101 protein-coding genes and 8 pseudogenes (1 of these 109 cut by a window edge) are annotated in these 115,343 nt (G+C 48.7%); 55 read left to right on the top strand and 54 right to left on the bottom strand.

Features of this window, described 5'->3' with window-relative positions; all coding sequences use genetic code 11:
- Positions 1-290: 290 nt before the first annotated feature.
- From yfaE to nrdA, 3 genes are all read right to left on the bottom strand, one after another.
- Positions 291-548 (bottom strand): class I ribonucleotide reductase maintenance protein YfaE, encoded by a 258-nt coding sequence (yfaE, locus tag NL324_RS03225; protein ID WP_253306317.1) that lies wholly within the window; start codon positions 546-548, stop codon positions 291-293.
- A gap of 16 nt (positions 549-564) precedes the next feature.
- On the bottom strand, positions 565-1,698 hold the full coding sequence (gene nrdB / locus NL324_RS03220; RefSeq protein ID WP_253306316.1) for a class Ia ribonucleoside-diphosphate reductase subunit beta: 1,134 nt from the start codon (positions 1,696-1,698) through the stop codon (positions 565-567).
- A gap of 69 nt (positions 1,699-1,767) precedes the next feature.
- Positions 1,768-4,044, bottom strand: a complete 2,277-nt coding sequence (gene nrdA, locus NL324_RS03215) for a class 1a ribonucleoside-diphosphate reductase subunit alpha (RefSeq protein WP_253306315.1) — start codon at positions 4,042-4,044, stop codon at positions 1,768-1,770.
- 752 nt (positions 4,045-4,796) lie between these two features.
- Between nrdA and NL324_RS03210 the strand changes: the two genes are divergently transcribed.
- Positions 4,797-6,014, top strand: coding sequence for an ankyrin repeat domain-containing protein (locus NL324_RS03210; RefSeq protein WP_253306314.1), 1,218 nt, complete (start codon positions 4,797-4,799; stop codon positions 6,012-6,014).
- Between the two features lie 36 nt (positions 6,015-6,050).
- On the opposite strand, the gene NL324_RS03205 is transcribed toward NL324_RS03210, so the two are convergent.
- Positions 6,051-6,290: a hypothetical protein gene (locus tag NL324_RS03205; protein ID WP_253306313.1), complete on the bottom strand. Its 240-nt coding sequence runs from the start codon at positions 6,288-6,290 to the stop codon at positions 6,051-6,053.
- A 479-nt stretch (positions 6,291-6,769) separates the two neighbouring features.
- Positions 6,770-7,477, bottom strand: a complete 708-nt coding sequence (gene ubiG, locus NL324_RS03200) for a bifunctional 2-polyprenyl-6-hydroxyphenol methylase/3-demethylubiquinol 3-O-methyltransferase UbiG (protein WP_253306312.1) — start codon at positions 7,475-7,477, stop codon at positions 6,770-6,772.
- A gap of 186 nt (positions 7,478-7,663) precedes the next feature.
- Between ubiG and gyrA the strand changes: the two are divergent.
- The 15 genes and pseudogenes from gyrA to oppF form a co-directional block, all read left to right on the top strand.
- Positions 7,664-10,201: pseudogene (gene gyrA, locus NL324_RS03195) on the top strand (DNA topoisomerase (ATP-hydrolyzing) subunit A); the annotation flags it as partial.
- A gap of 94 nt (positions 10,202-10,295) precedes the next feature.
- Positions 10,296-11,645, top strand: a complete 1,350-nt coding sequence (aroA, locus tag NL324_RS03190; protein ID WP_253306310.1) for a 3-phosphoshikimate 1-carboxyvinyltransferase — start codon at positions 10,296-10,298, stop codon at positions 11,643-11,645.
- A 21-nt stretch (positions 11,646-11,666) separates the two neighbouring features.
- Positions 11,667-12,374 (top strand): (d)CMP kinase, encoded by a 708-nt coding sequence (gene cmk, locus NL324_RS03185; protein ID WP_253306309.1) that lies wholly within the window; start codon positions 11,667-11,669, stop codon positions 12,372-12,374.
- Positions 12,375-12,467: 93 nt separating this feature from the next.
- Positions 12,468-14,189, top strand: a complete 1,722-nt coding sequence (rpsA, locus tag NL324_RS03180) for a 30S ribosomal protein S1 (protein ID WP_436298237.1) — start codon at positions 12,468-12,470, stop codon at positions 14,187-14,189.
- A gap of 60 nt (positions 14,190-14,249) precedes the next feature.
- Entirely contained in the window at positions 14,250-14,534 is a 285-nt protein-coding gene (ihfB, locus tag NL324_RS03175) for an integration host factor subunit beta (RefSeq protein WP_253307113.1), read from the top strand.
- A gap of 104 nt (positions 14,535-14,638) precedes the next feature.
- Positions 14,639-15,358: an orotidine-5'-phosphate decarboxylase gene (gene pyrF, locus NL324_RS03170; protein ID WP_253306308.1), complete on the top strand. Its 720-nt coding sequence runs from the start codon at positions 14,639-14,641 to the stop codon at positions 15,356-15,358.
- Positions 15,359-15,450: 92 nt separating this feature from the next.
- On the top strand, positions 15,451-16,248 hold the full coding sequence (locus NL324_RS03165) for an inositol monophosphatase family protein (RefSeq protein WP_253306307.1): 798 nt from the start codon (positions 15,451-15,453) through the stop codon (positions 16,246-16,248).
- Position 16,249: 1 nt separating this feature from the next.
- Entirely contained in the window at positions 16,250-17,686 is a 1,437-nt protein-coding gene (locus NL324_RS03160) for a glycoside hydrolase family 10-like protein (protein ID WP_301282748.1), read from the top strand.
- Positions 17,687-17,868: 182 nt separating this feature from the next.
- Complete coding sequence (locus NL324_RS03155) at positions 17,869-19,497, top strand: ABC transporter substrate-binding protein (RefSeq protein ID WP_253306306.1); 1,629 nt, start codon at positions 17,869-17,871, stop codon at positions 19,495-19,497.
- A 266-nt stretch (positions 19,498-19,763) separates the two neighbouring features.
- Positions 19,764-19,946, top strand: a complete 183-nt coding sequence (locus NL324_RS03150; protein ID WP_253306305.1) for a hypothetical protein — start codon at positions 19,764-19,766, stop codon at positions 19,944-19,946.
- 182 nt (positions 19,947-20,128) lie between these two features.
- Positions 20,129-21,757, top strand: coding sequence for an ABC transporter substrate-binding protein (locus NL324_RS03145; protein WP_253306304.1), 1,629 nt, complete (start codon positions 20,129-20,131; stop codon positions 21,755-21,757).
- A gap of 436 nt (positions 21,758-22,193) precedes the next feature.
- Positions 22,194-23,114 (top strand): oligopeptide ABC transporter permease OppB, encoded by a 921-nt coding sequence (gene oppB, locus NL324_RS03140; protein ID WP_253306303.1) that lies wholly within the window; start codon positions 22,194-22,196, stop codon positions 23,112-23,114.
- An 18-nt stretch (positions 23,115-23,132) separates the two neighbouring features.
- The gene (gene oppC, locus NL324_RS03135; protein WP_253306302.1) at positions 23,133-24,050 is read left to right on the top strand and encodes an oligopeptide ABC transporter permease OppC; all 918 of its coding nucleotides are present in this window, start codon (positions 23,133-23,135) and stop codon (positions 24,048-24,050) included.
- Positions 24,051-25,010, top strand: coding sequence for an oligopeptide/dipeptide ABC transporter ATP-binding protein (locus NL324_RS03130; protein ID WP_253306301.1), 960 nt, complete (start codon positions 24,051-24,053; stop codon positions 25,008-25,010). It abuts the gene before it with no gap.
- 2 nt (positions 25,011-25,012) lie between these two features.
- Positions 25,013-26,023: a murein tripeptide/oligopeptide ABC transporter ATP binding protein OppF gene (oppF, locus tag NL324_RS03125; protein ID WP_253306300.1), complete on the top strand. Its 1,011-nt coding sequence runs from the start codon at positions 25,013-25,015 to the stop codon at positions 26,021-26,023.
- A gap of 90 nt (positions 26,024-26,113) precedes the next feature.
- Here oppF and NL324_RS03120 read toward each other — a convergent pair whose 3' ends face one another.
- Entirely contained in the window at positions 26,114-26,665 is a 552-nt protein-coding gene (locus NL324_RS03120) for a sugar transferase (protein ID WP_253306299.1), read from the bottom strand.
- A gap of 165 nt (positions 26,666-26,830) precedes the next feature.
- Here NL324_RS03120 and NL324_RS03115 point away from each other — a divergent pair, with 165 nt between their 5' ends.
- The 9 genes from NL324_RS03115 to NL324_RS03075 are packed head-to-tail and all read left to right on the top strand — an operon-like array spanning position 26,831 to position 37,374.
- Positions 26,831-27,775: a glycosyltransferase family 2 protein gene (locus NL324_RS03115; RefSeq protein WP_253306298.1), complete on the top strand. Its 945-nt coding sequence runs from the start codon at positions 26,831-26,833 to the stop codon at positions 27,773-27,775.
- Positions 27,776-27,793: 18 nt separating this feature from the next.
- Positions 27,794-28,855, top strand: a complete 1,062-nt coding sequence (rfbB, locus tag NL324_RS03110) for a dTDP-glucose 4,6-dehydratase (protein WP_253306297.1) — start codon at positions 27,794-27,796, stop codon at positions 28,853-28,855.
- Positions 28,852-29,754: a dTDP-4-dehydrorhamnose reductase gene (rfbD, locus tag NL324_RS03105; RefSeq protein ID WP_253306296.1), complete on the top strand. Its 903-nt coding sequence runs from the start codon at positions 28,852-28,854 to the stop codon at positions 29,752-29,754. The genes rfbB and rfbD overlap by 4 nt, the downstream gene beginning before the upstream one ends.
- A 6-nt stretch (positions 29,755-29,760) precedes the next feature.
- A complete protein-coding gene (gene rfbA / locus NL324_RS03100; protein ID WP_253306295.1) occupies positions 29,761-30,672 on the top strand; it encodes a glucose-1-phosphate thymidylyltransferase RfbA in 912 nt (303 codons plus the stop codon).
- On the top strand, positions 30,644-31,195 hold the full coding sequence (rfbC, locus tag NL324_RS03095) for a dTDP-4-dehydrorhamnose 3,5-epimerase (protein ID WP_253306294.1): 552 nt from the start codon (positions 30,644-30,646) through the stop codon (positions 31,193-31,195). The genes rfbA and rfbC overlap by 29 nt, the downstream gene beginning before the upstream one ends.
- Positions 31,196-31,227: 32 nt before the next feature.
- Positions 31,228-32,013 (top strand): ABC transporter permease, encoded by a 786-nt coding sequence (locus NL324_RS03090; protein WP_366516338.1) that lies wholly within the window; start codon positions 31,228-31,230, stop codon positions 32,011-32,013.
- Positions 32,003-33,352 carry an ABC transporter ATP-binding protein gene (locus tag NL324_RS03085; protein ID WP_253306292.1) on the top strand — a complete coding sequence of 450 codons (1,350 nt, stop codon included), beginning with the start codon at positions 32,003-32,005 and terminating at the stop codon, positions 33,350-33,352. Before NL324_RS03090 ends, NL324_RS03085 begins: the two co-directional genes overlap by 11 nt.
- On the top strand, positions 33,345-35,252 hold the full coding sequence (locus NL324_RS03080) for a class I SAM-dependent methyltransferase (protein WP_253306291.1): 1,908 nt from the start codon (positions 33,345-33,347) through the stop codon (positions 35,250-35,252). Before NL324_RS03085 ends, NL324_RS03080 begins: the two co-directional genes overlap by 8 nt.
- Positions 35,253-35,280: 28 nt before the next feature.
- Complete coding sequence (locus tag NL324_RS03075) at positions 35,281-37,374, top strand: glycosyltransferase (RefSeq protein WP_253306290.1); 2,094 nt, start codon at positions 35,281-35,283, stop codon at positions 37,372-37,374.
- Between the two features lie 72 nt (positions 37,375-37,446).
- Here the strand turns inward: NL324_RS03075 and NL324_RS03070 are convergent, their stop codons facing one another.
- The 8 genes from NL324_RS03070 to recC form a co-directional block, all read right to left on the bottom strand.
- Complete coding sequence (locus NL324_RS03070; RefSeq protein ID WP_253306289.1) at positions 37,447-38,442, bottom strand: glycosyltransferase family 2 protein; 996 nt, start codon at positions 38,440-38,442, stop codon at positions 37,447-37,449.
- Between the two features lies 1 nt (position 38,443).
- A complete protein-coding gene (locus NL324_RS03065; protein WP_253306288.1) occupies positions 38,444-39,283 on the bottom strand; it encodes a glycosyltransferase in 840 nt (279 codons plus the stop codon).
- 54 nt (positions 39,284-39,337) lie between these two features.
- Positions 39,338-40,483 carry a dTDP-4-amino-4,6-dideoxygalactose transaminase gene (gene rffA / locus NL324_RS03060; protein ID WP_253306287.1) on the bottom strand — a complete coding sequence of 382 codons (1,146 nt, stop codon included), beginning with the start codon at positions 40,481-40,483 and terminating at the stop codon, positions 39,338-39,340.
- Between the two features lie 96 nt (positions 40,484-40,579).
- Positions 40,580-42,520 carry a DUF6077 domain-containing protein gene (locus tag NL324_RS03055; protein ID WP_253306286.1) on the bottom strand — a complete coding sequence of 647 codons (1,941 nt, stop codon included), beginning with the start codon at positions 42,518-42,520 and terminating at the stop codon, positions 40,580-40,582.
- Positions 42,521-42,566: 46 nt separating this feature from the next.
- The gene (locus NL324_RS03050; protein ID WP_253306285.1) at positions 42,567-43,826 is read right to left on the bottom strand and encodes a hypothetical protein; all 1,260 of its coding nucleotides are present in this window, start codon (positions 43,824-43,826) and stop codon (positions 42,567-42,569) included.
- A gap of 234 nt (positions 43,827-44,060) precedes the next feature.
- On the bottom strand, positions 44,061-44,399 hold the full coding sequence (locus NL324_RS03045) for a DMT family transporter (RefSeq protein WP_253307111.1): 339 nt from the start codon (positions 44,397-44,399) through the stop codon (positions 44,061-44,063).
- 19 nt (positions 44,400-44,418) lie between these two features.
- Entirely contained in the window at positions 44,419-45,378 is a 960-nt protein-coding gene (locus NL324_RS03040) for a glycosyltransferase family 2 protein (protein ID WP_253306284.1), read from the bottom strand.
- Between the two features lie 495 nt (positions 45,379-45,873).
- Complete coding sequence (gene recC, locus NL324_RS03035; protein WP_253306283.1) at positions 45,874-49,176, bottom strand: exodeoxyribonuclease V subunit gamma; 3,303 nt, start codon at positions 49,174-49,176, stop codon at positions 45,874-45,876.
- Between the two features lie 201 nt (positions 49,177-49,377).
- Between recC and ptrA the strand changes: the two genes are divergently transcribed.
- The 3 genes from ptrA (at position 49,378) to NL324_RS03020 (ending at position 53,138) form a co-directional block, all read left to right on the top strand.
- The gene (ptrA, locus tag NL324_RS03030) at positions 49,378-52,335 is read left to right on the top strand and encodes a pitrilysin (protein WP_253306282.1); all 2,958 of its coding nucleotides are present in this window, start codon (positions 49,378-49,380) and stop codon (positions 52,333-52,335) included.
- Positions 52,336-52,482: 147 nt separating this feature from the next.
- Complete coding sequence (locus NL324_RS03025) at positions 52,483-52,740, top strand: AbrB/MazE/SpoVT family DNA-binding domain-containing protein (RefSeq protein ID WP_253306281.1); 258 nt, start codon at positions 52,483-52,485, stop codon at positions 52,738-52,740.
- Positions 52,737-53,138: a type II toxin-antitoxin system VapC family toxin gene (locus tag NL324_RS03020; RefSeq protein ID WP_253306280.1), complete on the top strand. Its 402-nt coding sequence runs from the start codon at positions 52,737-52,739 to the stop codon at positions 53,136-53,138. Before NL324_RS03025 ends, NL324_RS03020 begins: the two co-directional genes overlap by 4 nt.
- A 126-nt stretch (positions 53,139-53,264) precedes the next feature.
- Here the strand turns inward: NL324_RS03020 and NL324_RS03015 are convergent, their stop codons facing one another.
- The 7 genes from NL324_RS03015 to rppH form a co-directional block, all read right to left on the bottom strand.
- Entirely contained in the window at positions 53,265-53,648 is a 384-nt protein-coding gene (locus NL324_RS03015; RefSeq protein WP_253306279.1) for a prepilin-type N-terminal cleavage/methylation domain-containing protein, read from the bottom strand.
- Positions 53,639-54,121 carry a DUF2509 family protein gene (locus NL324_RS03010; protein ID WP_253306278.1) on the bottom strand — a complete coding sequence of 161 codons (483 nt, stop codon included), beginning with the start codon at positions 54,119-54,121 and terminating at the stop codon, positions 53,639-53,641. Before NL324_RS03010 ends, NL324_RS03015 begins: the two co-directional genes overlap by 10 nt.
- A 59-nt stretch (positions 54,122-54,180) precedes the next feature.
- Entirely contained in the window at positions 54,181-54,783 is a 603-nt protein-coding gene (locus tag NL324_RS03005; protein ID WP_253306277.1) for a hypothetical protein, read from the bottom strand.
- The gene (locus tag NL324_RS03000; protein ID WP_253306276.1) at positions 54,780-55,262 is read right to left on the bottom strand and encodes a GspH/FimT family pseudopilin; all 483 of its coding nucleotides are present in this window, start codon (positions 55,260-55,262) and stop codon (positions 54,780-54,782) included. The genes NL324_RS03005 and NL324_RS03000 overlap by 4 nt, the downstream gene beginning before the upstream one ends.
- Positions 55,263-55,420: 158 nt before the next feature.
- Positions 55,421-56,218 (bottom strand): thymidylate synthase, encoded by a 798-nt coding sequence (gene thyA, locus NL324_RS02995; protein WP_253306275.1) that lies wholly within the window; start codon positions 56,216-56,218, stop codon positions 55,421-55,423.
- 14 nt (positions 56,219-56,232) lie between these two features.
- Positions 56,233-57,036, bottom strand: coding sequence for a prolipoprotein diacylglyceryl transferase (gene lgt, locus NL324_RS02990; protein ID WP_253306274.1), 804 nt, complete (start codon positions 57,034-57,036; stop codon positions 56,233-56,235).
- Entirely contained in the window at positions 57,014-57,577 is a 564-nt protein-coding gene (gene rppH / locus NL324_RS02985) for an RNA pyrophosphohydrolase (protein WP_253306273.1), read from the bottom strand. Before rppH ends, lgt begins: the two co-directional genes overlap by 23 nt.
- A 550-nt stretch (positions 57,578-58,127) precedes the next feature.
- Between rppH and mutH the strand changes: the two genes are divergently transcribed.
- Positions 58,128-58,802 carry a DNA mismatch repair endonuclease MutH gene (gene mutH / locus NL324_RS02980; protein WP_253306272.1) on the top strand — a complete coding sequence of 225 codons (675 nt, stop codon included), beginning with the start codon at positions 58,128-58,130 and terminating at the stop codon, positions 58,800-58,802.
- Here mutH and NL324_RS02975 read toward each other — a convergent pair.
- Positions 58,794-59,585: a phosphatase PAP2 family protein gene (locus NL324_RS02975; protein ID WP_253306271.1), complete on the bottom strand. Its 792-nt coding sequence runs from the start codon at positions 59,583-59,585 to the stop codon at positions 58,794-58,796. The genes mutH and NL324_RS02975 overlap by 9 nt on opposite strands.
- Before the next feature lie 255 nt (positions 59,586-59,840).
- On the opposite strand from NL324_RS02975, the gene NL324_RS02970 reads away from it, so the two are divergent.
- Positions 59,841-60,101, top strand: coding sequence for a hypothetical protein (locus NL324_RS02970; RefSeq protein WP_253306270.1), 261 nt, complete (start codon positions 59,841-59,843; stop codon positions 60,099-60,101).
- A gap of 18 nt (positions 60,102-60,119) precedes the next feature.
- Here NL324_RS02970 and NL324_RS02965 read toward each other — a convergent pair.
- Positions 60,120-61,285: pseudogene (locus tag NL324_RS02965) on the bottom strand (IS3 family transposase).
- A gap of 111 nt (positions 61,286-61,396) precedes the next feature.
- Here NL324_RS02965 and NL324_RS02955 point away from each other — a divergent pair.
- The 8 genes and pseudogenes from NL324_RS02955 to NL324_RS02915 form a co-directional block, all read left to right on the top strand.
- Positions 61,397-61,960 carry a beta-ketoacyl-[acyl-carrier-protein] synthase family protein gene (locus NL324_RS02955; RefSeq protein WP_253306269.1) on the top strand — a complete coding sequence of 188 codons (564 nt, stop codon included), beginning with the start codon at positions 61,397-61,399 and terminating at the stop codon, positions 61,958-61,960.
- Between the two features lie 337 nt (positions 61,961-62,297).
- A pseudogene (locus NL324_RS02945) lies at positions 62,298-63,463 on the top strand (IS3 family transposase).
- Positions 63,464-63,514: 51 nt separating this feature from the next.
- Positions 63,515-64,396: an NlpC/P60 family protein gene (locus NL324_RS02940; protein WP_301282747.1), complete on the top strand. Its 882-nt coding sequence runs from the start codon at positions 63,515-63,517 to the stop codon at positions 64,394-64,396.
- Positions 64,397-64,511: 115 nt separating this feature from the next.
- On the top strand, positions 64,512-65,036 hold the full coding sequence (coaD, locus tag NL324_RS02935; RefSeq protein ID WP_253306267.1) for a pantetheine-phosphate adenylyltransferase: 525 nt from the start codon (positions 64,512-64,514) through the stop codon (positions 65,034-65,036).
- 222 nt (positions 65,037-65,258) lie between these two features.
- Positions 65,259-66,473, top strand: a complete 1,215-nt coding sequence (locus tag NL324_RS02930) for a pyridoxal phosphate-dependent aminotransferase (RefSeq protein ID WP_253306266.1) — start codon at positions 65,259-65,261, stop codon at positions 66,471-66,473.
- A gap of 628 nt (positions 66,474-67,101) precedes the next feature.
- Positions 67,102-67,392 (top strand): type II toxin-antitoxin system TacA family antitoxin, encoded by a 291-nt coding sequence (locus NL324_RS02925; protein WP_253306265.1) that lies wholly within the window; start codon positions 67,102-67,104, stop codon positions 67,390-67,392.
- Positions 67,392-67,895, top strand: coding sequence for a GNAT family N-acetyltransferase (locus NL324_RS02920; RefSeq protein WP_436298253.1), 504 nt, complete (start codon positions 67,392-67,394; stop codon positions 67,893-67,895). The genes NL324_RS02925 and NL324_RS02920 overlap by 1 nt, the downstream gene beginning before the upstream one ends.
- A gap of 145 nt (positions 67,896-68,040) precedes the next feature.
- Positions 68,041-68,127 (top strand): annotated as a pseudogene (locus NL324_RS02915) (IS5/IS1182 family transposase); the annotation flags it as partial.
- A gap of 29 nt (positions 68,128-68,156) precedes the next feature.
- Here NL324_RS02915 and NL324_RS02910 read toward each other — a convergent pair.
- The 13 genes from NL324_RS02910 to hemC form a co-directional block, all read right to left on the bottom strand.
- The gene (locus NL324_RS02910; RefSeq protein WP_253306263.1) at positions 68,157-68,999 is read right to left on the bottom strand and encodes an IS3 family transposase; all 843 of its coding nucleotides are present in this window, start codon (positions 68,997-68,999) and stop codon (positions 68,157-68,159) included.
- Complete coding sequence (locus NL324_RS02905; protein WP_253306042.1) at positions 68,996-69,292, bottom strand: transposase; 297 nt, start codon at positions 69,290-69,292, stop codon at positions 68,996-68,998. The genes NL324_RS02910 and NL324_RS02905 overlap by 4 nt, the downstream gene beginning before the upstream one ends.
- A 222-nt stretch (positions 69,293-69,514) precedes the next feature.
- Positions 69,515-72,295, bottom strand: a complete 2,781-nt coding sequence (gene polA, locus NL324_RS02900; RefSeq protein ID WP_253306262.1) for a DNA polymerase I — start codon at positions 72,293-72,295, stop codon at positions 69,515-69,517.
- Between the two features lie 263 nt (positions 72,296-72,558).
- Complete coding sequence (locus tag NL324_RS02895; RefSeq protein ID WP_253306261.1) at positions 72,559-73,338, bottom strand: class I SAM-dependent methyltransferase; 780 nt, start codon at positions 73,336-73,338, stop codon at positions 72,559-72,561.
- Complete coding sequence (gene prlC, locus NL324_RS02890; protein WP_253306260.1) at positions 73,325-75,364, bottom strand: oligopeptidase A; 2,040 nt, start codon at positions 75,362-75,364, stop codon at positions 73,325-73,327. The genes NL324_RS02895 and prlC overlap by 14 nt, the downstream gene beginning before the upstream one ends.
- 322 nt (positions 75,365-75,686) lie before the next feature.
- Positions 75,687-75,899, bottom strand: a complete 213-nt coding sequence (gene rpmE, locus NL324_RS02885) for a 50S ribosomal protein L31 (protein ID WP_253306259.1) — start codon at positions 75,897-75,899, stop codon at positions 75,687-75,689.
- A gap of 301 nt (positions 75,900-76,200) precedes the next feature.
- Positions 76,201-76,716: a 2-C-methyl-D-erythritol 2,4-cyclodiphosphate synthase gene (gene ispF / locus NL324_RS02880; protein WP_253306258.1), complete on the bottom strand. Its 516-nt coding sequence runs from the start codon at positions 76,714-76,716 to the stop codon at positions 76,201-76,203.
- 7 nt (positions 76,717-76,723) lie between these two features.
- A complete protein-coding gene (ispD, locus tag NL324_RS02875; RefSeq protein WP_253306257.1) occupies positions 76,724-77,410 on the bottom strand; it encodes a 2-C-methyl-D-erythritol 4-phosphate cytidylyltransferase in 687 nt (228 codons plus the stop codon).
- A 14-nt stretch (positions 77,411-77,424) separates the two neighbouring features.
- Positions 77,425-77,718, bottom strand: coding sequence for a septum formation initiator family protein (locus NL324_RS02870; protein ID WP_253306256.1), 294 nt, complete (start codon positions 77,716-77,718; stop codon positions 77,425-77,427).
- Positions 77,703-78,335: a heme biosynthesis HemY N-terminal domain-containing protein gene (locus NL324_RS02865; protein WP_253306255.1), complete on the bottom strand. Its 633-nt coding sequence runs from the start codon at positions 78,333-78,335 to the stop codon at positions 77,703-77,705. The genes NL324_RS02870 and NL324_RS02865 overlap by 16 nt, the downstream gene beginning before the upstream one ends.
- Entirely contained in the window at positions 78,335-79,486 is a 1,152-nt protein-coding gene (locus NL324_RS02860) for a uroporphyrinogen-III C-methyltransferase (RefSeq protein ID WP_253306254.1), read from the bottom strand. The genes NL324_RS02865 and NL324_RS02860 overlap by 1 nt, the downstream gene beginning before the upstream one ends.
- A gap of 84 nt (positions 79,487-79,570) precedes the next feature.
- Positions 79,571-80,311 carry a uroporphyrinogen-III synthase gene (locus NL324_RS02855; RefSeq protein WP_253306253.1) on the bottom strand — a complete coding sequence of 247 codons (741 nt, stop codon included), beginning with the start codon at positions 80,309-80,311 and terminating at the stop codon, positions 79,571-79,573.
- A 27-nt stretch (positions 80,312-80,338) separates the two neighbouring features.
- Positions 80,339-81,256: a hydroxymethylbilane synthase gene (gene hemC, locus NL324_RS02850; protein WP_253306252.1), complete on the bottom strand. Its 918-nt coding sequence runs from the start codon at positions 81,254-81,256 to the stop codon at positions 80,339-80,341.
- 239 nt (positions 81,257-81,495) lie between these two features.
- Here hemC and NL324_RS02845 point away from each other — a divergent pair, with 239 nt between their 5' ends.
- The gene (locus NL324_RS02845; RefSeq protein ID WP_253306251.1) at positions 81,496-82,803 is read left to right on the top strand and encodes a class I adenylate cyclase domain-containing protein; all 1,308 of its coding nucleotides are present in this window, start codon (positions 81,496-81,498) and stop codon (positions 82,801-82,803) included.
- Positions 82,781-83,239 (top strand): macrodomain Ter protein MatP, encoded by a 459-nt coding sequence (gene matP / locus NL324_RS02840; RefSeq protein ID WP_253306250.1) that lies wholly within the window; start codon positions 82,781-82,783, stop codon positions 83,237-83,239. Before NL324_RS02845 ends, matP begins: the two co-directional genes overlap by 23 nt.
- Before the next feature lie 686 nt (positions 83,240-83,925).
- Here matP and groL read toward each other — a convergent pair.
- Both groL and NL324_RS02830 read right to left on the bottom strand, forming a co-directional pair.
- The gene (gene groL / locus NL324_RS02835; protein WP_253306249.1) at positions 83,926-85,590 is read right to left on the bottom strand and encodes a chaperonin GroEL; all 1,665 of its coding nucleotides are present in this window, start codon (positions 85,588-85,590) and stop codon (positions 83,926-83,928) included.
- A 58-nt stretch (positions 85,591-85,648) separates the two neighbouring features.
- A complete protein-coding gene (locus NL324_RS02830) occupies positions 85,649-85,942 on the bottom strand; it encodes a co-chaperone GroES (protein WP_253306248.1) in 294 nt (97 codons plus the stop codon).
- 460 nt (positions 85,943-86,402) lie between these two features.
- Between NL324_RS02830 and NL324_RS02825 the strand changes: the two genes are divergently transcribed.
- The 3 genes and pseudogenes from NL324_RS02825 to NL324_RS02815 all read left to right on the top strand — a co-directional run.
- Positions 86,403-87,707 carry an anaerobic C4-dicarboxylate transporter gene (locus tag NL324_RS02825; RefSeq protein ID WP_253306247.1) on the top strand — a complete coding sequence of 435 codons (1,305 nt, stop codon included), beginning with the start codon at positions 86,403-86,405 and terminating at the stop codon, positions 87,705-87,707.
- A 64-nt stretch (positions 87,708-87,771) separates the two neighbouring features.
- A complete protein-coding gene (gene cutA, locus NL324_RS02820) occupies positions 87,772-88,098 on the top strand; it encodes a divalent-cation tolerance protein CutA (RefSeq protein ID WP_253306246.1) in 327 nt (108 codons plus the stop codon).
- A gap of 237 nt (positions 88,099-88,335) precedes the next feature.
- Positions 88,336-88,944 (top strand): annotated as a pseudogene (locus NL324_RS02815) (MarC family protein); the annotation flags it as partial.
- Between the two features lie 22 nt (positions 88,945-88,966).
- On the opposite strand, the gene NL324_RS02810 reads toward NL324_RS02815, so the two are convergent.
- From NL324_RS02810 to ftsY, 6 genes and pseudogenes are all read right to left on the bottom strand, one after another.
- Positions 88,967-90,055: a hypothetical protein gene (locus NL324_RS02810; RefSeq protein WP_253306245.1), complete on the bottom strand. Its 1,089-nt coding sequence runs from the start codon at positions 90,053-90,055 to the stop codon at positions 88,967-88,969.
- A 253-nt stretch (positions 90,056-90,308) separates the two neighbouring features.
- Positions 90,309-91,474, bottom strand: a pseudogene (locus NL324_RS02805) (IS3 family transposase).
- Between the two features lie 74 nt (positions 91,475-91,548).
- Positions 91,549-91,806 (bottom strand): hypothetical protein, encoded by a 258-nt coding sequence (locus NL324_RS02795; RefSeq protein ID WP_253306244.1) that lies wholly within the window; start codon positions 91,804-91,806, stop codon positions 91,549-91,551.
- Positions 91,807-92,164: 358 nt separating this feature from the next.
- Entirely contained in the window at positions 92,165-92,818 is a 654-nt protein-coding gene (locus NL324_RS02790; protein ID WP_253306243.1) for a pepsin/retropepsin-like aspartic protease family protein, read from the bottom strand.
- 271 nt (positions 92,819-93,089) lie between these two features.
- Complete coding sequence (rpoH, locus tag NL324_RS02785) at positions 93,090-93,941, bottom strand: RNA polymerase sigma factor RpoH (RefSeq protein ID WP_253306242.1); 852 nt, start codon at positions 93,939-93,941, stop codon at positions 93,090-93,092.
- 177 nt (positions 93,942-94,118) lie between these two features.
- On the bottom strand, positions 94,119-95,261 hold the full coding sequence (ftsY, locus tag NL324_RS02780; RefSeq protein WP_253306241.1) for a signal recognition particle-docking protein FtsY: 1,143 nt from the start codon (positions 95,259-95,261) through the stop codon (positions 94,119-94,121).
- An 82-nt stretch (positions 95,262-95,343) separates the two neighbouring features.
- Between ftsY and rsmD the strand changes: the two genes are divergently transcribed.
- A complete protein-coding gene (rsmD, locus tag NL324_RS02775; protein WP_253306240.1) occupies positions 95,344-95,955 on the top strand; it encodes a 16S rRNA (guanine(966)-N(2))-methyltransferase RsmD in 612 nt (203 codons plus the stop codon).
- Here the strand turns inward: rsmD and NL324_RS02770 are convergent.
- Positions 95,931-96,527, bottom strand: a complete 597-nt coding sequence (locus tag NL324_RS02770) for a YhgN family NAAT transporter (protein WP_301282746.1) — start codon at positions 96,525-96,527, stop codon at positions 95,931-95,933. The genes rsmD and NL324_RS02770 overlap by 25 nt on opposite strands.
- A 233-nt stretch (positions 96,528-96,760) precedes the next feature.
- Here NL324_RS02770 and asd point away from each other — a divergent pair, with 233 nt between their 5' ends.
- The 6 genes from asd to rplS all read left to right on the top strand — a co-directional run bounded on the left by asd (position 96,761) and on the right by rplS (position 100,952).
- Positions 96,761-97,876, top strand: coding sequence for an aspartate-semialdehyde dehydrogenase (gene asd / locus NL324_RS02765; RefSeq protein WP_253306239.1), 1,116 nt, complete (start codon positions 96,761-96,763; stop codon positions 97,874-97,876).
- 269 nt (positions 97,877-98,145) lie between these two features.
- Positions 98,146-98,787, top strand: a complete 642-nt coding sequence (locus tag NL324_RS02760) for a hypothetical protein (RefSeq protein ID WP_253306238.1) — start codon at positions 98,146-98,148, stop codon at positions 98,785-98,787.
- 170 nt (positions 98,788-98,957) lie between these two features.
- Positions 98,958-99,206, top strand: a complete 249-nt coding sequence (rpsP, locus tag NL324_RS02755; RefSeq protein WP_253307109.1) for a 30S ribosomal protein S16 — start codon at positions 98,958-98,960, stop codon at positions 99,204-99,206.
- 21 nt (positions 99,207-99,227) lie between these two features.
- Positions 99,228-99,752, top strand: a complete 525-nt coding sequence (gene rimM / locus NL324_RS02750) for a ribosome maturation factor RimM (protein WP_253306237.1) — start codon at positions 99,228-99,230, stop codon at positions 99,750-99,752.
- 17 nt (positions 99,753-99,769) lie between these two features.
- The gene (trmD, locus tag NL324_RS02745) at positions 99,770-100,531 is read left to right on the top strand and encodes a tRNA (guanosine(37)-N1)-methyltransferase TrmD (protein WP_253306236.1); all 762 of its coding nucleotides are present in this window, start codon (positions 99,770-99,772) and stop codon (positions 100,529-100,531) included.
- Between the two features lie 34 nt (positions 100,532-100,565).
- Positions 100,566-100,952, top strand: a complete 387-nt coding sequence (gene rplS / locus NL324_RS02740) for a 50S ribosomal protein L19 (RefSeq protein WP_253306235.1) — start codon at positions 100,566-100,568, stop codon at positions 100,950-100,952.
- Positions 100,953-101,325: 373 nt separating this feature from the next.
- On the opposite strand, the gene NL324_RS02735 is transcribed toward rplS, so the two are convergent.
- Both NL324_RS02735 and NL324_RS02730 read right to left on the bottom strand, forming a co-directional pair.
- Positions 101,326-101,577 (bottom strand): hypothetical protein, encoded by a 252-nt coding sequence (locus NL324_RS02735; protein WP_253306234.1) that lies wholly within the window; start codon positions 101,575-101,577, stop codon positions 101,326-101,328.
- Positions 101,578-101,588: 11 nt separating this feature from the next.
- Complete coding sequence (locus tag NL324_RS02730) at positions 101,589-102,050, bottom strand: tetratricopeptide repeat protein (protein ID WP_253306233.1); 462 nt, start codon at positions 102,048-102,050, stop codon at positions 101,589-101,591.
- Positions 102,051-102,211: 161 nt separating this feature from the next.
- On the opposite strand from NL324_RS02730, the gene rpmB reads away from it, so the two are divergent.
- Positions 102,212-102,448 (top strand): 50S ribosomal protein L28, encoded by a 237-nt coding sequence (gene rpmB / locus NL324_RS02725; RefSeq protein ID WP_253306232.1) that lies wholly within the window; start codon positions 102,212-102,214, stop codon positions 102,446-102,448.
- A gap of 18 nt (positions 102,449-102,466) precedes the next feature.
- On the top strand, positions 102,467-102,634 hold the full coding sequence (rpmG, locus tag NL324_RS02720; RefSeq protein ID WP_253306231.1) for a 50S ribosomal protein L33: 168 nt from the start codon (positions 102,467-102,469) through the stop codon (positions 102,632-102,634).
- A gap of 52 nt (positions 102,635-102,686) precedes the next feature.
- Here the strand turns inward: rpmG and topA are convergent, their stop codons facing one another.
- Complete coding sequence (gene topA, locus NL324_RS02715) at positions 102,687-105,302, bottom strand: type I DNA topoisomerase (protein WP_253306230.1); 2,616 nt, start codon at positions 105,300-105,302, stop codon at positions 102,687-102,689.
- Positions 105,303-105,752: 450 nt separating this feature from the next.
- On the opposite strand from topA, the gene NL324_RS02710 reads away from it, so the two are divergent.
- On the top strand, positions 105,753-106,286 hold the full coding sequence (locus NL324_RS02710; RefSeq protein ID WP_301282772.1) for an IS630 family transposase: 534 nt from the start codon (positions 105,753-105,755) through the stop codon (positions 106,284-106,286).
- Between the two features lie 212 nt (positions 106,287-106,498).
- Here the strand turns inward: NL324_RS02710 and NL324_RS02705 are convergent.
- Positions 106,499-107,664: pseudogene (locus tag NL324_RS02705) on the bottom strand (IS3 family transposase).
- A gap of 278 nt (positions 107,665-107,942) precedes the next feature.
- Here NL324_RS02705 and NL324_RS02690 point away from each other — a divergent pair.
- Both NL324_RS02690 and NL324_RS02685 read left to right on the top strand, forming a co-directional pair.
- A pseudogene (locus NL324_RS02690) lies at positions 107,943-109,108 on the top strand (IS3 family transposase).
- A gap of 153 nt (positions 109,109-109,261) precedes the next feature.
- Entirely contained in the window at positions 109,262-109,483 is a 222-nt protein-coding gene (locus tag NL324_RS02685) for a hypothetical protein (protein WP_253306228.1), read from the top strand.
- Here NL324_RS02685 and NL324_RS02680 read toward each other — a convergent pair.
- The 5 genes from NL324_RS02680 to spoT form a co-directional block, all read right to left on the bottom strand.
- A complete protein-coding gene (locus tag NL324_RS02680; protein ID WP_301282771.1) occupies positions 109,445-109,669 on the bottom strand; it encodes an ATP-binding protein in 225 nt (74 codons plus the stop codon). The two genes, NL324_RS02685 and NL324_RS02680, sit on opposite strands and share 39 nt — an antisense overlap.
- A gap of 105 nt (positions 109,670-109,774) precedes the next feature.
- Positions 109,775-111,364, bottom strand: a complete 1,590-nt coding sequence (gene prfC / locus NL324_RS02675) for a peptide chain release factor 3 (RefSeq protein ID WP_253307108.1) — start codon at positions 111,362-111,364, stop codon at positions 109,775-109,777.
- 176 nt (positions 111,365-111,540) lie between these two features.
- Complete coding sequence (locus tag NL324_RS02670; protein WP_253306227.1) at positions 111,541-112,158, bottom strand: TfoX/Sxy family DNA transformation protein; 618 nt, start codon at positions 112,156-112,158, stop codon at positions 111,541-111,543.
- A gap of 216 nt (positions 112,159-112,374) precedes the next feature.
- Positions 112,375-114,468 carry an ATP-dependent DNA helicase RecG gene (recG, locus tag NL324_RS02665; RefSeq protein ID WP_253307107.1) on the bottom strand — a complete coding sequence of 698 codons (2,094 nt, stop codon included), beginning with the start codon at positions 114,466-114,468 and terminating at the stop codon, positions 112,375-112,377.
- Positions 114,469-114,552: 84 nt separating this feature from the next.
- Positions 114,553-115,343: the 3' portion of a bifunctional GTP diphosphokinase/guanosine-3',5'-bis pyrophosphate 3'-pyrophosphohydrolase gene (spoT, locus tag NL324_RS02660; RefSeq protein ID WP_436298236.1), read on the bottom strand. 1,318 nt of this gene lie beyond the right edge of the window; 791 of the gene's 2,109 nt are visible here — the last part of the coding sequence; the start codon falls outside the window, past its right edge — the gene reads right to left on this strand; it ends in the stop codon at positions 114,553-114,555.

Genomic DNA, 115,343 nt, shown 5'->3' with positions numbered 1-115,343 from the left:
TCAGAATATCAGTTAATCGATTGGGTCTACAATGGATTCTATCCCTAATCGGAGTAGCAGCTAAATCTACAAAAAGGGTGGTGGGTCCAACTGACTGATAGCGGGAATTATCAACTCAATCCTCATCAATTTTATCTAAGATTTATCCTTGGTTTTGGAAGTCTACAGAAGACACCCTTTTTGCCCCATCAGTCAGTTGGACCCACCCCCACAAAAAGCTTAAGGCTGATTGGAGGGAGAAAACTAGCGGTCCGTTGCTCTCGCTATTGAGAGATAAAATGCTTTTATCTTTACAATGCAAGGATGAGATCACTGCAGGGCTGACAGCAGCAGGGTAGGATCTCATTAGCTTGGAGGTATGCCAACGGCGGTGTGTCGTAGTGGACTGCTCCTGTGAGCAACTCAGTACGACAAGCACCGCAGTAGCCCTGTTGGCACTGGTACTCAAGAGGAATTTGATGCTGCTGTAGGGTGTCTAGCAGCGAGACTGGGTTGTTAACCACCACACTTTTTCCACTTCGTTGTAGAGTGATATGGTAGTCTGCCATCAGCGAACCTGCTCTATCACAATTGAAAGCCTTGCAGATCTTCAGGCTGCACGCTAGCATCGATCTGCCCGACCAGATAAGAGCTCACTTCCACCTCTTGAGGTGCCACCTGAACGTTATCGGAACTGAGCCAGCTGTTGATCCAAGGCAGCGGGTTGGAGCGTTGCCGAGAAGAAGGGGGTGTCAGGCCGACTGCCTGCATACGCAGATGTGTAATGTAGTCCACATATTGACATAAAATCTCGCGGTTGAGACCGATCATGGAGCCCGATTTAAATAGATAGGCTGCCCACTCTTTTTCCTGTGTCGCCGCCGTGATGAAGATGGCTTCAGCTTCCGCCCGACACTCCCGTGCTACCTCCGCCATTTCGCTATCATCTTGTCCCGCAGCCATGATACTGAGTAGATGCTGGGTACCCACTAAGTGTAGCGCTTCATCCCGGGCAATCAATTTGATCAACTTGGCATTGCCCTCCATTAATTTGCGTTCAGCAAAGGCAAAGGAGCAGGCAAAACTGACATAGAAGCGGATGGCCTCCAAGACATTGACACTCATTAAACAGAGATAGAGCTTTTTTTTCAACTCCCGTAGGCTGATGTTCAAGGTTTTAGTACCTATTTGGTGCGTACCAAATCCTAACAGCTGGTAGCTGTATAGGGCCTCGATCAGCTCATCATAGTAATGCGCAATATCGTTGGCACGTTTCAGGATCTCCTGATTGAGCATGATATCCTTAAAGATGACATCAGGATCATTGACAATATTGCGAATGATGTGAGTATAGGAACGGGAGTGAATGGTTTCTGAAAAGGCCCAAGTTTCGATCCAGGTTTCAAGCTCTGGCAGTGAGACCAGGGGTAAAAAAGCGACATTAGGGCTGCGCCCTTGAATCGAATCCAGCAGGGTTTGGTATTTTAGATTGCTAATAAAAATATGCTGTTCATGAGGAGGTAGCTGCTGGTAGTCGATGCGATCACGCGAGACATCAACCTCTTCTGGGCGCCAAAAAAAAGAGAGCTGTTTTTCAATTAACCGCTCAAAAATCGGATATTTCTGTTGATCATAACGGGCTACATTCACCGGTTGGCCGAAAAATAGCGGCTCTTTGAGTGCATCATTCGCTTGTTTTGAGAAGGTGGTATAACGCATAGTCAATCTACTCAGGTTAAAGACGCAGTTAAAACAGTGAACTGGCTCAGTAGCGGCCTTATTCTAGCATTATAGCTTACAGGCACCGCTATCACAGTCCTCCTCTGAGGAGGCGCTCTGCTGATCGGAGGCCCCATCCCGGGTATTGTGATAATACAGAGTTTTCAGCCCCAGTCGATAGGCGGTCAATAGATCGGCCAACAGCTGTTTCATAGGGACCTTATTATCAGGGAAACGGGTCGGATCATAACTAGTATTGGCAGAGATCGCTTGATCGACAAATTTTTGCATCACGGCAACCAATTGCAAATAGCCACTGTTATTAGGAATCTGCCATAGCAACTCATACTGTGTTTTCAGCCGTTCATACTCAGGGACAACCTGTTTTAAGATGCCATCCTTGGAAGCTTTTACGCTGATATAGCCTCGCGGTGGCTCGATGCCATTGGTGGCGTTAGAGATTTGTGAGGAGGTTTCCGAGGGCATTAAGGCTGATAGGGTGGAATTGCGCAAACCATACTGTTGAATGTTGGCTCGCAAGGTTTCCCAATCGTAGTGCAGGGGCTCAGCACAGATCTCATCCACGGCTTTTTTATAGGTATCGATGGGGAGTAGGCCTTGAGCATAGGTGGTCTGTTGGAACAAAGGGCAGGGCCCTTGCACTTTAGCCAGTTGGCAGGAAGCTTTCAGGAGGTAGTACTGGATAGCTTCAAAGGTACGGTGTGTTAAGTTGTTGGCACTACCATCGGAATAACGGACACCATGCTTGGTCAGGTAGTAAGCGAAGTTAATCACCCCAATACCGAGCGGACGGCGACCGAGGGCGCCACGCTGTGCTGCCGGAATGGGGTAGTGTTGATAATCCAGCAGCGCATCTAGCGCACGCACTGCTAGATCGGCCAAAGGCTCCAATTCGTCTAGCTGCTCGATAGCCCCTAAGTTCAGGGCAGAGAGTGTGCAGAGCGCGATCTCCCCCTGCTCATCCTGGACGTTATTGAATGGCTGGGTGGGTAGTGTAATTTCCAGGCAGAGGTTAGATTGGCGGATAGGTGCTACTTGCGGATCAAATGAACTATGGCTGTTGCAATGGTCCACATGTTGGATATACAGGCGACCTGTTGAGGCGCGTTCCTGCAGCATTAAGGTAAACAGTGTCAGGGCTGGAACTGTTTTTTTGGAGATGGTGAGATCCTGTTCATACTGCTGATACAGCTGCTCAAAGCGGGCTTGATCAGCAAAGAAAGCCTCGTAAAGCCCGGGAACATCGGAGGGGCTAAATAGCGTGATGGCAGCACCATCGAGTAAGCGTTGATAGAGCAGTTTGTTCAGCTGTACCCCATAATCCAGATGGCGTACCCGATTTTCCTCAACGCCCCGATTGTTTTTTAACACTAACAGGGCTTCTACTTCGCGATGCCATAGCGGATAGAAGAGGGTAGCGGCTCCCCCGCGCACACCGCCTTGGGAGCACGATTTGACGGCTGTTTGGAAATGTTTGTAAAAAGGAATACAGCCGGTATGAAAGGCCTCACCGCCGCGAATGGGGCTGCCTAAGGCGCGGATCTTGCCGGCATTAATCCCAATACCGGCACGTTGAGAGACGTATTTCACAATGGCACTGGCGGTGGCATTGATGGAGTCTAAACTATCTGCACACTCGATTAACACACAAGAGCTAAATTGACGGGTTGGGGTACGAACACCCGCCATAATCGGAGTAGGCAGCGAAATTTTATAGCAGGAGGTCGCATCGTAAAAGCGCTGGATATAGTCCAGGCGGCTGTCCAGCGGATAGCGGGCAAATAGGCAGGCGGCAATCAGCAGATAGAGGAATTGCGGGCTTTCATGGATCTCCCCAGTGATCCGGTTTTGTACCAGATATTTGCCCTCTAACTGCTTGACCGCTGCGTAAGAGAAATGCATATCACGCCAATGGTCCAGCATGCGGTCCATCTGGGCAAATTCTGCTGGTGTATAGTCACTCAGCAGCTGAGCATCATATTTGCCGAGGGCGACTAGCCGCTGTACCTGATCATAGAGAAGTGGTGGTTCAAATTGCCCATAAGCTTTTTTTCGTAGATGAAAAATCGCCAAACGGGCAGCTAGATATTGGTAATCAGGGCTTTCAGTGGAGATGAGATCAGCCGCTGCTTTGATAATGGTTTCGTGGATATCCGCGGTTTTGATGCCATCATAAAATTGGATATGCGAACGCAGCTCGACTTGTGAGACGGAGACGTTCTGTAGCCCTTCGGCAGCCCAGGTGATGACCCGGTGAATTTTATCCAGTTCAAGGGGTTCGGTACGGCCATGGCGTTTGGTCACTTGTAGTATCAATTGGGGCATCTCATCGTGATCCTGAGGGTACGGTGTCGGTTCTGCTATTTGAGTTTGGTTTGCCGAGTTGAAGAGGCGCTGGCATAGGCGATAGAGCATGATAATCTACGTTGTAGAGACTGCATCTAGGGGGTTCCGACCGCCTGACATTCACTATAGAGCCTTTTATAGCGATTAGCAAGTAGGCGCAGCACCCAGGGCTGCGCTCGGTTTGGTACCTCTATTGCCTACGCCGAAGAAGGGTTTTTCTTTAAAAGCTGGGTTAGGTTGAGAGGCGTTCAGGCTACTCAAGAAACCGGTGGTGTCCCCATGGACTGATGGGCCAAAATGCGAAGCTCATGTAGACATCCAGAGGTTCTAGCATCAATTTTAGATAAAATTGGTGAGAGCCGATCTGATAATTCTCGCCATCAGTCATTATGAGCCATCACCATCGCTTTGGGATTAGAGAGAGCAGTGGGTATTAAAAATCAGTTAGAACAGCGTCACCTGGCGCTTAAAAAAATGAGCGCCAACCTCAGTCAGTTAATGAGGTTGCTCTGATTGGTGAAATGGGGTTGGGTAGTCAATCAACCTTGGTAACACTGGCTGTTTTATAGTTTTTATACTAACCTCGTACAGGTGCTAGCTCACATTTTTGGACTCAGCACGGTTAGAGCCCTAAAGCGCTGCCAACAGCTGACCAAACGGTTTTCGAGCAGCCTCGCTATCAATGATTGCAGCCCATCACCCATTTTTTCATTGCCCTAAGGTTAATTTTTATGAATAGCCTCAAAAAATTTTTAAACGCTACCCGGGAAGTCATCGAAACTTGTGTCAATAGGATACTAGCCAGCGTAGTGGACATGTTTTTCATTACCCGGGTCGTCATCGGAACTTGTGTCAATAGGAGACTAGCCAACGCAGTGGAGATTAATATCCAGGATCATAGAGATACTTCTCGCCTGCACTTGGCTGTTCAGGCAGGCGACATAGCTCCTGTCAATAGCTTACGAGACCACGGTGCGGACATTAATATCCAGGATCATCGCGGTTTCACTCCGCTACACCTGGCTACTTGGAAAGGCGACATAGCTACTGTCAATAGCTTACTAGGCAGAGGAGCGGATGTTAATATCCACGCACATAATGGTGTCTCTCCTCTGTTCTTTGCTATTATGTTCGGCGGCATCGCTATTGTCGATAGCTTACTAGACCACGGTGCGGACATTAATATCCAGAGTCTTGGTGGCACCCCTCTGCATTTTGCTGTGTCCCAAGGCGACATAGCTATCATCAATAGCTTACTAGATCATGGGGCGGACGTTAATATCCTGGATCCTCGTATCAGTAGTTCCTGCCTGGATTGTGTTATTGAGCAACAAAATAGGTATGCTAAGGCATTAAGTTTGCATTCTAATAAAAAAATTCTTTACAAGCAGGAAAAATATTTTTTTATTGCAAAAATCCTCATAAACCACGGGGCTACTGATCAAGAATTGGAAGAAAATATTGGTTTAATTTCAGATGAAATGATAACAGTTCGTGCCTTCATTCAAGAAAATGATCCAGAAAGACTTGTTCAATATATACGTTATAACTATTTTATTCAAAAATTAACAGCAGTAAGAAATCAATCTTTAAAATTTAAGAATATGATAGAACAGCAGTTTTTATTAGCACAAAAACAGGAATTATGTGCTAGGGGAGTGGGATTAATAGAACTGAAAATAGTATTTAGAGGAGAAGAGATTAGCTTGCCAGCGGAGCTAATGGAGAAGATTAGTTACTATCTAACAGAAGGCGATAGTAATACTTTCATGAGAGCATGCTTGGACCCTGCAAAAATTACTGAAAATTGTAATGCACTCTATTCTTGTGCAGAACCGTCAAACATCTTTACAAATCCTAGCGTATCTTGCGATAATTTTTATTGGTCACGCTTGGAACCACGTAATCATCACGATAATCGGGCATACTGTATAGGGGGGCTGGAGTAAATTCCAATCCTTAAATGAGTCTGAAGGGTGTTAGTGTCAGCTGGACTCTCTCCGCTCATGGATTGGTTTAAATAATGTTCTTTTAGCTTGTTGAAGTGGCTGAGCAGCCTGCAGGTCCTTGATACGCATCGCTAACTGATTAAGAGCCGCTAAAGAAATGCCTGGTTTGAGATAGTTTACCGCATTCGACAGTGATTTAAATTTGTCATACGGCGTCATCATAGAGTCATCAGGGTACTTTTTACGCGCTTTACCCTTGCTGTCCACAGTGGTCACTGGGAAGAAGCAGGGTCTATGGTAGTTGATGTAAGGCATTAGATAACGACGATGAAAACTGTTGAGTGCAGACGCAAAATGTTTGGGGATAGGGTGGTAGCCCAGAACCTTACGAACAATGGCGCCATTTTTGCACTTTTTTGGCTCATTTTATGTTAAAAATGGCCCCTCCTTCAGACTCATTTCATATTGGATAAGAGTGCTGCTCTCTCTCTCCAAACAAGGTTGAAGGGTATTCCATAGCGTCTGTTGCCGCCGGTGCCGGTTTTTCTGGTGTGCTTTCCGTCGCTGCTGTTTTTTGGCCGATGAGGAGGCTTTCATAGAAAGGGGGATCGCTTCATGAAGGAGAATATTAGGATAAGTTAACAGTATTGTATTGTCCACTAGCTTAGAGTACCAGCACCATCAATCAATGTTGGGTGATCAACCATGAAGTATTGAAGGGGCTGCCCACTGGGTATTCGGTAGGCCATCAGTGGTTAATAGCGCTGTGTCGTCAGGAGGTAGTTGATAGCCACTCGGCGACTGAAACGAAAGCATCTCCGCAGCGGTTGGTACTGCAAGCCGATAATATGGCGTTCAACCAGCGGGGTCACTTGTAACCAGTTGCACAGTTCACTCGGACGGATCAACTGCTCGATCCGATGGGTCCCTTGAGGGACTTTACGGCAGAGAGACTCGGCCGCGATAATGGCTAGTAGCCAGGCTTTCATCGTGCGGTGAATCGTCGAAAAGAAGACATAGCCTTGAGGCTTGACCAGGCGGCTACAGGCGTACACCACCGCGGCGGGATCAGGCACGTGCTCCAACAACTCCATACAGGTGACCACATCGTAATGGTTAGCATGGGTCTCTGCGTGTGCTTCTACGGTAAGGTGCTGGTAGTCGATAGTTAATGCTTGTGCGGCGGCGTGCTGACGTGCGATCTGCAGTAGTTCGGTGCTCATATCCAGACCAGTGACCTCTGCCCCTTCATAGGCCAGGCTCTCGGCCAGGATGCCGCCGCCACAACCGACATCAAGTAGTCGCTGCTCGAATACTCCACCCGTTTGCTGCAAGATATAGTCTAGCCGCAGCGGGTTCATGGCATGCAGCAGCTGTAGCTCACCTTCTGGATCCCACCAGCGGGAGGCTAAGCTATCAAAATGGGCAATTTCTGTGGTGTCTAGGTTCACAGTGGTAGGCATGGGCACTCACTCTTTAGAGGTTATCTCACCCAAGGTTACAGCTCAGTCTGAGCTCTTGGACTGCGACGTCTTCTGATTATAGCGCAACTTTGTACTGTGGTGATTAGCAGTAAACAGGTTGACTATGGTATAGTTGGCGGTTAACTAAGCTCTCCAGGACCGATAAAATAGAGGAACCCCGACGCAATGAGCGAGCTTGCCAAAGAGATCATCCGGGTTGATATCGAAAAAGAGTTAAAATCTTCCTACTTAGATTATGCGATGTCGGTGATTATCGGGCGTGCTTTACCCGATGTCCGTGATGGCCTCAAACCGGTACATCGCCGGGCGCTTTTCGCGATGCATGTACTGAATAATGACTGGAACAAGCCCTATAAAAAATCGGCGCGGGTGGTTGGGGATATTATCGGTAAGTATCATCCCCACGGAGATGTGCCGGCGTATGACGCCATTGTACGAATGGCACAACCCTTCTCATTACGCTATCCCTTAGTCGATGGCCAGGGTAATTTTGGTTCTATCGATGGTGATAGCCCAGCCGCCATGCGTTATACCGAAGTCCGTATGGCACGCATTACCCATGATCTCTTGGCGGAGTTAGAGCAAGAGACCGTTGATTTTGTTCCTAATTATGATGGCACCGAGCAGATCCCTGAGGTTCTCCCCGCTAAGGTTCCTAATCTATTAATCAATGGCTCCTCCGGCATTGCTGTGGGAATGGCCACGAATATTCCACCCCATAATTTGGCTGAAGTTATCGATGGCTGCTTAGCCTACCTAGATAATCCCACGATCAGTGTTGAAGCATTGATGGCGGTTATTCCTGGTCCTGATTTCCCCACAGCGGCGATCATCAATGGCCGTCAAGGGATTGAAGAGGCTTATCGTACCGGTCGCGGCCGCGTGATACTGCGGGCACGTTCGGTGATTGAGCGTGATAAACAGCAGCGTGAAACCATTATTATCAATGAACTACCCTATCAGGTGAACAAGGCTCGTTTAATTGAAAAAATGGCGGAGTTGGTCAAAGAGAAAAAAATAGAGGGGATTAGTGCGCTACGCGATGAGTCCGATCGCGATGGGATGCGCGTAGTGATCGAGATCAAACGCGACGCGGTAGCAGATATTGTGCTCAATAATCTGTATACCCAAACTGCCCTGCAAACCTCCTTTGGTATCAATATGGTGGCTCTGCATCAGGGGCAGCCTAAGCTATTAACACTCAAAGAGATCCTGCAGGCTTTCCTCAGCCACCGTCGCGAGATTATTAGCCGGCGCACGCTGTACGAGCTGCGTAAGGCTCGCGAACGGGCACATATTTTAGAGGGGTTGGCGGTGGCGCTGACCAATATTGATGTGATGATCCAGTTGATTCGCCAAGCTCCCAATGCAGTAGAGGCCAAAGCCCGCTTGCTTGAACAGCATTGGGCTTTGGGAGACTTACAAAGCCATTGGGCGGCTGTGGATAGTCAGGTGGTACGAGCGGGATGGGCTGCGGATCACGCCGGGATCCAGGGGGGATTGTACTGTCTCACCCCTCAGCAGGCCCAGGCTATTTTGGATATGCGGTTGCATAAGCTGACCGGATTAGAGCATGAAAAATTGCTGAATGAGTATCGGGAACTGCTGATCCAGGTGGCCGTGTTACTCGGGATCTTAGACAATATTGATGGCACCCTACGCGAAGAGTTGATCGCTATCAAAGAACGCTATCAAGATCCTCGTCGTACGGAGATCATGGGGAGCTACTCTGATTTACAGATCAGTGATCTTATTACACCGGAAGAGGTAGTGGTCACACTCTCCCATTGCGGTTATGTGAAATATCAGCTGTTATCAGATTATGAAGCCCAACATCGAGGGGGGAAAGGACGATCAGCGACCTCGATCAAATCGGATGATTTTATTGAGCAATTATTGGTCGCCAATACCCACGATACCCTACTTTGTTTCTCCAGCCGTGGGCGCCTCTACTGGTTAAAGGTTTACCAACTGCCCCAAGCTAGTCGAGGTGCGCGTGGTAAGCCCATTGTCAATTTATTGCCCTTAGAGGCGCCAGAGCGGATCACCGCCATCTTGCCGGTACGGGACTATCCCGCTGATCGCTTTATCTTCATGGCAACGGCACAGGGTACCGTTAAAAAAACGGCGCTGAGCGTTTTTAGCCGGCCGCGGAGTACCGGTCTCATTGCGCTTAATCTCAATGAGGGGGATGAGTTAATTGGGGTGGATATGACCGAAGGCGGGGATTCAATCATGCTCTTCTCCGCTCAAGGGAAAGTGGTCTATTTCCCTGAAGATCAGGTGCGCGATATGGGACGCGGAGCGACCGGTGTACGGGGAATGCGCCTCGGAGACCAAGATCGCGTCGTCTCCTTGATTATTCCGCGTCATGAGGGTCAGATTTTAACGGTCACCGTCAACGGCTTTGGCAAACGGACCCCTTTAGCGGACTATCCGATCAAGTCGCGTGCGACCCAGGGAGTATTCTCCATTAAAGTGACGCAACGGAATGGTCCAGTCATTGGTGCTGTGCAGGTCGAGGCGACGGATCAAATCATGCTGATTACCGATGCCGGGACTTTGGTGCGCCTGAGGGTTTCTGAAGTCAATAGTATTGGACGGAATACCCAAGGGGTGACCTTGATTCGTACCAGCCCTGGTGAGCAAGTGGCAGCATTGCAGCGTATTGCCGAAGAGGATGGGGAGGAGACGCTGATCAGTGAACTCTAAGGCTTTGGTCGCAAGATCAGGGCAGCCGGTTTCAGTGCAGCAGCTTCTTCTGTTGACACTTAAACCGCTCGCAGTAGAGTAGGCTATGCGTGATCCTTTGAGATTAGAGCCCCGTGCACACTGTGGTGGCGTGATCACCCTACCAGGCTCTAAGAGCCTAGCAAACCGGGCGCTACTGTTGGCTGCTTTAGCGCAAGGGTCCACGCGACTCACTAACCTCCCTCAGGGTGATGATGTCGGCCACTTGCTGCGCGCTTTACAGTCACTAGGGGTGCGTTATCACTATACTGAAGCCACTAGAGTCTGTGAGGTGGTAGGCTGTGCTGGCCGCTTTCCGAACGAGCGCACCGGGGAAACGCTCTTTTTAGGCAATGCCGGGAGCGTGCTGCGACCCTTGACGGCACTGTTATCCTTAGGAGGCGTTGGCGAGGCAGCTGTGGACTGGGTCGTGACCGGTGAGAGCCGAATGCAGCAACGTCCGATTGCACCTTTAGTCGATGCCTTGTGCCAAGGTGGGGCTCAAATTGACTACTTGGGTGATCCAGGTTACCCCCCCTTACGGCTGCGGGGCGGTTTTCAGGGGGGGACCCTACAGGTGAGTGGTCAGATCTCTAGCCAGTTTTTAAGCGCACTCTTGATGGCCACCCCGTTGGCGGAACAGCCTTCGACTATTGAAGTTGTGGGATCTCTGATCTCCGAATCTTACATTCAGATGACACTCCAGGTGATGCGCTGCTTTGGGGTGGTCGTCCAACACCAGGACTACCGGCTATTCTATACCCCTGGGTCTCAGCAGTACTGCGCTCCCCCACACTTTCAGATCGAAGGCGATGCAGCGACTGCCAGCTATTTTTTGGCAGCGGCCGCCATTCAAGGAGGGCCTATCCGAGTTCAAGGAATTGGCCGTGATAGCCTACAGGGAGAAAAGGTATTTGCTGATATTCTTCAACGTATGGGCGCAGAGATTGGCTGGGGTGAGGACTATCTGGAGTGTCGGCGAGGGCGATTATCTGGGATTGAGATCGAGATGAACAATCAGCCTGATAGCGCCATGACTTTGGCTATTGTAGCCTTGTTTGCTAAGGGTCCTACGACTATTCGTAATATTTATCACTGGCGATTCAAAGAGAGCGATCGGTTGTCGGCAATGGCAGCTGGGTTACGTCAGGTGGGTGCAACGGTTGAAATAGGGGTTGATTTTATCCATATTCAGCCGCCAGCTAAATTAAAAGCGGCTATGATTAACACTTTTAATGATCACCGGATGGCCATGTGTTTCTCTTTAGTGACCTTAGCGAAGGTGTCGGTAACACTCTCTGATCCGCAGTGTGTCTCTAAAAGTTTCCCCAACTATTTTGCTGAATTCGAACGCCTCACGGTGCCGAGGGGTGTTGTACCGGCTGTAGTACGTTCTGCACGACTATCAATAGGATAAAGAAAAAAGAGGGTAAAGGGCATGATAACCACGCCTCCAGTAGTCACGGTCGATGGTCCCAGTGGTGCGGGGAAAGGAACACTCTGTCGTGCGTTAGCCCAACGGCTAGGATGGCATTTGCTCGACTCCGGGGCGCTCTATCGTTTGTTAGCTTGGGAGGCTCTGCGCCGATCGCTGGATCTCACCCAGTTGGCACCTCTAGTTAGTTTAGCAACCCAGCTAGAGGTGCGGTTTGTTATGACGGTTTTGGGCCTGCAGATTATCTTTGAGGGTCAAGATGTCAGCCAGCAATTGGCCACCGAAGCAGTGGGGTCAACCGCTTCGAAAATTGCATGCTTATCGCCAATACGGAAGGCACTGCACCAGCGGCAGCGAGCCTTTTGTCAGCCGCCTGGGTTAATCGCTGATGGGCGTGATATGGGTACGGTGATATTTCCCGAAGCACGGGCCAAAATTTACTTGTATGCTAGCCTAGAAGAGCGGGCTAGTCGGCGGTTACGCCAGTTGCAAAGCAGGAGTGTTAATGTTAAATTCGAGCCCCTTTTAGGGGAGATGAGCGAGCGTGATCAGCGGGACACTCAGCGACTTGTTGCTGCTTTGGCAGCCGCAGAGGGCGCTCTACTGCTGGATTCGACCGATTTACCGATTGAGCAGGTGATTCAATTGGCCCTTAATTACGTAGAGTGTAGAGTAATCAGCAAGGGGTTGGCGTATACTGCCCCTGATTAACTGGCCTACTACAAGGAGTGTCGTGTAGGTCGTCAGTACAGCCCCATCTGTTAGGGAACAACAGGTGGATTCCCATGAAAATTTCATAGATTAATGATTATGCCAACCTCTTTTGCAACACTATTTGAAGACTCGTTAAAAGACCTTAAAACACGTCCAGGTTCTGTAGTTCGTGGCTTGGTGACCGCTATTGGTAAGGGAATCGTCGTCGTCGATGCCCGGCTTAAGTCTGAATCAGTTATTCCCATTGAGCAGTTTAGAGATAGCCACGGTGAGTTAGAAGTCAGCGTTGGTGATGAAGTGGATGTGGTGTTAGAGGCTATCGAGGATGGTTTCGGGGAAACGCAGCTATCCCGTGAAAAGGCCAAACGCCATGAAGCCTGGTTATCACTGGCAGAAGCTTATGAAAAATCGACCGTGATCACTGGTTTGATCAGCGGTAAAGTTAAAGGCGGCTTTACTGTCGAACTGAATGGTATCCGTGCTTTCCTGCCAGGATCCTTGGTTGAGGCCAGACCAGTCCGCGACACCAGTCACCTGGAAGGTAAAGAGCTGGAGTTCAAAGTCATCAAGTTTGACCAAAAACGTAATAACGTCGTCGTCTCTCGTCGCGCGGTTATAGAGTCAGAAAACAGTGTGGAGCGTAGCCAGCTGCTGGATAGTTTGCAAGAGGGGACAATAATCAAAGGCGTTGTTAAAAACCTCACCGATTATGGTGCTTTTGTTGATTTAGGCGGTGTAGATGGTCTGTTACACATTACCGATATGGCTTGGAAGCGAGTAAAAGAGCCACACGAGTGTGTCAGTGTCGGTGAAGAGATCCGGGTTAAAATCTTAAAGTTTGACCGCGAACGCAACCGAGTGTCGCTAGGCTTAAAGCAGTTAGGCGAAGATCCGTGGGTGGCGATTGCCAAACGTTGCCCGATCAACACCAAGTTGATGGGACGTGTCACCAATCTAACCGATTATGGCTGTTTCGTTGAAATTGAAGAGGGTGTAGAAGGTTTGGTACATGTCTCTGAAATGGACTGGACTAACAAAAATATTCATCCTGCTAAAATCGTCAGTGTAGGTACCACTGTTGAAGTGATGGTTTTAGATATTGATGAAGAGCGTCGGCGCATCTCCCTAGGGTTAAAGCAGTGCAAAGGTAATCCCTGGGAGCATTTCAGCGAAACCTACCATAAAAACGATCGACTCCGCGGTAAAATCAAGTCGATTACCGATTTCGGTATTTTTATTGGCTTGCCAGGCAATATCGATGGACTGGTCCACCTGTCAGACATCTCTTGGGATCTCTCTGGAGAAGAGGCGGTCGCCCAGTATAAGAAAGGCGATGAGATTGACGCTGTGTTACTGCAGGTTGATGTAGAGCGTGAGCGGATCTCTTTGGGTATTAAGCAGCTGGAAGATGATCCTTTCAACCACTATCTTGCAACGATTAAGAAAGGGGAGTGGATGAGCGGAAAGATAACAGCCATTGATGCCAAGAGCGTTACGCTCAATTTAGCAGAGGGTGTTATCGGTCGTCTTTCCACGGTTGAGGTGAGCCTGCTGGATGCCGTTGAGGGGAGTAATATCGCTGGGTTTACTGTAGACAGAGGCACAGAGCCTTATACGATAGGGAGTGATCTGAAGAGCCAATATGTCTCTGTCGATCGTAAAAATCGTGTGGTGAATGTCACGCTGCGTGCCAAGGATGAACTTGAAGGTAAAAACAGTTCGGTAGAGTCGAGTGGAGAGGAAAAACCGGCCAGTAAAGCGGTGTTCTCTAATGCCATGTCAGAAGCGTTCCGGGCTGCGAAAGGTAAGTAACCGGGAGCATTGATGACCTCCTGGGTCTGTTTGGGCCTGCTGTTAATACTAGGGGCGTGCGTGACTAAATCTGAATTAATTGAGCGGCTTGTTGATCAACAAGCGCATCTACGCGGAAAGGTGGTTGAAGAGGCTGTTAAAGAGCTGTTAGAGCATATGGTCAGCACTTTAGCTAGCGGAGAGCGTATTGAAATACGTGGTTTTGGCAGTATTTCCTTGCACTACCGCGCACCACGCATGGGTCGAAATCCCAAGACTGGGGAGAAAGTGGCATTAAACGCTAAGTGCGTACCGCATTTTAAGCCAGGCAGAGAGTTACGTGATCGCGTTAATAGCTATGCGTGACAGTATGAGTCAACACGGCACCTGCGGGTGCCGTTTCTTTTTACAGCCGGGCTGTTGAGTGCCTTAAACCATGAACATGAGCCATTAAGGAGCTGGAAGCGCGTATGCTCAATCAATGCATTATTGTTGCTTTAGAGTTAGCAGAGGCCGGAGCACTATTCCGATTAGTGGAGGATCTCAATCCACAAGCGTGCCGTTTAAAAGTGGGCAAGGCGCTATTTACCCGGTACGGGCCCTCTTTAGTACAGCAACTGCAGACACGGGGATTCGACGTTTTTCTTGATCTAAAATTTCATGATATCCCACAGACCGTTGCCCAGGCGGTCACTGCAGCAGCTGATTTAGGGGTATGGATGATCAGCCTACATGCGAGTGGTGGTCCCAAAATGTTAGAAGCGGCTGTCACGGCACTGAACAGCTTTAAGGCTAAAGCGCCACAACTGGTGGGTGTGACCCTGCTAACCAGCTTACACGAGGATGATTTGCCACTGCTCGGGATCACTGGACCAGCTTCACAACAGGTTGAACGGCTGGCGGTGCTTGCTCAACACTGCGGTCTGGAGGGTGTCGTCTGTTCAGCCCAGGAGGCTCGCCAGCTGAGGTCACTATGTGGCAATTCCTTTACTTTAGTCACCCCAGGGATCCGACCAGCAGGCACTGCCGCACATGATCAACAGCGGCTCATGGCCCCAGGGCCAGCCATCGCTGCTGGTGCTGATTATCTGGTGATAGGTCGTCCCATTACCCAAGCGGTTGATCCAGCGGCCGCCTTACGGGAAATCCAGCAGGCGTTAATGGATCAGATCAGCAGGACGCCTCATTAGCCGACAGGCGTTCGCGCAGTTAGGTTTTTAGCGCGCCCTCTGCTAGAATCGGCGCCACTCAAGGTTCTTTAATCGCTGTAGTAGGTCCTAGAATGCATCCAATGCTGAATATTGCCGTACGTGCCGTGCGTAAAGCGGGTCAATGCATGGTCCAAGCTTATGAGCAGCGAACACAGCCTAATAGCCATTTCCCTGGTTTTCCGGGGGATAGCTTGCCCGTCAGTCAAGCAATAGCTCAAGTCATGATAGCTGTGATCCAGCGCTCTTATCCACATCACGCTATTGTGAGTACTCTGGGCGAGCCGATTAGCGGTGAGGGTGAGGTTCAGTGGTTGATTGAACCGCTGGCAGGGAAGCGCAATTTTAGCAAGCGTTGGCCACATTGTGCGCTCTCCATCACGGTATCTATTAAAGCGGCTACTGAGGTAGCGGTGATCTATGACGCTTTGCGTAATGAGCTGTTTACCGCGGTGCGCGGCTCAGGGGCTCAAATCAATGGTTATCGCTTGCGACTGGAGTCGCAGTCTCAATCGCTCTCAGAGAGTGTGCTGGCGACCCGACTCACTTCCAATCCTCAGCACTCACTGGAACCCGCCACCATCCTGTTAGGGGCCTTGCTAGGACAAGGGGCTGCCATCCGCTGTAGTGGGTGTACGCTCCTGGATTTTGCCTACGTGGCCGCTGGCCGACTGGATGGTTTTTTCGGGCGTGGCGTAGCGCCTGCGGCACTGGCCGCAGGCGCCTTATTGGTGAGTGAAGCGGGCGGTTTGGTCACCGATTTTAGTGGTTCCCCACATCGGGGGCGATCGAATGAAGTGGTGGTTGCCCCCACTAAAATGATTAAATCCCTGTTGAAGGGCATTCACAGCGCTCGGGCGCAGCAGCCCTAAAATGGGGGCACTGGAGCGCTTTAAACCGGGGAAACCATTCACAGCAATCCTCCTCAATGTCATGCTCTGGAACTCAGCGATCAATGCGTCTGTACAAGCGATGCAGCATCATGCCCCGCTAGCGCCGCCCACCAGCAGTCAGCAGGCTACCACGGCTACGACCGCACCTTCTCAGCAGAAGAGCGGTGTAGCAGGGAGTCCTATTAAACCTAGTCACTGGCAGGATCGGCAGTTACGCGCAACTTGGATAGCCACTGTCCAGAACATGGACTGGCCCTCTAAAGCCTCTTTAGCGCTCAAAGAGCGTGCCGAACGGATTGAACTGCAGCAAACCGAATTACGGACAATACTGGATAAAGTCGTAGCGCTGGGGATGAACACCGTCGTTTTCCAGGTGAAGCCCTGTGCAGATGCCCTGTATCACTCGGCCCTATTGCCTTGGTCCCCCTACCTAACGGGATCGTTAGGAGAAGACCCGGGTTTTGATCCGCTGGCTTATGCCATTGAGGAGGCACATGCCAGAGGACTACAGCTGCACGCCTGGCTGAATCCCTATCGCGTCTCCATGAACCTTGAACAGGAGAGCATTCAGGCGTTGCTGGACTGCCCACGCAGTCTTTATAACCAGCATCCCGAATGGATCAGAACTGCCTTCCATCGTTATGTGCTGGATCCTGGTCTTCCTGAAGTACGTGCCTGGATTGAACAGATTATTGAAGAAATAGTCAATCGATACCAGGTTGATGGCATTCAGTTTGATGACTATTTTTATTACGAATCACACGATTCAACCTTAGCAGATGATCAGACCTTTAGCCGTTATGGGGCGGGTTTTGCTCATAAAGCTGATTGGAGACGGCACAATACTTATACCTTGATTAAAGCAGTATCAAAAAAAATAAAAGCGATCAAGCCACAGATACAGTTTGGTATTAGTCCCTCCGGAGTCTGGCGCAATAAAAAAGATGATCCTAACGGCTCTAATACTAATGCCTTAGCTCATTATGATACCCATTATGCCGACACTCGGCAGTGGGTGCAGGAAGCCTTGATTGATTATATTGTGCCGCAGATTTACTGGGCGCATGCCTCAGAACTAGCACCCTATGAGGTGGTTGCCACCTGGTGGGCTGATCTGGTTAAGTATACTAAAACACAGCTCTATATCGGGGTAGGGCTCTATAGAGTGGGACAAGTATTTCACTATCCAGGGGCAGGAAAATCGATCGGTGACCCAGCGTGGTCTATAGCTGATGGCGTCCCAGAAATAAAAAGACAGTTGGATTTTAATGAAAAAACAGTGGGGATACAGGGCAGTGTGTTGTTCAGTTCACTGAATCTCTTGGATCCACAAAAACAGCCAGTCGTCGATCATATTCAATCACGTTGGCAGGGGACGGCTACCGATTCAGTGCTCTCTGATAAAATAGTAGAGTAATGCTGCCAAGGTGTCAGTATTCTTACTCATTTTATCTGATTATCGTTAAAATAAAGTCAATCATCTGTTTGTTATTAAAGAACACTCTCACTTGTTTTTGATCTGACTGCACTATTCTGTTACGCTTGGAAAGGTTAATGGAATAGCGAATTAAATGCATCAATACAACGGGGATTATGACTATGATTAAAGTCCTATTAAAATGGACAAACTGGACTGTGGCCATGATTTATCTCATCGCCCCTGCTTTGTCTAGTGCTGCCGTAGTACCCCCTGGCGTTCAATTATCTCCGCTACAGGAGCTAGTGCGTGGTAATCGCTCAGAAGTGGAATCCTTAGATCCGCATAAAACCACCGGGCTTACAGAAACCAATATTATTCACGAGATCTTGGAAGGTCTAGTCAATTTTGGACCCAAAGGGGAGATTGTCCCGGGGGTGGCTCAATCTTGGCAGAGCAGTGATCAGAAAACTTGGATCTTTTCATTACGCCCCGAGGCCAAATGGTCGAATGGTGATCCAGTGACAGCAGAGGATTTTGTCTACAGCTGGCAGCGTTTAGCCGATCCAAACACGGCTTCTCCCTACAGTAGTTATTTAGACGATATACAATTGCAGAACAGTACTGAAGTCCTAAACGGTCGTCAGCCAGTGGAGACTTTAGGGATTCAGGCACTGGATGCCCAGACTCTAAAAATTACTTTATCACAACCGCTCTCCTATTTGATTAAGATGCTAGCACATACGTCGCTGAAACCCCTTCATCGAGCAAGCATTGAAAAATATGGGGATCAATGGACCCAGCCTGGAAATCAGGTCGGTAATGGCGCTTATAGGATGCAGGAGTGGGTGGTGAACGAGCGTATTACACTCATCCGCAATACACAGTACTGGGATGACAGCCGAACCGTCATTAACCAAGTCAAGTACCTACCCATTCAAGACCATCAGGAGATTGCCCGTTATCGTTCCAGTGAATTGGATATGATCTACGACACGGTCCCATCAGCAACGTTTCAACAGCTCAAGCAAGAGTATAAAAAAGAGTTACATAAAATCCCTAGTGTTGGGACCTATCATTATCAATTGAACTGTCGGCAACCACCCTTTAATAATGTTAAAGTCCGTCAAGCGGTCGCCTTGGCTTTAGATAAAAGAGCCTTGGTGGAAAAAGTAAAAGGGCAATGGGACACTGTTGCTGACTGTTTTACTCCACCAGCTATCGATGGAGCTCCTGTCAGTAGGCCAGAATGGGCCACCTGGACGCAAAAAAAACGGATTAAAGCCGCAAAAGCATTGCTGCAAGAGGCTGGTTATAACAGTAAAAATCCTTTAAAATTCAGTATATTACATGACTCTGTAGAATCGCATCAACGGCTGGCCATTGCCGCTAGTACGTTCTGGAAAGTGGCCCTCGGCGCTGAGATAACTTTGGAGAGTCAAGAGTGGAAAAGTTACTTAGAGAACCGACGCTTAGGTAATTTCCAGATGGCCCGGGCTATGTGGGTGGCGGATTATAATGAAGCCTCTGCTTTCCTGAATATCTTGTTACCAGGTAGTAGTACCAATTATTCTGGCTACGATAGTCCCCAGTTTGTCAACTGGGGCAAGCAAGCTTTGGGAACCTCTAACGAGACCCAGCGTCAGGTCTATTACCAAAAAGCGGAAGCCCAGTTAGCAACGGATATGCCAACCATTCCAGTGTATCATTTCGTCGATGCTCGCCTGATTAAACCCTATGTTCAGGGCTATAGCACGCAAAATCCCACGAAGATTATCCATACGAAAGATCTCTACATTACACAGCATTAAGGGATGAACAGCGTAGGGCCCTGAGCAGAGTGTCATCTGGTTGGAGCCTGATCATCGGTTCAACTGTGTTCAGTGGTTAGCCCCCCTATGTCTGATCAACAGGGGGATGCCTACTGCGCTTTCCGGGCTCTCCGGTTGTGTGATTGCCTTCAGCCTATTCATTGATCACTGCCGGCGGTTTTATCGGCGGTAGAGAGTATTGCGCTTTAGGGGGGGCTGGAACACAGTAGGTATAGTATAAAAGAGGGTTTAAGGGTTGTTATCCAGTGGATAAACCCTACGATAAGCTTTTAGATTTTAATGAAAAAACAGTGGGGATACAGGGCAGTATGTTGTTCAGTTCACTGAATCTCTTGGATCCACAAAAACAGCCAGTCGTCGATCATATTCAATCACGTTGGCAGGGGACGGCTACCGATTCAGTGCTCTCTGATAAAATAGTAGAGTAATGCTGCCAAGGTGTAAGTATTCTTACTCATTTTATCTGATTATGGTTAAAATAAAGTCAATCATCTGTTTGTTATTAAAGCACACGCTCACTTGTTTTTGATCTGACTGCACTATTCTGTTACGCTTGGAAAGATTAACGTAATAGCGAATTGAATGCATCAATACAACGGGGATTGTGACTATGATTAGAGGCCTATTACAATGGACAAACTGGACTGTGGCCATTATCTATCTCATCGCCCCTGCTTTGTCTAGTGCTGCCGTAGTACCCCCTGGCGTTCAACTCTCTCCTAAACAGGAGCTAGTGCGTGGCAATGGTTCAGAGGTTGAATCTTTAGATCCCCATAAAGCAACTGGGCATCCAGATTCCAATATTATTCATGAGCTCTGGGAGGGTCTCGTCAATTTCGGACCTCAAGGGGAAATTGTCCCTGGGGTTGCTAAAAGTTGGCAGAGCAGTGATCAGAAAACTTGGATCTTTTCATTACGCCCCGAGGCTAAATGGTCTAATGGTGATCCAGTGACAGCGCAGGATTTTGTCTACAGCTGGCGGCGTTTAGCCGATCCAAACACCGCTTCTCCCTATAGTAGTTATTTAAACGATGTACAACTGCAGAACAGTAAGGAAGTGCTGGCTGGTCGTCAGCCAGTGGAGACTTTAGGCATTCAGGCACTGGATGCCCAGACGCTACAGATTACTTTATCGCAACCGCTCTCCTATTTTATTAAGATGCTGGCACATACGGCAGTGAAACCGGTCCATCGAGCAAGCATTGAAAAATATGGGGATCAATGGACCCAACCTGGAAATCAGGTCGGTAATGGCGCTTATAAAATGCAGGAGTGGGTGGTGAATGAGCAGATTACCCTGATCCGCAATACACAGTACTGGGACAATAGCCGAACAGTCATTAACCAAGTCAAGTACCTGCCCATTGTAGACCATCAGGAGATTGCGCGTTATCGTTCTGGTGAACTGGACATCATATATGGTACGGTTCCATCAGCAACGTTTCAACAGCTCAAGCAAGAGTGCCCAAAAGAATTACATAAAAACCCCGCTCTCTCGACCTACTATTACGCATTAAACACTCGGGAACCTCCTTTTAATAATATTAAGGTTCGTCAAGCAGTTGCCTTGGCTTTAGATAAAACTGCTTTAGTGGAAAAAGTAAAAGGGCAATGGGATACGGCTGCTTACAGTTTTACCCCACCAGCTATTGGGGGGGGAGCGCTCAAGCGGCCAGAATGGGACACTTGGTCGCAAAAAAAACGGATCCAAGCCGCCAAAAATTTGCTGCAAGAGGCTGGTTACAACAGTAAAAATCCTTTAAAGTTCAGCATACTCTATAACGCCTCAGAACTGCATCAACAGTTGGCGGTTGCTGCCAGCCTATTCTGGAAACAGGCACTCGGTGCTGAGGTGACTCTAGATAGTCAAGAATGGAAGAGTTATTTAGAGAACCAACGATCAGGTCATTATCAGATGTCCCGGGCTGGTTGGGTAGCAGATTATAATGAAGCTTCTGCTTTCCTGAATATCTTGTTACCCGGGAGTAGTACCAATTATTCCGGCTATGATAATGCCCAGTTTATCAACTGGGTCAAGCAAGCATTGGTGGCTTCCAACGAGCCCCAGCGTCAGGCCTGTTACCAAAAGGCGGAAGCCCAGCTAGCGATCGATATGCCCATTGTTCCCATTTACCATTATGTGGATGCTCGCCTGATTAAACCCTATGTTCAGGGCTATAGCACGCAAAATCCCATGAAGGTTATTCATACGAAAGATCTCTACATTACAAAGCATTAATGATGGATGAAGAGAGTAGGGCCATGAGTAGCGCGTCATCTAGCTGAGCCTGATCATCTGTTTTCAGTGGTGAGCCAAGCTGTTAATTCCCCCCTTCTATTTTTGATAAGCAGGGGGGCGCCTAGTGTACTTTCTCGGCGCTCGGGTGGTGTGATTGCTTACAGCCTACTCATTGATCACTGCCGGTGGTTTTATCGGCTATAGAGAGTGTTGCGCTTTAGGCGAGGCTGGAATACAGTAGGGGTGTATAAAAAAGGGTTAAATAGTCGTTAGCCGGAGGATAAACCATCCGATAAGCTTTAAAAAAGCACACTGAGCGATGGCCCCTAACCCCCTAGCCTTATCTCAGAGATGAAGCCCCCAATCAAACAGTGCATGGGCACGGTGACTGGTCTCTCAAGTAGGAAGCTGGATCGACCCAGTAAGGTAGGCATTGATGTTAAATTTTACGATTAGGCGCTTTTTACAGGCCATTCCCACACTGCTGATTTTGATCACCCTCTCATTTTTTATGATGCGGCTGGCACCCGGCAATCCCTTTAGTAGTGATCGCAATTTACCGCCCCAGGTACTGGCCAATATTGAAGCCAAATATGGGTTAGATGCCCCCCTATATCAGCAATACTTTCGTTATATGAATAACTTACTGCATGGTGATTTGGGGCCCTCCTTCAAATATAGGGATTTTTCAGTCAATGATCTGGTTGAACAGGCCTTTCCGGTGTCGATTAAAATTGGGATCTACGCCTTTATCATTGCCGTAGTATTAGGGGTGAGCATTGGCGTGATGGCCGCCCTGAAGCAAAACAGCTGGCTAGACCATGCGCTGATGATCTTTGCCATGGTTGGCGTCGTCATCCCTAGCTTCATTAAAGCACAGCTGCTGATCATGATTTTTGCGGTGTGGCTACGCTGGCTCCCAGCGGGGGGCTGGAACGGTGGCCCCTGGAACTATATGTTGTTGCCAGTGGTTTCACTGGCTATTGGCTATATTGCCAGTATTGCCCGGATTACCCGGAGCTCCATGCTCGAAGTGCTCCATACAAACTTTATCCGTACCGCCAAGGCCAAAGGGCTTCCCCTCTATTATATTGTTTGTCACCACGCTTTAAAGCCAGCGCTGCTGCCGGTCATGGCGTACCTGGGTCCAGCATTTGTTGGTATTATTACCGGCTCTGTCGTGGTTGAAACCATTTTTGGGTTACCCGGGATTGGCCAGCTGCTGGTGAATGGATCGCTCAACCGTGACTATGCCATGGTACTCAGTTTAACGATTATTATCGGAGCCTTAACCATTTTTTTTACGGCGGTCGTCGACATTTTATATGCGCTGATCGATCCCAAAATTCGTTATTAAGGCATTCGAGGAGGGAAGATGAGCCTACGAAAGTTGAGTAAAACAGTCGATCCAGCGAGTCATCTGCTGGATATTAAAGGTCGTAGTTTATGGCAGCACGCCTTGCAGCGCTTTATCGCCAATCGTGCAGCGGTGGTGAGTTTAACTGTTTTGTTATTGATTGTGGTGTTTTTAATCCTGGCGCCGATCTGCTCTCCCTTCACTTATGAAGCACCTGATTGGGGTGCTATGTTAACCCCCCCTAATATCGCTAATCGACACTATTTTGGTACCGATTTTTTAGGGCGAGATCTCATGGTACGGACGGCTACTGGCGGTCGTATCTCCCTAATGGTAGGACTCTCCAGTGCCTTGATTGCGGTGTTGGTAGGAACGCTCTATGGGGCCACCGCCGGCTATTTAGGAGGCACGGTTGATGCCTTAATGATGCGGTGGGTAGAAATTTTAGACGCCTTCCCGTTTACTTTTTTTGTGATCTTACTGGTGACCCTATTTGGTCGCAACCTGTTCTTAATTTTTGTAGCGATTGGCATGGTCTCTTGGCTCAATGTCGCGCGGATTGTTCGGGCACAGACGCTTAGTTTAAAGCAAAAAGAGTTTATTGAGGCTGCCCGCACTTGTGGCGCCTCAACCTGCGCAATCTTGTGGCGGCATATTGTGCCCAATGTATTAGGGCTGGTAGTGGTCTATGCCTCATTACTAGTCCCAGCGATGATTTTATTTGAATCCTTTCTAGGTTTCCTGGGGTTAGGCGTCCAGGAGCCGATGGCCAGCTGGGGCGGGTTGTTGCAAGAGGGACCCAAATATCTGGAGTATTACCGTTGGCTACTGATTATCCCTGGCCTATTTTTAATGGTCACGCTGTTCTGTTGCAACTTTATTGGTGATGGCTTACGCGACGCCCTCGATCCCAAAGACAGTTCAGGGAGAGTTTGAATGACGTTATTAGCGGTCAATGGATTACAGATTACTTTTACGACCCCCGAGGGTACCGTCGCGGCGGTGAATGATCTGAGCTTCACCGTGGCTGCTGGTGAAACGCTCGGCATTGTCGGGGAAACTGGCGCTGGTAAATCGCAAACGGCTTTTGCGCTGATGGGACTCTTGGCCAATAATAGTCACGTGAAGGGCTCGATTCAATTTGCCGGGCAGGAGATTCTTCATCTATCCACTGAAGAACGTAACCGAATTCGGGCGACACAGATTGCCATGATTTTTCAAGATCCGATGACCTCGCTGAATCCTTACATCACGATTGGTAAACAGTTGATGGAGACCTTAATCCACCATAAAGGGTTCAGTCACGCCAAAGCCTTTGAGGAGTCGGTCTGGATGTTAGAAGCGGTTAAAATCCCTGAGGCACGCCAGCGCATGACCATGTACCCACATGAATTTTCTGGCGGCATGCGTCAACGGGTGATGATTGCGATGGCGCTGCTATGTCGCCCACGCCTGTTATTAGCGGATGAGCCGACGACCGCTTTGGATGTGACCATTCAAGCACAGATTATGAGCTTATTAAATGAGTTGAAACAGGCTTTTAATACGGCCATTATTTTGATCACCCATGATCTAGGGGTCGTGGCTGGTAGCTGTGATAACGTGCTGGTGATGTATGCGGGCAGTACCATGGAGAGTGGCAGCGCCGAGTCTATTTTCTATCGTCCCACCCATCCCTATACGATTGGCTTGTTAAACGCTGTGCCCCGTCTTGATGTGGATAATCAAGTGTTGGCAACGATTCCCGGGGATCCTCCTAACTTACTGCGGCTGCCGACAGGCTGTCCTTTTCAACCGCGCTGCCCGTTGGCCGAAGTGCGCTGTCAAGTCACCCCCCCCTTGCGCCCTGTGGGTGAAGGTGGGGTATGCGCCTGTTATCATGCCAAAGAGTATTGACGATGAATCACGATCAAAGCAATCAACAGCTGAAACCGCTCCTTGAGGTGGTCGATTTAAAGGTCTATTTTAACATCAGACAGCGGGGAACTTGGTTTTGGCAGCCGAAATTTCAACAGCTTAAAGCGGTCGATGGTGTCAGCTTTTCTTTGGCGCAGAATAAAACGTTAGGCATTGTGGGCGAGTCAGGCTGTGGTAAATCTACTTTAGCCCGCGCTATCGTCGGCTTAGTCACCGCGACCGCCGGGGCAGTTTATTGGAATGGTGAGGATTTACTCCAGTTAACGGCAAGACAGTGGCTGGGCAGGCGCCGAGAGATTCAGATGGTGTTCCAAGATCCGTTGGCCTCGCTTGATCCGCGGATGACGGCGGGTGATATCATTGCTGAACCCCTACAGAGCCTCTACTCAGCGATGAGCAAAGCCGATCGGCAGGCGCAAGTGAGAGCGATCATGGATCGGGTTGGTTTATTGCCTAATCTGATTAATCGCTACCCCCATGAGTTTTCAGGAGGCCAGTGTCAACGGATTGGCATTGCGCGTGCCTTGATCTCGCAGCCAAAATTACTGATTTGTGATGAATCAGTATCAGCCCTCGATGTTTCCATTCAGTCCCAAGTGATCAACCTGTTAAAAGAGCTACAACGAGAGCGTGGCTTGACACTGCTGTTTATCGCTCATGATCTCGCAGTGGTCAAACATATCTCTGATCAAGTGTTGGTCATGTACCTAGGGCATCCCGTAGAGTATGGGAGCTACGAGCAAATTTACCATAATCCGCTACATCCTTATACTAAAGCCTTAATGGCAGCGGTGCCGATACCTGATCCCCGGAAAGAGCGGAATAAAACAGTCCAACTCTTGGAAGGGGACCTGCCGTCGCCGATTCACCCGCCATCAGGGTGTGTATTTCGTACGCGCTGTCCCATAGCCGGTCCAGAGTGTGCCGTCACCCGCCCTCAGCTGCAGGGCAATGCACAGCACACGGTCTCTTGTTTAAAGGTGGCGGTTTGAATCGGTTGTCGCGTGGCGAAAATTAGAGTGGAGTGGTCAGTAGAGGTGATGTTGTGGGTGGGAGTAGCACCTCTTTAGAGCGGTGCTGATTTAGATGTTCTTACGCAGCAGCACCGGCTTGATGGTGAGCAGTAAAATTTTGCAATCAAGCCAGAGTGACTGGTGTTCAACGTACCAGAGATCAAACGCCAACTTCTCTTGAACAGAGAGAGCGTTACGGCCATTGATTTGTGCCCAGCCGGTGATCCCCGGAGGAACTGCGTGGCGTTTCGCTTGGGTTTTAGGGCAGTCAGGTAACTCCTCCAACAGCAATGGCCTAGGCCCTACCAAACTCATCTCCCCTTTCAAGACATTCCAGAGCTGTGGTAACTCGTCTAAACTGGTTGCTCGTAACCAACGCCCTAGCCAGGTTAAACGCTGAGAATCAGCCAGCAGCTCCCCTCGGGTATTACGCTTATCCAGCATAGAGCGAAATTTATAAATCAAAAAAAATTTTCCATGCAGACCAAGACGCCTTTGTTGGAACAGGACGGGAGAACCCAGGCAACAGCGGATCATCAAAGCAATGACGATCAAACAGGGTAGGCACACCAGTAAGCTAATAGTAGTCATCGTGATGTCGAACAGTCGTTTAGTCTTCATGATGAGATAATCCCTGGATGAAAATATGAAAATAGTCCACTGTCGGCTATGTTACACTGTGCACTGACTTTTTCATGAACACAGTCGCATCCCTAAATATAGTAACCATCTAACATGAAGCATGATCAGCGTTCAACCACAACTGACCCTAGGGTTATCACCCCAGTGGCAGTACCTCTCCCAGAGCAAGCGCAGGTAGCGGTACTGCTAGCAACCTTGAATGGCCAAAACTTTCTCGGTCAGCAACTAGAGTCCATTGCCCAGCAAACGGATGCCGACTGGCACGTTTATGCCTCTGATGACGGCTCTAGGGATGATACACTATCGCTACTGCAGCATTATCAAAAAAGTTGGGGTCCCCATAAACTCTCTATTGGCCAGGGGCCTCAAAGAGGCTTCGCCGCTAATTTTTTGAGCTTAGCCTGCCAGCCCACGATAACAGCAGACTTTTATGCCTATGCTGATCAGGATGATATTTGGTATTCCGACAAACTGAGCCGCGCCCTCCAGTGGTTCAAGTCGATTCCAGCATCGCAGCCAGCACTCTACTGTTCCCGTACCTGTTTACTAGATGCGCAGGGGCGTCCAGTTGGATTATCAACTTTGTATAGCAGGCCACCCAGTTTTCCCCATGCCTTGCTGCAAGTGATTGCTGGGGGGAATACTATGGTGTTCAACCAAGCGGCTCGTCATTTGCTCTGTACCGCAGGCGGGTCATGTGAAGCGTTCAGCCATGACTGGTGGACTTATCTGTTAGTTTCTGGTTGTGGCGGCACGGTTTTTTATGATAGAACGCCTACCGTGGGTTACCGACAGCACAACCATAATGTATCCGGGTCTAATGGTGCCTGGTTGGCGAAATTCACTCGGGCTAAAAAACTGTTACAGGGGCACCTTAGGCATGCTAATGCCTGTAATATCCGAGCCCTGCAAACGATGCAAACCTATTTGAGCCTAGAGAATCGCCAGTTATTTCAGCAATTCTGTGCGGCACGTGACCAACAGGGTTGGTTATCAAGACTATTAGCCATGCGTCGCTGTCAGGTCTATCGACAGACTTATCTTGATAATCTGGGCTTACTAGTGGCTATAGTCCTCAATAAAATATAATGGAGTGAATGGTAGCTGATGAGCATCATGGTAACGGGCGGTGCCGGATTTATTGGTAGTAATTTTGTATTAGAATGGCTAACAATAGAGGATGAAGAGGTTATTAATCTTGATAAGCTCACCTATGCCGGAAATATTAACAACCTAGTTTCATTGCAAGCGTGTGAGCGACACCAGTTTATCCAAGGGGATATTGCAGACAGGCGTGTAGTGAGCAGATTGTTAACAGAGCATCACCCGCGCGCCGTTGTCCATTTTGCTGCTGAAAGCCATGTTGACCGCTCCATTAGCGAACCGGATACCTTTATTCAAACCAATATGGTAGGCACTTTTCAGCTCTTAGAGGCGGTGAAGTGCTACTGGCAGGCACTGACTCCTTCTGAGCAAACAGCCTTCCGTTTTTTGCATATTTCTACGGATGAGGTGTATGGATCGTTGGCAGCAACGGAGCCCGCTTTTAAAGAGAGCAACCGCTACCAACCCAATAGCCCCTATGCGGCTTCTAAGGCTGCCGCCGATCACTTAGTCCGTGCTTATTATCATACCTATGGTCTGCCGACACTGACTGCCAATTGCTCCAATAATTATGGACCCTATCAATTTCCTGAAAAATTGATTCCTTTGATGCTGCATCATGCCATCACACATCAACCACTGCCGCTGTATGGCGATGGTCAACAGCGCCGGGATTGGCTTTACGTCACCGATCATTGTGCTGCCTTACGGCGCATTTTGCAGGCAGGCAGGCCTGGGGAGTGTTACAATATTGGCGGCCATCATGAACGAAGTAACCTTGAGGTGGTACAACAACTCTGTGCCCTACTGGATCAGCAGCAACCTAGGCAGGATGGTCACCGTTATGCCAGGCAGATCACTTTTGTGACGGATCGTCCTGGTCATGACAGTCGTTATGCCATTGATGCAACGAAAATTTCCCAACAACTGGGTTGGCAGCCTCAAGAAACCTTTGAGAGTGGTCTTATAAAAACCATCACTTGGTATTTAACCCACCAGAGTTGGTTAGAACAGGTGACTAGCGGGGCTTATCGGAGTTGGTTGGAGCAGCAGTACACCGAATGAAAATTCTATTATTGGGTAAAAATGGTCAAGTGGGGTGGGCGTTACAACGGTCATTAGCGGCTTTAGGATCTTGTCAAGCGTTTGGTCGTGATCAAGCCGATTTGACGCAGCCCAACCAGTTGCGTCAGCTGATTCGCCAACTGCAACCGACCGTGATTGTTAATGCGGCGGCGTATACCGCGGTTGACCAAGCTGAGACAGCGACTGATTTGGCTTATCAAATCAATACCGCAGCAGTCGAGGTATTAGCCTTAGAGGCTAAAGCTCTCAATGCCTGGTTAGTCAGTTACTCGACTGATTACGTTTTCGATGGGACTCAAGCGGGCGCCTATGATGAAACGGATGTCGCTAATCCGCTCAACGTTTATGGAGACTCCAAATGGCAGGGTGAAGAGGCTATTCGCGCCAGTGGCTGCCAGCATTTGCTGGTGCGCACCAGTTGGGTTTATGGATTATATGGCGATAATTTTGCTAAAACCATTTTGCGGCTGGCACAGCAGCGACAGCAGCTCTCGGTGATTGATGATCAAATTGGGACGCCAACCAGTGCTGACTGCATTGCCGATGTCACTGCCTTGATGCTCTACCGCATTCATCATGATAATACTTTTGCTCAACAGGCTTCTGGTACCTATCATCTGACGGCAGCAGGGCAGACTAGTTGGTATCACTACGCCCAATTTGTACTGCAACAGGCGCTAGCCCAAGGGCAAACCCTGCAACTGATCTCGGCGCAGCTGCAACCGATTGCGACCAGTGGCTATCCTCTGCCAGCGCAACGGCCAGCGAATAGCTGTTTAAACAGTGATAAATTAAAACGATTTTTCGGCATTGAGTTGCCTCATTGGCAACATCACCTGATTCGTCTCATTCGTACACTCTTGCAACCAGGTCATTAACCGACGATGAACCGTAAAGGAATACTACTGGCCGGTGGGGCGGGGACCCGTCTCTATCCAGCCACTTTAGCCCTATCAAAACAGCTGCTGCCTATCTTCGATAAGCCGATGGTTTACTACCCGTTGTCGGTACTGATGTTGGCGGGGATCCGCGATATTTTAATCATTTCGACCCCACAGGATATTGAACGTTATCAACAACTCCTAGGCGATGGCCAGCAGTGGGGGGTTCACCTCTCTTACCGGATCCAGCCCACTCCAGAGGGATTGGCACAAGCCCTGTTGATTGGTGAAGAATTTCTTGCTGGTCATCCGGTGGCCTTGATTTTAGGCGATAATATTTTCTATGGTGAGCAGCTGCACCAGCTGCTACTGCAGGCCGATCGGCAGGCTAGTGGAGCGACTGTGTTTGCTTATCATGTTCAGGATCCTCAACGCTATGGGGTCGTAGAATTTGACCACAGTGGGCGGGCTATCAGCTTAATGGAGAAGCCTTACGTTCCCCGCTCCCCCTATGCTGTAACCGGACTCTATTTTTATGATCAACAAGCGGTAGAGTATGCGCGACAACTCATACCCTCCGCCAGAGGCGAGTTGGAAATTACCGATCTCAACCGCTGTTACCTAGACAATAACCACTTATCAGTGAAAATCATGGGGCGAGGTTACGCCTGGCTAGATACCGGCACGCATGAATCGATGTTAGAGGCCAGCCAATTCATTGCCACTTTAGAAAAGCGGCAGGGTATGAAGATCGCCTGCTTGGAAGAGATCGCCTTTCGGCAGCACTGGATCAATCGTCAACAGGTGGAACTGTTAGCTCAACCGCTGTTACAGAGTGGTTACGGACGTTACCTATTACAGCTCTTACAGGAGGATCCGCAGGCCTATGCTGATGATACCGCTGCCAATTTCTGACGTGCTACGGTTAACGCCGCAAGTCTGGGGTGATCCTCGTGGCTGCTTCTATGAAAGTTTTAATCAGCGTGAATTTCAAGCGCACAGTGGTGTAGAGTGGCCATTTGTACAGGATAACCACTCAGTGTCCACCCAGGGGGTGATCAGAGGATTGCACTACCAGCTACCGCCTAAAGCCCAGGGAAAGTTAGTTCGAGCGGTGGTGGGTGAGATCTTTGATGTGGCGGTGGATATTCGTCGCAGCTCCCCGACCTTTGGTCAGTGGGTGGGTGAGATTTTATCGGCTGATAATCAGCATCAGCTCTGGATCCCCCCCGGCTTTGCTCATGGGTTTATGGCGTTGTCGGCCCGGGCTGAAGTCCTGTATAAAACCACTGACTATTGGGATAGCGGTTGTGAGCGCACGATTCGTTGGGATGATCCAGCGATTGCTATTGTGTGGCCGCCCTGTGCTAGCGCACCGCTACTATCCTCTAAAGATCAACAAGCACTACTTTTAGAACAGGTTGAGGTTTTCGCCTAATGGGTGGTTTTTCTATGGAACCCCAAGCACTCGTGAAATCACTATGGAGGTATCGCGAATTATTAGGGTTGTTGATCAAGCGAGAGATAGCGTCCCGTTATCGAGGGTCGATGATGGGCATGCTCTGGTCACTGTTAAATCCGCTAGTGATGTTGCTTATCTACACTTTTGTTTTTAGAGTGGTTTTTAAAGCGCGTTGGGGCGATAGCGGCGACTCTAAAACAGAATTTGCCTTAGTGCTCTTTATCGGTTTATTGATCTTTAATCTGTTTACGGAGTGTATTCAGCGGGCACCGCTACTGATTATCAATAATATGAACTATGTCAAGAAGGTGATTTTCCCCCTGGAGATCTTACCCTGGGTGACCTTTTGTGCCGCACTGTTCCATTTTGCCGTGGGCTTAGCGGTGTGGCTGCTACTCTTTATGGTACTGCATGGATTACCTCACTGGACGGTGTTGCTATTGGTGGTTATGCTGTTGCCGCTCGCAGGGTTTGCTATTGGGAGCGCTTACCTGTTGGCCACGCTGGGGGTTTGTTGTCGAGACACCTCGCATATCATTGGCATTTTAACGACGGTATTGCTTTTCTTGTCACCGATTTTCTATCCCGTCTCCGTGCTACCGGAGCGCTACCAAACGATAGTCTACCTCAACCCCCTGACCTGGGTAGTCGAGCAGTCGCGCGCGCTGTTGCTGGCTGGACAAACGCCCAATGTTTCCACAGTACTCTTGGCCACGGCCGGTAGTGTCGTGATATTGTGGATTGGTTTTAGCGTTTTTCAACGATTTCGACAGGTGTTTGCTGATGCCTTGTGATGTTGCAGTGCGTTGTTCGCGCTTGAGTAAATATTATCCCATTTATCGCCAGCCAAGTGATCGGTTACGCCAATGGCTATGGGGCGCTCGACGACAATATTACCGCGAGTTCTGGGCAGTTCGTGATCTCTCCTTGGAGATCAAACGGGGTGAAGTGGTTGGGGTTTTAGGCAAAAATGGATCGGGAAAATCAACGCTGCTGCAGATGATTTGTGGTTGTGTCACCCCTTCCAGTGGTGAAATAGTGACCCAGGGACGCATTGCCGCCTTATTGGAACTAGGTAGCGGTTTTAATCCAGAATTTAGTGGATTAGAGAATGTCCATTTAAATGCCACAATTCTAGGGCTGAGTCGTCGAGAGATAGAACAGCGGTTAGATGAGATCTTAGCCTTTGCCGATATCGGCGAGTTTATCCACCAACCGGTCAAAAGCTACTCCAGTGGTATGGCAATGCGCTTAGCTTTTGCCGTCGCCGCCACGATTGATCCCGACATTTTAATTGTGGATGAGGCCTTGGCCGTGGGGGATATCCAGTTCCAAGCCAAATGTTTTCGCCACTTCAATCAGCTGATTGCCCGGGGCACGACCATTATTTTCGTGACACATTCGACCGAGCAAGTGGTTCGTCACTGCTCAAAAGCTTTTTTGATGGCTGCAGGGTCTATTGTTGAATCGGGCGATCCTAGGGTTGTCGTCAATCACTATCTAGACCGCATGCTAGGGCCTAAAGGCATCACAGAACCTAAAGCGATTGACCAGTCAGTAGGAGGAGCAATCACCGCTTCGGTCACTCCTGTAGCCATCCAACAACAGATGATTCCCTTTGAACAGCAGGCTGGCTATAACCCATCCGAATATCGTTGGGGCAATCGCTTAGCGGTGATCCAAGCTTTTCATCTCTCTCCAGTAGGGAAAACCGAGCACCAAACTCACTTTACCACCGGTGATCAGTTATCCCTCTCTTTCAGTGTCGATTTTTTACAGGCGTGTCAACGCCCTATTTTTGGCCTAACACTCAAGACGGTCGATGGTGTGACTGTCTATGGCAATAATAGCCGTGACTGCTCCCGTGCCAGCACATTCACCGCTGTCAGGGCTGGAACAACGGCCATCGTCACCTTGGAACTCTCATTATGGCTAGCTCATGGAGATTATTTGCTCTCTTTGGGAGTGGCCACGGATGAGACGGGTGAAGTAATCCCCTTGGATCGCCGCTATGATGCGATTCATATGGTGTTATCAAATCCACATCGTAGCGCTGGCTTAGCAGAATTACAGATGAACTATCGTTTAGAAGTCGTTAATCAAAGCACCTTGCCTAGGATAATCAATGAGTAAATTCGTAAGAGAAGAGCGGCAAGCTGTTTTCTTAGAGACACATTACAGCTTCAATCAGCAGCACCAGTTTTGGATCAACGCTAATGCACCGCCGTTTGGTTATTCGGATGGGGAAGCGATCGAACAGCAGCTATTGGAGATTGTACAGCAGGCCAACGATGTCAGTATCACTTCGAGTGAATTAAGGCAGCGGGCACAGGAGAGTTGGCCGCTCATGTACCATTTGCATGCACGGCGTGCGAATTTGCTGCGCCCCGTTCAGCAGCACCTCACTGGAAAGGTGCTAGAAATCGGTGCCGGTTGTGGGGCCATCACCCGTTTTTTAGGGGAAGTTGGTGGTGAAATCTTGGCCATCGAGGGGAGTGAGCGCCGAGCGGCAGTCGCCGCGGCCCGTTGTCGCGATTTGCCGAATGTCACTGTCGTCGTTGACCAATTTCATCAAGTACCGATTATTCCAGAGTATGATGTCGTCACCTTGATTGGGGTGCTGGAGTATGCACGCCTCTATTTTCCGGCTCGGACGGGTATTGATCCAGTCGATGCCCTGTTAGCCAGGGCGCGCCAGTTCTTAAAGCCACAGGGGGTACTGATTTTAGCGATTGAAAATCAGTTAGGGCTAAAATATTTTTCTGGTTATGCCGAAGACCATACCAGCCAGTTAATGCAGGGTATTGAAGATCGTTATTCGATGGATGGGGTGGTGACTTTTGGCCGTGTAGAACTGGCTCAGCGTTTACAGGCTAGCGGCTTCGCCGAACAGCGGTGGTGGTTCCCTTTCCCGGATTATAAACTGCCGACCCTGCTGCTGTCGGAGAACTTGTTAACGCAGGACAGGGCTATCGATATTGCCCCACTGTTAAGTAGCGCGCTGGCCGCTGATGCTCAACATTCAGAGCTCTCTCTATTTTCGCTAGAGCTGGCCAGTCAGGCTATTAGCCGTAATAAGCTATTTGGCGAGCTCTCAAACTCATTTCTGGTGATAGCTGGCGCACAAAAAACGGAGTGCCCACAGGATATCTTAGGCTACCATTACGCGACGGATCGCCGAGCAGAGTTTAGCAAAGTGGTCACTTTCTCTACTAGGAATAGCGAAGTGTGTGTGAGTTCTGAGCGTTTATACCCACCAGTAGCCATAACACAGGATATTCCACTGATGTTGACGCTCTCTGAAGATGAACCCTTTGTCAAAGGGGAGCATTGGCAACAAAAACTCTATCAAATTGTTAACCAGCCAGGTTGGACCTTAGAGGAATTAACGGCTTGGGCTAAAATTTGGTTAGCGGCTTTTTTACGACAGGCCAGGCTGAATACCCTGCCGACGTCGGAGTCACTGGTCCCTGGTAACTTGTTAGATGCTTTGCCACGCAACTTGATCCTTAAACAGGATGGTACGGCAGTTTTTATCGATCAAGAGTGGCAGTTGCAGTATGCCATTGAGTTTGGTTATATAGTTTTTCGGGCACTCTTTTTTAGTTTTTTAACCGTAAGGGCGATAGCGATACCGCAAGACGGGGTTCCTATCGTTATACTGGAACTCTTTTTTGAGTTAACAGCCCGTTTAAATTTGCTGATTACGCTTCCAGATATAACGCGTTATCTAGTGATAGAAGATGAGTTGCAAAGTTGGGTTTGTGATACAAAACAGATGATCTCATTGCCGATGGTGCAGGCACGTTTATTGCCTATCAGGGTGCTCGCTATCAATGAATTTAAGAAACATAATAAGATAGCAGAATTATTAGAGAGTAATAGTGCAACGATTAACCAGTATCAGGAACAACTGGCCTTGTTAGAAAAATACATTGTTCAAATACATAACAGTTACTCTTGGCGGGTCATGCGGCCAGTTCGTTTTTTATCGAAGGTGATCAATTTTATTTTAAATAAAATCAATCAGTAGGATTGGTTGTTTATTTTTGGAAAATTTTATGGATAACAACAGTCATTCTATTTCAATTGTGATCCCGGTATTCAATTCGCCACATCGCTTACGCGATTTGTTTACAACATTAGAGAGTAACAGTAACCCATCACTGTTAACAGAAATTATTATAGGGGATGACTGTTCTGATGAATTAACACAATCTTTAATTGATCAAATTATTGATGATTCACCATTTAAAATAAAATTAATTAGGCAAGTAGAAAATATTGGTTATCTTGAAAATGCTAATCAGCTTTATGCGGCAGCAGAAACAGCTATCGTTGTATTTCTTAATACTGATACCTTGGTTCCTCCTGATTGGTTAGAGAGAATTCAATCTGCTTTTCAGAGTGATGCTAAGGTTGTATTAGCAACACCATTTTCTACTAATGCTTCAAATTTAACTATCTTACCGAACTGGGGACAATCTTGGTTAGATCTTGATCGCTATCTCTGTAGTTTTACACCAAAATATCCAGCTGCACACACTGCAGTTGGTTTTTGCTTAGCGGTACGGAAAACCACTTTAAAGGAGTTTCAATTATTTGATAAAAATTATCATCAAGGTTATTGGGAAGAGACTGATTTGCATTATCGAGTATTAGAGAAAGGTTTTAGATCGGTGGTTATTGATAATTTATTAGTTCATCATGCCAATGGAAGTAGTAGTTTTTCACTGAGACATAATCTTTCTAAACTATCTGAAACTAATAAAGAAATTTTTTATAAAAAATGGGGATATGAACATACAAAATCAGAAAAACTGTATCATAAACTAAAGCCTTATGACTATCTACGATTTAAAAACAATCGTTTTTCTTTTGAGGTTGATTATGAAGAAATCGATATATTATTTGTTTTGCCTGCTTTTATAAGAAATTCAGGAGGGATTAATATTGCAATAGATTTTGCCAACTATTTAACAATGAATAATATTAAAGCATCTATTTATTGTTATGGTATGATTGATGAACAATTTGTGGATAATTTAGGTTTATTCAATCCCTGGCGTTCTATTCAAGACATTTATAAAAATATTTATAAAATAAAAGTAGTCTGTGCAACTATGTATGATTCTGTTAGTATTTCAAAAGAATTGTCACACTATTATAATGCAAAGATACTGTATTTAGTTCAAGGTCCTGAAAGCCTGTTTTCTAGTGGAAAATATTTTGGTTCAGTCGTTAATGATTATCAAAATCATCATTTAAGAATAGTCTGTGTTTCTGGTTTTTTATTTTCTTATTTGTCTCAACTAAAGGTTAGTCATCATGAATTTATACCTTTAGGAGCAGATAAGGATAAATTTTATATTTCTAACCATTATAAAAATCGTAATCAAAAATCAATTGCTGCTTGTTTAAGAGTTACTGAATCTAAAGGCTCTGGAGCAATGTTACATACCTTATTACTGGCTAAGGAAGTTGGATTTGAAATCCATCTTTTTGGTCAAGAGAGTGATGCTTTTTATTTGCCTAATGATCTAGGACAGCACCATGGAGATTTATCCTCTTCAGAATTAAATAAATTGTTTAATTCAGTAGGCTATTACCTTGATTTTTCTTATTTTGAAGGGCTAGGTTTATTACCTTTAGAAGCAGCCAATTGTGGAGCAATTCCTATCTTAAAACATAATGGTGGTAGTGATAGTCTCTTTGTGGATGGTCAGTCTGCCTTCTTTATTAATGATCTCTTTGGTACCAAAGATTTTTTTGAGACCCTTTATAACAAAAATGAAGATGAAATCTATAATTTTCAACACCATGCATTAAATATTAGCAAAACAGTATCTTTGCAACAAGCAAGAGAAGCTTTTAGGATTTATTTATTAAATTTTTATCCTATGCAAAAAGAGTGCAGAGCAGAAAATAAAATCATTATCAATAAGATCAGTAGAGCATCATCTGTTGATAAAGAAAAATGGTATTATAGAATAGTAAGAAGCATTTATTTAAAGAATAAAAATATCATCCACTCTGTTTGGAACAAATTAGTTAATAAAGCTAGTGAAAAAATATTATTTAAAATGGATTCTCTGGAAATAAAAATGGAATGCCTACAAAAAGATTTAGAAGAAATACTTAAAAAGTTAAACTAAGGTAAGATGATGTTATTGACTGTAGAATTATTTTCTAATTAAGCAATGAGGTATTCATAGAATACCCTTGTTCTAATTTAGTTTCTTATCTATTTTTTCTAAAATTTTTTGTTGCTGTTCTATTTTTAGTTCTAAAGAATCTAGTCTAAATGATATTTTTTCACTAGCTTTATCAATTAATTTATTCCAAATAGAATGAATAATTCCTGTATTCTTTAAATAAAATTTTCTGATTATTTTGTAAAACCATTTTTCTTGATAAGCAGTGGATTCTATTGGATAATTATCGAGTTCTTTGAACCACCAACCCACTAAATTTTTCTTTTTTTCTTGCATGAGCTGTTCAGAGAGTGTCCAATTTTTATGTTTTTTAAAGCGGTTTTCTCCATCATAGATTCCACTTATAATGGTATTGGTTCCATCCTCTCTAATGCAATACTCAGCACCGATACCTGGAACATATAGCGGTGGGTATAACGCAGCTAATTGTAATAAAAAAGCATAATCTTCATGAAATGATAATCTTTCATCAACCTTGACTAAATTGGGGATATTTTGCCGATCAAGTATGAAGGAGTGTATTGGAATGAAATTATTCTTCAGATGATGAATAAAAGAGTAACTGGATCGACGAAAAGGCATCGATCGTGAGATCAGTTGACCATGCTTATTATAGAGTGCTCTCACAATATCACAATAAGCCCAAACATAATCAGAAGCCTGTAGGGATTTCATTAAAAGTGAATAGTGCCCTGGATAGATCTTATCATCATCATCGAGAAAAGCGATATAGCGACCATTAGCATGTTCTAATCCAAGATTTAGGCTATGTGCTCTAGCATCAGATTGGGAGAAGTGGGTTAACAACTGTAAGTTTGGAAAATAGGGCTGCCACAATTGAAGAAGCGCTTGTAACTTATCAAAATTCTCATTCTCTTGCACAGTTTGTGCCACTAAAACCAGCTCAATTTTTTTATACTGTTGCCAGCTAAGATTCAGTAGACAACAGTCCAAGAACTGTTCACGACCTGGCATTGTTCTGATAATAATTGTTAATAAATCGTCCATTTTAATTCCATAGTGCATCAGAAAAAACCAAACCGGAGTTGAAGTGAGGTTTGACGGTTTTCAGTGATCCCCAAGGCACCTGTTCTATTTTCTTTAGGGTTTCTTGTACTGAATTAAGTTTGCTACGATCCAATGATTTCACCCTATCTAGAGCCTGTTTAACGAACTTTTTTGAACCCCATTTATGCGCTAAAATAGCAGCAGATTTCCATATCTCTACATCACTACTGCTCTGCTTTCTATCCAGTGTATAATGCAAGAAGCGGGCCTCAGAAATAGAAAAGCACCGGCCACCTTGAGCTCTGACTCTCCAGGAGAGATCAACATCTTCACAATAAAGAAAAAAGGTTTCATCAAAACCTTGTGTAGTACGATACAGCGGGGAAGGGATTAATAAGCAGGCGCCTGAACACCAATCGGTCACTCCAGAATCTGGGTGATAAAATTTCGGGTGCATCACCGGCTCTTGTCGTGCTTCAAATAGGTTGTTGGGTCCTGTTTGGTCCATTTTTTCTAGCAGCGCTTTTAGACAATTGGGATGCATTACCCCATCCGGATTAAGACAAAGGTAGGCTTCAATAGTCTCAGGAGTGTGTTGAAATAAAAAATTATGAGCGGCTCCGAAACCATTATTAGACCCATGCCACTGTTGAATTTCAAAGTTGGCCGTCTGAGCCGCTATCCAGTGATCGATATGCTCGAGAGGGCTTATACTATTATCCTTTATTAATAGCTTATTAATAGATTTAACACTGGTTTGTCTATTGAGGCTGTTTAGACATTGAAAAATTTCTTCTTGACTATTATTGTAAAGGACTAATCCAACATTGACCCTCTTCATATAACCTATAGCTCGTTCATGATATCAATGGGCTAGGCTAAAGCATAGCCACAGTTATTGCAATAAAGAAGTTTCTAGCACCTTAACCACTCTCGCTTGTTCGGATTCACTCAACCCTATCCACAGCGGTAAACGGATCAACCGTTGTGCCACAGCGTCTGTAGTCACTAATTGCCCGGACGTTCTGCCATAACGCTGGCCACCCGGCGAGCGGTGCAGCGGGGTATCATAATGTCCAAGGATGCTCACCCCTTGTTGTTTACAGTGTTCTAAGACGACTTGGCGATCGATCTCTGGTGATAGTAATAGGTAGTAGAGATGAGCATTGTGCTGGCAGCCACTTGGCAACACAGGACGTCGCAGTAGACCTTGCTGCTCTACTGGCTTTAGCTGTTCCTGATAGAACTCCCACAGGGCTAATCGCTGTTGGGTAATCCATTCGGCCTGTTCTAATTGTGCCCACAGGAAGGCAGCGGTTAATTCGCTAGGCAAAAAAGAGGAACCTAATGTCTCCCAAGTATATTTGTCCACTTCACCACGTAAAAAACGGCTGCGATTCGTTCCTTTTTGGCGGATGGTTTCAGCACTCAGGACAAAGCTGGAATCATTGATCAGCAGACTGCCGCCTTCACCACTGATGATATTTTTAGTGTCATGAAAGCTGTAGGCGCCCAAGTCACCAAGTGACCCTAAGAGTTGCCCATGATATCTAGCCATCATGCCATGCGCCGCATCTTCTACGACTGCCAGTCCGTGGCGTTTGGCGATAGCTAGAATAGCCTGCATTTCGCAGGCAACCCCAGCATAATGCACCACCGCAATGGCCCGAGTGCGTGAGGTGATCGCCGCTTCAATTAAATTTTCATCGATGTTCAGCGTATCATAACGGATATCGATAAATACGGGGACCCCACCTCGTAACGCAAAAGCGTTAGCCGTTGAGACGAACGTATAGGAGGGCATGATGATTTCATCCCCTGGTTGAATGTTCAACAGTAGGGCGGTCATTTCGAGTGCCGCAGTACAAGAGTGGGTCAGTAGCGCTTGGCAACAGCTGGTCTGTTGCCTGAGCCAACTCTGGCAACGTTGGGTAAAAGGACCATCGCCTGCCAAGCGGCCATTCAGGAGCGCTTTGGCGAGATAATCGATCTCATTACCAGTCTGGTAAAGCTTGTTAAAAGGGATCATGGCTGATGGCATTAGACTCAATTTCCTTAATCCAGCGAGTTTGATTGATAGTGATTTAGAGCAGCCTCATACGGGTTATGGTCATGAAAAAACCATGCCTACAGATAGTTATTTTCTCCAAATACTATAGTCAGCTATTGGCGCTTGCCGTTCATAGTGCTCGGTTAACAATAGATTACTTTTTTCAGAGGATTCATTGCTTAGGTGCATCACAATAATCGAAACATCGAGTGTTTTCAAGGCGATCCGCACTGGTTGATCCTCTTTAAGAGGCGTCGTGATAAAATCATAGAGAACCCGCCTAGGTTTATAATTATTTTCTTTCATAGTAGGACGTAGTAATTCTAAGTAGGCTTCCCTGACATTGACCAATGGTGGGTGCTGTTCGAATCGCGCAATGACCCCAGCGATTTCATCGGGCGCTAGCAGTTTTCCATGATGACTCAGTTTCACCGCTTTTTCAGCAATCTGGAGATGATTTTTGGGGATTTTCCAGGTGGCAAAACCCTCTATAGGACCAATGTTATCTAAGCGTAAGGTATGTAGTGGTAGTGTATAAATCATTAAGCCTAGAACGACTGCAGCCAAGAGGCCATGAAGGAGGCGGTTTGCAGTGCTTTTTAAACGTGTGGTGAAGATCATACAAAAAGCGATTGCACTATAAATTAATATTGGAAATGACCACACCACACGCCAATAGACTGGAGGGGTTGTGATGTGCTTTGAGATAAGTTCTGCTAGCCAGGGGTTAAGATAAATTCCAAACAGTAGTAAAGGCGGAACCGCTAGTCGCCATCGTGTGATAGTGTCTTTTGCTAAAATAGGTCCAGCGAGTAGCAGTAGTATGAGCAGATATTGTTGGTGTGGACCCAATACTGATTGAAATACTTGTACGGCACTTTCACTGTTGAAATTTAAGAGGGGGGATTTCGTGGCATGTCTACTAACATATATTAGATAAGGTAGAGGAATTAACAGGATAGCTGTGGCAGCGTAGAATTTTTTTACTGGCTCCCTACAGTTAAAAATCAAGGGGATATTAGAGACTAGTGCGCTAAAACCAGCCATGGGTCCAGCCAGCATACCAAAATTGGTTAAACCTATTGAACTGATTTGGCAACAAGCGAGTAACAATAGATCTCGTCGGGTGCCATGACGAGAGAAAAAACGGGCTGTAATATAAAAAATTGTCGGAACCATGGTGGATAAAAATACTATTTTACCTTGGAATAGACGAACAAAAGATAAATTTCCTGGGCCACGATGTGTCTCTCCTAGGAGAACTGTCAGTAGCAGCATCATCAGTCCACTCCACAACCAATACTTGGGCATGAACTCTTTTGTGAGTAACATCGTTGCTATTATCGTGATCATGACCCACACAGGTAACAGAACAATATAGTAGATCTCCATTGCCGGGAGGGATAACCCATAAGCAATAGCACCCACTAATAACTCAAATGATGCAAAACGGTAACTAGGAAATAATAAAGGCAATCCAATTTCTCCGAACATGGGATCGGTATGCAGCAGCGGTTGTTCTGGTCGGGCAGAGGTAAATGCTGCGACAGCCACATAAAAAGCATCATCTAAATCACTTCTAGAGACTGTATAGGTCAGTATAATCATTGACACTATCGCAAAAATAAGTAGCACAGTGGTTAATTTTTTACTAACAGAGTGTGCTTCAATAGGATCGGGTATTTGTTTAATCGTTTGTGGTATTAAACAAATCCCGAGTAAAAATAGAGAGAGTATAAAAAACAGATTATAAGAGAAGTAAAGGGCAATGGGGGAAACTAAAAGGATCAGTAAACAAAGAGTGGTTACTTGTTCTTGGTCACGCCTGAATAAAAAAATAGGGGTGGATTGACGCCAGTCTCTACAAGGTTTTTTTGATGTTAAAAAATACAGGTAAAATAATAACACTATGCTCACTGGGGCAATAGTTAATAGTAATTTTAGATTCCATCCTAATAAAATGCAGAGCTGTGCTGAAACAGTCCATGCGGAGAAAAAAATCAGAGGGCTAGCAATCAATAAATGCATTAATTCTCTCCAAAATTATTGAATATTTCTTAATAATAGATTCTAATCATTGAGATTGGTTATTATAATTTTTATTGTTAATAATAAACTTAAAGAACAAGCTTGTTACCCAAATAATGATAATAGTATAAGTTGGCAGTGCATAGCGGATATGTGCATCCATTCCAGCTTCAAGCGTAAATAGTATGGAGTTAGTTAAAATAGCCGAACTAATCACAAACAGTGTTTCCAGGGTTGTTAAGGGGCACCAGGCTGGTTTAGAGATATTTTTTAATAAATTGTAAATAAGCATCATGAAAAAACTAAGGGTGCTGATACTGGTAAAAATTCTAGTTAGTAGGGGCTGAAACATCGCCATTCTTGAAAAAGTCCAATCAGTGGCTACGGACATAGGGAATAGACCTAGTAATTCTAGCGGGTAGGCCAGGTTGGGTAGAGAATATTTGGTAAAGTCAAATATCAACTTAGAGAGAACAGCTAGAGGGAATTGCTTAAGTGTTATCCAGGTGATAGTGTTTATGGTTTCTTTTCCATTGTTTTCTGCTAGCTGATTGACTAGAAAGGGGTAAACATTATTATTGTGTTCATCAAATTTTATAGCTTCTGTTTTGGTGATGTTTTTTTTAATATTTTCAGGCAAGTAGTCATAAACTTTGCTCATTCTTGGCCAAACTATTCTATTAAAAGCAAGGCAAGTCCTATCTAATGGAGGACGGTTGTTATTATAAATCTGAGTTTTATTTTTTATTGAATGAATACCTGCCATGGAAATAAAAATGATGAATATAAAAAAAGTTGCTGTATTTTTATACGGGTGATTATGTTTTTTATTTTTAATAATCAAGAAAAACAAAAACCATAAAAACATACCCAGAGAAAAATAAAATTTATCTACCCTAGTTAAAGATATTATTATAAAGCAGATGGCTGCAATAATAATATGAATAATTCTTCTTCTATTTTTTAGGATCAGTATCAAACAACCTAAGAATAACATTGTAAAAGAATTTGCAAGGGAATCTGTTAATATGGTTAATGAAAAATGGGCTAGGAGAGGGTCTAAGGAAACTAAAAATCCTATAATCAATGGAAGTAGTTTAGTTTGATAACTATAATTATTTTCTTTTGAAAAAACTAAAAAACTGTAGGCTAGAAATGATGATGAAAAAAATGTTAATACTATTTGAATACTATAAATAATAGTATGGGTTTTAAAGTTATTACAATAGGGCAAACTGTTACAAAAATGAATAAAATATGGATAGAATATCCCACGATATTGGTCAACTCGTAGTTGTTTAGACAAGAATAAATATTCTGGCGTATCCCCATACTGTGGAATATGAGATAAGTTACGGGCGATCCATATTAGACCAACTAATAAGTTTATAGCAATAAACAAGAGGATGATTGCAAGAATGATTTTATAGCTGTTATTGTATTTTTTTTGACAAAAAATAGAGTATTTTATGGAAGGTGATAGTGACGAAGCTAACAGAGCGTTATTACTGCTATTAGGGCATGATTTCATAGTGGTTTATTAGGATTTCATAGTAATAATAATACCAGTCATGATCAAGGTGATACCCACAAAGTATTGAGTTGGGAAGCGTTCGCCAAAAAAATAGTGACTGCCGATAGGAACGGCTATAAATGCAAAGGCCATCAGTGGATAGAGACGCCCTAAATCTCCTTTTTGCAACAGCCAAACCCACACCAAACTGGTGATTCCATAAACCGTAAAAGCCGCCACTAGGGCTAGTAAGGTATGAGTATCAAACAGATTCCCCGTGCGTTGTAGCCAGTTGGCGCTTAACTTAAATAGGAGTTGACCGATAGCAATACCGAGCACACAAAAAGCAGCAATAAGATAGATCATCATGGTTAATAGACAGGAGTTAGCGTTGCCATTTTTTCATCAAGTGTAATGGTTTTTTGGGTACGCTGGCAATATCATAGCCAATAAAAGCCAAAATAAATTGCAGACCTAAAATCATGGGTAAAGCTGCTAGCATGACCACACCTGCTGGTGTAGGTGTACCCGTTGGTAAGGCGTTGAACCAACGAAGGCTTCCAAAGATAAGTCCGGACAACAGCAGCAATAGACCGAGGGGTAATTCAATAGAGGCTAGTGACATATCTCTAAGATAATAGTTATAAAAAATTCTCTTACTAAAATTTTTAAAATGTTTACAGGTAAACTCTGCAATCAGGTTGGAAATTTTCATATTGCTGATTTCATTCCCATAGTGTGCACACATGGGAATATCAACCACCACCGCCCGTAAGGTATTCAGCCGAAATAGCATATCGGTTTCAAAAAAGTAACGTTGACTAATTTTTTCAAAAGGCAGGGATTGAGCAGCAACACGATGAATCGCTGTGTAACCATTGGTGGGATCAAACAGGTCCCAATAGCCAGAGGAGAGCTTAGTCATTAAGGAGAGGAGTGCGTTGCCGAATAGACGTATTTTCGGCATCGTCTGTAGATCTTCCAGGTTAAAGAAACGATTGCCCTTCGTGTAATCAGCCTCACCAGCTGCAATCGGCGCTATGAAATAAGGGATTAAGCTTGGGTCCATCTGGCCATCACCATCGAGCTTGATGATAATATCCATGTTATCAGCTATCGCGGCCTGGTAACCGGTGAGGACTGCCCCACCAACTCCTTTGTTTTCTAAGTGGTAAAGAACGCTGATCCGTTCATCGGTGCAACACTCTTCTACAAGACGGCCTGATCCATCAGGGCAGGCGTCATCAATCACGTAGATCCGCGCTACTTCGGGACCAATTTGCTTGATCAGCTCTACAATGGAATGGGTTACTTTATAGCTGGGTATGACGACCGCACAGTTCATTAACGATCCCTCTAGAGCGATCCTAGCATATCATCAGGCTAGATTGCTAGGGTACTGAACCTTTCCTAACCGCAGTAGCCCCTACCAGCGGTGTGCTCTCCTCTCTCTTGAGTCGTGATCATTTTTTAAGTTCCCCGTTATGTTCCGCCATGGGATGGGTTAAAAAGCTGAGCCATAGGCTTGATCTGATAGTGGAAAAACCTCTGATCGGGTGTGAGCACATCCTAGAGAACAGAGGATTAAAAAGCTCAGATCACTAGCAGTAATAATGAGTGAAAAATGGGTACTGTATTCGAAAAAAGCGTCTTGAGCCCGCCAACAGAAGATGCATTGCAGCGATCTACTGGATACTCTCCTACTGCTTTATTATGGGCTGTTTTAATAATGGTGCCTTAGAAGTTGTAGAAGCGTTGAATTGGGCGGTGAATGGTGCTCACCCAAGAATCCCCGGTTGTTTGGGATGACTTTTTATGAGGCCGCCTCTGTATTCTGCCGTCAGGGCAGGTTTGGAGGGACATTCTGACGATAATGGGCTAAGGGTAATAAAAAGCGTTTCGCACTCTCCATCACCGCTGCTAAATCCATTGGGGTCAGCGGGGACAACAGCCGCTGGTAATAGGGATCACTAGACTCTCCACGAATCTGGCGATTGCCCTGCCAGGTTTGTTGTAACCGATGTTGCGCTTTTTGAAGGGCTTCTGGTGTCGTGAGTAATGATTGCTCTTTGGGCTGATAAAGCGCTTGTAACCAAGACCAGCCACACTTCGGTAATAACAATAGGGGTTGCTGTTGCCCCTGCTGCCATCCCTCCAACAAGTCGCTCAGTAGCGCTTGTGCTTCCTCGATGGGTAGTGCTGCAAAGCCCCAATAGCTTTTTTGGATCCCATAAAGGTGACTGGGTCCGCAGTACCCCATAGCACACAATAGTAGATGGTCTAACCAGAGTTCAAAAGCGTGGGTCATTTGGATCTCAAACGGTTGCCAACGCAGTAGGCCTTCGCCAGGTTGTGCAGTGACTTCCCCATGCAGACGGAGACCTGCCAGGGTGAGTTCAATCACCCGGACTTCACTGTGCAGACAGTGCCGCTGCAGTTGGCTAGCTAAGGGCTGTAGCAACTGACACTGCTGCTGCCAGAGCAGTTCACCAAAGGCACCCTGCGGCAGCAGACCTGAGGTGACCGTGCGCTGGTACAGTTCATCCGGATCCTGCTGCTGGATGAGCAGTGTTAATAGTCGCTGATTGAGTGAATAACGGATCAGTGGGTCCAGCGTAAAAGGCTCCTCTATCAATAAAGGCTTTGGGGGGGGGCGAAAAGTAATCTGCAACCGCTGTTGAAAGAAACTACGCACGGGATGGCGATAAAAGCGTTTGAAAGTAGAGAGCGCCAATTCGCTGGGCAGGCTCTGTTGACTTAAGGGGCGTTGGCAAAAAGGGGGCGGTTTAGCACTTCGTCGTTGGGCAGCGGCTAACCACTCTGCTGCATAACTTTGCCAAGGGTTTTCCGGGTGAAAACAGCGGGCGTTAAAGGGGGTTAAGGGGTGCTCCTGCAGCAGCTGTTGGCGTACTCTCTCGGCTGCACTCGATGGCGTCAGGGCCTCATCCCCCTGCAGGCGATAGTATTGGCAGCAGTGATCCAGCAGTTCACTCACGACAATAGAGGGTTGTCGGGGCCGATTATCTTGAATAGAGCGGCCAACATAACTAATGTGTAGAGTCGCTCGGGCAGAGAGCAGTACCTCTAAAAATAGATAACGATCCTCCTGGTTGCACTGGCTATCTCCTAAGCGTGGGGTGCTACTGATCAGATCAAAATTTAAGCGGGGGGCTGAACGTGGAAAGCAATCCTCATTCATGCCGAGCAGGCAGATCACTGGGTGGGGAATCGCCCGCATTGGCATCAGGCTACAGAAGGTGATAGCCCCTGTCAGAAATAGGTCGCCGGTAGAGCGCTGTTGAAGCTGAACGGCTAAGGCCTCCTGCAGCAGGGTGATGCTCATCGGTGCTGTATACTGTGCTTCGATTCCTTGATTGATCCACTGTCGCCACTGCTGTTCTAGTCCATTGAAGACGACGTCATTGCTGGCATCACGACTAAAGAAAGCCTCCAGGAGCTGCTGGCAGCAAGGAAGCCATTCGATTAAGGTGTGCGGTTGTGCCAGACGTTGTCGCCACGCTGTTAATTGTTCTAGAAAATTGGCTAAATAACCCACCAACGCTGCTGCATCACTCCCAATCACATCATCAGGCAGCTGCTCGCGAAACGGACCCTGTTCACTACTCATAGCATAACCGAGTAATAGTCGTTGTAACCCAGCGTGCCAGGTATGGCGCCCCCCGGTAGGCAGTTGTAGCCGTATCAGATCCTGATCATCTAAACCCCAGCGGATCCCCGACTCACTGATCCACTGTCGCAGGCGTTGCAAGCTGGCTGCCGTCATCGAGAAGCGCGCCGCGATCGCCGGGACTTCGAGTAGCGAGAGTACCGTTTCTGACTCACATCGGCTGCTGGGTAATGAGAGCAATTTTAAAAAGGCCTGCGGAATCAGCTGAGTCTCTTGAGCACACTGCTCTGCTAAACTAAAGGGCAGATAGCGATCTGCGGGTGCTTGGCCAAAGACTGTCTGGATATCAGGAACATAGCGCTGCAGATCGGTCACCATCACCATAATATCCCGTGGTGTGAGGGTGTTATCAGCCTCTAACAGCCCGAGCAGGGTATCCTGCAGCAGTTCAACCTCACGGTGTGGACTGTAGCAAGCATGCAGGGTGAGAGAGTGATCTCGGGGGTCGAGCAGGTTCCAACTGGCCGCTGGATGGGGTGGTTGAGGGGGGGTGACTAACTCTAGCAGCTCATACTGCAGTGCTTGGAGTAGGGTCATCGTCGTCTCTGGGTTGATCTCCACCATAGCATCAATATCAGCCACGTTCCCTTGCAGCAACAGGGTCCGCAGTTCCCGACCCGATTGCCCCCAAGCGGCCAGTAAGGGGTGTTCATCTGCAGTGGCCGCTGTGGCGGTTGGGGGGGGCCTATCGGCCCAGTAATAGCGACAGGGCTCCAGCAGCATCAGGTGGATCTCACAGTGCTGTGCTAAAGCCTGCAGCAGTGTGAGGAACATCGGGGGTAAGGCGGAAATTCCCACCATAAACAGGCGTTTTTTAGGGAGCAGTGGTGCTATCGTGCAGGGGGAGTGTTGTAGCTGTGCGAGTAAGCGCTGGTAGAGTACTGCGCGATGGTCGATTGATTGCCCCAACTGCGCCGTATACTGCACTAAAGCTTGCCATAACCGTGCTTGCCAGGCTTGGGCTGGCGCTAATTGTGGCAGCTGTTGATCCTGTTCCCAAGCCGCCAGCCACTCTGGACGGTAGACCAGATAACGGTCGAATAGATCGGCCACCTGTTGTGCTAACTGATAGCCTTTGCGACCAGGCTGATCATCCTCTAAATAGTGATTCAGCACCTGGCAGCGTCCATCATTAAGCAGGGTTGGCAGCAGCGCCATTAACTTCCAGGCGATAGCCCGCTTACTGAACGCCCTCTCGGTGTTAGAGGCCTCTGGGAGTACTTGGGCCAGGAGTCGCCAGATAAAAGCGGCCGGGAGTATACAGTCAAAGTTAGCAGCAATGCCCAAGCGTTGTGCCAACTGCAGCTGCAGCCACTGCGCTATTCCGACATTGGGGACTAGAATCGTTTCACGCTGGAAAGGATCTCCCACCTGATCCCCTTGCACCAGGGCAGCGATCAGGCTACAGAGCACTTCGTGCTGGTTAGAGCGGTAAACCGTCAGCAGGGGAAACACTCGCTTATCAGGGTTTAATGTCCAGCGATTGTCGGCTAAATCAGGTGGCCTGTAAACTCCGCTCGTTCACGGTGTTTCAAGGAGTCGGGAGGGGTTGATGAAAGCGTGTAATAGGGAAGAGCATTGTAAGTTTTTGTTTTACAATCTATTATTAGCGATGTTTACATCACCTGTTCCCCGGCGCACAGTTTCTGGAGTTTTATGCTCAAACGCTATCGCAGTAACCGACTACACCGTACCCTAGTCCAGCAGCTGAGTGCAGGATTGTTGGGACTATTTTTTTTATGCGGACTCACCTTCGCCCCAGTGAGTGCAACTGAGCAGCGTTGGCAACCCTTAGTAGAGTCATTGGAGAAAACGCCCCAAGATACTCGGCAATACCAGGCGATTAGGCTAGAGAATGGCATGAAGGTGCTATTAGTCTCTGATCCTAAAGCGCCCTATTCAATGACCACGGTGGCTCTGCCGGTAGGCTCGCTGCACGATCCCAAACAGCAGCCTGGACTGGTTCACTACTTAGAGCACCTGTTATTTTTAGGATCAGAAAACTATCCCGAGGGCATTGAGGTCCAAAACCACAGTGCAGGCACCGCTAGTGACCGAACGATTTTTATGACAGCGGCCCAACATCCTTGGTTGGCCATTACTTTAGAGCGGTTAGCAGATGCCCTGGCTCATCCTAAGTTCGATCCCCAATTAGCAGAAAAAGAGCGTCATAGTGTGCATCAAGAGGCGTGCGGGTATCGTACGGAAGATAGCTGGCGTATCTTCCAGATTAATAAAGAGACACTCAATCCTCGACACCCCTTTGCCCGTTTTTCTGTGGGCAATTTGGAGACTTTAGCTGATAAACCGAACAGTTCGTTGCTGCAAACGGTTCAACAGTTCCACCAACACTACTACTCTGCCAATATCATGGTGGCCGTCATCTACAGTAATCAACCGTTAGCCGCTTTGGCGCATTTAGCGGTTGAAAGTTATGGGCGCATCCCTAACCATAAAACCGTGGTTAAACCGATCACCACCCCGCTGGCGACGATTAAAGAGCAGGGGGTGGCAATCCACTATGTCCCCGCAAAAGTGTATAATGCCTTACAGGTTGACTTTGTGATCACCCCAGATCAACAGGATTCGTTGCATAGTAAAACCAATACTTATCTAGAGAGCCTGATTACGGCTCGTGGCGAGGGGACCCTAGCCGACTGGTTGCTACAACAGGGTTTGGCTACTAACCTTTCGGTATCCGGTGATTCAAGAATGGCTGGTAATGCCGGCCTATTTAGCATTCACATTCATCCTACTGAAGCAGGTATGGCACGACAAGATCTTATCCTAGCTGCCCTGTTTCGTTATCTACAGCTGATCACAACGCAGGGCGTTCAGCGCCACTACTTTGATCAGATGGCGCAACAATTGATGATGAGCACCTACTATTCAGCAGCACAGCACAATCTCAGTTATGTCACCAGACTGACTAATAATCTATTAGAGTACCCGATAGAGCAGGTACTCATGGTGAATACCCGGGCAGACCGTTATCGACCTGGTTTTATCCAACGGCGGTTATCTAAGATGATCCCGCAGCAGGCGCGTATTTGGTGGGCTAGCCCACAAGAACCCCATGATAAGAAAGCCTATTTTTTAGAGGCTCCTTATCAAGTTAAGCCGTTAAGTCGTCAACAGATCGCTGAGTGGCAACGTCTTGGCAAAGGGTTAACGTTCGCATTGCCCCCCCTCAATCCCTATCTGCCCACCGATTTTTCTGTGATGCCTGTGTCAGGGCTGCGGCCGTTAACACCGCAGCCAGTGCTGCAAGCAGCGGGCGTTCGTGTCTGGCTGCTGCCGAGCTATCATTTCAAGAAACAACCGATGGTTAATCTCACTCTGGCGCTGCGCAATCCCAAAGCGTTTAGTACGCCTCGTGATCGGCTACTTTTTGGTCTATTGACTAGCCTGCTGGATCTCCAGACGCAAACCTTAATAACACAGGCAAGCAACGCTGGTATTCATTTATCCTGCGATGAGGACAATGGCTTGATCATCAGCGCCTACGGTTTCCGGCAACAGTTGCCGAAATTGCTGCTGCAATTCATCAAGGCCTATCAGCACGTTACAGTTGGAGAAACCCAGCTAGCTCAAGTGAAACAGCGATTGATTCAGCACTGGGATAGTCTGGTCAAGCAATCCCCTTATCATCAAGCGAACCAGATAATAAGCGAAATTAATTGGATACATTATGGAAACCTTGATCAGCAACGAGCCCTACTGACTGAAATTGGGCTAAAAGAGCTGTTATCTTATCGCGACCGCCTACTGAATCACGCCACCCTAGATATTTTAGCGATTGGTGATCTCAGTGCTGCGCAATTGAAGGAGTTGGCTCAAACGGTGCAACAGCAGCTAGCCATCCGAGAACAGCAGCACACAGACAACCCAGTGATCGTGATCGATAGACCCACCTACGCTTTATTCAACCAATCGGGGACCGTTGAAGGCCATGCCCTAACCGCGCTCTATATCCCCAGCGGTTATGACAGCGTTTCCAGTCAAGCCAATGCTTATCTGTTAAACACTTTATTAGGAACCTGGTTTTTTGACCAGCTACGGACCCAAGAGCAGTTGGGATACGTTGCCTATGTGGGTACTCACCGTCTGGGCAAGCAGACCGGTTTGCAATTCACTGTGCAGAGTAACGGGCATACGCCAGCCCAGCTCTATCAGCGCTACCAAGCCTTTTATCAACAAGCGTGGCAACAGCTACAAAAGCTCAAAGAGCCCCGTGAATTTGCCGCTTACCAGCGTGAGTTACTCAAGGGGCTGAAGGAAAAACCGACTAAACCGAGTGACGAAGCGGCACCCTGGGTGAAGGATTTTTTAAACGAGCGTTTGAGCTTTGATTCTCGGGCACAATTAATTGCTCGGGTCAAAGCGCTGACGGCAGAAGAGGTGTTGCAGTTCTATCAACAGGCGGTCCTAAAACCGACAGGGTTGGCGCTGTTATCGCAAGTGCAGGGTCTCAGTGCCTCATCCAAAGTCCCTCCAACGGCTCAGGGGTTCGCGGCGCCTACCGGCTGGCGGGTTTATCCCTCTGCCGATGCCCTAAAGCAGCAGCTGTTAACTCAGGGAAAAACAACGAAACCACCCTCTGTGCAGCGTTGATGGCCCCAGTTGAGCCCTGTCTACACAGTACAGTGCCACTTGTAGATAGACGACTGATTAGAGAGGTGCTGTAAGCGGCTGCTGAATGCTTGAAGGTAAGGTATTTTTACCTTACCATGTGCTCCTGTTCAACGAATGAGGTTAACCATGACGACCTTGACAGTCACTGCGAAAGGGCAGGTAACGTTCAAGCAAGCGCTTTTGCGGCACCTGGGCATTAAGCCTGGTCAAAAAATCAACGTCGAGGTGCTTCCGGATGGTCGGGCAGTCATTCAAGCCCTACGGGAAGGACGAAACATTAGCGATTCGTTTGGAATTCTCAAAGCCAAAAACAGGGGCAATCTCGTTCTCTCTATCGAGGAGATGAATGAGATAGCTCGCAAGGGGTGGGCGGGTGAAGCGTGAAACTCGCTGTCGACACCAATGTTGTACTGCGCTACCTATTGGCCGATGACCTCAAACAGGCCACTACAGCCCGCAAAGTCATGCAGGAGGCTGTACTGATAGCGATTGCCTTGCCGGTGCTGTGTGAAGTCGTCTGGAACCTGTCGCGGGGCTATAAGCTGGCAGGCAAGGAGATAGCCGATGCCATAACGGTTCTTATTGAAGCTGATAACGTTGAAGTCGACCGGGGTGCAGTCGATGCCGGCCTCACCATGCTTCGTGCTAGTGGCGATTTTGCCGATGGTGTCATAGCCTATGAAAGTCTTGCCCTCGGAGGCGAGGTTTTCGCTACTTTTGATAAAAAGGCTGTCGCCATACTCAAAAAGCACGGCTCTATTAGAACTCGGCTGCTATCTTGATGGGTGCTGACTGCCGAAATCCTGGGTTTTTCCGGGGAAGCCACTGGGACTTTTTCTGGACCGGATCATAACAACAACAATGAATGACCCCAATAGAGAGCCGTTGCTTATCTTGAATGTAAGTGACTAATAGAGCGTCGTCACCACCGGTGGTGCGGGGCAGTAGACTGCGGACAGTTGTGCTTGCACAGCAGCGGATCGGCTGATCGTCACCGTCAGCCGTTGGCAGTCGGCCAGCAGGGGACTACGGTGCCAGCGTCGTTTCCAGGCCACAGAGGGCAACGGTGGTCTGTGAACCGCCTCTCCCTGCTGGGCACCAGCGGCTTCTAGCGAGTAATAAACCAGTTGCCACGCCTGTTGCCGCCATTCGATCTGCAAAAATTGTCTTTGTAGCTGCTGATGATAACACCACAGCACCTTGAACATCAGGGCCGTGATCAACAGCATAAACGGTAGCTCCAGCAGCAGCATCCCATACTGGTTGCTGGCTTTGGGTGAGCCTATTGGCATAGCGTCGCCTCTTGTTCTGGGCAGCTGTCCAGCCACCCCCCGCTGATCCACTCTAGGCTAACTGGGCGAGAGTGGGTGGCGTCTCGATCGGGGGTTGCCTTGTGAACTCTGGGCTGTTTAACAAAGCGATAGAGCGTGATCGGGTCGGTGATAGAGGGGGTCACGGGTGCGACCCGCAGCAGGGCCATCTCCGGGCAGGTGAGCCGCTGCTTCAAACAGAGTTGGCGCTGCTCCACGTGGTGGCATTGCCACTGGGGACCAGCAGGCTGCCACACCAGGTAGGGCGCTAGGGTGAGTGCTGAGAGGCTTTGTGTGAGCGCTTGTAGATAACGGCGCTGTTGCTGTTGGGCCTGCAGGGCTAACAGCCACCGTCGTTCAAGTCCCGTGAGGAGTAGTAGCGGGAGCACTATCAGCAGCAGGGTCCAGCTCAAGAGAATAAAGCCCCGTCGGGTTTTTAATCCTCGGTTTGGCATTCTAGATAGCGCTTTTTGGGGGAGCCGGGGGTGGTGGTGTTCCACGCTAGAGAGCTGCTTCATCGGCTATTTTCCAACTGGATAACCGCGTGTAGGCGCTGGATTACCTGGGGTTGGCGCGTTAAGCACGCCTGCAGGGTGAGCTCTACCCAGGAGGCACCGAGGGGCTGTAGCACTTGAAAACGTTGCACGGTGATCACTTGCTCATCCACTAAATCTTCCCAACCGCGGCTGTGGCAGGCTGTAATGCCCTGTTGTGTTTCTAAGTTCCCTTGACGTAGCCGATAGCCCATGGTCATTGCCAACGCCGGCCTGTGGCTACTGCCGATCAAGCCGTTACGATTGCGATCGTAATAGAGTAGTAGGCAGGAAGCAGCCGGCTCTCCTGGATAGTGTCCTATAACCAGTGGGGCCGGGAGCGGCCGAATGATCTGAGCGGATTGCCGAGCATTGGCTCTGTAGAGGAAACCAGCACGCTTTAACAGGATCGCCATTTTATTGAGGTGCTGCTGTAATGTATAGGTTAGGTAGTAGCGCTGATACTGTTGCTTCGCTTGATAGATCAGCTGACTCACCGCGCCTAGGGAGGCTAGCGTGATCAGACTTCCCAGCGTTAACCAGAGTAATAGGTTTGGCAGAGAGAAACCACGGTGGTCATTCATCGGCAGGATCGGAGTGTGGTGAAATTTGCCTGCTCACTGCAGCGACTGAGTCGTCCCTTACTGGATAGAACCACTCTGATCTGGTAGGGGCCACTGCGTAACTGCAAGCGAGTAGCCGCAGTGGCTCCTGATGCCCCCTGGAAGCGCGGTGGGGGAAAATGGGGGGTCGTCAGTAACCGAACGTTCGAGTGAGGTAATAGCCAGTGTAGGGGGGTGGCTTCACAAAGCGTCTGCGGCGAGAGCTCTCGAGCCCAGAGACACCAGTGACCGGTAGTCGACCGTTGTGAGTGGACTGTCAGCGTTTGTTGGCGTTGTTCAGCCAAGCTGTGTACTTGAGCCAGGAAAGCCAATAGGGCACTGCTGCTATCTTCCAAAGCTAGGCGCTGCTGTTGGTGCTGCCACCCCTGCAGCGTATAGGCACTGAACAGGGCGATGATACTGAGCGTTAGCAGGAGTTCTATCAGTAGGAGACCACGCATCGAGGACGCTCCGCTATACCCCTATAGAGAGCAGTAGCTTGCAAGCTACTGCAGTGGTTAGCCAGAGCAGGGGGTTAGAATTGGAAAATTCATTCCAAAAAAGGGAGAGGTCGCTTGAAAGGCGCTGCTGTTCACCGTGATCCAAGATCACGCGGTAGCTAGACAGCAATAGGGGCTTTAATGGCTGGATAGGGATGGTAATCCAGTACTTCAAAGTGCTCAAATTGATACTCAAACAGCGACGCCGGTTTGGTGGTGATCTGTAGACGTGGGAGCGCCCTTGGCTGACGGCTCAGCTGTAATTCTGCTTGGGGAAGATGATTCAGGTAGAGGTGGGTGTCACCACCACTCCAGACAAAGTCACCGACCGCTAAGTCGCACTGCTGGGCCACCAGATGGGTCAATAGTGCGTAGCTAGCAATATTGAAGGGCAGCCCTAAAAAGACATCACAAGAGCGCTGATAGAGTTGGCAAGAGAGGCGATTATCACCATCGACATAAAATTGAAATAGCGCATGGCAAGGTGCTAGCGCCATCTGATCGAGCTCCCCAACGTTCCAGGCTGAGACCACCAGGCGTCGTGAATGGCGATTCTGTTTCAGTTGTTCTATCACTTGGCTGAGTTGGTCGATAGAGTCTCCCTGAGCCGTCCCCCAGGCACGCCACTGTTTGCCATAGATCGGCCCCAATTCACCTTGAGCGTCAGCCCAAGCATCCCAAATGCTGATCTGATGTTGTTGTAGATCAGCCACCTGGGTGCTCCCCTGTAAAAACCACAGCAGTTCATAAATAATTGAACGTAGATGGCACCGTTTGGTGGTGACCAATGGAAAGCCCTCTTGCAAGTTAAAGCGCATCTGGTAGCCGAAGATAGAGAGCGTTCCCACCCCAGTACGATCTGGTTTGCGGGAACCATTATGCAGGATATGCGCCATCAAGGTTAGGTACTGTTGCATAGGGGTTCCTTGTGCTAGGACGATCGACGATAAGCCAGGACTAGTAACGTCAAGCCGGCAATGATCATCGGTAATGAGAGCTGTTGTCCCATGGTCAATGTAGCGACTAATGCAGCACATTGTGGATCAGGTTCACGGTAATATTCGACTATAAAGCGCAAACAACCATAGCCACAGAGAAATAGTCCAGAGAGTGTTCCCGTTGGACGAGCGGGGTGTCGAAAGTGCTGGAGCAAGAGGAATAGCAATACTCCTTCTAAAAGCGCTTCATACAGCTGTGAGGGGTGGCGAGGCCATGGGCCCGCTTGTGGAAAGATCACCGCCCAAGGCACCCCTGTCACCCGTCCCCAGAGTTCACCATTAATAAAATTACCGATACGTCCCAGCCCTAAGCCGACGGGAACCCAGGGGGCAATAAAATCAGCCACCAATAGGAAAGGACGTTGAGTCAGTCGTGCAAACCATCCTAACGCTAGAATGACCCCCACCAGCCCGCCGTGGAATGACATCCCTCCTTCCCAAATGCGCAGTACAGAGAGGGGATCAGTGACAAAAGTAGGGTATTGATAAACCAGGGTATAACCCAGTCGTCCCCCCAAGAATAGTCCAAAGAAGCAGGCGTGTAGCAGCGTTTCTACTTCCCCACTGTGCCAGCCGCTTTTGGGCTGGCTTGCCTGTCGCTTGGCTTGCCACAAGGCGAAGCAGAAACCTAATAAATACATTAGGCCGTACCAGCGTAAAGCGATTGGCCCAACAGAAACCAGGATGGGATCGAGGTGCGGCAGTAGCCATGCTTCAGTGTGTATGACTGGTTGCATTTGAGTGGTCACGGTTGGTCGGTTTTGACTTAAAAGGGCGTACTCTGCTCAACGGTGTTCCCTCAGCAGCAGGCATCACGATGCCAGCAAACTCCTGGAGGACCTGCCGATAGACATTGCGTTTAAAGGAGACTGCTTGGCGTACCGGATACCAGTAGCTCACCCAGCGCCAATCATCAAACTCTGGTGTGTCAGTCGCTCGAATGTTGACACACTGTTCATCCCCTTGTAGGCACAGTAAAAACCATTTCTGTTTTTGACCAATACAGAGGGGTTTACTATGCCAGCGTATGAGTCTTTTTGGAATTTGGTAGTGCAACCAATGGCGGGTAATACTTAAGAGGCGCACCGCTTTGGGACCAAGACCGACCTCTTCGTATAATTCACGGTACATCGCCTGCTCTGTAGACTCACCCACATTGATGCCGCCTTGGGGAAATTGCCAGGCATGTTGACCACAGCGCTTCGCCCACAACAGTTGGCCCGCTGGGTTGCAAATGACGATACCAACGTTTTGACGGTAGCCTTCACTATCTATCATCAGCTGGTTCTCAGTGAATAGAGGATAGACCATGCGCGGGATTGTGACATACAACGGGACTACAGGTAAATAGTTGACAGGGGCGTGAAGTGCTTTGGATAACTGGTGATATTAGGATGATTTATGTACAGCTGCTCGGGGGGCCTCACAAGGTTATGCACTTATTCTGTGGATATCTGTGTGAAAAATTACCGTGGACTCTTAGAATAACTAGAACTGCCTGATCATTTAAAAAGCATCATATTTTAAATAAAACTTAAAAAACAATGGTTTATTTCTATTTTTTCTTTAAATTGACAGGTATTTCCACTGGCTGTGATCAACAAAAGTCAGGTTGGTGAAAGATTAGCCAGCTCTGGATTTATACACAAGACCTCTTGACAGCTTGCTTAAGTGGTGCCTCAAAGTCATCGATAGGGACTTTTTAAATCGTAAACGGTGGTGATGAGGCCCTGTTTTACGGTAAGCCGAGGGAGACTGTGGATAACTTTCAGATGGTTGATCGTCTTGTGACTTCACCAGCCTGTGTAGATCTGCTACGCTAGCTGGCATGAATCAAGTACCCTCTTTGGCCCGGGTGTCACCAGACAATGAACGGCAGCTCTATCAGCGTGCCTGCGCCTTAACGGGTCACAGGCTGGATACCTTAGCGGCTAGGGCAGGTTTCATGGTGCCGAATACAATGCGGCATACCAAGGGCTGGGCTGGTTTATTACTTGAACAGACTCTAGGGGCTAGCAGTGGCAGCAAACCGCAGCAAGATTTTCCGCAATTGGGGATTGAGTTAAAAACAGTTCCCGTTGATGAGCGAGAGCAGCCCTTGGAAAGCACCTTTGTTTGTGTTGCTCCATTAATCGGGAATAGCGGTCTCAGCTGGTCTAACAGTTTGGTCAGGCATAAATTGCAACGGGTGTTATGGATCCCCATTGTTGGCCGGCGCGGCTACCTATGGACAGAGCGGCGGATTGGTATCCCGAGGCTATGGTCGCCCACTGTACAACAGGAGCGGCAATTGCAGACTGATTGGGAAGAGTTGATGGATCACATTGTTCTGGGTGACATTGCTCAGATCTCTGCACATCGGGGTGAGGTGTTGCAACTGCGTCCCAAAGCGGCGAATAGCCGGGCGCGAACGGCAGCAGTGGATCACCAAGGGCGGCCGATCAGCACCTTGCCCTTGGGTTTTTATCTGAGAACTGCTTTTACGGCACAGCTATTAGCTTAAGTTGATAATACTCCGTTGTTTCATTTCAGTATCCATCACTATCAAGGTGCCTGGAGAGGTTAATAGTCCTTTGATTTGTGAGGTTTTGGTGCGGGGGGTGCCTTGCCAAAACAGCTTTTGCAGGTAGAGTGACAGCGCTGATATAGCGAGTACCCAGAATAGAGTGGCCAATATTTTTTGTGCTACAGGCTGCGCCCTGCTGGTTGATTGAACCATGGTTGAACCAACCACTAGCCCGAATAGTGCGTAGTAGTTTACCCAGACATAAAATGGGATCCCGGGAGTTATCTGGTGTAGATAGCACACCATCGCGGTAGCGAGCGCCAGTGTTAACCAGGGCATAGTTTCAGGGATTTTTTTACAGCAGAGGGTGTAACCAATCATGAGCAATAACGCAAAAACTAACGCACCGAAAACATCGCTATAGTAGTGATAACCCCTATAGACCAGACTATACCCAATGCCTACCAGGAGTAGTGAGATCAATAAGGTAACACTGGGCCTTTTAGCTTTATAGGCTATTGAGGTGTATAAAACCGTTGCCATCAGCATGTGCCCACTAGGAAATCCAAATCCCGGGATCCCCAATGCCGGAGGCAGTGGGACCTTAAAGGTGGCTTTTAGCGCTGCGGAGGCGATACCGGCTAGCAACATGAGGCTAGTGATGTGATAAAAAGTCTGTCGACTCCACCAAATAAATCCCAGCACAATCAGCAGCGCCAAGGTGGGAGCATGACTAAGAATCAGCAAGGCTTTGGCTACTACAATGCCATCTAGTACCATAAAAATCGCCTCGAAAGAGTAGGGAGTGTGAGATTGATGTTCCCCCAAATTAATGGACAGATCTGAAGATAAACGAAGAGTATAAACTTTACTACTTTTTAAAGGTCATCAGATGGGTCAAGGTCAGATATCGCCGCTTCACCGTACGCTTTGGCCGATCCCAAGCATGATCTGCGTTCGAGCAAGCGTCCGTAGGAAAGCGACAATAGCTAACTTGCGCATAATGGATTACTCATTTAACTAAAGGGTTAACAATTGAAACAAGCACCACTAATTGTCGCGGCAGGTGGGATTAACGCTGCTGGGCGGACTTCTGGTCATCAGGGCTACAAACGATTGATTTTTCCTCATTTGTCAGCCGACGATGCGAATGCAGTCGTACAGGATCTAGCCATCCGAATGGGGTTGGAGCTCGCATGGCGCGAAAACCCTATTGCGGTACAACCACAGGTTCTCGCCGGCACGCTGGTGCGCGACATCAGTAACGAGCGCTCTGATCTTGCCACCTTTTTTTAGACACAGAGAAGAGAAACCTTAAGCGACCTGGGATAACCAATTTTTTTCAAAATTTACAGGAGACAGATAGCCTAGCGTTGAGTGCCGTCTCTGTCGGTTATAAAACACTTCTACGTATTCAAAAATGCTCAATTTGGCTTGTTCTCTGCTCTCAAAACGTTCAAAGTGGGTGTGCTCTGTTTTTAAGGTATGGAAAAAACTCTCTGCTACTGCATTGTCATAACAATTGCCCGTACTACTCATGCTAAGCGTTATCTGGTGATGCGCCGATACAGCCTTGAATCCTTTGCTGGTATACTGGCTGCCTCGGTCGGAGTGGTGGATGAGACCTGCAGCAGGCTTCCTCCGTGTTATTGCCTGGCGTAATGCTGCGGCTACTAACTCGGTGGTCATGTGAGCTTGCATATCCATCCCCACGATACTACGAGAGAACAGGTCCAGTACGATAGCAACATACAACCATCCCTCTTGGGTCGGAATATAGGTAATATCTGCTGCCCAGTATTGATCAGGGCGAGTGGCTGTGAACTTCTGCTTGAGTAAATTAGGCGCCACTGCGGCCTTTGGATCGACTATTGTGGTTACCTTAAATCGTTTTTTCATCTTAGCCGCAATATGGGCTGCTTTCATTAGCCGACAAACCCGTTTGCGTGAACAGCGCTCACCTCTAGCTCGTAACTCAGCATGGATACGTGGGCTACCGTAAATTTGGTTGCTTATGGTATAAACCTCTTTAATTTCAGATATTAAACGCTCATCCTCACAATAGCGCTTGGATGGCTCAGCCTTGATAAACTGATAATAGCCACTGCGGGATACACCTAACACGTTGGACATCCTCTCTACGCTGAATTCCCCAGCATGCTTTTGCATAAACTGGTATTTTACTTGCGGGCCACTGAGAAGATGCCCAAGGCTTTTTTTAGGATATCCCTCTCTTCGCGTGCTATCGCCAATTCTTTCCGCAATTGACTGAGCTCAGCATCAGACGCTTTCAGGTATCCTTTGCCCGGGAAAGCCTCTGCACCATCCTTGTTATGCTGATGGACCCACCCTGCCAATGTACTCTTGGGAACTCCCAATTCCTCGCTCAATTGACAGAGCGTTTTACCAGTGCTGTGATACAGCTTTACCGCATTCAGCTTGAATTCCTTATCATAGCTCCTTGATTCCCCTTGATTCATAACTTCACCTCAAAAAGTAACAAAAAATTATACGCTTTGTTCCTCTTCGTTGTGTCCGTTAAAGGGTAGCAAGATCAGTTAGCTCTGGATCTGGGTGCCAATATCCTGGGGATGGTAGCGGATGTATTCGTCCAAGCAGACGGATCCAAAAAGTCGATTACCGAACCTGGCATCGGCAATTATGTCACCATGCTAAAAGCTGGCGCCTTAGCTTGGTCATTGCTCGGGGAAAGCGGGGCAAGGAGTCTGTACGTCCATGCCCATGGCACAGGCACACCGCTCAACTGCTCTACAGAGGCGAAAATATTGCAGACTGTGGCTGCCATGCTGGGTAATGATGTTCGACTGGCCGTGACCTCGATAAAGCCCTACGTCGGACATTCGCTGGGCACTGCAGCTGGAGATCAGATCGCAGCTACCCTAGGGGCCTGGCAATACGGTTGGGTCCCGGGCATTACCACAATCGATCGGGTGGCAGACTGCGCTGCAGTGCCTGCTCTCGATGTATTAACGGAAGCCCGCGAGATCGGCGCAGCAGAGGCCGTTATCATCAATGCTAAGGGATTCGGGGGCAATACTGCCTCTGCAGTACTGCTCAGTCCAGAGGAGACGTTGGCGAAGCTAGAGGCACGTTATGGCAGCAGTGATCTGACCACTTACCAACATCGCAGATAGAATGTTTTGCAACACATCTGCGAAGCTGACGCCAAGGCTTGCCAAGGCCAGGAGTCGGTCCGCTACATCTCCCGCTGTGGCCCAGCAGATCACGACAGAATCCACGTAGTAGAGGGATGGATTCACATAGATGGCTACTCGCAGCCAATCGTGCTACCTGATGGTAAAAAACTGCATACCTATTTCCGTTGAAACAGCTGTGGAGGTTCACTACTCCACAGGAGACGAATAGGCGTCATATCCATAAGACGCATGCAGGTTGATCTTGCTACCCTTTAACGGACACAACGAAGAGGAACAAAGCGTATAATTTTTTGTTACTTTTTGAGGTGAAGTTATGAATCAAGGGGAATCAAGGAGCTATGATAAGGAATTCAAGCTGAATGCGGTAAAGCTGTATCACAGCACTGGTAAAACGCTCTGTCAATTGAGCGAGGAATTGGGAGTTCCCAAGAGTACATTGGCAGGGTGGGTCCATCAGCATAACAAGGATGGTGCAGAGGCTTTCCCGGGCAAAGGATACCTGAAAGCGTCTGATGCTGAGCTCAGTCAATTGCGGAAAGAATTGGCGATAGCACGCGAAGAGAGGGATATCCTAAAAAAAGCCTTGGGCATCTTCTCAGTGGCCCGCAAGTAAAATACCAGTTTATGCAAAAGCATGCTGGGGAATTCAGCGTAGAGAGGATGTCCAACGTGTTAGGTGTATCCCGCAGTGGCTATTATCAGTTTATCAAGGCTGAGCCATCCAAGCGCTATTGTGAGGATGAGCGTTTAATATCTGAAATTAAAGAGGTTTATACCATAAGCAACCAAATTTACGGTAGCCCACGTATCCATGCTGAGTTACGAGCTAGAGGTGAGCGCTGTTCACGCAAACGGGTTTGTCGGCTAATGAAAGCAGCCCATATTGCGGCTAAGATGAAAAAACGATTTAAGGTAACCACAATAGTCGATCCAAAGGCCGCAGTGGCGCCTAATTTACTCAAGCAGAAGTTCACAGCCACTCGCCCTGATCAATACTGGGCAGCAGATATTACCTATATTCCGACCCAAGAGGGATGGTTGTATGTTGCTATCGTACTGGACCTGTTCTCTCGTAGTATCGTGGGGATGGATATGCAAGCTCACATGACCACCGAGTTAGTAGCCGCAGCATTACGCCAGGCAATAACACGGAGGAAGCCTGCTGCAGGTCTCATCCACCACTCCGACCGAGGCAGCCAGTATACCAGCAAAGGATTCAAGGCTGTATCGGCGCATCACCAGATAACGCTTAGCATGAGTAGTACGGGCAATTGTTATGACAATGCAGTAGCAGAGAGTTTTTTCCATACCTTAAAAACAGAGCACACCCACTTTGAACGTTTTGAGAGCAGAGAACAAGCCAAATTGAGCATTTTTGAATACGTAGAAGTGTTTTATAACCGACAGAGACGGCACTCAACGCTAGGCTATCTGTCTCCTGTAAATTTTGAAAAAAATTGGTTATCCCAGGTCGCTTAAGGTTTCTCTTCTCTGTGTCTAAAAAAAGGTGGCAAGATCAAAGAGAGTTGGGTGATGAGTAATACCCCCGTCTTGATCCTGCATGAAACCCGAGATAATGCTTGGCGCTTACTCTTATTAGGCCATACTTTTGGGTGGTTACCCACCCAGCAGGTGGCTATCGTAGAGGCTGACTTCATTCAGCAGTGGCAATCTCCACAGCAGGGTCATGCCACTATCACTACTTTAAAAACTGCCTTGGTCACTCCAACAGCAAACTTTATCACCGAGGCACAGCTCAGCAGCCTCCATCCGCTGGTGGCAGAACAACTCGACCACTGGATACTCTATGCGGCCAATAGCGATGCCGAAGGGAAGGCGCTCCTCCAGCCAGTGATGGTGTTGAAATCAGCAGCCGCCCGCTTCCCCTTACCGCTGATCTCGCTCCAGTTAGCCACCCTGGTCAATCAGCTGATGGGGCTTCCTTATAGCTGGGGGGGACTTGGTGGCCTGTATGACTGCTCCTCGACGCTGGTAACACTGTTTCAACCCTTCGGGATCTGGCTACCCAGGAACTCTGGTGATCAAGCGAGGACTGCACAACCCTATCTTGATTTAACCGGATTGGACCGCCCACAAAAACTGGCACTCATTAAGCAGCAGGGGGTGCCCTTCCTGACACTGGGGTGGCTGCCTGGCCATGTTGTGCTCTATCTTGGCGAAAAACAGGGCATTCCCCACCTGTTTAATAGCCTTTGGGGGTTTAAAACGGTGGATTCTACCACACAGCAAACCGGACGGGCCTTGATTGGACGCTCAGTGATCATGCCCCTGAACGTCGATACGGGGTATGCGAATATCCCTCACACTTTGCTCGACCGGTTGCAGCGCCTCATCGTCGTCACGGCAGACAACTACCCACTCTCGAAACAACCCCCACAGTCAACCCAATAGCCACTGGGAGCGATAGGATCACAGCTGCCTTTTAATCCTGGCTAACCCTCGCTACAATAGAGTCATGGCGACTGCTCTAGCCCCACCAGCACACTGTCCACGATGACTGAAACCCATGCCGACCAAAATAGTCTATCCAGGCACCTTTGATCCATTAACCAATGGCCATCTTGATCTCATTCAGCGGGCAGCAAAGCTGTTTGCACAGGTGGTGGTGGCCATTGCCAACAGCAGTAACAAACAGCCGCTATTGACGGTGACCGAACGGGTCACTTTAGCTCAAAGCGCCACCCACCACCTGCCTAACGTGCAGGTAATCAGCTTCAATGGGCTATTAATCGACTGCTTAGCGCAGCAACAGGCCACGCTGCTGCTGCGGGGTGTACGCAACAGCAGCGAATTCGATAGCGAGTTACAGCGGGCAATGATGAATCATCGCCTGTGTAGCCAGGTGCAAACGCTATTCCTGCCCCCCGCTCCAGAGTGGCTATTTCTCTCCTCCTCTTTGGTGAAAGAGATAGCGCGCCATGGTGGTCAGGTCGATCAATTTTTACCCCCCCCCATCGCCGTGGCAGTAGCGGCCAAACTACAGGGTGGTGGCTCCCCTGGAGTGATGGGTAAACATGCTGAGCTCCTATAGAACCCAGAAATTCTGGCATCAATCGTAGATAAAATTGGCGAGGGTCGCTCGGATAATGTCCGTCATCAGTCATGATGCGCCACTACCGATTTTTCCTTCAATAGTGTGATAACGCCACTTGCCGCTAGGATCATCGAGTCGTTACACTAGAGGCCTTGAATCGATACCTTAGCGGCGCTTTAGCGCCTAAGCCCCTAGATCGTGGACAATAGGCTGTTCTAAATGAATTTGATCAAGCACGCCCAAAGACTTGAGGGCATTCACTACGATCTCCGTGGGCCACTGCTCAAAACTGCACAGCAGCTAGAGCAGCAGGGACATCACGTCTTGAAGCTCAATTTGGGAAACCCGGCCCCTTTTGGTCTGACAGCCCCCCAGGAGATTATTAGCCAGGTTTTGCAACATCTCCCAACCAACCAAGGCTACTGTGATTCCAAAGGGCTCTACACTGCCCGGGCAGCGATTGTGGCCTACTACCAAGCGCAAGGGCTCGCCGATCTGACCGCTGATCGAGTCTTTATCGGTAACGGTGTTTCCGAGCTAATTGTACAAGCGCTGCAAGCCCTGCTCAATCCAGGGGATGAGATATTGGTTCCCATGCCGGATTATCCACTATGGACTGCAGCGGTCTCTCTCTGTGGCGGGCATGTAGTGCACTATCTCTGTGATGAAGGGGCAGATTGGTTCCCTGATCTCACCGATTTACAACGTAAAATCACCCCCCGTACCCGTGGGATTGTTCTCATTAATCCCAATAACCCCACGGGCGCCGTCTATAGTCGCTCACTCTTGTTAGAGATTGCTCGCTTGGCCAGAGAGCATCAATTGATTCTATTCAGCGATGAGATTTACGACCAAATTCTCTATGAGGGGACCCAGCACCATAAAATAGCTGCTCTAGCTCCCGATGTACTGACCATCACTTTTAATGGTCTATCCAAAGCCTATTTTCTGGCGGGATTTAGACAGGGTTGGATAGTCATCACTGGCCCCATACACCTAGCACAGAGCTATTTACAGGGGTTAGAGTTACTGGCCTCCATGCGGCTGTGTGCCAACGTGCCGATGCAGTATGCCATCCCCATCGCCCTGAACACGCCACACTATATTCGTGAGATGACGCAACCTGGCGGTCAGCTGTATGAACAGAGCCACCACGCCTGGCAACTGCTCAACCAAATTCCTGGTGTCTCTTGCGTTAAAGCAAGCGGGGCAATCTATCTTTTTCCCCGGTTAGATAGACAGCGCTTCCAGCTCTCCGACGATCAACAGTTGGCGCTCGATTTACTGCGTCAGGAGAAAGTGTTATTAATCCATGGGAGGGGATTTAATTGGCCTTATCCAGACCATCTTCGCATTGTCACCCTACCCTCCATCACTCAGCTGGAGAGCGCTATCGGTCAATTAGCTCGTTTTTTGTCCACTTACCGGCAATAACGGTTGGATACTGCTGCAATATTCAGTACTGACCTTCTTGTGGCAGAACAGTGAATCGCCTCGAGAATCTCGGAGACTCCACTTTTTCCCTACGAGAGAATCCAGCTGTTCTTTTACAGAATATGAGATAAGAGCTCGGGCGAAACCAGCAGTGATAGACTACATCGAGGGTTTTTACAATAGTCATCACTTACATTCAACTTTAGGTTACCGCTCTCCCATAAACTATGAGTAGGCTGGGGCTATCTCTATCCATCTCATACATTTATTTCTTTCCTGTTGTCGACTTTGACTCTTTCGTTAATGGAATGTTACACTAGATCGACCGCAAAGAAATACTTATGGTTTGTGATAGAAAAGCCGCGGCTTAGCAGTCTACCAGATTGTTTAATCACAACATTTCCCTGAGGGTCCCCAATTCAGAGAGCCTCAGGAGTGGAAAGGTGATGGGTCTTAAATCACCACCCTCTGCCTCACGGCGAGTGTGGTGTGTCCAGAGGGGCAAAGCCTCTTTCAGGTCCTAGCGAAGCGGGAAAGTTCTTATGTTTACCCAGACCCCTTTAATAATTGTAATGACAATGTCTTAATATTTTGCTACTCTGATTTTAAATGTATGGGAGTGGTAGATATGTCTATTTTAAGAGAATTACCAAATAAACGTGAGACCTTGAATCTGCGTATTAAACCAGATGAGCGTAATTTGATTGATTACGCTGCTAAAATTCAGGGAAAAAATCGTACAGATTTTATTCTAGAATCGGCACGGCTAGCCGCTGAGGAAACCTTGATCAACCAAGTTATCATGACAGCCACTCCAAAAGCGTATGGTGATTTTTTTAAACGGTTAGAAATGCCTCCTCTTCCTAACGATCGCTTGTGCACTATGATGCAAACACCAGCTCCCTGGGATAAAATTTGATTATTTCATCCCCTGTATTGCTAACAAGTCAGCATCGAACTGAATTATTTTTCTCTGGTGTAGAGAGCTTGGATCTCTGGCTCAAAAAGCGGGCCGTAAAAAATCAAAACACAGGGGCTTCACGGACTTTTGTGGCTTGCGACGGAGAAAGCGTACTGGCCTATTATGCACTGGCTTCTAGCGCCATTGCTGTTTCTGAAACATTTGGACGTTTTGGCCGCAACATGCCAGATCCCATTCCTGTCGTTATGCTTGGGAGACTAGCAGTAGATAAAAGTTTGCATGGAAACGGCATAGGAAGAGCACTGGTACGAGATGCTTGTCACCGAGTTATACAAGCTGCTGATTCTATAGGGGTCCGTGGAGTTATCGTACAAGCATTATCCGTTGAAGCAAAAAAATTTTACAATCGGGTGGGCTTTGAAGCTTCTCCACTTAATCCCATGATACTCATGGTCACACTCACTGATTTAAAAGCAAGTATTCAAAAAACAATCAATTAAAAACCTGCTCATATAGAAAGATTGATCCCCTTAAAGGTTGGTGTTATTTGTTTAGGGCCTGTTGAGGTCTCGCTATAATTTATTGAAATATAAGAGCAAACTCGTAATATTGTCGTTGTGATACCAACAAAAAAACGAGTTTGCAATGCCCCGCTTAATGCTCAGTGATGAGCAGTGGTCGAAGCTAAAAACGATCATGCTTCAAGAAGGAATTTATGACAAGCTCACTCTGATCTGTCCCGGAAAAAGTGCGCACCGAGTTTACGCTGCTACTTCATAAGCCATGGGTGAAAGATAATTCAGTGTAGAATGTCTACGCTGACGATTATAAAACGATTCTATATAGTCAAATATTGCGTTAGATGCCTGCTGTTCCGTCATTAATTTCATGGTATAGATAAGCTCTACCTTAAGTGTGTGATAGAAGCTTTCCATGACGGCATTGTCATAACAGCATCCAGTACTGCTCATCGAGCAAACCATACCATAATTTTTAAGTGTTTTCTGATACAGAGCACTAGCATACTGGCTCCCTCGGTCAGAGTGAATCACCAATCCTGTTGGTGGCTGACGTCGAGTCCTAGCCATGGTCAGAGCATCGATTATTAATGGCGTTTTAAGGCTACCGCTTAGGCTCCAGCCAACGATCATACGGCTATAGAGGTCAATCACTGTAGCCAAATACAGAAAGCCCGTTTGGGTTGAAATAGTGCTGATATCACTGGCCCAAGCCTGATTAGCGCCTAGTGGAGAAAAATGTCGATTCAGCAAATTAGGAGCTATTGGTAACCGATGGTTACTGTCCGTCGTCACTTGATGTTGACGGGTGGCTGCTGCTTTTATACCCAGCTGTTTCATCAACTTAGCAATACGCTCCTTGCCGCAATAGCGCTGTTCAGCCTGTAAATCAACCCTGATTCGTCGAACACCGTAGGTTTTTCTACTGGCCAGATGTAGCGCCAGAATGCGTTCACCTAAGACTTTATCTTCCTGACCACGCTGGCCAAGTCGGCGATTAAGCCAGGCGTAAAAACCGCGCCGACTGACTGATAATAAAACACATAGCCGTTTAACTGGGTGGAAAGCTTGTTGTTTCAGTATCATAGCGAACCTCTCCTGCTTTCCCTGGAAAAGAGCGCTGCCACTTTTTTTAAAATTAATTTATCTTCTTCTAATTCAATGACCTTCCTCTTTAAACGCCTTATCTCTAGCGCTTGCTCAGAGCATTGTGGCTGGCGAGTAAAGCTTTTATCAGCCTTGGCTGTGTGCCGCCAACCATACAACGTATTGTCACTGATTCCCAACTCGCTAGCCAGTTGGGGAACAGATTTGCCGCTCTCCGCCAGCAATTCCAGAGCCCGTCGTTTAAACTCAGGCGTATACTGCTGTCTTGACATACTAACCTCATTTTCAATCTTACATTTGAAAACAAGGTGTGCACTAATTCAAGGGCAGATCATGTAGTTATCTATGGCTGCCCATGTGAAACCTTAACAGGCCCTAATAAGGTTTTCATCACATCGCTTACCGCATCGGCGGCCTCGTCAAACGATCAGGAAAATAGACTACCCTTCCATGATTACCGCTCACCAGGCTCCATCCAGAGCGTGATCACCGGCTTAGTGCGCTGCTGCCCAGTGAGGACCCACGCCAATATCAACTTTGAGTGGCACCGAAAGCGCGGCACTCTGTACCATCAATCGACGAATGTTTTCGGTGGCTTCTGGCACTACAGGCTGTGCAACTTCAAAAATCAACTCATCATGCACCTGCAGCACCATCTGCACCTGGCCCGGTGGTTGGGTGTGACACCACTGGTCAATCATCACCATGGCGCGCTTGATAATATCTGCCCCGCTGCCCTGCACCGGGGCGTTCACCGCCGCGCGCTCAGCGGCTTGACGACGGGGGGCGTTAGCGGATTGAATATCGGGGAGATAGAGCCGCCGCCCAAACAGGGTCTCCACATACCCCTGTTCTAGAGCCTGTTGACGGGCCTGCTGCCTATAACGCAGTACCCCCGGGTAGCGCTCAAAATAACGGGTTAAAATCGCTTGGGCTTCCTGGCGATTAATCCCCAATTGGCGCGCTAATCCAAAAGCACTCATCCCGTAGATCAACCCAAAATTAACCGTTTTAGCCTGACGCCGCTGCTCTGAGCTGACCGCAACTAAAGGAACCTCAAACAGCTCAGCAGCTGTGGCGCTATGAACATCTTGGTCATTAGCAAACGCTTGTAGCAGGGTTTGATCCTCTGACAAATGGGCCATAATCCGCAACTCTATCTGGGAATAGTCGGCAGAGAGCAGTTGATAGCCCTCAGGAGCGATAAAGGCTTGACGGATGTGACGTCCTTCAGGGGTTCGGATGGGGATATTTTGTAAATTGGGATCACTGGAGGAGAGCCTACCCGTGCTGGTCCCTGTTTGATGGTAGGTGGTATGAATACGTCCGGTCTCCGCGTGCACCAGCAACGGCAAGGTATCGGCATAAGTAGACTTCAGTTTTGCTAAGCTACGGTGGCGTAAAACAATAGCGGGCAGTGGGTAGCGCAGGGCCAACTCACTTAACACCGATTCATCGGTCGAAGGGGCGCCACCGGGGGTTTTTCTGAAGCAGGGGATCTGCAGTTTTTCAAATAAAATCTGTTGTAGTTGTTTCGGGGAGGAGAGATTGAAAAGCTCTCCTGCGAGCGTGTGGGCTTGATCCTCCAGCGATTGCAGCATGACCGCTAGCGTCTGGGAGTAGTGCTGGAGTAGTGAGACATCCAACAACACCCCGATCGCCTCCATCCGTGCCAAGATTGCCATCACCGGCAGCTCTAGATCAGTGAGTAGCTGTAACACCCGCGGCTGCTGTTGCAACTGCGGCCATAGATGGTGATACAGCTGTAACGCCACCGTGGCCTGTTCAGTCGCACCAGCGGCGACTTGGGCGAGTGTCCGGGCAGGTGCTGTTCCTTGGGAGCGGGCTTTTCCAGCACTCAGCGTCCCGTGGTGGAGCGTGCGCTGCAGATGATGGGCAGCCAAGTTCGGTAAATCATTACGTCCAGTTGCACTGTCTAACAGGTAAGTGGCCAACCGGGTATCACCGATCACCCCACGGAGCGTGATCCCATAGCGTGCTAACACCTGTTGCTGTGGTTTAAGATAGTGCCCCACTTTAGGGAGTGAGACATCCTCGAGCAGGGGTTTAAGCTGAGCTAGCAGCTGTTCGAGCGACCATGGCAGTGATCTCCCTGAGATCGGAGTGCTGCAGGGGAGATAAGCCGCTTCACCTTCCGTCACGGCAACCGCCACACCACTCAGCGTCACCAGCCCGTGATCGAACGCCTCGGTGTCGCAATAGAGGGCAAACAGCGGGGCGGTACGCAACTTCACTAGCCAGGCCGACAAAGCGGCTTCATCCACAATCAGGGTCGTCTCTAGTGGAGGTGATTCCTCAGAAGCACCCGGGGGCTCTGGAACCCTCAACGGGGTGCTCACGGTCGTCGTTGGCTGATCGCTCCACAACCGCCCTGCTTGCGCCGCCGCTAACCAGCGTTTAAGTTCATAGCGCGATAGTAAAGTACACAGCTGATCAAAATCTGCAGCTCGGGGCCGCAGATCAGCCGGCGTTACCGACAACGCCACCGCCGTGTCAATGGTGGCCAGACGGTAAGAGAGCTCAGCCAGTTCACGATGCAGTGCTAAGCGCTCTGCTACCCGCTTCGCCCCCCGTATGGTTAATGCCGCGACTTGAGAGAGATCGGCGTAAATAGCCTGCAGACTCCCAATGGTCTGTAATAGCGCCAGTGCTGTCTTTTCGCCAATCCCCGGAACTCCCGGAATATTATCGATGCTATCCCCCATCAGTGCGAACAGATCCACCATCAGTGGCGGAGCAATACCATAGCGTGCCTTGATCTGTGCCACATCTTGCACGGTATTGGTCATGGTATTGACTACGGTGATCGCTGGCGTGACTAACTGCGCCATATCTTTATCGCCGCTGCTGATGATCACGCAACGCCCCTCAGCAGCGGCACGACAAGCCAAAGTCCCCATCACATCATCAGCTTCAAACGCCGGCACCGCCAGCTGTGGGATCCCCATGGCATCCATAATTTGGTATAGCGGCTCAATTTGTCGGCACAACTCGTCCGGCATCGGGGGGCGATGAGCCTTGTAGTCCGCATACAAGGCATGACGGTGGTTTTTGCCCTTGGCATCAAACACGACGGCTACGTGAGTGGGCTGATACTGCCGTAACAAACTACCCAACATATTTAACACGCCAACTATCGCGCCTGTTGGCTCGCCGGCTGCAGTGGTTAGTGGCGGGAAAGCATGGAAAGCACGATACAAATAGGACGATCCATCAACCAAAATAAGCGGGTTATCCACAGCCTGTCTCCTCATCAGTTGGCTGAACCGATTGGTGAATAAAAGTCACACAGTGCTAAACAAAAAGGGAACCCGTCATGGGCAAAGCTGTGGATAACTTTGTGGGTATTCTTTTAACTAAATCACTATTTCTATTGAAAACAAAAAATCATTTAAATTATTTATGAGTTAAAACAATAAGTTACATAACAAAAAACGACCATACAAAAAGACAGCTATTGAGTAACTTCTGTGGACAGTTATTAAAAGGTCTTTTCTTATGCACTTGATGCACTATCTTAAAGTTTATTGTTAAAATAAAGATCAAAGCGGCCGTGTGGTGTCGGTATCCAGGCTGATGGCTTCAGTCCTGCCAGCGGCGGAGCGCCTTTTGGCCTTTTAACGACCACTCGACGACTGGCCAAGGTGTTGGCTGAGGCTAATAATTGATCGGCATCTCTATCTAAGCCTACCAACTGTTGTAGCATTTGCATCTCTTTTTTAACTAAAGCCCGATGATGACGAGCCGGAAACATGGGATCAAGATAAACCACTTCAGGTGCCCTCAGCCCAGGCTGTTCACTGCCTAAGCTACCAACCCCGAGCAACCTTAGTCGCTCTGATAACCAAATTCCACTTTTTTTATCAAAATAAGCACGCTGTAACCCATCCTGTAATAAAGCAGCCACAACGGGATGACGTTCCAACATCTGTACCTGGCAACCCAGTGCCGCTAAAATAAAGGCATCGCGCCCTAGCCCGGCCGTTGCATCCAATACGGTCGGTCGATAACCTCCCTGGATACCCACCGCTCGGGCTAATGCCTCATTGGCCACCGTGGCCTGACGGTAACGATACCCCAGGCGACCACTCACAAAATCAATGATCAGCGGCTTAAAGCGGGGCTGATCACGCTGACACAGCGCCAAACCTTGCGGTGTCAGCATTAAACCAAACCGTGCCAGCTGATCAGGTTGTAACTGCCAAGTTGCAGCAATGTTTACCAGGGTAGCCTGAGCCGCTGCTGAATCTCCTAGCAAAGCGATACTGGCTACTGGATCTGAATCACTGGATACCATGGTGTCGTAAAAAAGCGTCCGGTTGAGGCCATCGACCACGGAAGCGTTTAAATAGTACTAGTGGCTCTTCAGAACCTCCTCGTGATAACAGGCACTCAACAAACTCATGTCCCACTTGAGAATTAAAGATCCCCTCCTCCTCAAAGCGAGCAAAAGCGTCAGCCGACAGCACCTCAGCCCACAGATAACTATAGTAGCCCGCCGCATAGCTGCCAGAGAAAATGTGTAGGAAAGTCTGAGGGGTCCGCAGCCAATCAGGCGCCGTCATCACCGCCACCTCCTGTTTAACCGCCGCCAAGATTTTTAGCGCTTGCCCGCCTTGTTCTGGCTGGTACTCCTGATGCAAGCGTAAATCAAAGAGCGAAAACTCTAATTGGCGAAGAATAAATAGCGCTTCCTGAAAATTTTTAGCCGCTAACAAAGGTTCTAATAGTGCCGGCGGCAGCGGCTGATCCGTTTGATAGTGGCCAGAAATTAACGCCAAGGCGGGCGATTGCCAACACCAGTTTTCCAAAAACTGGCTGGGAACTTCAATAGCATCCCACGGCACACGGGTTCCTGAAACCGCAGCCACCTCCACTTGGGTCAGCAAATGGTGAATACCATGGCCAAATTCATGGAATAGCGTGATCACCTCCTCATGACTCCACAGCGCTGGTTGATTCCCTACGGGTCTGCTGAAATTACAAGTGAGATAGGTGACCGGCTTTTGCCAAACGCCACGGCTATCACGCCGTGCGTTAATACACTCATCCATCCAAGCACCCCCACGTTTATGAGAACGGGCATACAGATCAAGATAGAAACTCCCCAAATGCTGGAGGCCTTGCTGATCGTACAGTTCAAAAAAACGCACCTCAGGATGCCAGGTATCGACTCCCTGCCGTTCACGGATAGTCACCGAAAATAGGCGGCGTAAGACTTCGAATAGTCCCTGCAGCACCCGCTCCTCTGGAAAGTAAGAGCGCAACTGCTCATCATCGATGGCATACTGCTGCTGTTTTAATTTCTCACTGTAGTAGGGAAGGTCCCAAGGCTGTAACGTCTCAATGCTATCCTGCTGCCGTGCAAAATTCTGTAGCTCATTGAACTCACGCGCTCCCTGCGGACGCACACGCTGCAGCAGATCGTTTAGAAAATCTAACACCTGTTGTGGCGTATCAACCATCTTCTTAGCGAGAGATTTTTCAGCATAATTAGCAAATCCAAGCAGTTGTGCCAGCTCATGTCGTAAAGCCATGCACTCCTCAATGATCGGCCCATTATCCCACTGTCCTCCTTGGGGCCCTATGTCGGAAGCCCGGGTATGGTAGGCGTGGTAGAAGGAGTAGCGTAGATCTCGATTATCGCAATAGGTCATCATCGCCTGGTAGCTAGGGATCTCTAGCGTAAAGCACCAACCAGGCTTACCTTGCTCTTCAGCACAGGCCCGCGCTAGGTCAATCACCCGGGAGGGCAAACCAGCTAATAGGGACTCATCAAGGATGATTTGATGCCATCCCATGGTCGCATCCAGCACATTATCTTCAAATTGGATGCTCAGCGCTGATAACCGGGCCATCACCACCGCATAGCGCTGCCGCTGCTCTGCTGGCAGGTGGACACCTGCCAGTTTAAAATTACGCAAGGTATTGTCTACCGCTTTCCGTTGTGCGAGCGGGAGGGTGTTAAAGTGATCGCTCGCTTGCAACTGCCGATAAGCGGTATACAGGGCCTGGTGTTGACCCAACCAAGTCGCATACTCCGTCAATAATTGCACGCACTCTTGATAGGGTGCGCGCCACTCTGGACTGTTTTTTACAGCATACAGATGACGAATAGGTGACCACAGTCGGTCCAGTCGGTCCTCTTCCTCAGCCAAAGGCTGGCAGAAGGTGTCCCAGGTAAAGTGTTCACCCTGAGATAATAGCTGAGTCACCAGCTGACGACCGGCTTGAATGGCCTGTTGCACAGCTGGCACGATATGCTCAGCACGTATGGCGGAAAAAAGAGGTAGATCGGTCGTTGTCAGTAGGGGATTATTCATGATAGCAGCTCCATGCAAACCTGGAAAACGTTCGTAGCATGGCGCCGATCAAGGGAAAACGCAATGACTAGTACAGAAGAATTTAACAGGAGTTCCCAGCCCAGCTGCTGCCCAATACTCCGTAAAGATACCGAGGCAGCCTCTCTAAAAAGGCCACAGGAGCAACGCAGCAGTCGAGCGCTGCCTTCTAAAACCAAAGACCAAACAGCAGACTAACGAACCTCCGTGGTACTCCCGTTAACTAGGCACTCAATACAGGGTTACTTGGACAGCACGCAAGCGCCGAGTGAAAAGAGTCCCGGACAAAAAATCTTCAGGAGTACTACTGTATTCCAAGCACTGTAAACTGTTTATTAAACCGCTGAACTCTGCCACCACTGCTGATGAGGCCTTGTTTCCCAGTGTAAAAAGGGTGACAACTACTACAGACATCCAGGTGCAGATCATGTCCGCAAGTAGAACGTGTCTTAATCACATTACCGCAAGAGCAGGTTGCAGTAATTTCAGCATAGGCTGGGTGGATATCTTTTTTCATACCAGCTCACCTTGTATTCAGAACAGCGATAACGGCTTATCTTCAAAGATAGTCCGCCAAAAAATTGCCCGCATCATACCCAATCCTGCCCTGGGTTGCAAGGCCGATGCTGAAGCACCTACTTCAATCCAGGGCAACCATCACACTAAAGCTACTGACCGCTCCCCATAAGCGCTCTGGTAGAGAGCGTGGCAAACAACCCAAAGCTAACAGTATCAACGCTGATCAGATTAGTCGTGTGGTGTCCTAAGAAATCCATGAAAAGGTGATCGGTGCCTATATCGATAAATTCCATTACCAGTCATTGTAGCCCATTACCCACTCTCCGTATCGCTTGGCCACCCACTGAAGAGTCCAGTAACACTACGGCTTCACAAGCGATGCCTTCACCGCGGCCGATAAAGCCTAGTTTCTCCGTCGTCGTAGCTTTAATATTGATAGAGCGGGCACTGCACTGGAGATCAGCCATTAAGTGATCGCGCATCGCCTCAACGTACGGGGCCAGCTTGGGGGCTTGTGCCATGATCGTGATATCTAGGTTTCCCAATTGGTAGCCCTGCTGCTGCACCTGCTTAAAAGCTTCTCGTAATAAGATCCGACTCTCTATTCCCCGGTAAGCTGGATCACTATCGGGGAACAGTCGTCCAATATCCCCCAAGGCTGCAGCACCCAGTAGGGCATCGGTGACGGCATGCAGCAGCACATCGCCATCTGAATGCGCCACTAATCCTTGTGGATAGCGGATCTTGACCCCGCCCAGTATCAGCGGCCCAGGTCCGCCAAACGCATGCACGTCAAAACCATGACCAATCCTCATCAACGCTTTATCCTAGTTGCTGTGCTAATAAGCAGGCTGCCATCACCAGATCCTCAGGGTAGGTGATCTTGATATTATCCGCACGGCCAGGCACCAACGTGGGTGCATAACCGCAATAGGTGAGCGCTGCAGCTTCATCGGTGATCTCAATCCCAGCACCCAAGGCCCGTTGCAGGCAAACTTTGAGTAGCGGTACGGGGAATAGTTGCGGCGTTAACGCCTGCCATAGCGATTCCCGTGAGATTGCGCCGACAATCTTCCCTTGCGCATCACCCCGTTTAATGGTGTCACGCACCGGAGTCGCCAAAATCGCACCCGCGGGAGCGTGATCGCGCACAGCCAGCAGTCGCTGCAAATCATCAGGATGTAAACAGGGGCGCACGGCATCATGCACCAGGACCCAGCCTGCCTGAAACCGCTGCAACCCAGCCCAGACCGAATCGACACGCTGAGCGCCCCCCTCAGCGATCTGGATCCGCGGATCAGCTGCGACCGCCAGGGTGGTAAAATAGCTATCTTCTGGATTGAGGAGAACCACAATGGTGTGAATGGCCTGCTGCTGCAATAAAACCTGCAAGGTCTGTTCAATGACACAGCTATCCCCTAACGGTAGATACTGCTTAGAGCGTTCGCCTTGTAAGCGCCGTCCAATCCCCGCAGCAGGGACAATCGCATACAGCGGCTCAGCGGACATGATGGCCTAGTGGTTTAAGGCTGACTATCAGGGGAGCTTGGAAGCAGCCGATAGAACTGCTCATCGGGCCGCACCATCCCCAACTCATAACGCGCCCGCTCTTCGATGGCCTCTAAATCATCCACTAAGGCATTCACTTCTATCAACAGTTCCTGATTACGCGCTGCCAGTTGGCCATTATTGGTTTCCAATAGGCGCACCGCCTGCTTGAGTTGCCAATAGGCCCGTAGACCATTTTTACCGAAAACCAAACCGTAGTGTACCCGGGCTAACAGTAGCAGAAGCACGCCGATTACAACGCGTTGCATGAGAGATCTGATTTCACTACTGCTTGTTGTTCCAGCTGACTAGCCAGCTGACGGACCGCTGGGTGTTGAGGAGCCAGGCGTAATAAAGCATTAATACTCGGCATCGAGAGGGTGATCGGTTGCGTCGCCAGTTGCACCCTAGCCCAGCTAATCTGTAGTGCTAACCAATCAGGTCGATCCGGAGTGCCCGATATCTGGGATAAATAGCGTTTTACTTGGAGCCAATTCCCCTGCTGGCGGGCGGCCTCCGCCGCTAATAGATAATGGAGATCAGGCTGTTCGCTCAACGGGGCACTACGCACGAACCCTTTTTCCGCCGCCAAATAATCACCCTCGACCACTTTCAGTAGTGCGGCATGCAACTGCACCTGCGCTCGCGACTGGCGATAGCGCCTCCACCACCCGGTGAGGTGCAGCAGTTTTCTCAAGAGGTGCATCACGATCAGCAGTACTCCCCATAACAGTAGCCACAGCATGACGACCGTCACCAAGCTGGACTCTAGACGGTAGGATCCCACCACCACCAAGATAGACCCCTGATAAGGCCTGATAAGGTAAGCGATCAGAGCTACCATCCCCAGTAACATCATCAACCATACCATCAAACGTCGCATCATCACTGAACCATTCCAGATTGAGGAGAGAGCAGTCGAGAATCACCCAACCAGGGCTGCAAAAAAGCTTCTAACAAAATTTGGCTCTGTAGCTGCTGTGGGAGTTCAAGCTGTAGCGGTTGCTGTTGTCGCCACTGCTGTAGCTGCGCCGATAGTGCCAGCACGCTGGGATCCTGAGGCTCGAACTGCTCTTGGAGTAGGCTGATCATGCGGCTTAAGCAGTGCTGATAATGCACTGATTGCTGTTGCAAAACCGCCTGCACTGCTAAGCGTAAGTAGGCACTCAGCCTCTCTCGGGCAGTGCTCTCAGAGAGGGCGGCTAAGGCGACACCCTGGTCAGTCTGCCGCTGAATGGTGATCAGCCGTCGCAGCAGATACTGCCCTTGCTGTAATAAGTACTGGATCCATCCAGCACGCTCCACGGCGGGCGTGGTAGGCACTGTTGTGCTCTCAACCATCACCAGTCGCCGGCGAGCTATGGGGAGGTAATCCACCTGATCTAAGCTGTTCAGCAGCTGTAACACCAAGGCTTCTTGATCGGGCAGGTCGATCCCGGCGAGTCGACGGCTATCGTCTGCTAAGGCCTGACGTAAAGGCAATAGCGCAGGATTATTGACCGTGGTTAATAGATCAGCCGCCCCCTGTAGTAATCGGCGAGCAGCACCCACATTGTGCAGTAACCATAACTGGTGACCCGCTGCCTTCAGCAGGCTTTGTATCTCTAGTAACTGCCAATCGGCACGGCTGCTAGCGGACAGGACCAACACCTGTTGCTGAAGCTGCGAGAGCTGTTGTGCTTGCTGAACAGTGATCTGCTGCGATTGCAATAGGCGCTCGGTCTGTTGATCGAATAGACTGCGTAGTGCCTGCTGCTGGCGTGCCGACTGCTGTGCTCGCTGTTGGCACTGCTGCTGATGTGCGGTCAGGTGAGCTTCGGTGGCGACTAATAACTGCTGTTGTCGTAACCCTTGACGATAACTGTGGTCATGCAGCAGCCCACTGACAACGAATAACAGCAGGAGGATGAACCGTACCCCCCAACGGCCTATTATCTTCAACCGCTGGCCATCTGCTCGTGCCTCTGTCAGTTTACGCTGTGTCTTGTTATCGGTGGTCATCGGTTGAATAACGTCCTCTTGGCTATAGCCTATCACGGAGCTGAATGCCTACAATGCCCCACCCTCTCACCCCTGACTGCTGGTCGCATCACTTGAGTCCTAAAGTCTCTATTGCTAAGCTTAGCGCACTAATGCACGCAGAAGCGCGGCATTGTCAGCATTGTCAGCCATCACCACGCTGGTCCATCCTAAACGGGTCGCCAGCCTCGCTAGTCGAGGACTCACCACCAACAGCGAGCAGTGCAGCAACCACCGGTGTGCTGTTTTTGGAACCAGGGTATAGAGCCGTTGCAAGAGCTCTCCACTGGTGACTACCAGACAATTTACCCCAGCTTGCTGCCATAAGTCACTCTGTTCTAACCCATTATAAGCGATCGGCACCCGTTGATAACATTCACACAGGCTGACGCTAGCACCACGCTGTGTCAAACTGGTCACTAGGCGGCGGCGCCCCCCCTGGCCACGTAGCAGTAGAATGCGCTCGCCGGCCACTCGTAAAAAACGGGGCAGTGCCAACACACTTTCACTGCTACTGCGTCCAAGGGGGTATCCCACGGGTTGGCCACAGCACTGCTCTAATGCTTGGGCACTAGCAGCCCCAATGGCGTAATAGGCTACCTGGGTTGGCCAATGAAAGGGTTCGACAGCCCGCCAGGGCTGAATAAATTCAACGGCACGGGGCGATAACGCCATAATGATGCTGTAACTGGATAAATCCTGCAGGACCATTCGAGTGCTGGGGGAGGAGGCTATTGGCTCATAGCTTATCAGCGGGCAGTGCATCGCAGCGATCCCCTGCTGCTGGAGCTGGAACACTAATTCCGCCCCCTGTGCCCCGGGGCGTACGACCAACACGGTCATCCACAGTTCTCGGTCATGAACCCTACTTCAATAAGCTGTTGCCAGCCGAGCAATACAACCCTGTGCTAATAGCGTTTCAGCCAGCTGGCCGCCGATCGACCCTGCCAGTGCCCAGGGACCCGACAAGGATCCAGTGTACCGCTCTCCATGCGCCGCAATCACTACGGCGTGCAGTTGTAATCCGGCGCCTTGCGGATGGGCATAAGCTCCGACCGCTAGCCCTTCAGTGCTGCAACGCCGCAACACCGCTCGCTCTGCCGTTACACAAGCTTCAGTCTCAAGCTCGGTGAAGTGCGCGACTAACGCCTGGATTTCGTGATCCTCGGTGCGATACTGCACAGCTAACGCCCCCTGACCCGGTGCCGGTAACCAGGTATCCAATGATAGGTAGGCACTGATGTACCGTTGCAAGCCCAAGCGTTTCAGGCCAGCGACTGCCAAGATCAACGCATCATAATCTCCCTGTAGCCACTGTTGTAAACGGCTCGTCACATTACCCCGTAGCGCCTTAAGCGTTAAATCAGGCCGATGGTACGCCAGTTGCTGCTGCCGCAACCGACTAGAGGTCCCTACCCTAGCCTGTGGCGGCAATGCCTCCAAGGGGCTTCCCTGATGGCTAATCAGAGCTTCCTGTGCCACTTCGCGACCTCCAAACGTCGAAAAAGTGAGCCCCGGGAGCTCGGCAATGGGTAGATCTTTGACCGAATGTACGGCCATATCCGCCCGCTGTGCTAGCAACTCCTGTTCTAACGCTGCAACAAACAGCCCCCGCTGCGTCGCCTGATCCAGGGGCAGATGCAGATCCCGATCCCCTTGCGTGGCAATCGGGGCTAACTGAATCATCAATCTGGAGTCAAAGCATTGCAATTGCTGAGCAATAAACCGTGACTGCCATAAGGCTAACGGACTTTGGCGGGTTGCAATAATGATCTTCTTTCTGCGCATGTTTTTTCAAGAGCTCTCAGGGTGCAATAGCTGCGGTGACGACCACCAAGCGCTGTTAACGAACTAGCCCCGGTTACTAGCCCAACAATATAGCTTAGCCGAGGAGAGAGTCAATCCTGGACCCCTCTGTGAGCGGCTCTTTAGAGCAGCCTGGCTTCTGTATCGGTGGTTCACTCCTCCTGCCAGTTTAAAAGTGTTATAGTGATAGCCTACCGAACCTAAGACCTAAGCGACTACCCTTGCCGCCCTCTATAGAAACTCTTAAAAAGCGCTTGGAGGCGATCAACCAACTGCGTGTAGTCCGGACTTTAGCGGCCGGTAGTCCCACCTTCCAGCACGTTTATCAGCTACTACCGCTGCTGTTGCATTACCACCATCCACAGTTACCAGGTTACTTGACAGGTGAGGTCCCCCAGGGCATCTGTTTATTCCAGGCATCACTGCAACAGCAGTGGTTACTGCATCATTCTGTGATACCTAGCCACCGGATTCAACTGATCCGTCAGGGTCCCCCAGCCATTGCCGCCCTGTATAGCATGGGGAGCACTGCTTCTCTTGGGCAGACCACTACCTCCGATCTTGATCTCTGGATCTGTCTACAGGCTGCACTACCCTTTAGTGCTCGCAATGCCTTGCAGCAAAAATGCCAGTTACTCAGCGAGTGGGCCCAACAGCATGGGGTGATCACCAGTTTTTTTATTATTGATGAACAGCGCTTCCGGGATCAGAGGCCTTTTGCCAGCAACCCATTGGTTCAGCAGGTGCTTCACGATCAACTATTATTAGAAGAATTTTACCGTACTCAGGTCCGTTTAGCGGGCAAGCGTCTGATTTGGCCTATCATCCCCCTAGAGCAGGAGCCCCACTATGAGCACTATCTAGCCTGGCTCTATCAGCAAGGTATCGTCGATCGAGCGCACTGGTTTGATCTGGGCGGCCTTAAGCGCCCGGTAGCCTTTAACTATTGCATGGCAGCACGCCAACAACTGGAGAATAATCTCCAGGCACCCTATAAAGCGATATTAAAAAACCTGTTATTAGAGATCTACGCTATGGAGCCATCGCATAGCCCGTGGCTTGCGCTAGACTTTAAACAACAGCTCCAGCAGGGGCGTCGGAACTCTTTTGGATTGGATCCCTATTGCATGGTACTGGACCGCATCACTCATTATTTAACCAGCAGGGGAGATAGTCACCGCCTTGAACGGGTGCGGCGCTGTTTTTATCGGAAAGTACGCGATCATACCAGCCATCCGATCACGGGCAGTGGCTGGCGCCAAGCCGTTTTACGACAACTGATTGACGAATGGGGTTGGGATATTACCCAAATTAAACGAGTAGACAGTAACCCTGATGAGCAGCGCTCTGCTCCCGCCCTCTACCAGGATGATTTACTGCAAGAGATAAGAGAGAACGACCATTATTTACGGCACTTGACGCAGTTAAAGTACCACAACGTTCCTGAAGCGGCCGATGGGACCATCTCTGATGGGCTGCTTGGTCAAATGGCGAGAGGATGTCACCTTGAAATATCAGCAACTCGATAACCTAGAAAGCGGTTGGAAATGGCACTATTTGGTTAAAAAACATCGAGAAGGTGTGGCGATTACGTGCCATTTAGATCAGCATGCCGCTGAAGCTGCCACTGATCTTCTACTACAACTAGAGCATCAGCCTACTCAAGTCGTTCAGTGGATCACCAGCCATATGAACCCTGATTTGGATAGACAATTAAAGCAATCCATTCGCGCCCGCCGTAAACGTCATTTCAATGCGGAACTACCTGATACGCGAAAAAAATCGATCGATTTGGAATTTCTAGCGTGGCAATGCCTGGTAGACTACGCCCAGCAGCGACAGTTAACCCTCTCTAGAGCCGTCATACATCTGGTAACAGCAGCCGCTGATAAAGAGCAGTATGCATCGCAGATGATGGCTGTTAAACAAGATTTAACCCGGTTATTAGCCTCTAGTTCACCTTAAAGAGCCCCCCTGGTCCTCCACATGGCCTGGCTACTAACACGCTCTTCGGCTTACCCCTCTCATCTGTAGGGCAGAGTCCATATCTAGGAGAGCAATAGCCCCTTAATCCTATTCTGATCTAGACTGAGTCTAATGAAGCACTGAATGAAGAGAACAGCTGATGAAAACTATTCATCATCATGAAGCGAAAGCGCACTTCTCAAAACAGTCAGGCAAGCCAATGGGGGATTGTTTAAAAATGTGTATAACCCATATTATACAGCTAAGCAACTACCCTTCCTGAGGAAGAAAAATACTATGTACCTTGAAGACCAAGACAGCATCACTGCGACTGAGTTAGCACGAAATCTATCGGCAATCATTGATCGCGTGCGCATCCATCAGCATGGACTATGGATCACCAAGGGAAGTCAGACCGTTGCAGAGCTTAGACCCCCTAAGAATGAACGTGACTGAGCCCTACCTCTTGCAAGGCAGGGCTCAGAGAGATTACCCTAAGGCACTGATTCACTGTTCTTGTGAATCAGTGGGTTGGCAGTGGGCATAGCGGACTGCCTACACCCACGCCGTCTCCTATGACGGATCTCGGTATTTTAGTTTTATTAAGTGAAACAATGATAAATCAATCAGTGACGCCGTGTAGTCTACCAGGAGAGGCTAGCTACCTGTGCGACGCTCCTCTCGAATTACATCATTCCGCCCATACCACCCATGCCACCGCCCATACCACCACCGCTCATATCTGCTTTTTCTTCTTTAGGCAGATCAGTGATCATACACGCTGTAGTGATCATTAATCCGGCAATTGAAACCGCATATTTTAAAGAACAGCGGGTGACCTTGGTTGGATCTAGAATACCCATCGCTTCCATATCGCCATATTCACCAGTGGCAGCATTGTAACCATAGTTGCCGTCACCTGCTTTGACTTTATTCACCACGACGGAGGCTTCAACACCTGCATTACTGACGATTTGACGCATAGGTGATTCCATCGCCCGCAGGGCGACCCGGATACCGACGTTTTGATCTTCGTTATCCCCTTTAAGGTTCGCAATCTTAGCGGCCGCACGGATTAACCCAACCCCACCACCAGCAATCACACCCTCTTCAACTGCTGCACGGGTTGCATTCAGTGCATCCTCTACCCGGGCTTTCTTCTCTTTCATCTCAATTTCAGTCGCGGCGCCGACTTTAATGACCGCTACCCCACCGCTCAACTTAGCAGCGCGTTCCTGTAGCTTCTCTTTATCATAATCTGAGGTGGTTTTGCTGATCTCTTTTTTAATGCCTTCGATACGCGCATCAATCGCCGCACGCTGGCCAATACCATCGATAATGGTGGTCGTATCTTTAGTAATCACCACCCGCTTGGCTTGCCCTAAGTCAGCAACCGTCACTTTTTCTAACTCGTTACCAACCTTCTCAGAGATAAAGTTTCCGGCTGTCAGCGCCGCGATATCGAGTAACATCGCTTCCCGACGATCACCAAACCCTGGGGCTTTGACTGCAGCCACTTTAACAATACCACGCATGGTGTTGACTACCAGCGTCGCCAGTGCTTCTCCTTCCACATCTTCCGCAATCACCAGCAGTGAGCGGCTAGCCTTAGCAACTGCTTCTAATACCGGTAACAGTTCACGAATATTAGAGATTTTCTTATCTGCCAGCAGGATGTAAGGATTTTCCAGCTCAACCGTACCAGATTCAGGTTTATTAATAAAATAAGGTGAGAGATAGCCACGGTCGAATTGCATTCCTTCAACCACTTTTAGATCATTCTCTAACCCGCTGCCCTCTTCTACAGTAATGACGCTATCTTTACTGATCACGCCGCCTTTGCTGACTTTTCTCATCGCTTCAGCAATTAATTGGCCAACCGCTTCATCAGAATTCGCTGAGATAGTAGCAACCTGTTGAATCGATTTAAAGTCATTACACTGTTTAGAGTTCTTTCTCAGCTCTTCATCAGCTGCTTTAGACGCTTTATCGATACCGCGCTTCAAATCCATTGGGTTCATGCCGGCAGCGACGGCTTTTAAACCCTCATTCACGATGGACTGTGCTAAAACAGTCGCGGTAGTGGTACCATCTCCCGCTGAATCATTGGCCTTAGAAGCAACCTCTTTGACCATCTGCGCACCCATATTTTCGAATTTATCTTGTAATTCGATTTCACGGGCCACGGAAACGCCATCTTTGGTGATATGGGGTGCGCCAAAAGATTTATCTAAAACCACATTCAGTCCACGTGGTCCTAAGGTTACTTTGACGGCATCCCCTAGTATATTGACCCCGCGCAGCATCTTGAGGTGCGCTTCATTAGCAAATTTAATCTCTTTAGCAGCCATGTCTATAGTTCCTGTATTCAAGTTCTAATGGTTTACTACAATAATCAGCGTGCTATGACTACGCTTCTACAATAGCTAAAATATCGGTTTCAGAGAGAATTAGTAGCTCTTCACCCGCTATCTTTTCAACCTTAACGCCGTAGCCATCATTAAAAATAACTGTGTCACCGACTTTGACATCTAATGGCTTCAGGTTGCCATTATCCAAGATGCGCCCTTTGCCTACCGCTCGAACCTCGCCTCGCGTGGACTTACCAGCAGCGGTACCCGTTAATACAATGCCCCCGGCTGATTTGGATTCAACCTCTTGACGTTTAATCATGACCCGATCATGCAATGGACGGATTTTCATCGATGCTCTCCTAAAGTATTGGAACAATATCCTCAGACAAAATGATGGATGTGTTCGTTTCAGTGTCGAGACCTATCAGGCCCGTGAATCTCTAGGTGAGGGCGTTTCAGTTAACTTCAAGGGGCAACGAACAAAAATTTTTACGCCAGCTGGATAGAATACCTAAGCCCGATTCCCCAGGCACTCACGCGTCAATCGGCTAGGGTCACCTACCTTGATGGTGCCAAAAGAGCCTGGAAACATCCCCGCTAATCAGCCTAGCTGTCAAGCGAGAGCAACTCACAATAATCATTTGCGTGAGCGTGGCTATCGGGTAAACTCAACCCGCATTGCGATGCTCACCCGGTGAAGAGACTCCGGTGGTCACCGGACAAGACCCAGTAACACACCTTGATCAGCAGCGCTCTCCATCGAAGGCGCTAGTAGCCGCGCCCAACCTCATGACGGGATATCACAATTCATGCTCTTACTTGAATGCCTTCTAGTACTGTCCGCTCTGTATTTAGGCACCCGAATCGGCAGCATCGGTATTGGCTTAGCTAGCGGCTTTGGTCTGTTATTCCTCATCCTATTAGGCCTCAAACCAGGCAGCATCCCTTTTGATGTCATTGAGATGATTATGGCAGTTACCGTCGCTATCGCCGCCATGCAAGCCGCTGGCGGGATGCATTATCTGGTCCAACGGATTGAGTCTCTCTTGAAACACCAGCCGCGGCAGATCATCTTTTTAGCCCCATTAATCACCTACAGTATGACACTGTTAACCGGTACTGGTTATATTACGCTGGCCCTGTTACCGGTGATCGTCGAAGCAGCCAAAGCACAGGGGATCCCGCCGTCACGTCCCCTCTCTCTAGCGGTAGTCGCCTCGCAGATTGCGGTTACTGCCTCTCCACTGTCAGCCGCCGTCTTGGTGGTGGCCTCCCTGATTAAACCCTTTGGCATTGATTACCTGCAACTATTAGCGGTTGTTATCCCAGCAACCTTGGCGGCGGTGATACTCACTTCTGGGCTATTCAGCAGGCTGGGAGGGGCCACCACCCTACACAGCCAACCCAACGTTCCCCCTCCCGCCACTGGGAGCCCTACAGCAGTCCATCACCGTTGCCAATCCGCGCTGCCATACTATGCAAAACGCTCCGTAGGGCTATTTCTTCTAGGCATTATTATGGTGATCGGTTATGCGATCCTCATCAGCGATCCAGTCGGCTGGATTCAAGAGCCACTGCTAACCCGAAACCAAGCCATTCTGATCGCCATGCTCAGTGTAGCAACGCTGATCACCCTACTCTGTCGGGTTGAGGGGCAGGCTATCATCGCTAGTGATACCTTTAAAGCAGGGATGAGCGCCTGTGTCTGTATCTTAGGGGTGGCTTGGTTAGGCGACACCTTGATTAGCAATCACCTTGAGGCCATTCAGGAGATCGCTGCTGCCTGGCTAGTCACCTACCCTTGGCTATTGGCGATCACTCTTTTCTTCGCTTCTACCCTACTCTATTCACAAGCAGCCACCGCCAAAGCCCTGCTCCCAGCCGCTCTGGCGATTGGCGTCAGCCCAAGCACCGTCGTAGCCTCATTTGCCGCAGTCTCTGCACTGTTCGTACTACCCACCTACCCCACGTTACTGGCAGCGGTAGCTATGGACGATACCGGCTCTACACGCATTGGTCGCTATCTCTTTAACCACCCGTTTTTTTTGCCAGGGATTGTCGCTATCATCCTCTCCGTACTCTTTGGTTTCTTGTTGATACCGGTCGTACTGTAACGGCTGAAACCCCAGGAATCCTGGCACGGTTAGAGCGTGAACACTCTTTTTTGAGGAGAGCTTTGTGAAGATCGTGGTTGTGCTCTGCACTGTTCCAGATCAGGCCTGTGCCGAACAGCTCGCACAGATTGTGCTTGAGGCACGCTTGGCCGCCTGTGTCTCGTATCTACCGCCCATGACCTCCCTCTATCATTGGCAGGGCACTATTGAACGACAGACTGAGATTCAATTACTGCTGAAAACCGACAGCCAGCGGCAAGCCGCATTATTCATGACGCTCAAGGAACACCACCCTTACCAGGTGCCTGAACTGCTGGCCTGGCCGGTCGATACCCCGGAGGCTGCTTATGAGGCCTGGTTAATCGAGGCACTGACTGCACCAAAGCAGTAACCCCTCACTCCCAAGCCACACAGCGTTGCCATACCCTCGGGCCTGTAGTTGTTGTGAACGTCACTCATTCATCTTTGAAATAACCAAGGGTGTCAGGTGTTAATGGTAGTGATACATTCTGTTGATACTCTGAAAACAAGCATGATCTACCCATTCATTGCAAAAGTAGATTTCTAAAGCTGCCATTTTCAGTCATAATCCCTACGCGGCTTAACTGTACAAGCGAAATTGTGCGATATGTTTGAGACCTTATTGTTTCAATTTATTGTATTATGGGCCGTTATTGACCCAATTGGGACTATTCCCGTTTACCTCGCGAAAACGGCTCGATTCTCTCCAGAAGAGCAGCAGCAAGTCGCACGTAGAGCTGTTTTGGTCTCTGCCGGTATTTTACTGTTCTTTTTATTTGCGGGTAAGTTAACCTTAGGGGCGTTACAGATCCCGTTAACTGCCTTTCAAGTGGCCGGTGGTCTAGTGTTGTTGCTGTTTGCCTTAACGATGATTTTTGGCGAAAGCAAACCCGATCAAGAGATGCGCTTAGAAAGCAAAAGGAGCGATGTGGCGGTTTTTCCCATCGCAGTGCCTTCTATCGCCTCCCCGGGGGCTATGATGACTTTGGTGCTCCTCACTGATAAAGATGGCTTTACGCTCCTTGACCACCTATTCACCATGCTGGTGGTTTTTAGCGTCCTGTTCATCACTTACCTGTTGCTGCTGGTGGCTAATGATATCCAACGCTGGATCGGCGTCACCGGTGCGGCCGTGATCAGCCGGGTGATGGGACTTATTCTGGCTTCTGTAGCCGTGAATAATATCTTGACCGGTTTACAAGCGTTCTTTTCCCAGTCCTGCTCAGAATTCATAGTGCCTAACCAGCAGGCGCTGCTGCTAGGGTTGAGCTCAGCTTGGATAAATTATCCATGGCCGCTTTAAATAACCTTCTATCATACTGGCCATGGATGGGTTGATCATACCTTTTAGGGTATAGTACGATCGTGCGTAGTTGCCCTAAGCTTCGATGAACTAACGGTGAGGTGACCCAATCATTTTTCACCTCGACACTGGTGATCTTCTCCTGTGCTGATGGGTTGCGACTTAATGCCCGGCGGTGGCTCCCCATGACATGAAAAGCCTGAAAAACTCTGGCCTGATTAATCAGCTCTGAATATTGCCCTACCGCATACTCAGCTAAACTTCCCCCCAACGAGTGTCCAGACACCGTAAAGGTGTCGAAACGCTGCTGGCGTGCATGGTGTGCCGCTTGCTTCGCTAACTCTGACGCCTCTTGGTAGAGCGCTGCTGTCCAAGGCAGATGAAAAAAGTTGTTCAGAATGGCTCTGGCCTGATTGAATTTTCCTAGGAGGGTTGGATGACTCTTAAAACCGCCAAATACTAGCGATAACTCTTTCCCTTGAGGCTGCTCTCGAGTCACCAGATGGGCACTCAACCCTAGCCTAGAATAGAGGTGATCTCCTGTAAAACTTAACTGGTGATCACGCTTTACCAGTTGATTTTCTAACCCTCGTGAATAGTAACTGTTGAAGCCTGGTAATCCTTTAACCATGAGTAGCTGCTGGGTGTGTAGGTCAATCTTTCGTCGATAACCAACCCGACTGGCGGCAGCCTCTCCCACGATGGAGAGCTGCTCGACGATAGGTAAGGTTGAAAAATCAGTAGGCCCACTGGATCTACCTGGGGCGTGGTCGATTCGATCTAAGGGTAGTGCCCGCCGAGGTAGACTGGCCGGTAACCGTTGATAAGCCACCATAAAGCCATGCAGTACCAGCCGTTGATGGCTGGATAACTTCAAAAAGCGATCAAAGCGTTCGTCACTGATCTGCCCTTGAGTGAATGCCTGCTTTAACTGCTGCTGGGCTAGAGTTTGATGATGGGTATCGGACAGCAGAAATGCTTTGATTGGCTGCTGTAATAGCCTCTTCTGAGCATTCGTTTGCAACCGTGACACCCTCCTATTGATGAAGCCAGCACCCCCTGATGGGGAAGCCGCTACTGCTTGATTGGGCGGTTGGAATAGATCCTCTGTAATAAATTTTGGCAATGCAGCCGTCTGCCCTAAAGGTTGATAAAACTGGTCCAGTGTTTGTAACAGTTTATTTATTTTACGACCATTCAGGATTTTATGCCCACTCCAGTAATGAGGATAGTGATTTGATCTTGCCACCTTTTTTTAGACACAGAGAAGAGAAACCTTAAGCGACCTGGGATAACCAATTTTTTTCAAAATTTACAGGAGACAGATAGCCTAGCGTTGAGTGCCGTCTCTGTCGGTTATAAAACACTTCTACGTATTCAAAAATGCTCAATTTGGCTTGTTCTCTGCTCTCAAAACGTTCAAAGTGGGTGTGCTCTGTTTTTAAGGTATGGAAAAAACTCTCTGCTACTGCATTGTCATAACAATTGCCCGTACTACTCATGCTAAGCGTTATCTGGTGATGCGCCGATACAGCCTTGAATCCTTTGCTGGTATACTGGCTGCCTCGGTCGGAGTGGTGGATGAGACCTGCAGCAGGCTTCCTCCGTGTTATTGCCTGGCGTAATGCTGCGGCTACTAACTCGGTGGTCATGTGAGCTTGCATATCCATCCCCACGATACTACGAGAGAACAGGTCCAGTACGATAGCAACATACAACCATCCCTCTTGGGTCGGAATATAGGTAATATCTGCTGCCCAGTATTGATCAGGGCGAGTGGCTGTGAACTTCTGCTTGAGTAAATTAGGCGCCACTGCGGCCTTTGGATCGACTATTGTGGTTACCTTAAATCGTTTTTTCATCTTAGCCGCAATATGGGCTGCTTTCATTAGCCGACAAACCCGTTTGCGTGAACAGCGCTCACCTCTAGCTCGTAACTCAGCATGGATACGTGGGCTACCGTAAATTTGGTTGCTTATGGTATAAACCTCTTTAATTTCAGATATTAAACGCTCATCCTCACAATAGCGCTTGGATGGCTCAGCCTTGATAAACTGATAATAGCCACTGCGGGATACACCTAACACGTTGGACATCCTCTCTACGCTGAATTCCCCAGCATGCTTTTGCATAAACTGGTATTTTACTTGCGGGCCACTGAGAAGATGCCCAAGGCTTTTTTTAGGATATCCCTCTCTTCGCGTGCTATCGCCAATTCTTTCCGCAATTGACTGAGCTCAGCATCAGACGCTTTCAGGTATCCTTTGCCCGGGAAAGCCTCTGCACCATCCTTGTTATGCTGATGGACCCACCCTGCCAATGTACTCTTGGGAACTCCCAATTCCTCGCTCAATTGACAGAGCGTTTTACCAGTGCTGTGATACAGCTTTACCGCATTCAGCTTGAATTCCTTATCATAGCTCCTTGATTCCCCTTGATTCATAACTTCACCTCAAAAAGTAACAAAAAATTATACGCTTTGTTCCTCTTCGTTGTGTCCGTTAAAGGGTAGCAAGATCAATTAAGAGAATAAACAGCCTGGGTCCCATACTCTTGAGCAATGGCTAACATTAAAGCACTTTTAATGGTACGCTGGCTGAGCCGTTGCTGGCGTAAGCAGGGTAGCTGACGAATCATTGGGATCTGATGCAATAAGGAGTGGACTGGTTGTACCCAGCCTTTTTGATCCCTTTTTAATCGCTGATGGCTATCTAAGCGAAGCGTATAATCCGCAAAACAGCTCGTTTGTCTAAAATCATTGACCGTTAACCTCATGATGATCCCCTGAAAATTTTATGAGTGATCTCGTATTGTTCTCAGGCGATCAATGTTTCAGTCCATCGTGTAGCCTATCAACGTTAATTGAAGCAGTGAATAGGGCCACCGGCCTCTAGGCACTCCCTGCATTCTTTGGCAAATAAAAAACTTAGCCATTGACAACCCTTCAGATAAATTATTATGACCAGAAGCTGCCCATTTCTCTAATGGGCCATTGACCTGAAACAGATAGGTACCCTGGGTGATAGTGAGTGATGAGCCGATCATGACAGGACTCAACGACGATCCCTATCAAAGGGGAGCGTTATCGATTAAAGGAAAAACGCCAAGCGGGCGTGTTCGCTGTGACACCCGCTCAGCTAGAACCGACTGAAGAAATTAGGTGGTATTTGTGCCCAGACTGCTCAACTTCAAAGGCCATCCCATCAGCAGTGATCTGGAAGGGAAACTCTTTAAAATTTTTTTTAATCAACGAGTGATAGCGGAGATCATCTGAAATAGTTAATGAGTTGGACGCATAATCTAGTAATATCTGTTTATCTTTAAACGCACCGAGGCCAGCGACGGGAGTCTCTCGCACTTTATGTTCACCAAACAGTGTCATCCCCCACTGTTTCAAGGGGGTCACTGTGACGTTTTTTAATTGAAGTCCATTCACCTCAAGAGAGTCAGCCAGATATTCTATGTTCTCCCAGATTTTCCCTGTTTCATCAGTACTACGATAGGTGCGCCCTTTTTTGAGTCCTTTTATTTTATTGAGCTGAGCTTCATGGAGGTGAAAGCCAACAGTAGCGCCAGTATCAACCATGGCGTATACCGGATTACCGTTAATTATAATAGTGGTATGAGGTATGGAGGATTGGTCAAAGCTCAGCTTTAGAGTTGCAGAGTTTCCCGTAGTGGCACAGGAAGATACAGAGAAGATGGCTAAAGCAGTACATAAAAAATTTGATAACCAGAGCGTTACGCTTTCTATTGTTCGACCCGATGATTTCTGAATATTTTCCATGATGGTTGTTTCATCCATGCCAGTGGCAAGGCTGGATTAACATCACCTGAGTTCAGGATAAGCATGGCTTAAGGGCTAAAAAACCTACAATCACTGTTCAGATTACCCATGGACATTCTCCAATAGGAAACATGGTCTTCAACCAGGCCCTACAGTACTATGGGACTACAACCATTGAGTGCGTTCATTCAAGCCAAGAGCAGATCGACGATGCTCTGCTGGAGGATGACACTGATGGGTAGCTGGGCTGATTAGGGGAGACCCGGACAGCTTACGCTGTCATATGGTGTTGCAACTCCTTTAACCCTTTCTGCTCTAGCTGGCGAATGCGCTCGGCTGATATGCTGTAGCGATCGGCTAACGCTTGTAAAGTCGCTTTCTGTGGATCTAACCAACGGGCACGGATAATCTGCTGCGTGCGTTCCTCTAAATTCTGTAGTGCCTGGCTCAGCTTATCGGCCGCATGCGTTTCCCAATTTTCTGCTTCAATGCCCACGGAAAAATTGGACAGCTTATCCTCTAAATACAGCGGAGGAACCACACTCTCAGTGGGATCATCGTCCGGATTAACATCAAACGACAGATCTTGCGCCACCATGCGTGACTCCATCTCACGCACATCCTCACCGCTGACGCCCAAAGCATCCGCCACTAAGGCCACTTCATCTTGATTAAACCACCCTAGTCGCTGTTTGGTTTTCCGCAAGTTAAAAAATAGTTTACGTTGTGCTTTGGTGGTAGCAACTTTAACAATGCGCCAATTACGCAGTACATACTCATGGATCTCCGCTTTAATCCAGTGAATCGCAAAGGAGACCAATCGAACGCCCACCGTCGGATCAAAACGCTTGACCGCTTTCATCAACCCAATATTGCCCTCTTGAATCAGATCGGCTTGCGGCAAGCCGTAACCAGAATAATTACGAGCAATCCGCACCACAAATCGTAAATGGGATAAAATCAGCGACTTAGCAGCCTCTAAATCTGCTTTGTAAAATAGACGCTCAGCCAGCTGTTGCTCCTCTTCAGCGGATAACAGAGGAAAACGGCCCACCGCCCGAATATAGCCTTCCAAGCTCCCCTGAGGAACTAAACAGGCCCAAGCTTCTGTTTTTATTGTCATCTAACACTCCATCAATGCTACAGACCAGGACGACCACAATCCCCTGGAACGGACCACTCTACCGCAATCCACTGCCCTTTTAAAGCGGCTGCAACCGCTACGCCAACCCCAACCCCGCACCCCTCCATAGTCAAGTTTAGAGGGAGTAGGGCTGGCTATCGACGTTTTTTATCGGGTTTAAGGCTCGCTATCCAGCATCTCCTCCGGTGTCAGTAACGCTTCAATAAAATCGTTGGCGACAAAGGAGCGAAGATCGTCTGGCTGCTCACCCAAACCAATATAACGAATCGGGATCCCGAACTGTTCAGCTAAAGCCAAGACAATTCCGCCTTTGGCACTCCCCTCTAGTTTGCTTAACACTAGCCCTGTGATCCCGACTGCTTCATGAAACAGCCTCACCTGACTCAGCGCGTTTTGACCGGTCGTCGCATCCAAGGTTAATAAGATCTCCTGGGGCGCCCGCTCATCTACTTTTTTTATCACCCGAACCATTTTCTGCAGTGAGGCCATCAAGTGCTCTTTATTGTGCAAACGGCCAGCAGTATCTATCAATAAGATATCTACTTTTCGCGCCTTAGCCGCCTGTAGTGCATCAAAAGCCACCGCTGCAGCATCAGCGCCGCTCGGTTGGGCAATCACCGGAATCTGGTAACGATCGCCCCAGATCTGCAGCTGTTCTACCGCCGCTGCCCGAAAAGTATCTCCGGCAGCCAGCATGACCGAGTGTCCCTCCCGTTGCAGCTGGTAGGCCAGCTTACCCAGGGTGGTGGTCTTGCCAACGCCATTGACCCCCACCATCAATACTACATAAGGAGGGGAGTCTGTTGCAAACCTCAACGGGCATTCAACCGGTTGTAACAGCTGCTGCAATAACTTTTTTAAATGGGCCTGCAGCGCCTGCGAGTCCGGGATCTGGCCGCTTTTAAACGCTTGCTCTAATCGCTGCATCATTTTAGTGGTCGTCGGCAAACCCACATCTGCCAACAAGAACTGCGTTTCCAAACGGTCTAACAGTTCACGATCAACCACTCGACGCTGTAATAGACCGAAAAAATGGGCCCCTAAGGCCTGCTTGGTTTGCCGTAACCGCTGAGATAAACGCTGTAAAGCAGGCTCTGAATCGGGTCTGACAGCGGGGGTTGGTTCGCTGGCAGCCTTTGGCTGTCTGTTGCCGTCGCTAGCACTGGAGGAGACTGCTTCCGGCCCCCCCGCACTATCACTAGATTCCAGTGCTGTTGGTGGCAACTCGATGGCCTGCCCTGGGTGATCGGAGTTGCCGAGCAGCCACGTGAGTAGCCGTGATCGCGTTTTTTTTGTCATGCCCTCTCAAACTCCTGCACTCTGCTTGCCTAACCGAAGTTAAACACGCTATCTTAGCACTCTTTAGCCATCTCTGTAGCGTATGAATAACCGTTTACTATCGCAGCCCCCTGGCCACGTGCGCATCATCGGCGGCCGTTGGCGCGGCAGAAAACTAGCCGTTTTAGCTGAACAGGGTCTGCGCCCCACCAGTCATCGCCTACGCGAGACCCTCTTCAACTGGCTAGCACCAATGCTTCCAGGTGCTGCTGTGCTAGACTGCTTTGCTGGCAGCGGTGCGCTCGGCATAGAGGCGTTATCACGCGATGCCAGTTACCTGCGCCTACTGGAGCATAATCCCTTAGTGGCACAGCAATTAGGTCAAGTACTCCAGCGGCTCGAAAGCCAGGCTGCCACGGTACTGACTGTCGATAGTCGAGATTATCTGGCACAACCAGCCGATCGCCGTTTTAATATCGTTTTTCTCGATCCACCCTTCTATCAAGCGTTGCCACAAGCACTGTTTATCCAGCTTGAACGTTATCATTGGCTGGCAGAAGAGGCCTGGATCTACCTTGAAACAGAAGCAGACTGGCTACCAGCCACTCTTCCTAACCATTGGTATCTACACCGTGAGACTAGGAGCCGCCAAGTCGCTTATCGGCTCTATCAGCGGCAGCCCATCACTGCTCACCCCTGTAACAAGGGCATATAAGACCGAAAACCCTCTAACATCATTTGGATAGAGACCAATAGTAAAATCAGCCCCATCAATCGCTCTACGGTGCTTAGACCTTTCTTGCCGAGCCAGCGCACACAAAAGGTGCCTGATAACAGGACTACCAAAGAAGCTACCCAAGCCAGCACGACTGCTAAAATCACGCTCGGTAACTGCTGTGGATAACAGGCTGCTTGTCGTAATATTAAAGCGACCGCCGAAGGTCCCGCTATCAAGGGAATCGCTAGCGGAACCAAGAAAGGCTCTTCGTTGCTCACTAATCCCAAAGCACCATTAGGCTGTGGGAAAATCATTCGTAATGAAATTAAAAATAGAATTAATCCACCCGCTATCGACAGGGTTTCTAATCGTAAACCCAACCCCTTGAGCAATGGCTCACCGGCAAACAAGAATAGTAGCAGGATAAGCAGTGCAAACAGCATCTCACGAAGGATGACTTGCCAACGCCTTTTAGGTTCCAAATGACGCAGCGCCGCGCTAAAAACTGATAAATTCCCCGGTGAATCCATCGCTAAAAACAACAACAACGCGGTTGACTTAATATCCATAATGCTATCCTTAATGTAATCCCGCCCCGACTAACTGTCTCTAAATTATCTGTCAATGGTTTGTTAACAACAACCCTCATAAACCAGTAGCATGCCCTATTTTTAACTGAACAACCAGAAACTATGAGCGCAATACTGCTAGAGACCCTTGAGCTTTAAGAGGCTTATTGTTATAAAAGAAGCCATCATCAATCCTATTCACGGTTTGCTACGCGAGGTGAGTCGCTCTTTTAATGAAAACCATTGGTTTTGTCGGTTGGCGCGGCCTGGTAGGGTCCGTATTACTGCAGCGACTGCAGGAAGAGCAGACGCTGCACCAGTGCCGCCCTGTTTTTTTCTCAACCTCGCAAGCGGGACAACTGGCCCACCCGTTAGGGCCGAGTCAGCACTATAACCTGCAGAATGCTGATGATCTTGAGGCCCTACAAGCACTCGATATCCTCATCACCTGCCAGGGCAGCGACTATACACAACGTCTCTACCATCCACTGCGGCAACGAGGCTGGCAAGGCTACTGGATCGATGCCTCGGCGCAATTGCGCCACCATCCAGAGAGCGTCATCATTTTAGATCCAGTCAATCGACCACTCATTACTCGATCTTTAGAGCAGGGCGTAAAAACCTTTGTCGGCGGCAACTGTACTGTTAGCCTGCTGTTAATGGCACTGGGGGGCCTATTTGCCCAGGGTGTCGTCGAGTGGATCTCGATGGCCACTTACCAAGCCGCTTCAGGGGCTGGGGCGGGTGCCTTGCACGAACTATTGCAGCAGTTGTACCAACTGCATGGGGCGATCGCTCTTAACCCTCAGGATCTCAGCCACTCCCTGCTCGATCTTGAACATCAGTTGACCGCCAAGGCCCGTAGCGGTGAGCTACCGATGAACCATTTGGGGAGCCCACTCGCTCACAATGTGATCCCGTGGATTGATAGTCGCCTCGACAGCGGACAAAGCCGTGAAGAGTGGAAAAGCCAAGCAGAAGCGCACAAAATTCTGGGGACTGACCAGCCCATTCCTATTGATGGTCTCTGTGTTCGGGTCGCCGCCTTACGCTGCCATAGTCAAGCCTTAACCATTAAATTAAAGCAAAACCTGTCACTGCCCACACTGGAGCAGATGATTGCGACGCATAACCCTTGGATCAAGGTGATTGATAATCAGCCAGAAGCCACCCAACAGTGCTTGACCCCGACTGCCGTCGCCGGCAGTTTATCCATCGCCATTGGCCGTCTACACAAACTCACACTAGGCCCTGACTATTTAGCAGCCTTTACCGTAGGCGATCAGCTGCTATGGGGGGCTGCTGAGCCTCTGCGGCGTATGCTAGCGTTGTTACTAGCGGTAGGCTAAAGCACACCGCTTCATCTTGTCTGACATCAACCATCCAACGCAAAAAACTGCAACCCTGTCACGCCCATGACAGACTCCACCCTCGTAGCCTGAAAGTGCTTTAGATTCAATTAAAGTCATTGACAGTTCAATCTATTATTTTTATATTGTAACAATAATGTTTAATTTATGATGATAATCAATCCTAATGACCCTTCAGAGTGTCTCGTTTTTATGGTCGGTCGATAGGCTGAAACTCTCTCCCTAACTAGCTTCACCGAGGAGCTCACATGCCATCTTTAATAGACGCTAATAGGACCACTGCTCATGAAGATGATTTGCCCTTAAAGCTAACGCTTAAAAAAGGCTGGAGATACTTCATGGAGGAGTTTAGACAGCATAAGTTTGATAAACTCAAGGTTATCAGGGGTGAGAATTTAGGCGTACGGGTCGGCAAACAGGGTGCTACCGTGCTCTGTGATGGTGCTTACTTAGTGCTGCATCTTGTTAAATTACCAGTCGCTGTTGCTGTTAAAGGCTATCATGTTGTCACCCATACCCATGCTCCCTGCTATCCCTTGAACTATCTAGAGCAGCGTACCCTCCTGCAACACCTCGCTGATATTGGCGTTTATGGTGTTGCTTTGCCATTTGATTCTGCAAAAGGCCTGGTGTACCTCATTGAAGGAACGGCTAAAAGCTTAGGTTATCTTGGAAAAGAGATTGGCCATCTTTCACAGCAAACCACCCACCACTGCTGTGATCATGAAGCGCAAGTCAGATCCCCAAGGGATGCCATGGTACAAGAGATGGCTGCATTACCCAATTCGCCACAAGCTACTGTGATGCCTTTAAACCCAAACAGCAACCTACCAGCCATTGAACCACACGACAGTAGGAACAGCCACAGCAGTGGGCTGTGCAGAGAATGAAAGTGATGGCGTATTGACAGCAGACTAACCGCAAGGAGCCCTTCATAGACGGTTGCTTTTATCCGGAAACGCGCTAGAATGAGCGGTTTTATAATTCAATCTTGGCACGGTTACTCCAAGTCATCGTGTCCGGTGATCCACTGTTAGTCTCTGGGAGTGATAAAAAATTTATGGTCACAATTCGGTTAGCACGGGGTGGTGCTAAGAAGCGTCCGTTTTATCAGGTGGTCGTTGCGGACAGCCGCTGTCCGCGTGATGGCCGTTTCTTAGAGAATGTTGGCTTTTTTAATCCCATTGCCAGTGGCAAAGCAGAGCGCCTACGGCTTAATCAAGAGCGTGTTCACTACTGGGTCGGTCAGGGCGCTTCCCTCTCTGATCGAGTCGCAAGCTTGCTCAAAGAGAGCCAAAAAGCAGCCTAACACACGCTATTAACACACAGGATGAGTCAACAACCGTTAGTGGTTGGCACCTTTGGGGCCCCTTATGGTGTTCAGGGGTGGTTGAAAGTGCATGCCGCCACTGAGAACCATCGCAGTATCCTGGAATACCAACCCTGGTTAATCCAGAAAAATGGGTGCTGGTCTGAGGTGGGTTTGAGCGCCTGGAAACAGCACGCTGGTCGCCTGGTGGTGAAGTTAACCGGCGTCAATGATCGAAATGCCGCACAGGCCATGGTGCAGCGGCAAATCGCTATCGAGCCTGCACAACTTCCTCTACTGCCCAGCGGAGAGTACTATTGGTCCCAACTGTTAGGCTGTCAGGTCGTCACCGTGGCTGACTACCCCTTAGGCCTTGTGATCCAACTGCTAGAAACTGGTGCCAATGATGTATTGGTGGTGAAAGCAGACGCCAACGAGGCTTATGGGATTACCGAGCGCTTGATCCCCTGGATAGAACCTGCCGTCGTTCAGCAAGTCGATCTTGTTCGCCGTCTGGTGACCGTCGATTGGGATCCGGAGTTTTAACGCCACAGGCGCTGCTGATGACTAGAACCTTATGCTTTGGCGTAGTCACCCTGTTCCCTGAGATGTTTCATGCCATTACTGAGTATGGCGTCACCGGACGGGCATTCCGCAAGGGGCTACTCAGCTTACGTTGCTGGAGTCCACGAGACTTTACCGATGATCGGCATCGTACCGTGGATGATCGCCCCTATGGTGGCGGACCTGGCATGGTCATGAAAGTGGCCCCCTTGCGCGCAGCGATTCAAGCCGCTAAAGTAGCCACGGCAAGCACGACTAAGGTGATTGCCTTGTCGCCTCAAGGCCGCTTGCTGAACCAGGCGGCGATTAGACAACTGGCAACCCATGCTGGTCTGATTCTAGTCTGTGGTCGCTATGAGGGCATTGATGAACGGCTGGTAGAGCAGGAGATTGACGAAGAGTGGTCTGTTGGGGATTATGTGTTGAGTGGCGGAGAGTTACCGGCCATGACGCTGATCGACACCCTAGCGCGCTGTCTGCCGGGGGTTTTGGGTCAACCCAGCTCAGCCCAGCAGGACTCTTTCGCCCAAGGCTTGCTCGACGCGCCACACTACACCCGCCCTCCTGATATTGAGGGAGCTGCAGTTCCGCCGATACTGTTATCGGGGGATCACGCTAACATTGAACGTTGGCGGTTAAAACAGTCGTTAGGTCGTACCTGGCTTAGACGACCTGAACTACTCAAGGACCTAGCTCTGACGGATCAACAACAACGACTACTCGCGGAATTTCAACAAGAGTCTGTCGAACCACACCCTTAACGATCCCTGCTTTCTAGGCCACTAAGGATAAACAATGAGCAAAATTATTGAACAGATAGAGCAAGCGCAGTTAAAAACAGATGTCCCAGAATTTCGGGCCGGGGATAGCCTTGAGGTTAAACTCTGGGTCATCGAGGGCAGTAAAAAGCGGCTACAATCCTTTGAAGGGATTGTCATCGCTAAACGGAATCGTGGCCTGCATTCAGCCTTTACCGTACGGAAGATCTCCAGTGGCGAAGGGGTTGAACGGGTGTTCCAAACACACTCACCGGTTATTCACTCGATTGAAGTTAAACGCCGTGGTGATGTTCGGCGGGCCAAGCTCTACTACCTACGGCAGCGGACCGGCAAAGCGGCGCGTATCAAAGAGCGCTTACAACGTCGACCGAATGCCGCCATCCCTACTGCCGCCACACCCTAGCTTCTCTACTAGGCTTTCCCTACGCTACAGCGCTGGCTGTTGCGTAGAGTCCTCTCTATCACCAGTGCCCCGAGCGGCTAGCTGATCCTGCCCATTTTTTACGGACACTCAGAGGAGCAAGCCCTAACTGCTGTTGCCTGCTGTTTTTAAACTCCATGGATGAAACTAATCATGTGCTATTGCAGCAGTGGTTCCTCAGGTTAATAGGGGTATCAGCACTCTTAGTCTACTCATATTTAAATTATTCTGCTCTATCGGACAAGCACAATACTGATTTTGACGGCTGGTGGCGAAAAGCCGAGGTATTTTCAAGATGTTTCATGACATACCTTGTTTTTCGGCTTTAGGTAGCTGCTGAATACCAGGGTGAAGATCAGCGCCAGCAATAGGGTAGATGGCCCTTCGCAGCCAAGCGGGCGATGAAAGTATCCACCAGACCGATCAAGGCCTCTAGTAAGGCGGAAGTAATCAGCTCTCCCTGGCTCACGGCCGCGATGTGCTGTAAGCCAAGTGGCGCGATCATCAACAGGTCGACCGCCCCGAAGCCGACACTGACCATCCCCATAGCGAACAGGGTCAGTGCAAAGTCGGCGAAATTACGTTTCGTTAAGGTTGTGTGCTTCACATCACCACCACTCAGTTGCTCGATAGATATTCCAGAGGCTCCTGGCGCAGGCTGGACTGCAGCTGATGGTAAGCTGCTTCAAAATGCTCCAGACTGCGGTCCTGCAGTTTCTTGCCCAATTTCAGCCCCACCGCCACTACCGATGGATTGTCCGGTGATAACTGAAACAATGTCAGGCAACTCGATAATGCCCGCTCATGTTTCCCCAGCTGTTCCCATAGCATGGCTGCCGAGAATAAATGATGACCGACGTAGGAGGGAGCCCTCCTTCCGGCTTTTTCATACAATTCGGCGGCTTTGTAAAGATACCCGAATTGCTGGTATGCATCGGCCAATTCGCCGTAGCTGATCGACCAGACCGAATCGAGTATTCTTGCCCAGTTTTTAGGCCAAGAACAATAGACGCTGACATTGGCAGTCAGGGGCAACTCACGACTAGACCCGAATCCTGAAGCAACAACAGGGTCCAACAATGACCGTTAATCCGTTCAAAAACCGGACATTTTAGGTGATCGTTCACATCCCCCCTTGAGGAAACTGGATGGCAGCGGTACAATGGTTCTGTTTTTGAGTGGGCTTGCTCAGCTGATCGCTGATCGGCACCTTGTAGTCCCCTATCGTTCGGAGAATCTCTATGGCTCGAGTCTGCCAAGTCACTGGCAAACGCCCGCTTACCGGCAATAATCGTTCACATGCCATGAATGCTACAAAACGTCGCTTTTTGCCTAATCTACAGACGAAGCGTTTTTGGGTAGACAGCGAAAAACGCTTCGTCTGCCTGCGGATCTCTTGCAATGGAATGCGCACTATTGATAAAAAAGGCATTGAGACAGTGTTAGCTGAGTTACGGGCCCAAGGCCAAAAAATATAACCTGATAGGAGCGCTCTCATGGCTAAAAGTCTCTGTGAAAAAATTAAACTCGTCTCCTCTGCTGACACCGGACATTTCTATACAACCACCAAAAATAAACGTAATGTCCCAGAAAAAATGTCCCTCAAGAAGTATGATCCAGTGGTACGGCAGCGGGTCCTGTATAAAGAAGCAAAAATTAAGTAATCCCCTCTTCCTTTAAAAGCCCCCACTGGGGGCCCTCTTCACTTCTGCTTATTCACTTCTGCTTAGCTTGCCACTGGTCTTGGCTGTAAAACAGTGACCAGCGGCTGTTTTTTGCAGATTTTTCTGCGGCAATATAGTGCTGCTTGGTTTTCCGACTAAATCTAATCACCGTGCGATTACCCTGGGGATCCGTGGTAGGCGCTTTGGTTAAATAGTGCAGTTTCTCTGGTAATCGATCTTTAAAGCGTACCAACTCTTCCACCAATGGTGAGCGCGATTCGCGATCTTTAGGAAAGGTATTCGCTGCTAAAAATAGACCTGCCGCCCCCTGACGCAATACAAAATAGGCCTCTGATTGACTGCATTTGAGCTCAGGTAATGGAATAGGATCCTCTCTAGGGGGTGCCAACTCACCATTGCGTAAAATTTTTCGTGTATTGCCACACTCACTATGACTGCAACCCATATATTTTCCAAAGCGACCCGTCTTCAGGGTCATTTCAGAGCCACATTTCTCGCAACTGACCACCGAACGCCGGCTCTCGGCCACCTCCTCTACCCGATAACCAGAGCAGCGGGGGTTGTCTCCACACACGTAGAGCCGTTGCTTTTGATCCATCCAGTAACTGTCCATGGCGGTTCCACAACTGTGACAACGGTGGCGTGCGCGTAAAGCAGCCGTTTCGGCAGCATCACCCTCTAAAATATTGAGCACCTCTCCCTCAGGGATCAAGTTAATCGTCTGCTTACAGCGATCGGCGGTCGAGGTGCCCGTATAACCAGAACAGCCTAAGAATACCCCAGTACTGGCGGTACGAATCCCCATTTTGCAACCACAGCGTGGGCAATCGATGCTAGTCAACACCATCTGGTTCTGCTGCATCCCCCCCTGATCAACCTCTTTTTCCGCACAGGCTAATTGGGTACAAAAGTCAGTGAAAAAATGGTCGAGCACCGCTTTCCAATCGCTTTTTTTACCCGCAATGTCGTCAAGAGTGGTCTCCATTCGTGCAGTAAAATCGTAACTCATCAACGCTTGGAAATTCTGCAGCAATCGATCGGTGACAATTTCTCCCATTTTTTCAGCATAAAAACGCTTATTATCGCTTCTAACATAGCCGCGTTCTTGAATCGTTGAGATGATGTTTGCGTAGGTAGAAGGCCTACCAATGCCTCGTTTTTCCAACTCTTTGACTAAACTAGCTTCCCCGTAACGCGCCGGCGGCTTGGTAAAATGCTGACTGGGTTCCAGTTGCTGTAGCTGCAGCGGGCTGGGAACCGTTACTAAAGGCAGTAGCTGACGCTCATCCGCTTTGCGAGGCACTGGGAGTACTCGCGTCCAGCCATCAAACTGTAGCACCATGCCCTTGGTCTTTAATAAAAAATCCCCAGAGCGGGCCGTCAGGGTGGTAGATTGATACCGTGCAGGCACCATTTGGCAGGCTACGAATTGCGACCAGATCAAGTGATAGAGTTTACGGGCATCCGCATCCACAACCTTGAGCTGCTCCGCCAGTAGATCGACTGAAGTCGGCCGAATCGCTTCATGGGCCTCTTGAGCGCTGCTTTTACTTTTATAAACATTAGGCTTATCAGGAAGATAGTGTTCGCCAAAGCTGTTTTGGATATAGTGTCGCACTTTCTGCAGGGCATCAGCACTCAAACTAGTTGAATCAGTCCGCATGTAGGTGATGTAGCCCGCTTCATAGAGGCGCTGTGCCGCTACCATGGTTTTCCTCACACTAAAACCAATCCGGGTGCTGGCTGCCTGCTGTAGCGTAGAGGTAATGAACGGCGCCGGAGGCTGACTAGCGGTGGGCTTTACGTCACAGCTGATAAGCTCATAGGGACTCTTTTGCAGTTTGGCAATAGCCGCTTGAACATCCGCTTCGCAGGCGGGTTTAAACGGTTGTGATTGCTGTTGTACTACCTGCATGCGCAACGCTGCTCCCTGCTCTGTCTGCACATCAGCTTGGAGTTCCCAATACTCCTCTGGGAGGAATACTTTAATATCCCGTTCACGCTCAACGACCAAACGCACCGCTACCGATTGCACCCGTCCAGCTGAGAGCCCTCGGGCAATCTTTTTCCACAACAACGGAGAGACCATATAGCCGACGACGCGATCAAGAAAGCGTCGCGCTTGCTGTGCTTGGACCCGGGCTAAATCTAAAGTCCCTGGATTTTTAAACGCTTGTTGAATGGCCTCGCGGGTGATTTCATTAAAGATCACCCGTCGATAGCGCTGTCGATCGCCGCCGATGATCTCCTGTAGATGCCAAGCAATCGCCTCTCCTTCTCGATCGAGATCGGTTGCCAGGTAGATCTCATCCACCTGTTTAGCCAGTGCCTTTAATTCCGCAACAACTTTCTCTTTTCCAGGGACGATTTCATAATGCGCTTGCCAACCTTGATAAGGGTCGACCCCCATTCTATTCACTAAGGCCTGCTGCTGTTTGAGTTGTGCTGTGGTGGCTTTATCAGCAGTGGCGCTGGTTGCTTTTTGACGCTTGGGAACAGTGCTGCCTTTAGACTGCTTCGTTGATCGGCTCGTAGGGAGGTCACGAATATGACCAATACTCGACTTAACAATAAAGTTACTTCCCAAATATTTGTTAATGGTTTTTGCCTTTGCCGGAGATTCAACAATAACAAGTGCCTGACCCATGTTGATAATTACCTAATTTATATTTTGTTTAACAAGGAAGCTATCCATGCCCTATCCTCAATCATCCCGTCTCTTTGGGTGACTGGACAACTCCGATTAATCGATTAACTTAGCAATAAATCGGGCATTATACCATCACTGACCGTTGATTATTGTGATACTGAACCTTGGTTGACTCACCCTAGCAGGTTAACCATGAGGAGCAGTGTCTGACGGATACGCCGATGAACGGTATACTGAACCAGTACCGCTATGGACTGATCTGCTCTTGATTAGTGGGTAGTGGGTCCAACTGACTGATAGCAGGAATTATCAACTCAATCCTCATCAATTTTATCTAAGAGGTATGCTTGGTTTCGGAAGTCTACATGAGCCCGGCATTTTGCCTCATCAGTCAGTTGGACCCAGCACCCTCGATTTGCCATGCATTGCAACGACTAGGGATCACCTATTAAAAAAACACTGCAACCCCCAAAAGCAGACGACGAACAACGCTTGTGCTTTCAAACCAGACTTCAAAAATATCGGGAGGAAGGTTGTGAGATCATTGATGTAGATGAAAGTGGTTTTGCTAAAGATATGCCCAGATGTCGAGGTTACTCAATCCGAGGAAAGCGCTGCTATGGAAAACAAGCGTGGCAAGCCAAGGGGCTCACCCATGTGATTGGTGCTTTATTGAATAATAAATTAATGACCATTTGCACTTTTCAAAGCACTATCGATAGTGAAGTGTTTAATGCCTGGGTAACACAAGACCTGTTACCTAAAACATCCCTTGGGGCGATCATTGTTATGGATAATGCCAGCTTTCACAAAAAAGAAGCGACTCAGACTGCAATAGAGGAGGCAGGTTGCACACTGGAATTTCTGCCAACTTATTCTCCGGATCTTAACCCTATTGAACACAAGTGGGCTCAGGAGAAAGCTATTCGTAGGAAGCTCCGATGCTCCGTTGATGAGATCTTCCAACAGGCTTTTATTTAGAATCAAAATTAAATTATCCAGCTCTATCAGCTATATTCCAACCCAAACGGGATTTCTATACTTGGCTACAGTAATTGACCTTTATGGCCATATGATCATTGGCTGGAGTCTAAGCAGAAGCCTTAAAACGCCGTTAATCATTGATGCTCTGACCATGGCTAGAACTCGACGTTGATCTTGCCACCTTTTTTTAGACACAGAGAAGAGAAACCTTAAGCGACCTGGGATAACCAATTTTTTTCAAAATTTACAGGAGACAGATAGCCTAGCGTTGAGTGCCGTCTCTGTCGGTTATAAAACACTTCTACGTATTCAAAAATGCTCAATTTGGCTTGTTCTCTGCTCTCAAAACGTTCAAAGTGGGTGTGCTCTGTTTTTAAGGTATGGAAAAAACTCTCTGCTACTGCATTGTCATAACAATTGCCCGTACTACTCATGCTAAGCGTTATCTGGTGATGCGCCGATACAGCCTTGAATCCTTTGCTGGTATACTGGCTGCCTCGGTCGGAGTGGTGGATGAGACCTGCAGCAGGCTTCCTCCGTGTTATTGCCTGGCGTAATGCTGCGGCTACTAACTCGGTGGTCATGTGAGCTTGCATATCCATCCCCACGATACTACGAGAGAACAGGTCCAGTACGATAGCAACATACAACCATCCCTCTTGGGTCGGAATATAGGTAATATCTGCTGCCCAGTATTGATCAGGGCGAGTGGCTGTGAACTTCTGCTTGAGTAAATTAGGCGCCACTGCGGCCTTTGGATCGACTATTGTGGTTACCTTAAATCGTTTTTTCATCTTAGCCGCAATATGGGCTGCTTTCATTAGCCGACAAACCCGTTTGCGTGAACAGCGCTCACCTCTAGCTCGTAACTCAGCATGGATACGTGGGCTACCGTAAATTTGGTTGCTTATGGTATAAACCTCTTTAATTTCAGATATTAAACGCTCATCCTCACAATAGCGCTTGGATGGCTCAGCCTTGATAAACTGATAATAGCCACTGCGGGATACACCTAACACGTTGGACATCCTCTCTACGCTGAATTCCCCAGCATGCTTTTGCATAAACTGGTATTTTACTTGCGGGCCACTGAGAAGATGCCCAAGGCTTTTTTTAGGATATCCCTCTCTTCGCGTGCTATCGCCAATTCTTTCCGCAATTGACTGAGCTCAGCATCAGACGCTTTCAGGTATCCTTTGCCCGGGAAAGCCTCTGCACCATCCTTGTTATGCTGATGGACCCACCCTGCCAATGTACTCTTGGGAACTCCCAATTCCTCGCTCAATTGACAGAGCGTTTTACCAGTGCTGTGATACAGCTTTACCGCATTCAGCTTGAATTCCTTATCATAGCTCCTTGATTCCCCTTGATTCATAACTTCACCTCAAAAAGTAACAAAAAATTATACGCTTTGTTCCTCTTCGTTGTGTCCGTTAAAGGGTAGCAAGATCACTGTGTCTAAAAAAAGGTGGCAAGATCACTGCAACGGATGTTGGAAACACGTTTCTGGGAGAACAGGTTCCCGAGATTGTCGAGTCTATTAATAGCAAAGAGCCGCTACGTACTTTAGAGCAGCTGATCTTGCTACCCTTTAACGGACACAACGAAGAGGAACAAAGCGTATAATTTTTTGTTACTTTTTGAGGTGAAGTTATGAATCAAGGGGAATCAAGGAGCTATGATAAGGAATTCAAGCTGAATGCGGTAAAGCTGTATCACAGCACTGGTAAAACGCTCTGTCAATTGAGCGAGGAATTGGGAGTTCCCAAGAGTACATTGGCAGGGTGGGTCCATCAGCATAACAAGGATGGTGCAGAGGCTTTCCCGGGCAAAGGATACCTGAAAGCGTCTGATGCTGAGCTCAGTCAATTGCGGAAAGAATTGGCGATAGCACGCGAAGAGAGGGATATCCTAAAAAAAGCCTTGGGCATCTTCTCAGTGGCCCGCAAGTAAAATACCAGTTTATGCAAAAGCATGCTGGGGAATTCAGCGTAGAGAGGATGTCCAACGTGTTAGGTGTATCCCGCAGTGGCTATTATCAGTTTATCAAGGCTGAGCCATCCAAGCGCTATTGTGAGGATGAGCGTTTAATATCTGAAATTAAAGAGGTTTATACCATAAGCAACCAAATTTACGGTAGCCCACGTATCCATGCTGAGTTACGAGCTAGAGGTGAGCGCTGTTCACGCAAACGGGTTTGTCGGCTAATGAAAGCAGCCCATATTGCGGCTAAGATGAAAAAACGATTTAAGGTAACCACAATAGTCGATCCAAAGGCCGCAGTGGCGCCTAATTTACTCAAGCAGAAGTTCACAGCCACTCGCCCTGATCAATACTGGGCAGCAGATATTACCTATATTCCGACCCAAGAGGGATGGTTGTATGTTGCTATCGTACTGGACCTGTTCTCTCGTAGTATCGTGGGGATGGATATGCAAGCTCACATGACCACCGAGTTAGTAGCCGCAGCATTACGCCAGGCAATAACACGGAGGAAGCCTGCTGCAGGTCTCATCCACCACTCCGACCGAGGCAGCCAGTATACCAGCAAAGGATTCAAGGCTGTATCGGCGCATCACCAGATAACGCTTAGCATGAGTAGTACGGGCAATTGTTATGACAATGCAGTAGCAGAGAGTTTTTTCCATACCTTAAAAACAGAGCACACCCACTTTGAACGTTTTGAGAGCAGAGAACAAGCCAAATTGAGCATTTTTGAATACGTAGAAGTGTTTTATAACCGACAGAGACGGCACTCAACGCTAGGCTATCTGTCTCCTGTAAATTTTGAAAAAAATTGGTTATCCCAGGTCGCTTAAGGTTTCTCTTCTCTGTGTCTAAAAAAAGGTGGCAAGATCAAGCTGCTGACGCGGGGGATAAAGGCAGGCACTGATGCCTATAAATCTGATACTGCACTAGCACAATTCTCCATACTCGCTAGCCACCTGCAGAGTCTATTCTCTAGAAACCAAGTGCCGCAGAGCGTTCCCTATGGGAAAGGACTACTTCGTACACTGCAGGGTGGTTATCTCGATGTAGCGGAGATAAAGTGGCAGTTGCAGGGCAATCCAACCCTAATAGCACAAGCGATGAGTGCTAGCATTGATCGACTGGAATTCGCGGGAGTTCTTAAAGAGTACGCCAAACCGAACAGCCTAACAGGCGGACTCATTCAAGCAGCAGAGGGAGGTTGATGGTGGAACTAATAACTCTAATTTAATTCCACTGTGCAGCACTCTGTCTAAAATGGCATCAGCATGGGTTGATTCCCCTATCATCTGATACCAACTATTGACCGGAAGCTGACTGGTCATCAGCGTTGCACCGTTGTCGTATCTTGCATCTATCAGCTCCAACAGATCTGCACGCTGGGGTTGAATCAGCGGCTCTTGTTCTGGTCCAGAAAAAGTAGACCCATTTCTCTTAACTGAAGTGTCTACTGCTATTAGACCAGAACATCAGAACTGCTGTATGCCGCAAGGCGGTTAGTGTTCACACGTGCTATTGAAAATGACCTGTGGATAACGCTCTTGTACTAATTTTAGATTAACCAAACTGGGTGCAATATAGACTAAGCGATTGCCGCCATCCAATGCTAAACAGTGCTCATAGTGCCGTTTAAAATCGGCAAACTGTTTATCGTGATCGGATTGCAGCCAACGTGCCGTGACAACTTTTACGGGCTCATAGCCAGCTTCAACTTGATATTCTGTCCATAAGCGTGCCACGACCACCTCAAATTGCAGCTGTCCTATGGCCCCAACGATAAATTCATTGTTCGTCAAAGGTCGAAAAATCTGGACTGCCCCCTCCTCCGATAGCTGTAATACCCCTTTTAATAACTGCTTCTGCTTCATGGGATCTTTTAAATGAATCCGCCGAAATAACTCTGGGGAGAAATTGGGAATGCCAATGAATTGAAGAGACTCCCCTTCAGTAAAGGTATCACCAATACGAATCGTCCCGTGGTTATGAAGCCCGATAATATCGCCTGGGTAAGCCTGTTCAACCTGCGTCCGATCCCCCGCCATAAACGTGAGGGCATCCGTCAGGGTGACCGTTTTTCCAAGACGAACTTGCTTAAGCTTCATGCCTTTTTGATAATGACCGGAGACAATCCGTAAAAAAGCAATACGATCGCGATGCTTCGGATCCATATTGGCTTGAATTTTAAAGACGAATCCCGAGAAAGCGGACTCATTGGCTGACACTCGCCTAGTGTGCGTTTGACGCTCTAAAGGCGCTGGCGCCCACTCCGCTAGGTAGTCTAAAAGATGGTTCACCCCAAAGTTACCTAAGGCGGTACCAAAAAATACTGGGGTCAACCTGCCCTGCAAAAAAGCGGAAACCTCGAAGGGGTGAGAAGCACCGCGAACTAACTGCAGCTCTTCGCGTAATTGTGTGGCTAAACTTTCGCCAATGGCTTGATCCAATTCAGGATGATGAAGCCCTTGAATAATCCGTTCTGCTTGGATGGTGTGTCCCTGACCCGTTTGATAGAGATAGATGCGGTCCTGATAGAGGTGGTAAATTCCTTTAAACGACTTGCCACAACCGATTGGCCAGGTGATCGGTGCACAGGCTATTGATAACACACGCTCTACTTCATCCAGTAAGTTCATGGGATCACGAGCATCACGATCCAGCTTATTCATGAAGGTTAAAATCGGGGTAGTTCGTAATCGCGCCACTTCCATCAGCTTGATCGTGCGCGCCTCTACCCCTTTGGCAGCATCAATCACCATTAAGCAGCTGTCCACCGCCGTCAAAGTACGGTAGGTATCTTCTGAAAAATCTTCGTGTCCTGGGGTGTCTAACAAATTAAACAGACACCCTTGATAAGGAAACTGCATCACTGAGGTCGTGATAGAGATCCCGCGCTGCTTTTCCATCTCCATCCAATCCGATTTAGCATACTGATCTGATCCACGCCCCTTAACGGTTCCAGCGGTTTGCAGTGCCTGACCCCATAACAACACTTTTTCAGTCAAGGTAGTTTTTCCAGCATCTGGATGGGAGATAATAGCAAACGTCCGTCGCCGCTTTAATTCAGTTTGTGCCGCCATTTCTGTCATTACCACTCTCTTTTCGCTCCTATGCCTCGAGGCATCCTATCAACAGAGACTAGGGGGGTGTTTACCCGCGACCGCCCCTAAAAAGCCTGATGAGGGAGCTGCTAACCCTATCACCCCTTCTAGCTTAACAGAACCCAACCACGGCCCGAGCCACCATGATACCATGCCTCATCTGGTCAGGCCCGTTCCTCTTGGAGATCCTGTAGCGAGACTAACAGATGATGACGGGTCTCTTTCGGTAAATTAGCAGCGTGACATCCAGCTAAGGCGCCAGCCAATGCCCATAAATAATTTAAGGAGAGCTCCCGGCTACGGGCTTTTATCCGCAAGTAAGCGCGAACTGCACCCACGTCCCGTAATTGCTCAATGCTTTCAATACCTACACGGTGCAGCAGCCGCTCACTCGATAACCCTAGATTGGGTAGATCTTTTAAACGCTGATGCCGAGCCGCCGCCTGACGTTGCTTATCTTGTCGAGCCCCAGCTAAAGCCTGCTGTGCATAAGTCAATAGAAGAACCTGATTATCCCACAGCGTGTTATCAATCGAGTAGTATCGCAATATGACCGGTCTCCCGCGCTTGGTATAAATAAAATGCTCTGTGCTATGCTGTCGATAGAGCGCTTCTAGCGCCTCACCACTGCGAAGATAAAGCTTCTCCTCAGACACCAAGGCAAACATAACCCCTGCTTGATAAAGACCAATGCCTCCAAACATGGTTTTAGCGCTGATTGGACCCAGTGAACAGAAACGTTGACAAATGGTTTTTACCAAAGGTTGGTCAATCGGACTCATATTGATGAACTCCTACTTTGACACTATCGAGAATCGCTGTGAAGACTGATTATTTATCGTCAACTCGCTACAACCAGCTTACTTTTTTTAAAAAAAAAATGCGCTCCTAAAGTAAATTTAAATGCTATTGATTCCAAAATTTAAAGATAATCTGTGATTAAAAGGTCGATCAGCAGGTAATAATCCTATCCAGTACTGCTAATCTTCTCGACAGAATCAGGCATGGGTATAGGGTATTCCCTGGGGTAACCACCGCTCAATGAGCGCTTTAGCCTGGGTCGGGTAATGGTGTTGTAACTGCTGCGCTAATTGTTGTACCTGTGGAAACAAAGCCTGGTCTCGCATTAGATCAGCAATCCGAAAAGGAATATCCCCAGTCTGTCGTGTTCCTAACAGCTCCCCAGGGCCACGGAGCTCTAAATCACGTTGGGCAATCTCAAAACCATCTTGGCTCATTCTAAGGACCGCTAAGCGTTTTTTAGAAAGTGGATTCAGCGGTTGCTTATACAACAAAATACAGTGTGAAGCGGAGGTTCCACGCCCGACACGGCCGCGCAGTTGATGCAGCTGTGCTAACCCTAGGCGTTCAGCGTTCTCAATAATCATCAGGCTAGCATTGGGAACATCCACCCCAATTTCAATCACCAGGGTCGCGACCAATAACTGAAGTTGTGCTGCTTTAAAGGCTTGCAGAGTCGCCTGCTTGTCGTGAGATCTCATACGGCCATGGACCAACCCAATAGAGAGGTTAGGTAACTGGCACCGTAAGGCCTCTGCGGTCTGTTCAGCCGCCTGGGCCTCTAGCCGTTCCGAAGTTTCAATTAACGTACAGACCCAATACACTTGCCGCTGCTCGTATTCACACACCTGCGCTACTCGCTGTATTACTTCACCACGGCGAGTCTCTGGAACTACAATCGTGTGAATCGGTTGGCGCCCTGGAGGCAGTTCATCAATGTAAGAACAGGCTAAATCTGCATAAACCGTCATCGCTAAGGTACGCGGGATCGGGGTGGCAGTCATGACCAATTGATGAGGATAGAGCCCCTGAGTCGCACCCTTTTCCCAGAGTAACAGTCGCTGTTGAACCCCAAACCGGTGTTGTTCATCAATAATGACCAATCCCAAGGCTTTGAACTGCACCTCTTTTTGAAATAGCGCTTGTGTACCAACCACGAGCAGTATCTCACCAGTGGCGAGTGCCGCTAAGGTCCTTCGACGTCGAAGACCCGTGATATGACCCATGAGTCGTACCACTGTGATCCCCAAAGGCGCGAACCACTGCTGAAATTGCTCCGCATGCTGCTCTGCCAACAGTTCGGTAGGGGCCATCAATGCAACCTGTTTGCCATGAGTCACCGCCTTTAAGGCTGCCAAAGCCGCCACTAAAGTTTTTCCACTGCCCACATCCCCCTGCACCAAACGCATCATCGGCGTTGTTTTCGCCAAATCCGCTTCAATCTCGGCAACAACCCTGATTTGTGCGGCCGTTAATTGAAAGGGTAAGGCCTGTAGTAACTGCTGCTTGAACGAGCTGTGATGCGGAAACGGATAGGCCGGTTGACACTGGATAGCTGCTTTCAAGCTTAAGCGACTGAGTTGGTGTGCGAGTAGCTCTTCAATAATCAACCGCTGAATGGCGGGATGCTCTCCTCGCTCTAACACGTGTAAGGAGATATCAGCCGGTGGCTGGTGCAAAAACTGCAAGGCCTGAAATAGAGTTATCGGATGACGCAGTGCACCGGGCGGCAATAGTTCAGCAACGTCATGGTGTTGCAGCCAAATTAAAGCTTGGTTAATCAGTTTGCGCCAGGTTGCTTGTCGCAATCCTTTGGTCGTCGGGTAGACAGGCATTAACTGCTTCTCTGCCGCCCCTTTCTCCCCTGTGGCAACCTCCAGGGTGAGTGACCACTCTGGATGCAGCATCTCTAAACCACGGACACCTTGATGGACCTCTCCATAGAGCTTCAGCCGTGTACCCACTGTCAACCGCTGTTTCATAGCGACAGTGGTATGAAAAAACCGCAAAGTCAAAAAACCGGTCGCATCAGCTAACCGAACCAGTAACATGGGGCGACGCTGTGATACCGACTCACACCGTACAATATGACCCATCACCACCGCCTGCATGCCAGGTTGCAACGCTGCGATCGCTGAGCACTCGCTGCGATCTTGGTAACGGAGCGGTAGATGGAACAGTAGATCTTGTACCGTCTGTATCCCCAGCTTATTGAACTGGGCCGCTAATTTTGGCCCAACACCCGGGAGGAGGAGTAACTTTGATCCTAACTGACAAGTTGCAGTGTCTATAGGCTTCCTGTATCACTAGGGTTGTAATATCTATTATCGAGCTGCTCAACAATAGACTATAAGCGCCTGCAACAGCAAGCCCACTTAATTACGATGACGGATCACTTTAAGAATATTCGGCATTTTTTTAATTTTACGGATGACATTAGCCAGGTGCACTCGATCACGTACTGTAAATTGTAAATGGACGCTATAGACCCGGCCATCTCGCTCTTCAGTCATTAAATGATGGACAGTCGATCCAGTCGTATTGATCTTAGTCAGTAAGTTAGCTAAGGCGCCTTGATAATTCACCATATCCACCTTAATTTCGGTCATAAACTCTTGGTCAATGGTGTTATCCCACGCCACCGACATGAATTTATCAACCCCATTGGGATAGCCACGGATATTACGACACAGCTCATGGTGTATTGCGAGTCCTTTGCCCGGGCTGGTATAAGCAATAATGGGATCCCCGGGGATAGGCCGGCAACACTTGGAAAAGGTGATTAACACACCATCGGCTCCCCGAATGGGCAGTTGTCGTCCTGCACAAACTTTATTGCCTGCAACCCCTTCATGCTCAGCTAGCCGATGTGCAATCACAGTACTCATGAGATTACCCAGCCCCAGCTCTGCCAACAACGCCTCCAAAGAGCCCAGTTTCATTTCTGTTAATAACCACTGCAATGACGCCTCTGCTAACTGCTCTAGGGGATAGCCTAAGGCATGCTCTAATAAATAGCGTCCCAGCTTAATCGCATCTTCTTTTCCTAAGCTTTTCAATCGCTGGCGAATTTTAGCGCGTGCCTTCGAAGTCACGATAAAGTTCATCCAAGCAGCATTAGGACGGGAACCTGGTGCGGTGATGATCTCCACGGTTTGCCCATTAT

The sequence above is a fragment of the unidentified bacterial endosymbiont genome, from assembly GCF_918320885.1.
Lineage (GTDB): Bacteria > Pseudomonadota > Gammaproteobacteria > Enterobacterales.
The sequence above is the reverse complement of the archived record's forward strand: the minus strand, read 5'-3'. Positions and strand labels throughout refer to the sequence as shown.

What these genes read in the sequence shown, in the direction of transcription:
- yfaE (WP_253306317.1), bottom strand. Translation starts at nt 548, where the DNA reads ATGGCAGACTACCATATCACTCTACAACGAAGTGGAAAAAGTGTGGTG.
- nrdB (WP_253306316.1), bottom strand. Translation starts at nt 1,698, where the DNA reads ATGCGTTATACCACCTTCTCAAAACAAGCGAATGATGCACTCAAAGAG.
- nrdA (WP_253306315.1), bottom strand. Translation starts at nt 4,044, where the DNA reads ATGCCCCAATTGATACTACAAGTGACCAAACGCCATGGCCGTACCGAA.
- NL324_RS03210 (WP_253306314.1), top strand. Translation starts at nt 4,797, where the DNA reads ATGAATAGCCTCAAAAAATTTTTAAACGCTACCCGGGAAGTCATCGAA.
- ubiG (WP_253306312.1), bottom strand. Translation starts at nt 7,477, where the DNA reads ATGCCTACCACTGTGAACCTAGACACCACAGAAATTGCCCATTTTGAT.
- aroA (WP_253306310.1), top strand. Translation starts at nt 10,296, where the DNA reads ATGCGTGATCCTTTGAGATTAGAGCCCCGTGCACACTGTGGTGGCGTG.
- cmk (WP_253306309.1), top strand. Translation starts at nt 11,667, where the DNA reads ATGATAACCACGCCTCCAGTAGTCACGGTCGATGGTCCCAGTGGTGCG.
- rpsA (WP_436298237.1), top strand. Translation starts at nt 12,468, where the DNA reads ATGATTATGCCAACCTCTTTTGCAACACTATTTGAAGACTCGTTAAAA.
- pyrF (WP_253306308.1), top strand. Translation starts at nt 14,639, where the DNA reads ATGCTCAATCAATGCATTATTGTTGCTTTAGAGTTAGCAGAGGCCGGA.
- NL324_RS03165 (WP_253306307.1), top strand. Translation starts at nt 15,451, where the DNA reads ATGCATCCAATGCTGAATATTGCCGTACGTGCCGTGCGTAAAGCGGGT.
- NL324_RS03160 (WP_301282748.1), top strand. Translation starts at nt 16,250, where the DNA reads ATGGGGGCACTGGAGCGCTTTAAACCGGGGAAACCATTCACAGCAATC.
- NL324_RS03155 (WP_253306306.1), top strand. Translation starts at nt 17,869, where the DNA reads ATGATTAAAGTCCTATTAAAATGGACAAACTGGACTGTGGCCATGATT.
- NL324_RS03145 (WP_253306304.1), top strand. Translation starts at nt 20,129, where the DNA reads ATGATTAGAGGCCTATTACAATGGACAAACTGGACTGTGGCCATTATC.
- oppB (WP_253306303.1), top strand. Translation starts at nt 22,194, where the DNA reads ATGTTAAATTTTACGATTAGGCGCTTTTTACAGGCCATTCCCACACTG.
- oppC (WP_253306302.1), top strand. Translation starts at nt 23,133, where the DNA reads ATGAGCCTACGAAAGTTGAGTAAAACAGTCGATCCAGCGAGTCATCTG.
- NL324_RS03130 (WP_253306301.1), top strand. Translation starts at nt 24,051, where the DNA reads ATGACGTTATTAGCGGTCAATGGATTACAGATTACTTTTACGACCCCC.
- oppF (WP_253306300.1), top strand. Translation starts at nt 25,013, where the DNA reads ATGAATCACGATCAAAGCAATCAACAGCTGAAACCGCTCCTTGAGGTG.
- NL324_RS03120 (WP_253306299.1), bottom strand. Translation starts at nt 26,665, where the DNA reads ATGAAGACTAAACGACTGTTCGACATCACGATGACTACTATTAGCTTA.
- rfbB (WP_253306297.1), top strand. Translation starts at nt 27,794, where the DNA reads ATGAGCATCATGGTAACGGGCGGTGCCGGATTTATTGGTAGTAATTTT.
- rfbD (WP_253306296.1), top strand. Translation starts at nt 28,852, where the DNA reads ATGAAAATTCTATTATTGGGTAAAAATGGTCAAGTGGGGTGGGCGTTA.
- rfbA (WP_253306295.1), top strand. Translation starts at nt 29,761, where the DNA reads ATGAACCGTAAAGGAATACTACTGGCCGGTGGGGCGGGGACCCGTCTC.
- rfbC (WP_253306294.1), top strand. Translation starts at nt 30,644, where the DNA reads ATGCTGATGATACCGCTGCCAATTTCTGACGTGCTACGGTTAACGCCG.
- NL324_RS03085 (WP_253306292.1), top strand. Translation starts at nt 32,003, where the DNA reads ATGCCTTGTGATGTTGCAGTGCGTTGTTCGCGCTTGAGTAAATATTAT.
- NL324_RS03080 (WP_253306291.1), top strand. Translation starts at nt 33,345, where the DNA reads ATGAGTAAATTCGTAAGAGAAGAGCGGCAAGCTGTTTTCTTAGAGACA.
- NL324_RS03075 (WP_253306290.1), top strand. Translation starts at nt 35,281, where the DNA reads ATGGATAACAACAGTCATTCTATTTCAATTGTGATCCCGGTATTCAAT.
- NL324_RS03070 (WP_253306289.1), bottom strand. Translation starts at nt 38,442, where the DNA reads ATGGACGATTTATTAACAATTATTATCAGAACAATGCCAGGTCGTGAA.
- NL324_RS03065 (WP_253306288.1), bottom strand. Translation starts at nt 39,283, where the DNA reads ATGAAGAGGGTCAATGTTGGATTAGTCCTTTACAATAATAGTCAAGAA.
- rffA (WP_253306287.1), bottom strand. Translation starts at nt 40,483, where the DNA reads ATGCCATCAGCCATGATCCCTTTTAACAAGCTTTACCAGACTGGTAAT.
- NL324_RS03055 (WP_253306286.1), bottom strand. Translation starts at nt 42,520, where the DNA reads ATGCATTTATTGATTGCTAGCCCTCTGATTTTTTTCTCCGCATGGACT.
- NL324_RS03045 (WP_253307111.1), bottom strand. Translation starts at nt 44,399, where the DNA reads ATGATCTATCTTATTGCTGCTTTTTGTGTGCTCGGTATTGCTATCGGT.
- NL324_RS03040 (WP_253306284.1), bottom strand. Translation starts at nt 45,378, where the DNA reads ATGAACTGTGCGGTCGTCATACCCAGCTATAAAGTAACCCATTCCATT.
- ptrA (WP_253306282.1), top strand. Translation starts at nt 49,378, where the DNA reads ATGCTCAAACGCTATCGCAGTAACCGACTACACCGTACCCTAGTCCAG.
- NL324_RS03025 (WP_253306281.1), top strand. Translation starts at nt 52,483, where the DNA reads ATGACGACCTTGACAGTCACTGCGAAAGGGCAGGTAACGTTCAAGCAA.
- NL324_RS03015 (WP_253306279.1), bottom strand. Translation starts at nt 53,648, where the DNA reads ATGCCAATAGGCTCACCCAAAGCCAGCAACCAGTATGGGATGCTGCTG.
- NL324_RS03010 (WP_253306278.1), bottom strand. Translation starts at nt 54,121, where the DNA reads ATGCCAAACCGAGGATTAAAAACCCGACGGGGCTTTATTCTCTTGAGC.
- NL324_RS03005 (WP_253306277.1), bottom strand. Translation starts at nt 54,783, where the DNA reads ATGAATGACCACCGTGGTTTCTCTCTGCCAAACCTATTACTCTGGTTA.
- NL324_RS03000 (WP_253306276.1), bottom strand. Translation starts at nt 55,262, where the DNA reads ATGCGTGGTCTCCTACTGATAGAACTCCTGCTAACGCTCAGTATCATC.
- thyA (WP_253306275.1), bottom strand. Translation starts at nt 56,218, where the DNA reads ATGCAACAGTACCTAACCTTGATGGCGCATATCCTGCATAATGGTTCC.
- lgt (WP_253306274.1), bottom strand. Translation starts at nt 57,036, where the DNA reads ATGCAACCAGTCATACACACTGAAGCATGGCTACTGCCGCACCTCGAT.
- rppH (WP_253306273.1), bottom strand. Translation starts at nt 57,577, where the DNA reads ATGATAGATAGTGAAGGCTACCGTCAAAACGTTGGTATCGTCATTTGC.
- mutH (WP_253306272.1), top strand. Translation starts at nt 58,128, where the DNA reads ATGAATCAAGTACCCTCTTTGGCCCGGGTGTCACCAGACAATGAACGG.
- NL324_RS02975 (WP_253306271.1), bottom strand. Translation starts at nt 59,585, where the DNA reads ATGGTACTAGATGGCATTGTAGTAGCCAAAGCCTTGCTGATTCTTAGT.
- NL324_RS02955 (WP_253306269.1), top strand. Translation starts at nt 61,397, where the DNA reads ATGGTAGCGGATGTATTCGTCCAAGCAGACGGATCCAAAAAGTCGATT.
- coaD (WP_253306267.1), top strand. Translation starts at nt 64,512, where the DNA reads ATGCCGACCAAAATAGTCTATCCAGGCACCTTTGATCCATTAACCAAT.
- NL324_RS02930 (WP_253306266.1), top strand. Translation starts at nt 65,259, where the DNA reads ATGAATTTGATCAAGCACGCCCAAAGACTTGAGGGCATTCACTACGAT.
- NL324_RS02925 (WP_253306265.1), top strand. Translation starts at nt 67,102, where the DNA reads ATGTCTATTTTAAGAGAATTACCAAATAAACGTGAGACCTTGAATCTG.
- NL324_RS02910 (WP_253306263.1), bottom strand. Translation starts at nt 68,999, where the DNA reads ATGATACTGAAACAACAAGCTTTCCACCCAGTTAAACGGCTATGTGTT.
- NL324_RS02905 (WP_253306042.1), bottom strand. Translation starts at nt 69,292, where the DNA reads ATGTCAAGACAGCAGTATACGCCTGAGTTTAAACGACGGGCTCTGGAA.
- polA (WP_253306262.1), bottom strand. Translation starts at nt 72,295, where the DNA reads ATGAGGAGACAGGCTGTGGATAACCCGCTTATTTTGGTTGATGGATCG.
- NL324_RS02895 (WP_253306261.1), bottom strand. Translation starts at nt 73,338, where the DNA reads ATGGTATCCAGTGATTCAGATCCAGTAGCCAGTATCGCTTTGCTAGGA.
- prlC (WP_253306260.1), bottom strand. Translation starts at nt 75,364, where the DNA reads ATGAATAATCCCCTACTGACAACGACCGATCTACCTCTTTTTTCCGCC.
- rpmE (WP_253306259.1), bottom strand. Translation starts at nt 75,899, where the DNA reads ATGAAAAAAGATATCCACCCAGCCTATGCTGAAATTACTGCAACCTGC.
- ispF (WP_253306258.1), bottom strand. Translation starts at nt 76,716, where the DNA reads ATGAGGATTGGTCATGGTTTTGACGTGCATGCGTTTGGCGGACCTGGG.
- ispD (WP_253306257.1), bottom strand. Translation starts at nt 77,410, where the DNA reads ATGTCCGCTGAGCCGCTGTATGCGATTGTCCCTGCTGCGGGGATTGGA.
- NL324_RS02870 (WP_253306256.1), bottom strand. Translation starts at nt 77,718, where the DNA reads ATGCAACGCGTTGTAATCGGCGTGCTTCTGCTACTGTTAGCCCGGGTA.
- NL324_RS02865 (WP_253306255.1), bottom strand. Translation starts at nt 78,335, where the DNA reads ATGATGCGACGTTTGATGGTATGGTTGATGATGTTACTGGGGATGGTA.
- NL324_RS02855 (WP_253306253.1), bottom strand. Translation starts at nt 80,311, where the DNA reads ATGACCGTGTTGGTCGTACGCCCCGGGGCACAGGGGGCGGAATTAGTG.
- hemC (WP_253306252.1), bottom strand. Translation starts at nt 81,256, where the DNA reads ATGCGCAGAAAGAAGATCATTATTGCAACCCGCCAAAGTCCGTTAGCC.
- groL (WP_253306249.1), bottom strand. Translation starts at nt 85,590, where the DNA reads ATGGCTGCTAAAGAGATTAAATTTGCTAATGAAGCGCACCTCAAGATG.
- NL324_RS02830 (WP_253306248.1), bottom strand. Translation starts at nt 85,942, where the DNA reads ATGAAAATCCGTCCATTGCATGATCGGGTCATGATTAAACGTCAAGAG.
- NL324_RS02825 (WP_253306247.1), top strand. Translation starts at nt 86,403, where the DNA reads ATGCTCTTACTTGAATGCCTTCTAGTACTGTCCGCTCTGTATTTAGGC.
- NL324_RS02795 (WP_253306244.1), bottom strand. Translation starts at nt 91,806, where the DNA reads ATGAGGTTAACGGTCAATGATTTTAGACAAACGAGCTGTTTTGCGGAT.
- NL324_RS02790 (WP_253306243.1), bottom strand. Translation starts at nt 92,818, where the DNA reads ATGGAAAATATTCAGAAATCATCGGGTCGAACAATAGAAAGCGTAACG.
- rpoH (WP_253306242.1), bottom strand. Translation starts at nt 93,941, where the DNA reads ATGACAATAAAAACAGAAGCTTGGGCCTGTTTAGTTCCTCAGGGGAGC.
- ftsY (WP_253306241.1), bottom strand. Translation starts at nt 95,261, where the DNA reads ATGACAAAAAAAACGCGATCACGGCTACTCACGTGGCTGCTCGGCAAC.
- rsmD (WP_253306240.1), top strand. Translation starts at nt 95,344, where the DNA reads ATGAATAACCGTTTACTATCGCAGCCCCCTGGCCACGTGCGCATCATC.
- NL324_RS02770 (WP_301282746.1), bottom strand. Translation starts at nt 96,527, where the DNA reads ATGGATATTAAGTCAACCGCGTTGTTGTTGTTTTTAGCGATGGATTCA.
- asd (WP_253306239.1), top strand. Translation starts at nt 96,761, where the DNA reads ATGAAAACCATTGGTTTTGTCGGTTGGCGCGGCCTGGTAGGGTCCGTA.
- NL324_RS02760 (WP_253306238.1), top strand. Translation starts at nt 98,146, where the DNA reads ATGCCATCTTTAATAGACGCTAATAGGACCACTGCTCATGAAGATGAT.
- rpsP (WP_253307109.1), top strand. Translation starts at nt 98,958, where the DNA reads ATGGTCACAATTCGGTTAGCACGGGGTGGTGCTAAGAAGCGTCCGTTT.
- rimM (WP_253306237.1), top strand. Translation starts at nt 99,228, where the DNA reads ATGAGTCAACAACCGTTAGTGGTTGGCACCTTTGGGGCCCCTTATGGT.
- trmD (WP_253306236.1), top strand. Translation starts at nt 99,770, where the DNA reads ATGACTAGAACCTTATGCTTTGGCGTAGTCACCCTGTTCCCTGAGATG.
- rplS (WP_253306235.1), top strand. Translation starts at nt 100,566, where the DNA reads ATGAGCAAAATTATTGAACAGATAGAGCAAGCGCAGTTAAAAACAGAT.
- rpmB (WP_253306232.1), top strand. Translation starts at nt 102,212, where the DNA reads ATGGCTCGAGTCTGCCAAGTCACTGGCAAACGCCCGCTTACCGGCAAT.
- rpmG (WP_253306231.1), top strand. Translation starts at nt 102,467, where the DNA reads ATGGCTAAAAGTCTCTGTGAAAAAATTAAACTCGTCTCCTCTGCTGAC.
- topA (WP_253306230.1), bottom strand. Translation starts at nt 105,302, where the DNA reads ATGGGTCAGGCACTTGTTATTGTTGAATCTCCGGCAAAGGCAAAAACC.
- prfC (WP_253307108.1), bottom strand. Translation starts at nt 111,364, where the DNA reads ATGACAGAAATGGCGGCACAAACTGAATTAAAGCGGCGACGGACGTTT.
- NL324_RS02670 (WP_253306227.1), bottom strand. Translation starts at nt 112,158, where the DNA reads ATGAGTCCGATTGACCAACCTTTGGTAAAAACCATTTGTCAACGTTTC.